Annotated in this window: 110 protein-coding genes, 2 tRNA genes and 1 pseudogene (1 of these 113 only partly in view); 45 read left to right on the top strand and 68 right to left on the bottom strand. The window is 65.9% G+C overall.

Annotated features, from left to right (window positions below; translation table 11 throughout):
• Together VVR41_RS02285 and menE are read left to right on the top strand one after the other, a co-directional pair.
• Positions 1 to 1019: the 3' portion of an ATP-binding protein gene (locus tag VVR41_RS02285; protein WP_368523437.1), read on the top strand. Its footprint begins 187 nt before the window's first position; the window shows 1019 of its 1206 coding nt (coding positions 188-1206); its start codon lies off the left edge, out of view; it ends in the stop codon at positions 1017 to 1019.
• Between the two features lie 113 nt (positions 1020 to 1132).
• A complete protein-coding gene (gene menE / locus VVR41_RS02280; protein ID WP_409338261.1) occupies positions 1133 to 2209 on the top strand; it encodes an o-succinylbenzoate--CoA ligase in 1077 nt (358 codons plus the stop codon).
• Positions 2210 to 2238: 29 nt separating this feature from the next.
• Here menE and VVR41_RS02275 read toward each other — a convergent pair whose 3' ends face one another.
• Entirely contained in the window at positions 2239 to 3096 is an 858-nt protein-coding gene (locus VVR41_RS02275; RefSeq protein WP_368523435.1) for a glycosyltransferase, read from the bottom strand.
• A 60-nt stretch (positions 3097 to 3156) separates the two neighbouring features.
• On the opposite strand from VVR41_RS02275, the gene VVR41_RS02270 reads away from it, so the two are divergent.
• Positions 3157 to 4065: a 1,4-dihydroxy-2-naphthoate polyprenyltransferase gene (locus tag VVR41_RS02270; protein WP_368523434.1), complete on the top strand. Its 909-nt coding sequence runs from the start codon at positions 3157 to 3159 to the stop codon at positions 4063 to 4065.
• On the opposite strand, the gene VVR41_RS02265 is transcribed toward VVR41_RS02270, so the two are convergent.
• The gene (locus VVR41_RS02265; protein ID WP_321101138.1) at positions 4062 to 4388 is read right to left on the bottom strand and encodes a DUF4229 domain-containing protein; all 327 of its coding nucleotides are present in this window, start codon (positions 4386 to 4388) and stop codon (positions 4062 to 4064) included. The two genes, VVR41_RS02270 and VVR41_RS02265, sit on opposite strands and share 4 nt — an antisense overlap.
• 55 nt (positions 4389 to 4443) lie before the next feature.
• On the opposite strand from VVR41_RS02265, the gene VVR41_RS02260 reads away from it, so the two are divergent.
• Positions 4444 to 4716 carry a hypothetical protein gene (locus tag VVR41_RS02260; protein ID WP_321101137.1) on the top strand — a complete coding sequence of 91 codons (273 nt, stop codon included), beginning with the start codon at positions 4444 to 4446 and terminating at the stop codon, positions 4714 to 4716.
• 6 nt (positions 4717 to 4722) lie between these two features.
• Here VVR41_RS02260 and VVR41_RS02255 read toward each other — a convergent pair whose 3' ends face one another.
• From VVR41_RS02255 to VVR41_RS02165, 19 genes are all read right to left on the bottom strand, one after another.
• Positions 4723 to 4977, bottom strand: a complete 255-nt coding sequence (locus tag VVR41_RS02255) for a helix-turn-helix transcriptional regulator (protein WP_321101145.1) — start codon at positions 4975 to 4977, stop codon at positions 4723 to 4725.
• Complete coding sequence (gene galE, locus VVR41_RS02250; RefSeq protein ID WP_368523433.1) at positions 4977 to 5978, bottom strand: UDP-glucose 4-epimerase GalE; 1002 nt, start codon at positions 5976 to 5978, stop codon at positions 4977 to 4979. Before galE ends, VVR41_RS02255 begins: the two co-directional genes overlap by 1 nt.
• An 11-nt stretch (positions 5979 to 5989) precedes the next feature.
• The gene (gene ccsB / locus VVR41_RS02245) at positions 5990 to 7018 is read right to left on the bottom strand and encodes a c-type cytochrome biogenesis protein CcsB (RefSeq protein WP_368523432.1); all 1029 of its coding nucleotides are present in this window, start codon (positions 7016 to 7018) and stop codon (positions 5990 to 5992) included.
• Between the two features lie 87 nt (positions 7019 to 7105).
• On the bottom strand, positions 7106 to 8740 hold the full coding sequence (locus VVR41_RS02240) for a cytochrome c biogenesis protein ResB (RefSeq protein ID WP_368523431.1): 1635 nt from the start codon (positions 8738 to 8740) through the stop codon (positions 7106 to 7108).
• A 61-nt stretch (positions 8741 to 8801) separates the two neighbouring features.
• Complete coding sequence (locus tag VVR41_RS02235) at positions 8802 to 9584, bottom strand: cytochrome c biogenesis CcdA family protein (RefSeq protein ID WP_368523430.1); 783 nt, start codon at positions 9582 to 9584, stop codon at positions 8802 to 8804.
• The gene (locus VVR41_RS02230) at positions 9585 to 10166 is read right to left on the bottom strand and encodes a TlpA disulfide reductase family protein (protein WP_368523429.1); all 582 of its coding nucleotides are present in this window, start codon (positions 10164 to 10166) and stop codon (positions 9585 to 9587) included.
• Positions 10167 to 10769: a histidine phosphatase family protein gene (locus VVR41_RS02225; protein ID WP_368523428.1), complete on the bottom strand. Its 603-nt coding sequence runs from the start codon at positions 10767 to 10769 to the stop codon at positions 10167 to 10169.
• A complete protein-coding gene (gene hemL / locus VVR41_RS02220) occupies positions 10766 to 12088 on the bottom strand; it encodes a glutamate-1-semialdehyde 2,1-aminomutase (RefSeq protein ID WP_368523427.1) in 1323 nt (440 codons plus the stop codon). Before hemL ends, VVR41_RS02225 begins: the two co-directional genes overlap by 4 nt.
• Positions 12089 to 12120: 32 nt before the next feature.
• Complete coding sequence (locus VVR41_RS02215; protein ID WP_368523426.1) at positions 12121 to 12909, bottom strand: DedA family protein; 789 nt, start codon at positions 12907 to 12909, stop codon at positions 12121 to 12123.
• A gap of 523 nt (positions 12910 to 13432) precedes the next feature.
• On the bottom strand, positions 13433 to 14803 hold the full coding sequence (locus tag VVR41_RS02210; protein ID WP_368523425.1) for a protoporphyrinogen oxidase: 1371 nt from the start codon (positions 14801 to 14803) through the stop codon (positions 13433 to 13435).
• Positions 14804 to 15856, bottom strand: coding sequence for a uroporphyrinogen decarboxylase (gene hemE / locus VVR41_RS02205; RefSeq protein WP_321103971.1), 1053 nt, complete (start codon positions 15854 to 15856; stop codon positions 14804 to 14806).
• A 34-nt stretch (positions 15857 to 15890) separates the two neighbouring features.
• Complete coding sequence (locus VVR41_RS02200; protein WP_368523424.1) at positions 15891 to 18467, bottom strand: heavy metal translocating P-type ATPase; 2577 nt, start codon at positions 18465 to 18467, stop codon at positions 15891 to 15893.
• A complete protein-coding gene (locus tag VVR41_RS02195) occupies positions 18468 to 18959 on the bottom strand; it encodes a hypothetical protein (protein ID WP_368523423.1) in 492 nt (163 codons plus the stop codon). It abuts the gene before it with no gap.
• A gap of 6 nt (positions 18960 to 18965) precedes the next feature.
• Complete coding sequence (locus tag VVR41_RS02190) at positions 18966 to 19565, bottom strand: hypothetical protein (protein ID WP_368523422.1); 600 nt, start codon at positions 19563 to 19565, stop codon at positions 18966 to 18968.
• Positions 19562 to 20560: a porphobilinogen synthase gene (gene hemB, locus VVR41_RS02185; RefSeq protein ID WP_368523421.1), complete on the bottom strand. Its 999-nt coding sequence runs from the start codon at positions 20558 to 20560 to the stop codon at positions 19562 to 19564. Before hemB ends, VVR41_RS02190 begins: the two co-directional genes overlap by 4 nt.
• A 72-nt stretch (positions 20561 to 20632) precedes the next feature.
• Complete coding sequence (locus VVR41_RS02180) at positions 20633 to 22342, bottom strand: uroporphyrinogen-III synthase (RefSeq protein ID WP_368523420.1); 1710 nt, start codon at positions 22340 to 22342, stop codon at positions 20633 to 20635.
• A gap of 267 nt (positions 22343 to 22609) precedes the next feature.
• The gene (hemC, locus tag VVR41_RS02175) at positions 22610 to 23491 is read right to left on the bottom strand and encodes a hydroxymethylbilane synthase (protein WP_368523419.1); all 882 of its coding nucleotides are present in this window, start codon (positions 23489 to 23491) and stop codon (positions 22610 to 22612) included.
• A complete protein-coding gene (locus tag VVR41_RS02170) occupies positions 23492 to 24814 on the bottom strand; it encodes a glutamyl-tRNA reductase (protein WP_368523418.1) in 1323 nt (440 codons plus the stop codon).
• Positions 24815 to 24863: 49 nt separating this feature from the next.
• Positions 24864 to 25103 carry a glutaredoxin family protein gene (locus VVR41_RS02165; protein ID WP_321103296.1) on the bottom strand — a complete coding sequence of 80 codons (240 nt, stop codon included), beginning with the start codon at positions 25101 to 25103 and terminating at the stop codon, positions 24864 to 24866.
• Positions 25104 to 25224: 121 nt separating this feature from the next.
• Between VVR41_RS02165 and VVR41_RS02160 the strand changes: the two genes are divergently transcribed.
• Positions 25225 to 26271 carry an HAD family hydrolase gene (locus VVR41_RS02160; protein ID WP_368523417.1) on the top strand — a complete coding sequence of 349 codons (1047 nt, stop codon included), beginning with the start codon at positions 25225 to 25227 and terminating at the stop codon, positions 26269 to 26271.
• A gap of 96 nt (positions 26272 to 26367) precedes the next feature.
• Here VVR41_RS02160 and VVR41_RS02155 read toward each other — a convergent pair whose 3' ends face one another.
• From VVR41_RS02155 to VVR41_RS02135, 5 genes are all read right to left on the bottom strand, one after another.
• Entirely contained in the window at positions 26368 to 26469 is a 102-nt protein-coding gene (locus tag VVR41_RS02155; protein ID WP_003855542.1) for a 30S ribosomal protein bS22, read from the bottom strand.
• Positions 26470 to 26734: 265 nt separating this feature from the next.
• Positions 26735 to 26926, bottom strand: a complete 192-nt coding sequence (locus VVR41_RS02150) for a helix-turn-helix domain-containing protein (RefSeq protein ID WP_321103384.1) — start codon at positions 26924 to 26926, stop codon at positions 26735 to 26737.
• Between the two features lie 191 nt (positions 26927 to 27117).
• Complete coding sequence (gene proC / locus VVR41_RS02145) at positions 27118 to 27948, bottom strand: pyrroline-5-carboxylate reductase (protein ID WP_321103386.1); 831 nt, start codon at positions 27946 to 27948, stop codon at positions 27118 to 27120.
• A gap of 94 nt (positions 27949 to 28042) precedes the next feature.
• Entirely contained in the window at positions 28043 to 28786 is a 744-nt protein-coding gene (locus tag VVR41_RS02140) for a hypothetical protein (protein WP_368523416.1), read from the bottom strand.
• The gene (locus tag VVR41_RS02135; protein ID WP_368523415.1) at positions 28786 to 29775 is read right to left on the bottom strand and encodes a hypothetical protein; all 990 of its coding nucleotides are present in this window, start codon (positions 29773 to 29775) and stop codon (positions 28786 to 28788) included. Before VVR41_RS02135 ends, VVR41_RS02140 begins: the two co-directional genes overlap by 1 nt.
• Positions 29776 to 29808: 33 nt before the next feature.
• Between VVR41_RS02135 and VVR41_RS02130 the strand changes: the two genes are divergently transcribed.
• Positions 29809 to 30720 carry a hypothetical protein gene (locus tag VVR41_RS02130; protein ID WP_368523414.1) on the top strand — a complete coding sequence of 304 codons (912 nt, stop codon included), beginning with the start codon at positions 29809 to 29811 and terminating at the stop codon, positions 30718 to 30720.
• On the opposite strand, the gene VVR41_RS02125 is transcribed toward VVR41_RS02130, so the two are convergent.
• Genes VVR41_RS02125 through VVR41_RS02105 form a run of 5 tightly spaced genes read right to left on the bottom strand, consistent with a single transcriptional unit; the run spans position 30717 to position 35816 of the window.
• Positions 30717 to 31406, bottom strand: a complete 690-nt coding sequence (locus VVR41_RS02125; protein WP_321103393.1) for a response regulator transcription factor — start codon at positions 31404 to 31406, stop codon at positions 30717 to 30719. The genes VVR41_RS02130 and VVR41_RS02125 overlap by 4 nt on opposite strands.
• Positions 31403 to 32674, bottom strand: a complete 1272-nt coding sequence (locus VVR41_RS02120) for an ATP-binding protein (RefSeq protein WP_321103395.1) — start codon at positions 32672 to 32674, stop codon at positions 31403 to 31405. The genes VVR41_RS02125 and VVR41_RS02120 overlap by 4 nt, the downstream gene beginning before the upstream one ends.
• A 16-nt stretch (positions 32675 to 32690) precedes the next feature.
• Positions 32691 to 33440, bottom strand: a complete 750-nt coding sequence (locus tag VVR41_RS02115; protein WP_368523413.1) for a phosphoglyceromutase — start codon at positions 33438 to 33440, stop codon at positions 32691 to 32693.
• A gap of 37 nt (positions 33441 to 33477) precedes the next feature.
• Complete coding sequence (mshA, locus tag VVR41_RS02110) at positions 33478 to 34755, bottom strand: D-inositol-3-phosphate glycosyltransferase (RefSeq protein ID WP_321103398.1); 1278 nt, start codon at positions 34753 to 34755, stop codon at positions 33478 to 33480.
• A gap of 38 nt (positions 34756 to 34793) precedes the next feature.
• Positions 34794 to 35816, bottom strand: a complete 1023-nt coding sequence (locus VVR41_RS02105) for a MinD/ParA family protein (protein WP_368523412.1) — start codon at positions 35814 to 35816, stop codon at positions 34794 to 34796.
• A gap of 228 nt (positions 35817 to 36044) precedes the next feature.
• Here VVR41_RS02105 and VVR41_RS02100 point away from each other — a divergent pair, with 228 nt between their 5' ends.
• From VVR41_RS02100 to VVR41_RS02090, 3 genes are all read left to right on the top strand, one after another.
• Positions 36045 to 37781: a long-chain-fatty-acid--CoA ligase gene (locus VVR41_RS02100; protein ID WP_368523411.1), complete on the top strand. Its 1737-nt coding sequence runs from the start codon at positions 36045 to 36047 to the stop codon at positions 37779 to 37781.
• Between the two features lie 204 nt (positions 37782 to 37985).
• Positions 37986 to 39689 carry a long-chain-fatty-acid--CoA ligase gene (locus VVR41_RS02095; RefSeq protein WP_368523410.1) on the top strand — a complete coding sequence of 568 codons (1704 nt, stop codon included), beginning with the start codon at positions 37986 to 37988 and terminating at the stop codon, positions 39687 to 39689.
• A 39-nt stretch (positions 39690 to 39728) separates the two neighbouring features.
• Positions 39729 to 41456 (top strand): long-chain-fatty-acid--CoA ligase, encoded by a 1728-nt coding sequence (locus VVR41_RS02090; RefSeq protein WP_368523409.1) that lies wholly within the window; start codon positions 39729 to 39731, stop codon positions 41454 to 41456.
• Here the strand turns inward: VVR41_RS02090 and VVR41_RS02085 are convergent.
• Entirely contained in the window at positions 41453 to 42514 is a 1062-nt protein-coding gene (locus VVR41_RS02085; RefSeq protein WP_368523408.1) for a UDP-N-acetylmuramate dehydrogenase, read from the bottom strand. The two genes, VVR41_RS02090 and VVR41_RS02085, sit on opposite strands and share 4 nt — an antisense overlap.
• On the opposite strand from VVR41_RS02085, the gene VVR41_RS02080 reads away from it, so the two are divergent.
• The 3 genes from VVR41_RS02080 to VVR41_RS02070 are packed head-to-tail and all read left to right on the top strand — an operon-like array spanning position 42503 to position 44624.
• Complete coding sequence (locus VVR41_RS02080; protein ID WP_321103408.1) at positions 42503 to 42994, top strand: DUF2505 domain-containing protein; 492 nt, start codon at positions 42503 to 42505, stop codon at positions 42992 to 42994. The genes VVR41_RS02085 and VVR41_RS02080 overlap by 12 nt on opposite strands.
• Before the next feature lie 27 nt (positions 42995 to 43021).
• Positions 43022 to 43834, top strand: a complete 813-nt coding sequence (locus VVR41_RS02075) for a class I SAM-dependent methyltransferase (protein ID WP_368523407.1) — start codon at positions 43022 to 43024, stop codon at positions 43832 to 43834.
• Positions 43835 to 43841: 7 nt separating this feature from the next.
• Positions 43842 to 44624 carry an LmeA family phospholipid-binding protein gene (locus VVR41_RS02070; protein WP_321103412.1) on the top strand — a complete coding sequence of 261 codons (783 nt, stop codon included), beginning with the start codon at positions 43842 to 43844 and terminating at the stop codon, positions 44622 to 44624.
• Positions 44625 to 44632: 8 nt separating this feature from the next.
• Here VVR41_RS02070 and VVR41_RS02065 read toward each other — a convergent pair whose 3' ends face one another.
• The 8 genes from VVR41_RS02065 to VVR41_RS02030 all read right to left on the bottom strand — a co-directional run bounded on the left by VVR41_RS02065 (position 44633) and on the right by VVR41_RS02030 (position 51807).
• On the bottom strand, positions 44633 to 45184 hold the full coding sequence (locus VVR41_RS02065; RefSeq protein WP_368523406.1) for a hypothetical protein: 552 nt from the start codon (positions 45182 to 45184) through the stop codon (positions 44633 to 44635).
• A 7-nt stretch (positions 45185 to 45191) separates the two neighbouring features.
• Positions 45192 to 45506 carry a DUF2516 family protein gene (locus VVR41_RS02060; RefSeq protein WP_409338259.1) on the bottom strand — a complete coding sequence of 105 codons (315 nt, stop codon included), beginning with the start codon at positions 45504 to 45506 and terminating at the stop codon, positions 45192 to 45194.
• Positions 45507 to 45559: 53 nt separating this feature from the next.
• Entirely contained in the window at positions 45560 to 46276 is a 717-nt protein-coding gene (locus tag VVR41_RS02055) for a CGLAU_01105 family protein (RefSeq protein ID WP_368523405.1), read from the bottom strand.
• Between the two features lie 26 nt (positions 46277 to 46302).
• Positions 46303 to 47595: a DUF445 domain-containing protein gene (locus VVR41_RS02050; RefSeq protein ID WP_368523404.1), complete on the bottom strand. Its 1293-nt coding sequence runs from the start codon at positions 47593 to 47595 to the stop codon at positions 46303 to 46305.
• 114 nt (positions 47596 to 47709) lie between these two features.
• The gene (locus VVR41_RS02045; protein ID WP_368523403.1) at positions 47710 to 48081 is read right to left on the bottom strand and encodes a hypothetical protein; all 372 of its coding nucleotides are present in this window, start codon (positions 48079 to 48081) and stop codon (positions 47710 to 47712) included.
• Between the two features lie 93 nt (positions 48082 to 48174).
• The gene (locus VVR41_RS02040; protein ID WP_368523402.1) at positions 48175 to 48924 is read right to left on the bottom strand and encodes a succinate dehydrogenase/fumarate reductase iron-sulfur subunit; all 750 of its coding nucleotides are present in this window, start codon (positions 48922 to 48924) and stop codon (positions 48175 to 48177) included.
• Positions 48924 to 51011 (bottom strand): fumarate reductase/succinate dehydrogenase flavoprotein subunit, encoded by a 2088-nt coding sequence (locus VVR41_RS02035; protein WP_368523401.1) that lies wholly within the window; start codon positions 51009 to 51011, stop codon positions 48924 to 48926. The genes VVR41_RS02040 and VVR41_RS02035 overlap by 1 nt, the downstream gene beginning before the upstream one ends.
• Before the next feature lie 22 nt (positions 51012 to 51033).
• A complete protein-coding gene (locus VVR41_RS02030) occupies positions 51034 to 51807 on the bottom strand; it encodes a succinate dehydrogenase cytochrome b subunit (RefSeq protein ID WP_368523400.1) in 774 nt (257 codons plus the stop codon).
• A 395-nt stretch (positions 51808 to 52202) separates the two neighbouring features.
• Between VVR41_RS02030 and ramB the strand changes: the two genes are divergently transcribed.
• Positions 52203 to 53603, top strand: coding sequence for an acetate metabolism transcriptional regulator RamB (gene ramB / locus VVR41_RS02025; protein ID WP_368523399.1), 1401 nt, complete (start codon positions 52203 to 52205; stop codon positions 53601 to 53603).
• Between the two features lie 29 nt (positions 53604 to 53632).
• Positions 53633 to 54091, top strand: coding sequence for an SRPBCC family protein (locus VVR41_RS02020; protein ID WP_368523398.1), 459 nt, complete (start codon positions 53633 to 53635; stop codon positions 54089 to 54091).
• Positions 54092 to 54172: 81 nt separating this feature from the next.
• Here VVR41_RS02020 and lpdA read toward each other — a convergent pair whose 3' ends face one another.
• Positions 54173 to 55585, bottom strand: coding sequence for a dihydrolipoyl dehydrogenase (gene lpdA / locus VVR41_RS02015; RefSeq protein WP_368523397.1), 1413 nt, complete (start codon positions 55583 to 55585; stop codon positions 54173 to 54175).
• A 200-nt stretch (positions 55586 to 55785) separates the two neighbouring features.
• Here lpdA and VVR41_RS02010 point away from each other — a divergent pair, with 200 nt between their 5' ends.
• From VVR41_RS02010 to VVR41_RS01980, 7 genes are all read left to right on the top strand, one after another.
• A complete protein-coding gene (locus tag VVR41_RS02010; protein ID WP_368523396.1) occupies positions 55786 to 57156 on the top strand; it encodes an alpha/beta hydrolase in 1371 nt (456 codons plus the stop codon).
• A gap of 458 nt (positions 57157 to 57614) precedes the next feature.
• Positions 57615 to 58724 carry an alpha/beta hydrolase gene (locus VVR41_RS02005; RefSeq protein WP_368523395.1) on the top strand — a complete coding sequence of 370 codons (1110 nt, stop codon included), beginning with the start codon at positions 57615 to 57617 and terminating at the stop codon, positions 58722 to 58724.
• An 86-nt stretch (positions 58725 to 58810) separates the two neighbouring features.
• Positions 58811 to 60064 carry a M1 family metallopeptidase gene (locus VVR41_RS02000; RefSeq protein WP_368523394.1) on the top strand — a complete coding sequence of 418 codons (1254 nt, stop codon included), beginning with the start codon at positions 58811 to 58813 and terminating at the stop codon, positions 60062 to 60064.
• Positions 60061 to 61239, top strand: coding sequence for a hypothetical protein (locus VVR41_RS01995; RefSeq protein WP_321103437.1), 1179 nt, complete (start codon positions 60061 to 60063; stop codon positions 61237 to 61239). The genes VVR41_RS02000 and VVR41_RS01995 overlap by 4 nt, the downstream gene beginning before the upstream one ends.
• A 9-nt stretch (positions 61240 to 61248) precedes the next feature.
• Complete coding sequence (rfbB, locus tag VVR41_RS01990) at positions 61249 to 62235, top strand: dTDP-glucose 4,6-dehydratase (RefSeq protein ID WP_368523392.1); 987 nt, start codon at positions 61249 to 61251, stop codon at positions 62233 to 62235.
• Between the two features lie 2 nt (positions 62236 to 62237).
• On the top strand, positions 62238 to 63575 hold the full coding sequence (locus tag VVR41_RS01985) for a sugar nucleotide-binding protein (RefSeq protein WP_368523391.1): 1338 nt from the start codon (positions 62238 to 62240) through the stop codon (positions 63573 to 63575).
• 35 nt (positions 63576 to 63610) lie between these two features.
• On the top strand, positions 63611 to 64177 hold the full coding sequence (locus VVR41_RS01980) for a carboxymuconolactone decarboxylase family protein (RefSeq protein WP_368523390.1): 567 nt from the start codon (positions 63611 to 63613) through the stop codon (positions 64175 to 64177).
• Here VVR41_RS01980 and VVR41_RS01975 read toward each other — a convergent pair.
• The gene (locus VVR41_RS01975; protein WP_368523389.1) at positions 64174 to 65049 is read right to left on the bottom strand and encodes an SDR family oxidoreductase; all 876 of its coding nucleotides are present in this window, start codon (positions 65047 to 65049) and stop codon (positions 64174 to 64176) included. The genes VVR41_RS01980 and VVR41_RS01975 overlap by 4 nt on opposite strands.
• A 45-nt stretch (positions 65050 to 65094) precedes the next feature.
• Between VVR41_RS01975 and rfbA the strand changes: the two genes are divergently transcribed.
• The 5 genes from rfbA to VVR41_RS01950 are packed head-to-tail and all read left to right on the top strand — an operon-like array spanning position 65095 to position 69354.
• Positions 65095 to 66012 carry a glucose-1-phosphate thymidylyltransferase RfbA gene (gene rfbA / locus VVR41_RS01970; protein ID WP_321103444.1) on the top strand — a complete coding sequence of 306 codons (918 nt, stop codon included), beginning with the start codon at positions 65095 to 65097 and terminating at the stop codon, positions 66010 to 66012.
• An 11-nt stretch (positions 66013 to 66023) separates the two neighbouring features.
• On the top strand, positions 66024 to 66866 hold the full coding sequence (locus VVR41_RS01965; RefSeq protein ID WP_368523388.1) for a glycosyltransferase: 843 nt from the start codon (positions 66024 to 66026) through the stop codon (positions 66864 to 66866).
• A gap of 13 nt (positions 66867 to 66879) precedes the next feature.
• Positions 66880 to 67578 carry a glycosyltransferase family 2 protein gene (locus tag VVR41_RS01960; RefSeq protein ID WP_368523387.1) on the top strand — a complete coding sequence of 233 codons (699 nt, stop codon included), beginning with the start codon at positions 66880 to 66882 and terminating at the stop codon, positions 67576 to 67578.
• Positions 67575 to 67916: a DUF2304 domain-containing protein gene (locus VVR41_RS01955; RefSeq protein ID WP_368523386.1), complete on the top strand. Its 342-nt coding sequence runs from the start codon at positions 67575 to 67577 to the stop codon at positions 67914 to 67916. The genes VVR41_RS01960 and VVR41_RS01955 overlap by 4 nt, the downstream gene beginning before the upstream one ends.
• A gap of 16 nt (positions 67917 to 67932) precedes the next feature.
• Positions 67933 to 69354, top strand: coding sequence for an amidase family protein (locus tag VVR41_RS01950; protein WP_368523385.1), 1422 nt, complete (start codon positions 67933 to 67935; stop codon positions 69352 to 69354).
• A gap of 28 nt (positions 69355 to 69382) precedes the next feature.
• On the opposite strand, the gene VVR41_RS01945 is transcribed toward VVR41_RS01950, so the two are convergent.
• The gene (locus tag VVR41_RS01945) at positions 69383 to 70228 is read right to left on the bottom strand and encodes a GDSL-type esterase/lipase family protein (protein ID WP_368523384.1); all 846 of its coding nucleotides are present in this window, start codon (positions 70226 to 70228) and stop codon (positions 69383 to 69385) included.
• A gap of 295 nt (positions 70229 to 70523) precedes the next feature.
• Between VVR41_RS01945 and VVR41_RS01940 the strand changes: the two genes are divergently transcribed.
• Both VVR41_RS01940 and VVR41_RS01935 read left to right on the top strand, forming a co-directional pair.
• Positions 70524 to 72191, top strand: a complete 1668-nt coding sequence (locus VVR41_RS01940) for an AMP-binding protein (RefSeq protein WP_368523383.1) — start codon at positions 70524 to 70526, stop codon at positions 72189 to 72191.
• 5 nt (positions 72192 to 72196) lie between these two features.
• On the top strand, positions 72197 to 72652 hold the full coding sequence (locus tag VVR41_RS01935; RefSeq protein ID WP_368523382.1) for a DUF4442 domain-containing protein: 456 nt from the start codon (positions 72197 to 72199) through the stop codon (positions 72650 to 72652).
• A gap of 53 nt (positions 72653 to 72705) precedes the next feature.
• Here VVR41_RS01935 and VVR41_RS01930 read toward each other — a convergent pair.
• Together VVR41_RS01930 and VVR41_RS01925 are read right to left on the bottom strand one after the other, a co-directional pair.
• Positions 72706 to 72781: transfer RNA gene (locus tag VVR41_RS01930), tRNA-Thr, on the bottom strand.
• Positions 72782 to 72861: 80 nt separating this feature from the next.
• Positions 72862 to 74061, bottom strand: coding sequence for a DNA polymerase III subunit delta' (locus tag VVR41_RS01925; protein ID WP_368523381.1), 1200 nt, complete (start codon positions 74059 to 74061; stop codon positions 72862 to 72864).
• A gap of 57 nt (positions 74062 to 74118) precedes the next feature.
• Here VVR41_RS01925 and VVR41_RS01920 point away from each other — a divergent pair, with 57 nt between their 5' ends.
• The gene (locus VVR41_RS01920) at positions 74119 to 75645 is read left to right on the top strand and encodes an adenylate/guanylate cyclase domain-containing protein (protein WP_368523380.1); all 1527 of its coding nucleotides are present in this window, start codon (positions 74119 to 74121) and stop codon (positions 75643 to 75645) included.
• Between the two features lie 63 nt (positions 75646 to 75708).
• Here VVR41_RS01920 and VVR41_RS01915 read toward each other — a convergent pair whose 3' ends face one another.
• Both VVR41_RS01915 and topA read right to left on the bottom strand, forming a co-directional pair.
• Positions 75709 to 77118, bottom strand: coding sequence for an ATP-binding protein (locus VVR41_RS01915; RefSeq protein WP_368523510.1), 1410 nt, complete (start codon positions 77116 to 77118; stop codon positions 75709 to 75711).
• 192 nt (positions 77119 to 77310) lie between these two features.
• Positions 77311 to 80208 carry a type I DNA topoisomerase gene (gene topA, locus VVR41_RS01910; protein ID WP_368523379.1) on the bottom strand — a complete coding sequence of 966 codons (2898 nt, stop codon included), beginning with the start codon at positions 80206 to 80208 and terminating at the stop codon, positions 77311 to 77313.
• Between the two features lie 263 nt (positions 80209 to 80471).
• On the opposite strand from topA, the gene VVR41_RS01905 reads away from it, so the two are divergent.
• Complete coding sequence (locus VVR41_RS01905) at positions 80472 to 81098, top strand: DedA family protein (protein ID WP_368523378.1); 627 nt, start codon at positions 80472 to 80474, stop codon at positions 81096 to 81098.
• A gap of 191 nt (positions 81099 to 81289) precedes the next feature.
• Here VVR41_RS01905 and VVR41_RS01900 read toward each other — a convergent pair whose 3' ends face one another.
• On the bottom strand, positions 81290 to 81493 hold the full coding sequence (locus VVR41_RS01900; RefSeq protein ID WP_321101422.1) for a cold-shock protein: 204 nt from the start codon (positions 81491 to 81493) through the stop codon (positions 81290 to 81292).
• Positions 81494 to 81704: 211 nt separating this feature from the next.
• Here VVR41_RS01900 and VVR41_RS01895 point away from each other — a divergent pair, with 211 nt between their 5' ends.
• Positions 81705 to 84089, top strand: coding sequence for a DEAD/DEAH box helicase (locus tag VVR41_RS01895; protein WP_368523377.1), 2385 nt, complete (start codon positions 81705 to 81707; stop codon positions 84087 to 84089).
• On the opposite strand, the gene VVR41_RS01890 is transcribed toward VVR41_RS01895, so the two are convergent.
• Genes VVR41_RS01890 through ssd form a run of 7 tightly spaced genes read right to left on the bottom strand, consistent with a single transcriptional unit; the run spans position 84086 to position 88432 of the window.
• Positions 84086 to 84406 carry an Rv3654c family TadE-like protein gene (locus tag VVR41_RS01890; RefSeq protein WP_368523376.1) on the bottom strand — a complete coding sequence of 107 codons (321 nt, stop codon included), beginning with the start codon at positions 84404 to 84406 and terminating at the stop codon, positions 84086 to 84088. The two genes, VVR41_RS01895 and VVR41_RS01890, sit on opposite strands and share 4 nt — an antisense overlap.
• Positions 84406 to 84699: a hypothetical protein gene (locus tag VVR41_RS01885; protein WP_321101428.1), complete on the bottom strand. Its 294-nt coding sequence runs from the start codon at positions 84697 to 84699 to the stop codon at positions 84406 to 84408. The genes VVR41_RS01890 and VVR41_RS01885 overlap by 1 nt, the downstream gene beginning before the upstream one ends.
• Entirely contained in the window at positions 84699 to 84911 is a 213-nt protein-coding gene (locus VVR41_RS01880; RefSeq protein ID WP_368523375.1) for a DUF4244 domain-containing protein, read from the bottom strand. The genes VVR41_RS01885 and VVR41_RS01880 overlap by 1 nt, the downstream gene beginning before the upstream one ends.
• 38 nt (positions 84912 to 84949) lie before the next feature.
• A complete protein-coding gene (locus VVR41_RS01875; RefSeq protein ID WP_368523374.1) occupies positions 84950 to 85519 on the bottom strand; it encodes a type II secretion system F family protein in 570 nt (189 codons plus the stop codon).
• Positions 85516 to 86286: a type II secretion system F family protein gene (locus VVR41_RS01870; RefSeq protein ID WP_368523373.1), complete on the bottom strand. Its 771-nt coding sequence runs from the start codon at positions 86284 to 86286 to the stop codon at positions 85516 to 85518. The genes VVR41_RS01875 and VVR41_RS01870 overlap by 4 nt, the downstream gene beginning before the upstream one ends.
• Positions 86283 to 87386 (bottom strand): TadA family conjugal transfer-associated ATPase, encoded by a 1104-nt coding sequence (locus tag VVR41_RS01865; RefSeq protein ID WP_368523372.1) that lies wholly within the window; start codon positions 87384 to 87386, stop codon positions 86283 to 86285. The genes VVR41_RS01870 and VVR41_RS01865 overlap by 4 nt, the downstream gene beginning before the upstream one ends.
• Entirely contained in the window at positions 87383 to 88432 is a 1050-nt protein-coding gene (ssd, locus tag VVR41_RS01860; protein WP_368523371.1) for a septum site-determining protein Ssd, read from the bottom strand. Before ssd ends, VVR41_RS01865 begins: the two co-directional genes overlap by 4 nt.
• Before the next feature lie 386 nt (positions 88433 to 88818).
• Here ssd and VVR41_RS01855 point away from each other — a divergent pair, with 386 nt between their 5' ends.
• A complete protein-coding gene (locus VVR41_RS01855) occupies positions 88819 to 89691 on the top strand; it encodes an HAD family hydrolase (RefSeq protein ID WP_368523370.1) in 873 nt (290 codons plus the stop codon).
• A 196-nt stretch (positions 89692 to 89887) separates the two neighbouring features.
• Positions 89888 to 90481, top strand: a complete 594-nt coding sequence (locus VVR41_RS01850) for a phage holin family protein (protein WP_368523369.1) — start codon at positions 89888 to 89890, stop codon at positions 90479 to 90481.
• 78 nt (positions 90482 to 90559) lie between these two features.
• Here the strand turns inward: VVR41_RS01850 and VVR41_RS01845 are convergent, their stop codons facing one another.
• From VVR41_RS01845 to nth, 4 genes are all read right to left on the bottom strand, one after another.
• Positions 90560 to 91753: a MarP family serine protease gene (locus tag VVR41_RS01845; RefSeq protein ID WP_368523368.1), complete on the bottom strand. Its 1194-nt coding sequence runs from the start codon at positions 91751 to 91753 to the stop codon at positions 90560 to 90562.
• Positions 91754 to 91829: 76 nt separating this feature from the next.
• Entirely contained in the window at positions 91830 to 92543 is a 714-nt protein-coding gene (locus tag VVR41_RS01840; protein ID WP_368523367.1) for a CoA pyrophosphatase, read from the bottom strand.
• Complete coding sequence (locus tag VVR41_RS01835; RefSeq protein ID WP_368523366.1) at positions 92544 to 93149, bottom strand: TlpA family protein disulfide reductase; 606 nt, start codon at positions 93147 to 93149, stop codon at positions 92544 to 92546.
• The gene (gene nth, locus VVR41_RS01830) at positions 93150 to 93968 is read right to left on the bottom strand and encodes an endonuclease III (RefSeq protein ID WP_368523365.1); all 819 of its coding nucleotides are present in this window, start codon (positions 93966 to 93968) and stop codon (positions 93150 to 93152) included. It lies immediately after the preceding gene.
• A gap of 287 nt (positions 93969 to 94255) precedes the next feature.
• Here nth and glxR point away from each other — a divergent pair, with 287 nt between their 5' ends.
• Entirely contained in the window at positions 94256 to 94939 is a 684-nt protein-coding gene (gene glxR, locus VVR41_RS01825) for a CRP-like cAMP-activated global transcriptional regulator GlxR (RefSeq protein WP_368523364.1), read from the top strand.
• A gap of 82 nt (positions 94940 to 95021) precedes the next feature.
• On the opposite strand, the gene VVR41_RS01820 is transcribed toward glxR, so the two are convergent.
• On the bottom strand, positions 95022 to 95630 hold the full coding sequence (locus VVR41_RS01820; RefSeq protein WP_368523363.1) for an NAD(P)-dependent oxidoreductase: 609 nt from the start codon (positions 95628 to 95630) through the stop codon (positions 95022 to 95024).
• A 115-nt stretch (positions 95631 to 95745) separates the two neighbouring features.
• Between VVR41_RS01820 and VVR41_RS01815 the strand changes: the two genes are divergently transcribed.
• Complete coding sequence (locus tag VVR41_RS01815) at positions 95746 to 96126, top strand: winged helix-turn-helix transcriptional regulator (protein ID WP_368523362.1); 381 nt, start codon at positions 95746 to 95748, stop codon at positions 96124 to 96126.
• Between the two features lie 62 nt (positions 96127 to 96188).
• Here VVR41_RS01815 and VVR41_RS01810 read toward each other — a convergent pair whose 3' ends face one another.
• From VVR41_RS01810 to VVR41_RS01795, 4 genes are read right to left on the bottom strand one after another with little or no spacing between them, the layout of a single operon-like run.
• A complete protein-coding gene (locus VVR41_RS01810; protein ID WP_368523361.1) occupies positions 96189 to 97001 on the bottom strand; it encodes an MBL fold metallo-hydrolase in 813 nt (270 codons plus the stop codon).
• 48 nt (positions 97002 to 97049) lie between these two features.
• A complete protein-coding gene (locus VVR41_RS01805; protein ID WP_368523360.1) occupies positions 97050 to 97508 on the bottom strand; it encodes a RidA family protein in 459 nt (152 codons plus the stop codon).
• 10 nt (positions 97509 to 97518) lie between these two features.
• Positions 97519 to 97674, bottom strand: coding sequence for a DUF4177 domain-containing protein (locus VVR41_RS01800; RefSeq protein ID WP_321102256.1), 156 nt, complete (start codon positions 97672 to 97674; stop codon positions 97519 to 97521).
• 24 nt (positions 97675 to 97698) lie between these two features.
• Positions 97699 to 98073 carry a WhiB family transcriptional regulator gene (locus VVR41_RS01795; protein WP_368523509.1) on the bottom strand — a complete coding sequence of 125 codons (375 nt, stop codon included), beginning with the start codon at positions 98071 to 98073 and terminating at the stop codon, positions 97699 to 97701.
• Positions 98074 to 98305: 232 nt separating this feature from the next.
• Between VVR41_RS01795 and VVR41_RS01790 the strand changes: the two genes are divergently transcribed.
• A complete protein-coding gene (locus VVR41_RS01790; RefSeq protein ID WP_368523359.1) occupies positions 98306 to 100717 on the top strand; it encodes a transglycosylase domain-containing protein in 2412 nt (803 codons plus the stop codon).
• 21 nt (positions 100718 to 100738) lie between these two features.
• Here VVR41_RS01790 and VVR41_RS01785 read toward each other — a convergent pair whose 3' ends face one another.
• Complete coding sequence (locus tag VVR41_RS01785) at positions 100739 to 101188, bottom strand: GatB/YqeY domain-containing protein (protein ID WP_368523358.1); 450 nt, start codon at positions 101186 to 101188, stop codon at positions 100739 to 100741.
• Between the two features lie 35 nt (positions 101189 to 101223).
• On the opposite strand from VVR41_RS01785, the gene VVR41_RS01780 reads away from it, so the two are divergent.
• On the top strand, positions 101224 to 102117 hold the full coding sequence (locus VVR41_RS01780; RefSeq protein ID WP_368523357.1) for a metallophosphoesterase: 894 nt from the start codon (positions 101224 to 101226) through the stop codon (positions 102115 to 102117).
• Between the two features lie 98 nt (positions 102118 to 102215).
• Positions 102216 to 102292, top strand: a tRNA-Pro gene (locus tag VVR41_RS01775).
• Positions 102293 to 102390: 98 nt separating this feature from the next.
• Here VVR41_RS01775 and VVR41_RS01770 read toward each other — a convergent pair.
• The gene (locus VVR41_RS01770) at positions 102391 to 103794 is read right to left on the bottom strand and encodes a hypothetical protein (RefSeq protein ID WP_368523356.1); all 1404 of its coding nucleotides are present in this window, start codon (positions 103792 to 103794) and stop codon (positions 102391 to 102393) included.
• Positions 103795 to 103962: 168 nt separating this feature from the next.
• Here VVR41_RS01770 and VVR41_RS01765 point away from each other — a divergent pair, with 168 nt between their 5' ends.
• The 6 genes from VVR41_RS01765 to VVR41_RS01740 are packed head-to-tail and all read left to right on the top strand — an operon-like array spanning position 103963 to position 109859.
• Positions 103963 to 106878: a DUF4040 family protein gene (locus VVR41_RS01765; RefSeq protein WP_368523355.1), complete on the top strand. Its 2916-nt coding sequence runs from the start codon at positions 103963 to 103965 to the stop codon at positions 106876 to 106878.
• Positions 106875 to 107303 carry a cation:proton antiporter subunit C gene (locus tag VVR41_RS01760; RefSeq protein WP_321102246.1) on the top strand — a complete coding sequence of 143 codons (429 nt, stop codon included), beginning with the start codon at positions 106875 to 106877 and terminating at the stop codon, positions 107301 to 107303. The genes VVR41_RS01765 and VVR41_RS01760 overlap by 4 nt, the downstream gene beginning before the upstream one ends.
• Positions 107300 to 108832 (top strand): monovalent cation/H+ antiporter subunit D family protein, encoded by a 1533-nt coding sequence (locus VVR41_RS01755; RefSeq protein ID WP_368523354.1) that lies wholly within the window; start codon positions 107300 to 107302, stop codon positions 108830 to 108832. The genes VVR41_RS01760 and VVR41_RS01755 overlap by 4 nt, the downstream gene beginning before the upstream one ends.
• A complete protein-coding gene (locus tag VVR41_RS01750; protein WP_321102242.1) occupies positions 108832 to 109275 on the top strand; it encodes a monovalent cation/H+ antiporter subunit E in 444 nt (147 codons plus the stop codon). Before VVR41_RS01755 ends, VVR41_RS01750 begins: the two co-directional genes overlap by 1 nt.
• Before the next feature lie 3 nt (positions 109276 to 109278).
• Entirely contained in the window at positions 109279 to 109545 is a 267-nt protein-coding gene (locus VVR41_RS01745) for a cation:proton antiporter (RefSeq protein ID WP_368523353.1), read from the top strand.
• The gene (locus VVR41_RS01740) at positions 109545 to 109859 is read left to right on the top strand and encodes a Na+/H+ antiporter subunit G (RefSeq protein ID WP_368523352.1); all 315 of its coding nucleotides are present in this window, start codon (positions 109545 to 109547) and stop codon (positions 109857 to 109859) included. Before VVR41_RS01745 ends, VVR41_RS01740 begins: the two co-directional genes overlap by 1 nt.
• 85 nt (positions 109860 to 109944) lie before the next feature.
• Here VVR41_RS01740 and VVR41_RS01735 read toward each other — a convergent pair whose 3' ends face one another.
• Complete coding sequence (locus tag VVR41_RS01735) at positions 109945 to 111105, bottom strand: SufD family Fe-S cluster assembly protein (protein WP_368523351.1); 1161 nt, start codon at positions 111103 to 111105, stop codon at positions 109945 to 109947.
• 62 nt (positions 111106 to 111167) lie between these two features.
• Entirely contained in the window at positions 111168 to 111881 is a 714-nt protein-coding gene (locus VVR41_RS01730; RefSeq protein ID WP_368523350.1) for an ABC transporter ATP-binding protein, read from the bottom strand.
• Positions 111882 to 112237: 356 nt separating this feature from the next.
• Between VVR41_RS01730 and VVR41_RS01725 the strand changes: the two are divergent.
• A pseudogene (locus VVR41_RS01725) lies at positions 112238 to 113004 on the top strand (HNH endonuclease); the annotation flags it as partial.

The following is a 113004-nucleotide window of genomic DNA, read 5'->3' as shown; positions in this document are numbered from 1 at the left end:
ACGAGGCTAGGTCCCGGGCGTGGTGGGTTATCTCAGAGACCGCGACGGTCGGATTTTCGCAGCGCATCATTGATTCGCTTTTTCGACTCACTTCAGATGCGCTACGCACCCACAAGCGGAAGCTCACCGGGCTGAGCGTTCCAGCCATTGGCGGAGTGCAATTCACTGAGGAGGTACAGCACCAACCATCTGTGACCCTCCGCTCAGCGTTGACTGACTTCCTCTCATGGCAGGAGGAAGTGGACAACCACTTGGGTCAAGACCCCACCGGTATCCTCATTACGCTCGATGAACTTCACTACCACCGGCGTGAGGAGGTCATCGAGTTCGGCACCACCGTTCAGCACTTGGTGAGAGAAAACCGCAACATCGCCGTCGCTATGGCCGGCATCCCCCAGTCTGTCCGGCCGCTGCTCGCTAGTGCTGAAGGGGAAAACCCCGTAACCTTCCTGCGCCGAGCAAACAGAATCGATCTTGGACTCATTGGGGATGGAGATGTGCGCACCGCATTGTCCAAACCTGCAGAGTCCGCCGGTGTCTCGTGGGAACCGAAGGCGCTTGATTCAGCTGTCGCAGCATGTAGCGGATACCCCTTCATGATTCAGCTCATCGGGCAGCAGTGCTTCAAGCGGAGGGTTGGCACTACCATCACCGTGGAATCGGTCGAAGGTGGAAGCGCCGTTGCTACGCGGAAGCTTGGCCAGCTCGTTCACGAACCAGCATTGGCGGACCTGTCGGATGTTGACCGGACTTTTTTGGCCGCAATGGCTGTCGATGACGGCCCCTCAGCAATGGCGAATATCGCCCAGAGGCTCGGGGTGAATCCCCAGTACGCGGGCAACTATCGCCGCCGACTGATTGACGCAGAAATTATTGCAAGCGCGGGATACGGTTTGGTCGACTTCGAACTGCCGTATATGCGCGAGTACCTGAGAGAACATGCCGTGGTGGATGTTTTTGCCAGCGGAACAGTAGAAGATAAACAAGATAGTAAGGGATACACAAGCCCGGCTTCGTGAACCTTCCGGCCCGTGCACGCCGTTGCGACTGCCCCTGTGAACTACCCTTGAACACTGTGTCAACGAACATCCTCGAAATCCTGCCGGTAGACCCAGCGAATCCCCTGGCGATCATGCCTGATCTCGAAGAAGCGCTGACCGGGGCGCGCTCGCTGCTGCCGGTGCCTGCGAACGACCCCACCCGGGCTGCGCTGCTGCGTACCACCCAGGGCGTCGGTGAGCCTATCGACTCCGAAGTAGCACTGGTGGTTTCCACCTCTGGGTCCACGGGCATACCGAAGGGCGCCGAGCTCACCGCGGCAAACCTGATCTCTAGCGCGGACGCCACCCACCAACAGCTCGGCGGCGCGGGCCAGTGGATGATGGCCATGTCCGCCGCGTACATTGCGGGCATCCAAGTTCTGGTGCGCAGCATGGTCGCGGGCGTGGAGCCGGAGTTCGTTGATTTGACCCACGGCTTCGATGTCGCCGAGTTCGTGGCAAAAACCCATCGTCTCGCGGCTAGTGGGGAGCGCTGCTACACCTCAATGAGCCCGCTGCAGCTAACCAAGGCTATCTCCACCCTCGACGGGATCGAAGCGCTGCGCGCCTACACCGCCATCCTCGTCGGTGGCGCAGCACCCAGCCCCCGTTTGCTGGACTCCGCGGCAAAACTGCGCATCAACGTGGTGACGTCCTACGGTTGCTCTGAAACTGCCAGCGGCTGCGTGTACGACGGCCGACCCGTCCCCGGCGCGAAGATTGAGATCCGCGGCGGACGCATCCACATCGGCGGGCCGATGATCGCGCGCGGCTACCGCAACGCCCCCGACCACGAGGCATTTGCCGACACCGGATGGTTCGCCACCTCCGATGCGGGCGCGCTTGACGGCGACACCCTGGACATCCGCGGCCGACTCGACAACGTCATCATCTCCGGCGGTCTCAAGCTGCACCCGGAGGTGCTGGAGTCAACCATCCTCGGTGTCGAAGGGGTTGACGCTGCCACCGTCGTCGGCGTTCCGGACGAGCGCTTCGGCGAGCGCATCTGCGCCGCCTACACGGGTCCGGCGAGCATCACCGATATCCTCAGCGCTCTCGACGACCTGCCGCGGTGGCAGGTGCCCAAAGAGATCAAGCCGCTTGCGTCCCTGCCTCTGCTCGGCCCGGGGAAGGTCAATCGCCCCGCCGTGCGCGATCTTTTCCTCTAGCTTTACCCCAGGCGCGGTTGATGGCCCCGTCAGGCGTGGACGCTGGCGTTGAGTGCGCGCTCGTCGGCAGCGGTGTACGTGTTCGCAATCTGGAGGTCGTTGCCGCCGCGTAGGTTGGCGCGCACCAATGCCACGGACTGGGAGCCCGGCACGAGCGAGAACTCGCGCGGGTGCGGGAACACCTGGCGCACCGGGTGGCCTGAGCGAAGCGCACAGGCGTTGAGCCAGACGTCGTCAGCTTGGGGGGCGTGCTCGAGAAACGACGTGCCCTCCGCGGCGACGTAATCCACCATCGACGCCGGGTACGCCACGCCCGAAACCCCCGTGGCGAAGTGGCGGTGGGAGGGTTCGGTGTCGCGCACGGTCTTCCACTGCCGGTACGGGGCGATGCGGCCGCGAACCATCGTGATCTCGTGTGCGCGGTAAGCCACGACGCACCCGGGATCCGCCTGCGCAGAGTTGAGCAGCTTCTCCAAAAACCAGCGCGGGTAGATCATGTCGTCGTCGACGGTGACCACGCGCGTGCCGGTTCCCGCGAAGCGCTGGAACGTGCCGTAGTACTTCGTGTGCGGGCCGTACGCACCGTCCGAACAATGCACCTGCAGACCGCGCTCCACCAGCGCGTTTAGGCCCTTCGGCCAGGCGGAGTCGTAGTCCGCCACGTCCAGCCAGAGGTGCACCGGAACCCGTTGCGTGCCCACGAGCAGCGAGGAGATCGCCACCACGGCGGAGGTGATCCTTTTTCCATGGGTCGTTAAAGAAATCACCGTCTCACCCGTGGCGGGAAAGAAGTTCTGAGACTGGCGCGCGGCAACCCGAAGGCGGGGGGCACGGACAAACGCCCCCACAGAACCCAGCACCTGGCGCGCTGCGTAGTCGACCCACATGCCGGACAACTTTAGCGGGGCAACTCGCCCGGGTGGGTATTTGCGGGCATGATAGTGCGCATGACCGACGCTTCCCCCGCAACGTTGCGCGACTGGTTCCAGGCCTCCCGCCCCCACACCTGGCCCAACGCGATCGCCCCTGTTTTCGCTGGTACAGGAGCCGCGGCGTTCTACGGCGGGGCGCACCTCGGCCGCGCCTTCCTGGCTTTGGTTGTCGCGTGGGCGCTGATTGTCGGCGTCAACTTCGCCAACGACTATTCCGACGGGATCCGTGGCACGGACGACGAGCGCACCGGCCCGACCCGCCTGACCGCCTCGCGCCTGGCCGCGCCTGAGCACGTCAAGGCGGCTGCGTTCATTGCCTTTGCCGTGGCAGCCCTGTTCGGAATCATCCTGTCCGTCATCGCGGGCGCGTGGTGGCTCGTGCTCGTCGGCGCGCTGTGTATCGCCGCGGCCTGGTTCTACACCGGCGGGAAGAATCCTTACGGTTACTCCGGGCTCGGCGAGGTCGCGGTTTTCGTCTTTTTCGGGCTGGTTGCCGTGCTGGGCACCGAGTTCACCCAGTCCGGCTACGCCACCACCGTCGGCCTCCTGTGCGCCATCGCCATCGGCGCCATCTCGGCATCAGTGAACCTGGCCAACAACATCCGCGACATCCCGACGGACACCCAAGCGGGCAAGCGCACCCTGGCTGTCAGGCTGGGCGACACCCGCGCACGCCGCCTCTTTACGGCGCTCACGCTCACCCCGTTCGCGGTGTCGCTGATTCTGGGAGTTATCTACCTGCCCGCGCTGTTCGGACTCGCGGCACTGCCGCTGGCTGTCGCCTCGATCCTCAAGGTGCTGCGCGGCGCCGCCGGGGCCGACCTCATCCCCGTGTTGGGCATCAACGGCCGGGCAATGCTGGCATGGTCGCTGGTGACCGCCATGGTCCTGGCGTGGGGATTCTCCGACCTGGTGACCTTTTAGCGCTCGGCGAGCTCGCCCTGGATCCAGGCCTTGCGGGCGTCTCGCTGCTCTTTCCACTGCGCGATCGCAGCGTTAGCTTCGAGCCGCTGGCGGGTAAACAGGAACATCGACAGGGGGAACGCGACGAGAAGCGCGAGGAGCGCGGACATGATCAGCGGAACCGGGGCCCCAATGAGGATCGCAAGAGCCTGGATCACCACCGTCAGCGCAATAAACAGGAGCAAGCGGTAAAGGCCGTAGAGTGCGACGGCCTTGTTCGCGCGGGCACGCACGCCCGGGTCAACATCTGGGGCAGATGGGCTGGGGGTTTGCTGCTGATTCACAGTTGTCCACCCTACTCACGCAACGTGGCGGGCCCTAAACAGTATGTTGGGTTTCATGGGAAGAATTCTGCTGCTCGCGTTGGTAATCCTGGCTGTCTACTTGATGTGGCGCGCATTCGGCCCGGGGAGCTCCAAACGCCTCAACCAGTCGAAGAACGCCGCCGCCGATCCGCCCGCGATCAAGGGCCCGGATGACGACGAAGACTTCCTGTGGAACATTGAGAAGCAGCGCTTCAAGGAGCGCCGAGCCCGCGAAGAGGCGGAGCGCCGCGCGAAGGAAGAAGAGGAGCGGCGCAGGCGCCGCAGTGGGGACGACCCTGCGAGCTAACCGGCGCTAGCCGCGGCTAGTGAATGAGACGGTCAACCCGAGCGCGGTGGCAACGGCGACGACCTTTTCCCAGCGCACACCGGCGCCGCCGTGTTCGATGGTGTGCAGCGTCGAGCGCGACACGCCAGCTGCCTCGGCGACTTCCTGTTGGAGGCGCCCGGCCTCGCGGCGCGTGCGCGCCACCTCCTCCCCAAGCGCAATGAGGATCGGGTCCTCGCTAGCGGGCTTGCCCGCCTTATTGCGCGGCCCGGACGCGGCCATTACGCCCCGGCCTTGAGCTCGTTCTCCCGCTCGAGAACTGCGGGCAGGCGCTGTGCCCAGTCGAGGGCGTGGCGGACACCCTCGGCGATACTGAACTCGGGTTCCCACCCGAGCACCTTGCGCGCCTTATCGATGCGCGCCGCCGAGCCCGCGACGTCCCCGTCGCGGCGCGGTGCTCCCGCGACGTCGAGCGGCGTCCCCGTTGCCTCACTGACCGCCTCCGTCAGTTCAAAAACGGTGGTGCCAGTGCCGGTTCCGAGGTTGATGACTTCGTAGTCAGCAAGATCGGCCTGGAGCGCTGCCACGTGGGCGCGGGCGAGGTCCCAGACGTGGATGTAATCACGTAATCCGGAGCCGTCGCGCGTGGGCCAGTCAGTGCCGGTGACGGTGAACGTCTCGCCGGCGCGGTGGGCGGTGATCATCTTGCCTAGGGCGTGGCTCGGGGCCGGGTTCTGCAGGCCCGAGCGCATCTGCGGGTCGGCACCGATCGGGTTGAAGTAGCGCAGTGCGATGGCGCGGATTCGGCCGGCCGCGACGGCGTCGGCAAGCACCCGCTCGAGCATCCACTTCGACGCCGCGTACGGGCTCCCCGGGTTGAGCACGCTGTCCTCGTCCACCATGAAGTCGGGGTCCGGCTCGTACATCGCCGCCGTCGAGCTCAGCAGGAATGTGCGGATACCGCGGGCGGAGAGCGTCTCGAGCAGCGTTATGGCCTTGCCCACGTTGGTGTCGTAGTACTCCAGCGGCTTTTCTACGGACTCCGGGACCACGATCTTGGCCGCGCAGTGCACCACCGCGTCGATGTCGGGGTGCTCATCGACGATGCGGTTGACCAACTCCACGTCGGCGATGTCGCCCTCGTAGTGGTCGAAGCGCTCCGCGAAGACTCGCAGGCCCGTTGAGTAGTCGTCCAGGATGACCGGGGTGATACCTGCGTCCGCGCAGCACGAGGCCACAGTCGAACCGATAAAACCCGCACCACCAGTGATAAGCACCTTCATGAGCTATGACTCTAGTTCAGTCCGGCGTAGGAATGTAGCCCGGCAATCACTGTGTTGACATATGTCATATTGAAAATCGTTACCGCCAGCGCAAAGACGTTGATCCATGCGGCCTTGGAGTTCTTCCATCCGGCTGTGGCGCGGGCGTGAAGGTAGGCGGCGTAGAGGATCCACGTAATCAGAGAGACCGTTTCCTTGGCGTCCCAGCCCCAGGGCCGGCCCCAGGCGACCTCGGCCCAGATCGCACCGAGCATGATGCCGATGCCGTAGAGCGGCAGGGTGATAATCGCGGTCTTGTAGGCGAGCTGGTCCAAGGTCTTCGCCGCGGGCAGAGGCTTGATCAGGGTGCCGAAGAATCCCTGCTCCTCGCCGCGCGGCTGCCACATGCGCAGCAGGTACAGCAGGGAGAAGATACCGGAGACGATACCGATGGACGCGCCCACGGAGACGGAGGAGACGTGGACCGGCAGCCAGTAGGACTGCAATGCCGGGACCACGGGTGCGGCCTGCATGTGGAACACCGTCCCGTTGAGGTACATGGCCACGATCATCGGTGCGAGCAGCCACGGGTAGATCGAGTACCACTTCTTACGCTGGATGACGATCGCGGCCACAACCATGATCACCAGCGTCATCATCAGGATGTACTCGTAGAGGTTGCCCAGGGGGAAGCGCCGCGCGCCCAGGCCACGGGTGATCACGGCGACGAGGTGCAGCAGGATTCCGAACCACACAAGTGCCTGGGTCATGCCCGCCCACTTGCGCGCACCCTCCACGCGGGACTGGTACTCCGCTTCTTCCCCTGCAGCCAGGCCGTCTCCAGCGTCAGTCGCCTCGGGCACAACCGTGGAACCCCCACCGGCGCCGACTGCCACCTTGGGGCGTTCTGCGCGGGTCGCCTCGCGCTGGCGGCGCATGTCGATCACTCCAAACATCCGCCCGTAGTAGATGCAGGACATCAGCATGCCCACGATGTAGATGACAAACGCCGTGCGGAACGTCAGATCAGACAGGTCCGCCATGGTGGAGTTCACAAGCATAGGGGTTAACCTACCCCACCCATCAGATGGGAGCCAAGGCCCCCGCGGGCGCGTCCGCAGCCGTTGCCGCAGGTACGGGCGCGCGTTTTATCCGAGGTCGTCGACTTCGTTGCCGGGATCGTCTTCATCCGGAGCAACCCCGCCAAGGATCCGGTCGGCGATCTCCTCGAACTCGGCACCCCAGCCGGCGCGGTCGGTGCGCGCCAGGCCGGCGAGTTCGACGTGCGTGCCACCGTCTACTGGAGAGAGCCGCACCCAGATGCGGCGGCGCTTGATGGTCAGCGAGCCGATGAGCGCGCCGAGCATAAGCAGGGTCGTCGCCAGCGACCACAGTTGCGTCGGGTCGCGCGAGATCTGGTAGTTAGCAAACTCTGCGGCGCCATCGAAGCGGATGGACACGCCGTTGTCGAGCGTGACGTCCTGCCCCGGGGTGAGGTTGACGCGGTCGATCTTCTGCAACCGGCCGTCCGCGATGAGCGACTGGTCCAACACGAAGATGTTCTGCGGGCGCCCGGTGTCCAGGCCCGCGTCGCCCTGGTAGACGTCCACGGCCATCGCCGGATCCGTCATGGACGGAAAGCTCGACTGCAGCATGTCGGCGTTCGGGCCGGTCCACTGCGCGGTGGGTGCAAACACGCCCTCGACGGCGATCTGGTTCTCGCGGCGCTCGGTCAGATCCGGGTACATGCCCGCCGGCGGGTCGAAGCGCATGACGCCGGAGGATAGGAAGTTCTGCACGTCCGTCGGGCGGAACTGCAGCAGCTGGGTGCGCGACTCCCCGTTCGGCCACGTCACGGTGATCTGCGGGGCAAAACCGTGGCCTTGCAGGTAGACGCGGTCGCCGCTGATGCGCAGCGGGTGGTTGACCCGCAGGGTGGTGTCCTCCCACTCGGAGCGGTCAGTGGTGAGGTCGTCGGTGTAGGAGATGGCGGAACGGAACTCGTTGGCCTGGCCGTTGTTGAGGTAGTCCGCCTCGAAGGTGTGTGCCTCAAAGCAGAAGGGGGTCAGCCCGGTGCCGTCGAAAAGCGGGCCGGCCCGGAAGATGTCGAAGTTGGCCGGGGAGGTATTGCAGAACTCGCGCGACTGCTCGACAGGGACCGCATACTCTGACTCGGAGTTGGTCACCACGATGACCTGGCCTTCGTAGTAGATCATCCGGCCCGCGGTAAACGCCACGATCATGCCGACTAAGCCGATGTGGAACAGCAGGTTCATCAGCTCGCGCGTGTAGCCCTTCTCGGCCGACAGCGAGTACACGCCCGCGCGGTCCTCACCCGGCTCGTAGGCCGCGACGTGCCAGCGCTTCAGCTGCCCGCGCACTCGCTTCTCGACGTCCACCAGCCCGCCGTCCACGACCCCTTCAGCATGCATCGGCATGCGGGCGAGGTATTTCGGCGCGCGCGTCGGCTTCGCGCGGTAGGCGCGCCAGTGGTCAATCGAACGCGGGATGATGCAGCCGATCAGCGAGATCATCAGCATCGTGACGATGGCAATGAACCAGGTGGAGCCGAAGACGTCGAAAAGCTCGAGCCTGTCGTAGATCGGCCCCATGGTGGGGTTCGCGGCGAGGAAGTCGTCGACAAGCGTTGCGCTCACCGAACGCTGCGGCAAAAGCGCCCCCGGGATGGAGGCGAGCGCGAGGAGAAACAGCAGTGCCAGCGCAGTGCGCATGCTGGTCAGCCAGTGCCAGGTGCGGCGCAGCCATGTCGCGACGGTGCCCATCAGTGCTCCTTGGTGTAGTCGTCGTGCGTGCGGGAGGCGCGCGTGCCGTGAGGAGACACGGCTAGATGATCGTGGAGCCGAAACCGACGGTGAGCTGGCGGGTCCAGCCGATGAAGTAGTTCCACACGCCCGTCAGCAGCAGCAAGCCGACCACGATCATGAGGATGCCTCCGATGATCTGGATGGTGCGGGTGTGCCGGCGCAGGAAATCGATGCCCGCCACCGCGCGCGCCGAGCCGAGCGCCAACAGGAGGAAAGGCAGGCCAAGCCCCAGGCAGTACGCCGTAACCAGCATGATCCCGCGGGCGGCGGTGAACCCATCCGAGCCCACCGACACCGAAATCACCGCCGCCAGCGTGGGCCCCAGGCACGGCGTCCACCCGAGGGCGAACACCCCGCCGAGCAGGGGCGCTCCCACCCACGTGGTCCAGCGCTTCGGCTGCATGCGGGTATCACGCTGCAGGGCCGGAACCAACCCGAGGAAGACCAGGCCCATGAGAATTGTCACCACGCCGCCGACGCGCATGAGCGTGTCCGCATTGAGCGTGATGAGGCTGATCATCCCGAAGACCGACACGGTGGCTAAGAGGAACACAACCGTGAAACCGGCGATGAACAGGCCTGCGGCGCTGACCACCGCCCACTGGCGCTTCTTGCCCACGCGCGGGCCCTTCTCCCCGTACTCGAGCTCGCCGCCGACGGTGCCGGTGAGATACGACATGTACCCGGGCACGAGCGGGACGACGCAAGGGGAAGCGAAAGAGACCAGTCCGGCAAGGGCTGCGGCGAGAATGCCGAGCAGCAGCGGGCCGGTCGTGACTAGGTTGGAAAACAGCTCGCCCATCTACGCCGCCTCCTCGGCCAGCCTGTCGGTCACCGCCAGCAGATCGTCGGCGGTCACCTCGCGCAGGAACACCGCTGCCGGGCGGTGCTGCTTGTCCAGGATGACGGTGGTCGGAATGACGGAGCTCGGCACACCGCCGAGGTAGGCGGCGGTCTTGAACGGCGGGTCGTAGATCGAGGGGTAGGTCACCCCGTTGTCCGTGACGAAGTCCCGGGCGATCTCCGGGTTGTAGTCGCGCACGTTGATGCCCAGCACCGTGCCGACACCGGTTTCTTGCAGCTTCTCCTGGGTCGCCTCGAGGTCGTCGACCTCAGCACGGCACGGGGCGCACCACTGGCCCCAGGCGTTGAGCACGACGATCTGGCCGGCGAAGTCGGACAGCTGGATCTGCTCCCCCGGTTCCATGAGGGACTCACCGCTGAAATTATCGAGGGGCAAACGGTCGGCCTCGTCGTAGAAGATCTCCACCTGGCCTCCCGGGGAGTGGAAGGAAAACGTCTCCCCCGTATCCCCGGAGCCACAGGCGGTGAGCAGACCGGCGGCCATGAGCCCTGCGGCGGACGCCGCGATGAATCTACGCATTTAAATGTCCTTGGCGGGTCGGGTGTACGACCAGTCCACTACAACATCACCGTTGAACACAAGCGAGGTGACACTCGCCAGGTCGCAGTCGCGGCCCATGTGCGCCAACGGCTTGCCCTGGACGAAGCGCTGCACCGTCACGATCGGCAGCTGGTGGCTGACCAGCACAGCCTCGTGTCCCTCAGCCTTCGCCCGGGCATCCTTTGCTGCCGCCATCATCCGCTCCAGAATGTCCGCGTAGGCCTCCCCCCAACTTGGGGTCAGCGGGTTTTTCATGTGGCGCCACCGGATCGGGTTAAGCAGCTGGGAGCGCAGCCCCTTGGTGCGCAGCCCCTCGAAGGTGTTGCCTGCCTCGATGATGCCCTCGCACGTGTCGATCTCTAGGCCGGTGACCTCGGCGATCGGCCGGGCCGTCTCCTGGGCGCGCTCGAGCGGGCTCGCCGCCAGATAAGTTACGTCGCGGCCCTCGAAGAAGCGCGCGGTCGCGGCGGCCATGGACTCGCCTCTCGACGACAAGTGGTAGCCAGGCATACGCCCGTAGAGAATCTTCTTCGGGTTGAAAACTTCGCCGTGGCGGACCAGGTGAACGATTGTGCGCGTCACTGGCCGGCCTCCGCCTGCGCGGCGGCGCGCGCGGCCGGGACCAACGCGGCCTCGATCCTGGAGAAGTCGTCGTCCGTCAACGCGGTGGAGACGAACCACGTCTCGAACGCACTCGGTGGGGCGTAGACGCCGTTGTCCAGCAAGGCGTGGAAGAACGGGGCGTAGCGGAAGGTGTCCGCGGCCTTCATGTCGTCGAAGTTGCTCCCCTGCCCCTCGGCGAAGCGCACGGACAGCATCGTCGCGGCGCGCTGGATGTGGTGCGCCACGCCCTCCTTCGCCAGCGCGTCGCTGATCAGGCCCGCGAGGCGGTCGGCGTTGCGCATCAGCACCGGGTAGACGGACTCCTCGGCCAGCGTCAGCGACGCCATGCCGGTGGCCATGGCCACCGGGTTACCCGACAGCGTGCCCGCCTGGTAGACCGGCCCGTTGGGCGCGAGCTTCTCCATAATGTCGCGACGTCCGCCGAACGCCGCAGCCGGCAGCCCGCCGGAGACGACCTTGCCGAAGGTGGTCAGGTCACCCGCGACGCCATCCACCCCGTACCAGCCGGAGTAGGAGGTGCGGAAGCCCGTCATGACCTCGTCGAGGATGAGCAGCGCGCCGTTGGCGTGCGCCAGGTCCTTGAGCTTCTGGTTGAAGTTGTCCTCGGGGGCGACGGTGCCCATGTTGCCCGCGGCGGCCTCAGCAATCACGCAGGCGATCTCGCCGGGGTTCTCGGCGAACGCCTTCCCCACGGCGGCGATGTCGTTGTACGGCACCACAATCGTGTCGGCTGCCTGGGCGCCGGTCACTCCCGGGGAATCGGGCAGGGAGAACGTGGCGAGCCCCGAGCCTGCCGACGCCAGGAGGGCATCAACATGGCCGTGGTAGCAGCCGTCGAACTTCACGACCTTCGACCGGCCCGTGAACCCGCGCGCCAAGCGCACCGCGCTCATCGTGGCCTCCGTGCCGGAGTTGACCATGCGAACCTCCTCTACAGAGGTGCGGTCGATGATCATCTGGGCGAGGTCGACCTCCGCCTCCGTGGGAGCGCCGAAGGACAGGCCGTTGGCCAGCGCCTTCTCCACGGCCTCCCGGATCTGCGGGTGGGCATTACCGTGCAGCATCGGGCCCCAGGAGTTGACGAGGTCGACGTAGGCGTTGCCGTCGACGTCGATAAGCGTGCTCCCATGAGCCTCGGCGATGAACCTCGTCTGGCCACCTACCGAACCAAAGGCGCGGACGGGCGAGTTCACCCCACCCGGGATGACCCGCTGGGCGCGGGCGAACAACTCGGCGGATCGTGCGACGTTTCCGGACGTGGGTACGTGCTCACTCATAGTCCGCCATCTTAGGGCATCCGTCAGGCCGCCTACTTCTTCGACTTGTTGCGGCTGGCCGTGACAACCACGACGACAACCAGCGCGATCGCAATCCACCCCGCCACGCGCGCATACTGCTCGAGCACAAACACGACCGGCTCGCCTATCGACCACCCCAGCGCGAAGTACCCCAGCGACCACAACGTCTTCGCCACGAAGTCCAACACTATGAACTTCCACAGCTTCATCCCCGTCATACCCGCCAGCACAAACACCACCAGCGCAATCGGCAGCGGAATCGGCACATACGCCAGCAAAATGCCCAGCCACCCAAGCTTGACAGCCCACTTCTCCGCCCGCGCGATATTGCGCGCCGCCTGCTTCGACTGCCCCGCCTGCACATCCAGAATGCCCCGGCCCCATAGCTTGCCGGCCCACCAGTAAATCCAGTCGAACTTGATCGCCACCAGCGAGCCGATCAGCATGTAGCCGAGCCAGTTGTCGGCCTCCCCCACCGCCGCGAGCGCGCCTGTCGACGCCGCACCAATCCGCGACCCCGTCAACGCCAGCATCAACGGCGGATCCAAACCAAGCAGCCAGGCACGCAGCGGGATCATCGCCAAACCGAACAGCCCCGCGAACACGAACCAGCCGAGGCACCAGTAATCAGCCCTCGTCGGCTTAGTCTTCCAAGGCAGGCCGTCCTCCTCCCACCACTCCTTGTCTGTGCGGTCGGTGGTGGTTGCGGTTGTGTCCGGTTCGGTTGTGTCCGGTGTTTTGTGGCCGGGTTCGTGGCCGGGTTCATGGCCGGGTTCGTGGCCGGGGATGGAGCTTGACATGGGTTGGGACACTACCACCCGGCGCGCGGTGGCGGGTGGGGCGTGTGTGGCGTGAGTGGCTTGTGTGGCTTGTGGACGGGGCTAGTTGGGGCGGATTTCTCCTCTTAGCCCCTACATGCTCGTTATTTCCGTGTTACGCGTGGGGCGGGACGAGCATGTAGACCAAAACAGACCCGATTCCACCCCGAAAACCGCCTAAATGCTCGTCATTTCCCTGTTACGCCTGGGACGGAACGAGCAAGTAGGACGACGCCGGCCCAGTCTCGTCCCGAAGCCCCCTACATGCTCGTCATTCCGGAGCGAGGCTGTGACGCGTGTGACCGGACGAGCATCTACCCCGAAAGAAGCCCGAGAACACCTACATGCTCGTTATTTCCGTGTTACGCGTGGGGCGGGACGAGCATGTAGACCAAAACAGACCCGATTCCACCCCGAAAACCGCCTAAATGCTCGTCATTTCCCTGTTACGCCTGGGACGGGACGAGCATCTAACCCAAAACAGGCCCGAAAACCACCCGACCCCCTACGCCTCCCGGGCGACCCCGCGGGCGTGCGCGATGACGGCTGGCACACCCACGCCTCCGACCCACGCCCCGGTCACGGACAGCCCCGGTACGTCTGCCAACTCGCGCTCGACCTCAGCGACGGTGGCGAGGTGGGTCTCGTTGTAGCGGGGCAGGCCGCCGAACCAGCGTTGGACGTAGATTTCCTCGAGGCCGGCGGCGCGGCCGTCGAAGCCGGTGATGGTGTGCAGGTCATCAAGTGCCCAGTCCACGAGGTCGTCCTCGGAGGCGCGCACCGCGATGGTATCGCCGAACCGGCCGAAGCTGGCGCGCACCAGGGCGCCGCCGCGCTCGGCGAGGTGGGGCCACTTCCGGGAGGAGAGCGTAAACGCCTTCGCTCGGACGTCCTGGGCACCGCTTCCAACGAGGACTCCGGAGTTCGCCGGCAGGCCTTCGTCGGTAGCAAAGCGCATGCCCACAACGACCGAGTCGGCGAGCTTGACTGTCTTCAAAACCTCGGCGGCGGCGGGAGCAACGCCCTTGAGCAGCAGCGCGGCGGTCGGTGCGGGCACGGCGAGGATGACGCGGTCGTAGACGGTGTCCTCGCCGCCGGTCAGAGTGTAGCCGGCGTCGTTGCGGACCAGCCCGGAGATGAAGGAGTCGACGTAGATGTCGGCGCCGGACTTCTCGGCGAGGGTCTCGTATACCTCCTGGTAGCCGTCCTTGAAGGCGTTGAAGACGGCGCCTTGCCCGGTGGGCAGGGCGGAGCGTGCTGCTTCGAGGTTGGCCACGGCGGTGGACAGGTGCACCGGCCCGTCGGCGGCCAGGCGGTCAAATTCGACGGCGAGCTGCGGGACGGTCGCGCGGATGCCGAGGTCGTCGGCGCTGCAGGAGTACACCCCACCGAGGAGTGCGGAGACGATGTTGTCCACCACGTCGTCGCCGTAGCGCGCGCGGACGAGAGCGCCGACGTTCATGTCGCCACCGATTTCCCAATCGAACCCGGGCTGGTCTTTTTCGGCGTCGATACGCGCCGCTGTTTCGGCAGAGACGAGGTGGGCCACGCCTTCAGACGACGACGGGATGCCCATGACACCGCCCCGGGGCAGGGCGCGGCACTCGCCGTCGACGTAGACCAGGGAACCGAGTCCGGAGGGTTCGCGAAGCGAGTCGGCGAGGCCGAGTTCGGTGAAGAACTCGACGGCGTCGCGGCGGCGCGCCATGAATGCTTCGGCTCCCATGTCGGTCGGACCGGCTTCGAACGAGACGGTGTGCAGCTTCCCGCCGAGGCGCTCGGTGGCCTCGTAGACGTCGACGCTGTGGCCGGAGTCGCGCAGCTCGTAGGCGGCGGTCAGTCCGGCGAGGCCGGCGCCGATGATGGCGATGTTCATCTAGTAGGTCTCCTCGTGGATGATGCGGACGGCTTCGGTGATGGCGTCGGCGTCGGTTGTCGGCAGCACGCCGTGGCCAAGGTTGAAGATGTGGCCGGTGGCGTCGCCGGCGGCGATTGCGCGCGCAGCCTCACCCTTGATGCGCTCAACCTCGGAGCGGACAACGTCCTCACCAGCGAAAAGCATCGCCGGGTCGAGGTTGCCTTGGAGGACGCGTGGGGAGGAGAAGCGCTTCGCTGCGGCGTCGAGAGGCACGCGCCAGTCGACGCCCATGACCTCGGATCCGGCTTCGCTCATCGCTCCGAGGAGCTCCCCGGTGGACACGCCGAAGTGGATGCGCGGGATTTCTCCTGCGACGGAGTCGAGGATCTCGGTGGAGTACGGCAGGACGTGCTCGCGGTAGTCGGCCTCGGTGAGGAAGCCGGCCCAGGAGTCGAACAGCTGCATCGCGTCGATGCCGGCGTTGACCTGGGTGCGCAGGAAGGTAATGATCGTGGGCACGAGGCGGCGCATGAGGCGGTGCCACGTGTCCGGGTCGCCGTGCATCATGGCCTTGGTCGTCTCGTGGTTTTTGCTCGGCCCGCCCTCGACGAGGTAGCTGGCCAGGGTAAACGGCGCGCCGACGAAGCCGATGAGCGCCTGACGCTCGGTCAGCTCGCCGGTGATGATCTCGATGCCCTTGGCCACCTCGTCGACGTCGTGTTCGAGCACGGGGAGCTTATCGACGTCCGCCGCAGTCCGAATCGCCTTCGCCATCACGGGGCCCCGGCCGGGCACGATCTCGACGTCGACGCCTGCTGCCTTGAGCGGGACGACGATGTCGGAGAACAGGATCGCGGCGTCCACGTCGTGGCGGCGCACCGGCTGCAGCGTGATTTCGGCCAGCAGCTCGGGCATGAAACAGGAGTCCAGCATGGAGATGCCTTCGCGAACCTTCCGGTACTCCGGTAGGGAACGGCCGGCCTGGCGCATGAACCACACCGGGGTGCGGGACGGGGTCTGTCCCCGCGCTGCTTCGAGGAGGGGGGCGTGGCCCAGGTCGCGTCTAGTCATGCGCTCAAGCCTACCGCCCGGGACAAGCGCTAAATCAGGTGGGGAACCGGCGGGCGCGGACCGAGCGCAGCTCGATGTACATGGAGCTGCCCAGCATGAGCAGCGTCGCTCCGACCGGTGGGAGGAAACCGGCCACTGCCAGGATGATGGCCGCCACGTTGTAGAGCCAGGCGAACACCATGTTGGAGTCGATGATCCGGCTGACGCGCCGCGCGAGTTCGATGAGCTGCGGCACGGCTGTGACGTCGTCGCGAAGCAGGACGACCTCGACCGAGTCCTCGACTGTGCTCAGTCGCGCGTCGACCGATTCTTCGGACTCCTCGGTGGCATAAAGGATGCCCACGTCCGCGCCTTTGAGCGAATCGACAACAGAGTGGTCGCCGACCATCGTCACGGTCGCTCCCTGGCTGCGCAGGGCGCGCACAGCGATCGGTTTGTTGTGCGAGGAGATTCCCGCCAACACGCTGGAGACACCAAGGTAGTCAGCGAAGCGACGCGCAACCGGGTAGATGTCACGGGTCAGCATGACCGTCTCCACGCCCATCTCTTCAAGCTTTTCGACGGCCACAATCGCATCCGGTTTCGGCGGATCGTAGAGCGTGATCACTCCCCTGTCTTTGCCCTTCCAGCGCACGATCACGGGCGCGCCACCAGCAGTGGCAGCCACGGCGAGCCGTCCCCGCAAGCTGGACAGGTTGATGGGACGCCACAGCCTCGCCTCGAAGGATTCGGTGTGCTCCTCCCCCGGCTCGTCTTCGAAGGTGAGGGTCACGCGGGCTGTGAAATCGCCCTCGGCGCTGACGTCGGTGTTGCTGACTTCAATCCACACCGGTGTCGAGGCATCACGGTTGCGGGTGTCTCGCGCCTCTCGAGCCGCCTTGACGAGCGCTTTGCCCAGCGGGTGCGGCGATTCCATGGACAGGGCCGCGGCGATGCGCAGCACCATGTCGGGGTCCTCTCCGTCTGCGGGGGTGACCGTTTCGACCGTCATCTCCGGGGTGACCAGGGCGCCGACGCGGTTGAACACGATGGTGTCGGTGTTTTCCAGGCCGCGGAATGTTTCGCCGTCGCGAAGCATGATGCCGTTGCGCGCGGCGGCCTCGATGCCTAGGCGGATGGCCACCGCCGGGGAGATGGCGAGCGCCACGGGGGCAACGACGGCGAGGATGGACACGGCCGTGGAGAACGCCATGTTGTAGTTGCCGGTAATGAGGAACCACAGGCCGAAGTCGAACAGCGCGATGAAGTACGCGGCGGGGATGAGCAGCCCGGCGCTGCGGGTCGAGAGCATCGTCGCCATGTTCTCACGCATCGAGGCGTTCTCGACCCAGCTGTTGACCGCGGACCACCGTGTCGCATGCCCGGTGCGCACGACGCGCACCTTGATGCTGCCTTTCTCCACGACGGACCCGGCGTAGACGCGGGTGCCGACTTTGGCCGCGAGGGGCTCGCGGGCGTCGATAAGCGGGCGCTGCAACAGGCAGGACCCGCCCACAACATCGCCGTCGACTGGGATGATGTCGCCCTGGTTAATTTTGACGTCGTAACCGCGGTTGATCTCGGCGACCGGGAGCTTTTCCTCCACGATCTGGTCGCTGGCGCGGCTGCGGCGCGTGACCATGAACTCGCTCGCCGGGTCGGGGCGGTGCGCCTCCATATCCTGCAGGAGGTAGGAGCGCACCCGCGTGGAGTTGTACCTCCCCACCAGCAGCAACGCGGTCACGCCACAGGCGACGTCGAAAAACACCTTCATTCCCCCGGCGTGGTGGCTCGACAACCATCCGCCAGTCGAGTGCCAGCCGATCTCGCCTGTCGACGTCAACAGCAGCGCGAACAGCGACCACAGGTAGGACGCAATGATCGCGATCGAGCTCGCCCCATCAAGCGCGGACATGCCGCGACGCACGCCGCCCGCCATGGCACGGTGGAACGGGAAGGCGCACCACCACGCAACCGGGGTCGCCAGGCCAAGGCAGACCCACTGCCACCCGTCGAACTGCAGCTGCGTCACGTAGCTGAGCACGAGCACCGGGATGGTCAACAAGATCGCCACCCACATGCGCAGCGGCGTCACCATGTCACGGGCCGTGAACAACACGTCCATCTGGCTGGAGGGGACATGTTCCGGCTCACCGCGCAAGAACCCGGCAGCGCGGTCGCGCACCAAGTTGGCCTCGATGTCGCGGCGCTGGCGGCGCATCTTGCCGGTCATCCCGCGGGTTCCGCGGCGCGGCGACGGGTGCTCCGCGGCGTGGCGGCCGAGCGCGCGGCGGTGCACGGTGGAATCTGTCATTCGCGCGCGGACCCCGAAGCCCTCGATGACCTCGATAAGTTGCCGGGGATCCACAGCCTCGGAGGTGGTCACCCACGCAGTGGCGGAGGGGTAGACCAGCCTGGCGCTGACACCGTCGATGCGTTCGAGCGCGTCCTCGATCTCCTGGACCTGCGGGGCGTCCTCCAGGCCGCTGAGCTCGAAGGCGTAGGAGCGGTTGGGGCGAAACGACCTGCCCCCTTCAAGCGGGCCGTCCGGGTCGAACCCGGCGTGCTTCGCGGCCGAACGGGCCGCGGCGATGCATTCGTCCAGGTGGACGTCACGTTTTCTGTGGGGCACCTACTCAATCCCGTTCCACAGCGAATTCTTCCGGTCCATGTATGCGTTAGCTGCGGGCCGGAACACCAACAGCATGGTGATAGCCAACGCCGCTGCGATGATAAAGGACGCCCAGCTTGTCACCTGGAGGATAAACGCCGCGATGTTGAGAAAAATCGCGGCCGCCGCGAATCCGGCAAGCCACCGGCGGGCGGTGATCGAGCCGCGCTCGAGAAACGCCGCGCAGGAGGCGATGGCAACTCCGAGCACGATGTTGCCTCCGGCGGCAACGCGCATGTTGCGCATAAACGGCTCGCGGAACGCCTCGTCGGCGCCGTCTGGAAAGCCCCCAGCAAGCGCCATCATCCCGCTCACCAGCATGAGCACGGCGACGACGAGTGCAAGGCGATAGCCGTTGCGCAGAGCGGGCGGCCACCCATCGCCGGACGCGGCGGTGTGGCGCCGGTTCGGGTCGTTGGGATCTGCGACCATCGTCGGGTACATACCGGCCATGAATGCCTACCTGCCTTGCTCGTCGTGCCGCGGGCCTCGACTGTCGGGCTGGCGCGCGTATTTCTGGACGTCGTCCTGCATAGAGTAGAGGAAGGCCACGACACCGGCGACACCTGCAAGGATCTGCACCACCCCATCGACCGCGTAGAGCGCGACCGGAACGGTGGCAGAGTCGGGAGTCATGATGAACAGCGCGAGCATGCGCAGAGAGAAAAACAGCGCGAAGAACTGCAGCAGGCGCAGCGCGCGACTCGACCACGCCGATTGGCGTGCGACCGCGCGCACGGCGAAAGCGAGCAGGCCGACGACGGCGACTTGGAAGACCAGCATCAGCGCCACCGAGCTGTAAACCGTCATCGTGATCATCGCGTCGCTGATCTGCTCAGCCGAACCCCGGGCCGCGTCGCGGGCGCTTTCGCGCAGTGCGCTCGGGTCGATCAGGACGGCCGCGGCAGTAAGGAACTGGTGGATCAACTCCGCGGTCAACATCGCCGAGAGTGTGAGCACCATCAGGCGCACAGCCTCCGGCAGCTTGCCCAAGTGCTTCGGGGCACCTCCCGGCGCGGACGGCTGGCTGGACCGATTAGGCGGCGGGAGCTGCGTCATCCGATCCGCCTTGCCGCGTCGATGGCGAAGTAGGTCAGAATCTGGTCCGCCCCCGCACGCTTGATCGAGGTCAGCGACTCCATCATGGTGGCCTCGAGGTCGAGCCAGCCGTTGCGGGCGGCGGCATGCAGCATCGCGTACTCCCCGGAGACTTGGTAAGCCGCGACGGGGACCGGGGAGGCCTCGGCCACGCGGGAGAGCACGTCGAGGTACGGCATCGCGGGCTTGACCATGATGAAGTCCGCGCCCTCTTCCACGTCGAGCTGAGCTTCGAGGAGAGACTCGCGTACATTCGCCGGATCCTGCTGGTAGGTGCGGCGGTCCCCCGTCAGAGTGGAACCCACCGCGTCGCGGAACGGTCCGTAGAAGGCCGAGGCGTACTTCGCGGAGTAAGCCATAATCGCCACGTCCTCAAAGCCAGCCTGGTCGAGTGCTGCGCGGATCACGGCAATTTGGCCGTCCATCATCCCGGACGGGCTCACAATGTGCGCGCCCGCCTCGGCCTCGGCGACCGCCATGCGGGCGTAGAGGTCCAAGGTGGCGTCGTTAAGCACGACGGCGTTGCCGTGCTTGTCGGTGCCGACAAGCCCGCAGTGGCCGTGGTCGGTGAACTCGTCGAGGCAGGTATCCGCCATGATGAGCAGGTCGTTGCCGACCTCCTCGCGCAACGCGCGCAGCGCGCGGTTGAGGATGCCGTCTGACGCCCACGCGACAGAACCTTCTGCGTCCTTGTCCTCGGGCAGCGGCACCCCGAACAAGTCGACGCAGCGCACACCGGCCTCGAGCGCCTCGTGGCTGATCTGCTTTAACGAGTCCAACGTGTGCTGGTACTGGCCAGGCATCGAGGAGATCTCGCGCTTCTCGCTGATCCCGTCAGCGACGAACAACGGAAGGATGAAGTCGGCGGGGTTGAGGCGGGTCTCCGCCGTAAACGCGCGCATCACGGGGTTCTGGCGCAGGCGCCGCGGGCGGCGGGGCAATTCGTAGGAAGACACGACCCCCATACTAAGACGTAGCCCCGACACCGGAAAACATCTCCGCGACGAGCCCGACCTGACCGCGCCTTCCTACTCCTCTTCAGTGGCGCGGCGGCGGGTACGACGCTTCTTACGCGGCGGCGGCAGCTGGCCGGCGGCCCGCAGGGAGGCGACGTGGGCCGCGAGGGCGTCGACAAGCGAGGGCACGTCCGCGACCTCGGGGGTGACGTCCACGCGCAGGCCCTGCTCACGCGCCTCGGCCTCGGTCATCGGGCCGATGCAGGCGATGATGGTGCGCTGGTGCGGCTTGCCGGCGATACCGACGAGGTTCTTCACCGTCGAAGCAGACGTGAAGCACACCGCGTCGAACCCGCCGGTCTTGATCATGTCGCGGACCTCGGGCGCGGGCGGTGCGGCGCGCACGGTGCGGTAGGCCACGACGTCGTCGACCTCCCAGCCCTTGTCCACGAGGCCGTCGACAAGCACATCCGTGCCGAGGTCGGCGCGCGGCAGAAGGACCCGGGAGACGGGGTCGATATCCTCGACGTACTCCGGGAAGTTCTCCACCACGCCCGCCGCATTCTGCTTCGTGCGGTGCGGCACGAGCTCGGGGAACATACCGTGGGCGCGCAGAGCGTCCGCGGTCTTGGTGCCCACCGCCGCCAGGTGCACCCCAGCGAAGGCGCGCGCGTCGAGTCCGAGCTCTTCGAACTTCTCCCACACGGCATTGACCGCGTTGACGGAGGTGAAAACAACCCACTGGTAGCGGCCCTCGACAATGCCCTTGATCGCGCGGTCCAGCTGGGCGGGGTTGCGCGGCGGCTCCATCGAGATCGTCGGCACCGACTGCGGGATCGCACCGTAGGAGCTCAGGCGCGCATTCATGTCACCGGCTTGCTCCTTGGCGCGCGGCACGAGGACGCGCCAACCATAGAGGGAGCGATTCTCCCACCAGGAGTACTTCGTGCGGTCGTCGACAGCCGTGCCGACGGTCACCACGAGCTCGCCACCCAAATCGGCATCGATCTTGCCCACAGTTTCCAGCGTCGCGTCGAATGTGCGCTGCAGACGGGTGGTGCCGTTGACCGTCACGGTCAGCGGGGTGGATCCGGAAAAGCCGCGCTGCATGAGCTCCGCGGAGATGGTGTCGAGCTGTTCGGCAACGGCTTGGAACACCAGCGGCTGCGGCGCGGCCGCGAGCTGGTCCCAGTCCACGTTGTCGTTGGACAGGTCCGTCTCGGTGTAGGTCGAGCCCAGGGCGATACCGGCGAAGGAGGGCACCGTCGAGGGCAGCGACATGCCAGGCACGACATGGAACTCGAGGCCGGCGGCGGCGACGGCGGAAATCTCCGCCATCACGGCGTCGCGGGTCAGCGGGTTGCCGCTGACAATGCGCAGCACGTCGGCGTCGGTGGCGTGGCCGCGCTCGACTGCCTCGGCGGCACGGTCGAGGGCGTCGCGGAACGCTTCCAGCGCCTCCTCCGCGCCTAGGTCTAGCTCCTCGATCTCAGCAGCTGTGGGATCAGCAGGACGCGGCGGGCGGCGGCGCGCGCCGGCGGCTTTTGCTTCGGCGCACATCTGCTCGTAGAGCTCGGTGGCGGCCTTGATCTTTTCCGGCGGAACCGGCAGCTTCGCAGCGACGACAGTTCGCACACCCTGAAGGACGGCCGGCTCAACGAGCGCGATAAAGTTGGTTTCCATCACCTCACGTGCACGGACGGTGAGCAGATCGGGGTTACCCGGACCTGCGCCGACGAAGATAACCTTTCCCGGCCGGGACGTGTGCGAGGGCTTAGTCATTCAGAGTCTTTTCTCATGGCGTCGATGAAGGCATGATACGTCGGTGGATGGCCGCGGTAAAACCGGCCCGGAAACGCGCACCGGAGACGACCTCTTTACAGGCACCGTCTCCAGGCACAGATCCCACACACTCGCCCCAGGTGCTAACCCCTGATGGGCGAGGCGCGAAGAATTCGGCCCCGGTGTGCCAGGGCCGATCCGCCGTATGCTAGATACACCTTAAAGTGAACTGACCCCGAAACAAAAACACGGAAACAAAAACACGGGTTAGGTCAGATACTTCCCCGCGCCGCGCTCGAGCAGTTGCGCGGCCACGGCGTGGCCCACCTCCGCGGGGTCGGCGCCGGAGGCTGTCTCGACAAACTGGGCAGACCCGTCCGGGGCGAAGACGCCGCCGCGCAGGACAATCGTCTGCCCGTCGAACTCCGCGTAGCTGGCCACCGGGGCAGTGCAACCGGCCTGAAGCGTCGCTAAGATCTGGCGCTCAGCCGCCGCACAAATCGTGGCCGTCGGATCGACGAGCTGGTCGATCACGGCGCGCGTTTCGGAATCGTCGACGCGGCACTCCACTGCCAGCGCTCCCTGGGCGGGCGCGGGCATGAAGACAGAGGGCTCGAAAACCTCTGTTGCGCGCTCGCCGTAGCCGGCGCGAGACAGGCCCGCGAAGGCGAGCATCACCGCGTCGAGTTCGCCGTCGGTGACGTAGCCCATGCGGGTCTCGATGTTGCCACGCAACGGGCGAATGTCCAGGTCGGGGCGCAGTGCGCGCAGCTGAGACACGCGCCGAGGTGCGGAGGTGCCCACGCGCGCACCTTCGGGCAGCTGCGCGAGGGTGAGCCCGTCGCGGGCGATGAGCGCCTCGCGGCAGTTCTCGCGGCGCGGCACAATCAGGTGCGTGCGTGGCTCGTACGCGCTGGGCAGGTCCTTGAAGGAGTGCACGGCGATATCCACTTCACCGGCGTAAAGCGCGTCGCGCAGCGCCGAGGTAAACACTCCGACGCCGATGCGCTCGACAGGCGCGGTCGAGATGTCGCCGGCGGTAGTGACAATGGACAGCTCCGCGTCGTGGCCGGTGGCGGCAATTGCGTCGCGGACGTGCCCCGACTGTGTCGTGGCCAGGTTGGAGCCGCGGGTACCGATCTTCAGCATTTACGTCTCCTTAGAGATTTCGTCGCGCGTGGGCAGGCGGGAGGCATCAACCGCCACAGAGGATCGGCCCAGGCCGAATAACTCCTCCAGCGCGGTTTCAACGCTGACGGTCTCGGAGTGTGCCGCCAGCTCCTTGATCTTCACCGTCGGGGTGTGCAGCAGCTTGTCCACAACACGGTGGACGGTCCTGGAGACGGCCTCGAACTCCTCCTCGCCGAGGGTGGGCACCCGGGAGCGCAGCCGTTCGAGCTCGGACTCAGTGACCTCGTTGGCGGCGCGGCGCAACTGCGCCACGGCGGGGCCGACCTCGCGAACGCGCTGCTGCGAGCTGAACGCCTGAAGTTCCTCCGCGACGATCGCGGAGGCCGCGCGGTGTGCCTGGCTGTCGGCGGAATCGCCCTCCATCAGCTGTTTGTGGAGGAACTCGATGTTGACCAGGTTGACGCCCGGGCGCAGTGCGACCGCGTCGTCGATATCGCGTGGCAGCGACAGATCCGCCAGGGTAACAGGCCCGTCGATGTCTTCCGGGGTGATGGTGAACCCACCGCTCGCGGTGGCGGAAACTGCGATGTCCACCCGCGCCAGGGCACCGGCGCGGTCGGCGAAGTCCACAACCTCCGCAGCCACGCCTGCCTCGCGGGAGTGGGAGGCGAGGCGCTCGGCGCGCTCGCGGGAACGGTTCGCAATGACAAGGTTGTCCACCCCGAGCCTGCCCAGGTGGGTTGCTGACAGCGACGCCATTGCACCCGCGCCGAGGACAAGCGCCGACTTTCCGCGCAGGGTGTCTACCCCCATCAACTCCATGGCCTGCTCAAGCGCGAGCGTAACCATGGACGCCCCCGCATCATCGATGGCTGTTTCGGAGTGCACGCGCTTGCCGGCGTGCAGTGCCGACTGCGCCAGTGAGTGCAGACCGGGTCCAACGGTGCCGCGCTCAGCGGCGTCCTGGTAGCTGCTGCGGACCTGGCCGATGATTTGTTGCTCGCCCACCACCATCGAGTCAAGGCCCGCGGCGACCGTCATCATGTGCTCGGCCGCGGCGTCGGCGTAGCGCACGTACAGGTAGGTGCGCAGCTCTGCCTCTGGGACGCCGGAGACCTCGGAGAGCACCCCGAGGACGTCCTCGACACCGCTGTGGAAGGAGTTGGTCACCGTGTAGACCTCGAGGCGGTTGCACGTGGAAATGATCATGGCTTCCGTCAAGGAAGGCCGGCTGATCAGCGCTGTCGTCGTCGAGTTTTGGACGGTGTCATCCATACTCAGCTGCTCGAGCAGCGTCACAGGTGCCGAGTGATGCGACATCCCTACGACGAGAACACTCACAAAATCCCTCCGCAATCTCGACACATCACACCACAGGATAGCCCACCGGCTAGCCCAGCTCGGCGGCGAGGGCGTCGTTGTCGACCTCCCAGCACGCGAACTCCTCACCGTCGATGACCACCACGGGTACCCGGTCGCCGTACTCCATGGCGAGTTCGGGGTCGGGTGCCTTGTCGACGTCGACAAGCTCGAGGCTCGCCCCATGCTTATCGACGACCGGCCGGATCTGCTCCGCCACTCGCGCGCACGAACCGCACGTGGCGCGCACCATGAGCTGCACTTTCCGCATTATTCCTCCACGCCCCTCGATACTGCGGTCAGGTCTCCCGCCGAGGCGAGCGCTCGGGCGGGTGACGAATTACGATGAACAACGCTACTCCCCCACCTCCCCACGAAAGGCTGAGTCCCTTATGAGCGCGGAATTCGGTCCCCTTCCCGGCAGCGAATTCCTCGCCCACTGGTCGGCCTCACACGGCAACCTCCGCCGTTTCTTAGAGGACACCGCGCTGCCGCCGCTGGGCAGTGATGCCCAGCGCGCCGCCGGTGAAGCCGCCGCCGCTGTCGCTGTGGAGGAGACCTTTGGCATCAGCTTGGACCAGTTCAGCCTCGGCGTGGACTCCGTCGGGGGTGCCTTCGCCTCCGCCGGCGCATCACGGGTCACCGCCCCGGACCCCGATATTCCGCAAGATGCGCAGGCCGCGGCGTTTTTCGACATCGACAACACACTCGTTCAGGGCTCCTCCCTGGTCCTGCTCGCCGCCGGTCTGGCGCGCCACCGCTTTATCACCCTGCGCGAGCTCGCGCCCGGTTTGATCAAGCAACTGCGCTACCGGCTCAGTGGTGCGGAGAACCCGCAGGACATCGCCAAGGGCCGCGAGCACGCGCTGAGCCTGGTCAAGGGCAAGAGCGTCGCGGAACTGCGCCGCCTGTGCGCCGAGATCGTCGACCAGCAGATGCTCGGCAAGGCCTACCAGCCCACGATCGACCTGGCGGCCATGCATATCGCCGCCGGGCAGCAGGTCTGGCTCGTTTCCGCCACCCCGGTGCAGATTGGCCAGGCACTCGCCGAGCGGCTCGGATTCACCGGTGCCCTCGGCACCGTCGTGGAGGCAGACAACGGCGAGTTCACCGGGCGCCTCGTCGGCGACATCTTGCACGGCCCCGGCAAGAAGCACGCGGTGGCCGCGCTCGCGGCGATCCAGCGCCTCGACCTGAGCCAGTGCACCGCCTACTCCGACAGCATCAACGACATCCCCATGCTTTCGATGGTGGGCACGCCGGTGGCCATCAACCCCGACCGCGCTCTGCGGGCCCACGCCCTGCAGCGCGGGTGGGAGGTGCGCGAGTACCGCTCTATCCGGCGCCTGTCCCGCAACCGGGCGATCCGCGTCGGGCTCGCCGCCGCAGCTGCCGTTACCGCCGGGGCCTTTGCAGCTCGCGCCGTCCAGCGCCGCTAACCCTGAGACCGCGCTTTCGCCCTTTGCCGAGAAACGACAAGACCCACACCCTTTTCGGGGTGTGGGCCTAGTCCGAAGGCTCGCGCCTGCTGCCGCTTACTTGCCGAGCTTACGACGCTGGACGCGGGTGCGGCGCAGCATCTTGCGGTGCTTCTTCTTGGACATGCGCTTGCGACGCTTCTTGATGACTGAACCCATTAGGTTTCCTCATTTCGATCGTTGTGTACGTACAAAACCTGCCGGCAGGCGGTAACGCGCACGGATCAAGACCCAGCGCTCGTCTCAGGCGGAACGCGGGAGGTGCACACTCCCAGCGCTCACTCCGCCACCAGCATGAATGTTCCCAGCATACCGGCACGGCATCGGCACACCAAAAACCGCACCGCCCTCGCCTGCTTCTCAGCGTGGCGGGGGCGGTGCGGTTGGGCCAGGTCCCGGGGGCACGCCCCGGGGCCTGTGCGATCTACCCGACGTCGTAAACCGACGAATCGAGGTATTCGTTAACCGCCTTCTCGTTCACACGGAAGGAGCGGCCCACGCGCACGGCGGGGAGCTCACCGGAGTGAACGAGGCGGTAGACCGTCATCTTGGAGACGCGCATGATGTCTGCGACCTCGGCGACGGTCAGGAACTTGCCCTTATCTTCTTGAGACATAAATAAATTAACCCTTCAAGCACGGTCGCGCTGTAGGCTTCCCCTCCCACAGGACGATCACGCACGTGCTGGAACCAGCCTAGCGTGAACGTTGGGCGCGGTGCGACTCAAGTGTCAAAAAATTTGCAGAGTTCTCTCAGTTGACGCACGACGGCGCGTGTGACAGATGCGCCCCACTGGGACAACGGAGACTATTTGCCCAGTTCACGTGCGCGGCGCGCGCATGCATCGGTCGCGCGGTACATCGCGCCCCGCAGACCGGACTCCTCCAGCTCACGGATCGCTGCGACGGTGGTACCCGCAGGAGAGGACACCGCGTGGCGTAGCTCAGCCGGGCTCGATTCCCCCGCCAGCATCTCACCCGCGCCCGCCGCAGTTGCGGTTGCGAGCTTCACGGCCGTCTCGCGCGGCAGACCGAGGGCCACGCCGGCGTCGATAAGCGACTCGGTGAGCAGGAAGAAGTAGGCGGGCCCGGAGCCGGACACGGCCGTGGCGGCGTCGATAAGCGACTCGTCGATGCCCACGACCTCGCCGGTGGCTTCGAGCATCCCCGCGATCTGCTCGCGCTGGGCGTCCTCCACGAACCGGCCGAAGGACACGAGATGGACACCCTTGCCCACCAGCATCGGGGTGTTCGGCATGACCCGGGCCACGGGCGTGCCCGCCGCGCAGACCGCGCTTTCCATCGCGGTGAGCGTGATGCCCGCCGCCATGGACACGAGCGCGGTGGACGTCTCGTTGCGCGCGATCGTCTCACCGATCTCCTCGATCACGCCAACGACCTGCTTCGGCTTGACGCACAGGAACACCACGTCGGCGTCCGCGGCGGCTTCGCTGTTGTCGCCCGTTGTGAGGATCCCGTAGCGCTCGGTAAGCTGCGCGCCGCGCTCGGGAGTGCGGTTCGTCGCCGTGATCCGCTGCGGATCAACCCCGGCGGCCACGAGCCCGGAGATGAGCGCCTCGCCAATGTTTCCCGCGCCGATAACGGCAATCTTGTCTGCGTTCAGGTGTGCCTTAGTCATGCCCCTAACAGTGCCACACCAGCGCCACACCAGGCACACAAAAACGCGCCACCCAGCGGTTCACGACCGGGGGTGGCGCGTAGCGGAGACGACGCTAGACCAGCAGCGCCGGACCGAAGGCCATGACAGCGGCGGCGACAGCGGCCAGCGCGGTGGTCAGACCGTCGCGGCCCGTCTTGAGCGCGCGCACGCCACCGATGACGGCAGCGACAGTCGCCAGCGCGAGCAGCGCCGCGATGATGGTGGACAGGTTCGCCCACACCCACTGGAACGCCATAAAGCCCAGCACGCCGAGCACGAGGCCAGCAAAGACGAGTAGCACCAGCAGGATCGGGTTGATCGCCGCTGTGTCCTCCTCGACGAGCTCTCGTTTCTCGACGCCCCCCTCATCACGACGCTCGTCCTCACTGCGCAACTCCCCGAACTCGTCCAGGGCCCCCTCCTCGACGCGGCCGGTGCGCGCAGGTTCGCGCAGCGGAGCGTCGACGCGGCGCAACACATCCGTCTTGTCGTTATCGACGTCGCGTGCCGGCTCAGCCGTCACTGCTGCAACATGCGGGGTGAACAGGGACTCGACCGGCTCCTTAGGCTCTTGGTGAGCGGCCGCCGGCGCGGCGGGCTCAGCGGGAGCAGCAGGGGCATCAATGGGAACGCTCGAGTGCTTTGACTCCACCGGGCGCGCGTCGACGCGCTTCATCGAACCGGTCAACTCCGCGACAGAGACGCCGCCGTCCTCGAGGCTGCGGCGCCTGCGGGGGCGGGAGTGGCCGGCGTCCGAGGGTTCCTTTCCCGCCCGGGCGAGGAGTTCGGCAACAGTGAGCTGCTTTCCCTCAGTCATCAGCGGTCATCTCCTTGGTCTGCGTCGGTTGCGCGGGTGTGCGTCGACGGTCCTATGGGCCCGAGGTGGCCCTGATCAATCCACCGCAGGACCACGCCTTCACGCAGAGCCCACGGACAGATGTCTAATTTATCAAGATTAAGCGCCCTCATGGCAGCTTCCGCAACCAGGGCGCCGGCGACGATCTGGTGGGAGCGGTCCGAGCTGATGCCTTCGAGCTCCGCGCGGTCGGCCGCGGTCATGCGGGAGATGAACGCGATCAGCTGGCGCAGGCCCGGCGCGGTCAGCGAGCGGCGCACGAAAGGACCAGCTGAGGAGGGTGCCGCACCGGTGAGGCGGGCAAGAGTCCGGAACGTCTTGGAGGTACCGACGGCCAGGCCCGTCTCACCGAGCGCGCGGAACTCCTCGGCCGGTCCGGCCAGCTCGGCGTCGATGTAGTCGCGCAAAAGATTGATCTTCTTGCGCTCTGGCGGATCGGTGTCGAACCACTGGTGGGTGAGGCGCCCGGCGCCGAGTTCCAGCGAGGTAGCCAGATCCGGTGACTCTTCCACGCCGCTGGAAATCTCCAGCGAACCGCCGCCGATGTCGAGGTTGGTGATCCGCCCCGCGGACCAGCCGTGCCAGCGGCGCGTGGCGAGGAACGTCAGGCGCGCCTCCTCGATACCAGAGAGGACTTGCAGTTCCACACCGGTTGACTTGAGAACCTTCTCGAGCACCGCGTCGGAGTTGTTCGCCGAACGCACCGCGGAGGTCGCGAAAGCAAGGAATGCCTCGCACTTGAGGTTTTCGGAGAGGTCCTTGGCCTCCTGGACCGTGTCCACGAGCTTTGTCACGCCCTTGTCCACGAGGTTGCCACGCTTGTCCAGCTGCTCAACAAGCCGCAGGGGACGCTTCCAGTCGCTCATCGGGGTGGGCCGTCCACCGCTGCGGGCATCCACCGCCACGAGGTGGACGGTATTGCTGCCTACATCTAATACACCTAGTCGCACACCCTCACATTAGTGGGTCTACCGTACTGAGGTGTGAATCAACAACCCCCTAACCCGGTGCCGCTGGGCTTCCCGGCTACCTCTCCGGCAGGCAAATCCATCGCGGCTGGGCGGGAGGTTGAGCCGGATTTCCCCCGCGACTGGTTCGAGTTCATCGACCCCGACGACCCGACCCACTACTTCTCCATCGACCTGACCTGGGCGGAATCGACCTGGTCGTGCCGTTTCGGCACGCCGCAGTGCCACGGTATCGACGAGTCGATCCCCGCGGTCGGCTGCTGCATCCACGGCGCCTACCTCGCGGACGAGACCGATCGCGACACCGTCTACAACGCGGTGGCCGACATGCCGGCGAAGTACTGGCAGCTGCGCCCAAGCGACGTTGACAGCTTCATCGCCAACGCCGACCCCATCGAGCTTGAGCCGTGGCTTGAGTGGGACGACACGGAGCCCGAGGACGACGGCCCGCACTTGAAGACCAAGCTTGTCGACGGCGCCTGCATCTTCGCCAACCGCGCCGATGCCGCCACAGGTCCGGGCTGCGCCCTGCACCAGTGGGCGATGGCGTCGGGCAGCCCGATCGTGGGCTCCAAGCCGGAGGTGTGCTGGCAGGTGCCGTTTTCCCGGGAAGATGCGTGGCAGGAGCGCCCGGACGGGGTGGACATCCTGCGCACCACCATCGGCGAATACCACCGCCGCCAGTGGGGCGGGGGCGGCGAAGACTTCGACTGGTGGTGCACCGCCGCGCCCGAGTGCCACACCGCGACCGCTGATGGTGCGATACCGGTGTGGAAGTCGATGAAAAGCGAGCTCATCGCCCTGATCGGCGAAAAGCCTTACGAGGTGTTGGCGCGCCACTGCGCGGCCCGTGCGGGCCTGCCGGACGAGGCGCGCTCGGCGCACCCGGCGACCACCCAGGCACGCTCGCTGGAGGAGGGCCGCTAGGCCTCGAACTTGTAGCCGAGCCCGCGGACTGTGACGAGCTGCGTCGGGTGCGACGGCTCAGCCTCGATTTTCGTGCGCAGGCGCTTGACGTGCACGTCGAGGGTCTTGGTGTCACCGACGTAGTTCGCGCCCCAGATGCGGTCGATGAGTTGGCCACGGGTGAGCACGCGGCCGGCGTTGCGCATGAGGTACTCGAGGAGGTCGAACTCTTTAAGCGGCATTGGGACCGGGTCGCCGTCGACAAGCACTGTGTGCCTCTCGACGTCCATCTTGACCCTGCCGGCCTCGATAATCTGGTCGTCGAGGGCGCCGTCCTCCTCGACCTCGGGGCCGCGGCGCAGCACGGCGCGGATGCGCGCGACGAGTTCGCGGGTCGAGTACGGCTTGGTCACATAGTCGTCCGCACCCAGCTCAAGGCCGACGACCTTGTCGATCTCGGAGTCACGGGCCGTGACCATGATGATCGGCACGGAGGAAACGGCGCGCAGGCGGCGGCATACCTCGGTGCCACTCATGCCAGGGAGCATGAGGTCGAGCAGAACCAGGTCGATGTCGCCTTTCTGGAACTCCTCGAGCGCCGTCGGACCGTCCCCGGCCACGGCGGCGTCAAAGCCCTCCTTGCCCAGCAGGTAGGCCAACGGATCGGCGAGGGATTCTTCGTCCTCGACAATGAGAATCTTCGTCACTGGTCTTCCTTTTCTTTTCGACGGCCCGCTACCCGCGTCACGGCCTTGCGCAGCCCCGCACCAGGTTCAACGGCCTCGTCCGCGTCGAGCTGCTCAGAGGCGGCTGTCCCCTCGTCGGATGCCAGTGCCTTCGGGGTGTAGATAGGCAACTCGATCGTAAACGTCGAGCCGGTCCCGAGCCGGGACCACAGCTTGATATTACCGCCGTGGTTCATCACGACGTGCTTGACAATCGCCAGTCCGAGGCCCGTGCCGCCCGTCGCCCGCGAACGCGCCTTGTCGACGCGGTAGAACCGCTCGAACACGCGCTTTTGATCCTCCGGTGCAATTCCGATGCCACGGTCGGTCACCCGAATGAGGACAACCGAGTCGCGCACCACCTTCTGTGTGATGCTCACGGGCTGGTTGTTCGGCGAGTAATCGATAGCGTTGGACACAAGGTTGGACACCGCCGCGGTCAAAAGCGACCGATCGCCCAGAACGGAAATGTCCGTCGGGGCACCACGGGTCAACTCGATCTCGCGGTTGTCGGCAGCGACCTGGTTGCGCTGAATGGCGGCCTCGATGACATCGTCAACACGCACCGCCGCCATATCCGGCAGAGCCTCGGCGCCTTGCAGCTTGGACAGGGAGATCAGATCGGTGATCATCTCGCCCATCCGCTTGGCTTCCTTGGACAGCTTGTTGCCGAAGTAGGTGACCATGTCGGGGTCGGTCGGGTCCTGCAGCAACGCCTCAGCCAGCAGCGAGATCCCGCCGACCGGCGTTTTCAGCTCGTGAGAAACGTTGGCAACGAAGTCGCGGCGCGCCGCTTCCATGCGTACGTTTTCTGACTCGTCAGTGCCGTAAACGACCACGAAGGAGTTATCGCTGAGCGTCAGCGGCTTCACCAACGCAGACACATTGTGGATGCGACTGCTGGTGGTGCGCTGAGGCAGGTCAAGATCCAACCTGCGCCGCTCAAGGTCGGAGAAGACCTCCTCGGCCACCTTCCACACCTGCGGGTTGAGGGTGCGGTCGTGCACGAGCGCCATGTCGTGGGCGCGGGCGTTGGACATAATGACACGGCCGGAGCGGTTGATCACGGCGATGCCAGATGGCGAGCCCTGTACCACCAGGTGTAGGACCTGGCCGATCGTGGACACCTTGGCGCCGTCATCCTCGCTGCGAGAGCGGCGTCGCTCGCGCCACCGCCCGGTGCGCTGCAGCAATGGCACAGCGAGGACGGTGAGGACGACACCGAGGACAAACGCGAGTACGGGGGACAAACCGGTAATGGGGGTGCTACTTGGCGTTGCCCTGGTTTGCCACCGCCGCCGCGCCCGCAGCCGCTGCCTCGGGGTCGAGGTAGGTGCCACCCGGGTTGGTCACGCGGCCAGCAGCATCAAACTCGTAGACGAGCGGCATGCCGGTCGGGATGTTGAGCGCGGCAATGTCCTTGTCAGAGATGCCGTCGAGGTACTTCACCAAAGCGCGCAGGGAGTTGCCGTGTGCGGCGACCATCACGTTCTTGCCGGCGAGGACCTCGGGCAGGATCACGTCGATGTAGAAGGGCAGGAAACGCTCCACGACATCTTTCAGGCACTCGGTGCGGGGCACCTCGGGCAGGAAGGAGTAGCGCGGATCATTGGTCTGGGCGTACTCGTTGTCCACGTCGATCTGCGGCGGCGGGGTGTCGTAGGAGCGGCGCCACTCCATGAACTGCTCCTCGCCGAACTGCTCGCGGATCTCGGCCTTGTTCAGGCCTTGCAGCTTGCCGTAGTGGCGCTCGTTGAGGCGCCAGTTGCGCACGACCGGGATCCAGTGGCGGTCGGCGGCGTTGAGGGCAATGTTCGCGGTGCGGATGGCGCGGCGCAGCAGGGACGTGAACAAAATGTCCGGTAGGACGTTGTTCTTCACTAACAGCTCGCCGGCGTTGACGGCCTCTTTCTCGCCCTGCTCGGTCAAGTCGACGTCGACCCAACCAGTGAACTGGTTGGACTTGTTCCACGCGCTCTGGCCGTGGCGGACCAAAACTAGCTTTCCGTTTCCCATGTCATTAGCATGCCACGAACCCGCCGGGCCTGCGCCGTTATCCCCCGAAGGGGTCGCGCTCGTTGTTGCCCGGCGCGTAGTGCTCCACCGTGTCGCTGTAGATCGACTCCAGTCGCTCGGCCGCGGCGGCCCAGCTGAAACGCGCGGCGTGGGCGACGGCGGCCTGGCCCATGGCGATGCGGCGGGTGTCGTCGACAAGCAACTCGCGCAGCGTATCGGCCCAGTCGTTCGGGTCGTGTCCGGTCACCAACGCACCCGTCTCCCCTTCTGCCACGGTCAGGGGCAATCCACCGACGCGCGCCGCGACAACCGGCGTTCCCGTCGCCTGTGCCTCGACGGCGACGAGACCGAACGACTCGTTGAAGCTGGGCACCGCGACCAAGTCGGATGCCTGGTAGACGCTGACGAGTTCCTCCGGGGGGCGCGGTCCGAGGAAGCGCACGCGCCCGCCGAGCCCCTCCTCGGCGGCGAGCTCGCGGTAGCGCTCAATGCTCGCGCCGCTTCCCGACGCCCCACCGCACAGCACAAGCCGCACCGGCATATCGGGCTCGCGGCGCACGAGCTCACCCACGGCCCGGATGAGCACCTGCGGGCCCTTGAACTCCTGGAGACGGCCGACGAAGGTGACGACCTTGGCATGCAGCGGCAGGCCGAGCTGGCGGCGGGCCAGCTCGGTGTTGCGGTTCGTACCGGGGGTGAACAGCGCCGTGTCCGCGCCAGGGGTGACCACGGCGATCTTGTCCGGCTCGACGTCGTAGTGGCGCGCCAGTTCGTCGCTCTCGTTGGCGGTGTTGACCACGAGGCAATCGGCGTTGTCGACGAGCTGCTGCTCGCAGATGCGGCGCGCCTCGCCCTCGGCGGTATCCGAGGCCGAGCGGTGGGCGTTCTTCACGGCCGCCCACGTATGTCCTGTGTGCACGAGCGGGACCCGGGCGAGGTCGGACAGCAGCCACCCCACCTGGCCGGAGAGCCAGTAGTGGGAGTGGAACAGGTCGTAGCCGCGCTCGCCGTCGAGGCCGTTTTCCCGGGCGAACTGGACGACGCCGCCGGCGAACGCGGCGAGCTGGGTGGGCAGCTCTTCCTTGGTCAGCCCCTCATAGGGCCCGGCGACGATGTTGACCACGCGCAGGTTGTCCGCAACCTGCACGATCTCCCCCTGCCGAGGGCGTGACGCGCGGGTGAAGACGTCGACGTGGACCCCGCGGCGGGCGAGCTGCGTCGCCACGTTGAGGACGTAGACGTTCATCCCGCCCGCGTCACCTGCACCCGGCTGTTCCAGCGGGGAGGTGTGCATGGAGATCATTGCGACGCGCATGCGCCCAAGTCTACGTCGCAACCATCTCCTACCAGCTCCTACCAGGCGGCGTGGCGGTGCCACGAGCTGAAGTCCGCGGCGACGCTGGCGGCGAGCTCGCGGTAGGCGTCATGCGTGGCGGACGAGAGCCGGGACATGTCCACCACCGAGCCCTCGGCCAGGTGGCGGTCGTAAGGAATGGTGTGCACCGCCCTCGTGCGTGCCGCGAAGTGCTCCGCGACACGGGCGATGTCCACGGTGGGCTTGCCCGGGGCGGCGGCCGAAATCACCACGACAGCGTTGGCGGCCAGTTGGTCGTAGCCGTGGAGGTTGAGCCAGTCGAGGGTCGCGGACGCCGATTGCGCCCCGTCGAGGGCAGGCGAGGTCACCAGCACCAGCGTGTTGGCCAGGTCGAGCACGCCCGCCATCGCGGAGTGCATCAGGCCCGTGCCGCAGTCGGTGAGGATGATGTTGTAGTGGTGCTGCAGGATGTCCACCGCGCGCCGGTAATCGGCCTCGCTGAACGCTTCGCTCACGGCGGGGTCGCGCTCCGAGCCAATCACCTCGAGGCGCGAGGTGGCTTGGTGGGTGTACGAGCGGACCTGCGGATAGCGCGAGGTATCAGGGGCGCAGAGCAGGTCGCGGATGGTCGAGGGCGCGGAATCGACCGCCCGCTGTGCGAGCGTGCCGAGGTCCGGGTTGGCGTCGATGGCGATAACGCGATCGCCGCGCTGCTGGGCGAACACCCCGCCGAGCCCAACCGTGGTCGTCGTCTTGCCCACCCCGCCTTTAAGGGACATCACGGCGATGCGGTAATCGCCGCGCAGCGGGGCACAGATCGCCGCGTTGAGCTGTTCCTCGCGCTGCTCGCTAGCCGAAACCCCTGGGTTGATCCGCCCCCGCGATGCCGCGTGCACCAGCTTGCGCCAGCCCGTGGTCGGCGCGGCTTTCACCGGGTTGACCAGTGTTGACTGATCCAACCCCGGGTCGAGCCCCAGATGGATCTGTGCGGGCTGCCCGGCGCGCTCGGGCTGGCGCGCGGCCGCCTCGGGCACCGTCGATGTCGGAACGTGCGTGTTCATGGTCTCTCCCCCAGTGGTGTGCCTGATCCCCCTTGACGCCACCCACCCCTCGGCACGCAGGGCAGGCGACGGCTGTTGCTACAGGTTTTACACGAGCTCCGGCGCACCGCAACCGGAGCGAGAATGACTCGCACCTCACTTTGCGTCATTAATGTGATGCATGACACTCATTTTCTGGTTATGCTCGCTTTCAATGAGTCGTCGATAAGCGATAAGGAGACTTTTTCAATGGGAGCCTTCGATAACAAAGCGTGGCTGCAGCACTACGCGCGATGGACGCCCCATGAAATCGACATGGGCGACGACACCCTCGTCGACGTGTACGAGCGCAACCTGGCCAGGCACTCGAACCAGGTGGCGACCTGGTTCATGGGCCAAACCATGACGTATGCGGACCTCAACGAGCAGGCGAACAAGCTCGCCGCGGGCCTGCAGGAGCTCGGCGTGACCAAAGGCGACCGCGTGGCAGTCATGCTGCCGAACTGCCCGCAACATGTCGTCGCGTTCTGCGCGATCATGCGCCTCGGGGCGATCGTGGTAGAGCACAACCCGCTCTACACAACCTCCGAGCTCACGCCCCAATTCCAAGACCACGGCGCGAAGGTCGCCATCGTCTGGGACAAGGCGGCTGAGACGGTCTCCCCCATCCGCAAGGAGGCGCCGCTGTCAACGATCATCTCGGTGAACATGATCGACGCGATGCCGCTGCCCTACCGCCTGGCGCTGAAGATCCCCGTCGGCCCGCTCAAGGAGATGCGCGACAAGCTCTCCGCGCCTGCGCCCGCGACGATGGCGTGGGACACCGCACTGATTGATAGACAATTCCAGCCCTGCGAGGACATCACCCAAGACGACACGGCGGTCATCCTCTACACCTCCGGAACGACCGGCCCGCCCAAGGGCGCGCAGATCACCCACGGCAACCTCAACTCCATGCTGAAGTCCGGCTTGCTCTGGGTCAAAGACTTGGGCAAGGAGCGCGAGAAGGTACTGGCCATCCTGCCGCTGTTCCACGTCTACGGCCTCGCCCTTAACGTCGGGCTCGGCATCGGCATCGGCGCGGAGATTATCCTGGTCCCGGCACCCGAGCCGAAGCTGATCGCCATGGCGCTGAAGCGCAACCCGCCCACCTTCTTCCCGGGCGTGCCCACCTTGTACGAGAAGATTGCCGAGAGCGCGCTGGCCAACAACAAGCGCTACCCCAGCATCCGCAATTCGTTCTCGGGGGCATCGACGCTGCCAACCACGACGATTGAGAAATGGGAATCGATTACCGGCGGAGTGCTCGTGGAGGGCTACGGCTTGACGGAGACCTCGCCGATCCTCACCGCGAACCCGATGGACGGTAACCACCGCCCCGGCTACATCGGCTTGCCCTTCCCCAACACTGATATCCGCATCGCCAACCCCGACAACCTCGACGAGACGATGCCCGACGGCGAGCCCGGCGAGCTCGTCGCCCGCGGCCCGCAAGTGTTCAAGGGCTATCTGAACAAGCCGGAAGAAACTGAAAAGGCGTTCCACAACGGCTGGTTTCGCACCGGCGACATGGCAGTGATGGAGCCGGACGGGTTCATTCGCCTGGTCTCGCGCATCAAGGAAATGATCATCACCGGCGGTTTTAACGTCTACCCGGACGAGGTCGAACAGGTGATGAAACAGCACGAGGACATCGAGGACATCGCTGTGGTCGGCCGGCCCCGCCCGGATGGTTCCGAGGACGTCGTCGCCTGTGTGACTCTGCGCGAGGGCGCGGTCATCGAGTCCGACGCATTGCGCGAGTTCGCCAGGGAGCGCCTCACCGCCTACAAGGTGCCGCGCACTTTCTACCACTTCGAAGATCTCACCCGCGACATGACGGGAAAGATTCGCCGCCGCGAGGTGCAGCAGACACTCATCGACATGCTCGACAACGGCGACGACACCACCGTGGGAGATGGTGAGCCTGCGGTCGTCGAAAAGTGATGCGTGCGGGCTTCACTGCCGACACCGCCGGCCGCGGAAATCTCTGGCCTGCGGCATACCCACCGTATACTTGCGCCACGCAACTGTTAGGTCGGTGCAGCTAAGCACCATTGCTCAGCATCACCGACGCACACTTCGTGCATGATCCGTGCACGCCATGGAAGCAACAGCGACAACAAAGTACTGAGAAAGGGACCCGCCCGTATGGGAGCGTACGAAGACAAGGCCTGGCTGAACCACTACGCCGAGTGGACTAATCCGCACCCGGAGCTTGGCGACGACACCCTCGCCACCCGCTTCGCGGACTGCGTCGACGCCCACCCGACGGCGAAGGCGACCTGGTTTATGGGCGCGGAGCTGACCTACCGCGAGATTGACAAGCAGGTCAACCGCATCGCCAACGCCCTGAGCGAGCACGGCGTGGGCCCCGGCGACCGCGTGGTGATCGCGCTGCCGAACTGTCCGCAGCACGTCGTCTCTATCCTGGCGATCCACCGGCTTGGGGCAACCGTCGTCGAACACAACCCGCTCTACACCGCATACGAACTCGAGTCCCAAATCAAGGACCACGGGGCGCTCGTGGCCATCGTGTGGGACAAGGCCGCGCCGGTGTACAAGAAGCTGTTTGAGAAAACACAGCTGGAGACGGTCATCACCGTCAATATGATCGACGCGATGCCGTGGCACCTGCGCACGCTGCTCAAGTTGCCAGTCGGCCCGGTAAAGAAGAAGCGCGACGAACTTACGGCCCAGGCCCCCGGCACCATCCCGTTCGCACAGCTTCTCTCCTCCCCGGACACCCCGCGTATCAGCCCGGTAACCCAGGACGACATTGCGTTCATCCTCTACACCTCCGGCACCACCGGTGAGCCGAAGGGCGCTCCCCTGACGCACGGCAACCTCAACGCCAACCTGGTCGGCGGTCTTGAGTGGCTCAAGGGCTGGGGCGACACCGACGAGCGCGTCCTCGCCGTCCTGCCGCTGTTCCACGTCTACGGCCTACTGCTGAACTTTTCACTCGCGCTAACCGAGGCCGCGCAGATGGTGCTCGTCCCGGCACCGAAGCCGGAACTGATCAACTCCGCGATCGAGAAAACCAAGCCGACCATGCTGCCGGGCGTGCCGACTCTGTATGAGCGCATCGCCTCGTGGGCGCTGGAGAACAACAAGGACGTCTCCTCCATTCGCAACGCTTTCTCGGGCGCTGCGACGCTGCCGACGACCACCCTCGAGCTGTGGGAGAAGGCAACCGGTGGCCGCCTCGTCGAAGGCTACGGCCTGACCGAGACGGCCCCGATCCTGACCGCGAACCCGATGGATGGCAACCACCGCCCGGGTTACATCGGCGTTCCGTTCCCTGACACCGAGATCCGCATCGCCAACCCCGACAACCCGGCCGAGACCATGCCCGACGGCGAACCCGGCGAGCTGCTTGCCCGCGGCCCGCAGGTCTTCTCCGGATACCTGAACAAGCCGGAGGCTAACGAGAAGGCCTTCTTCGAAGACTGGTTCCGCACCGGCGACATGGCAGTGATGGAGTCCGACGGTTTCATCCGCCTGGTGGCACGCATCAAGGAAATGATCATCACCGGCGGCTTCAACGTCTACCCGGACGAGGTCGAGCAGGTCATGAAGCAGCACGAAGACATCGACGATATCGCCGTCGTCGGCCGGCCCCGCCCGGACGGCTCCGAAGACGTCGTCGCCTGTGTGGCGCTGCGCGAAGGTGCTCCGCTCGATCCCGAGGGTCTGCGCCAGTTCGCCCGCGAACGCCTCACCCCCTACAAGGTGCCGCGCACCTTCTACCACTTCGAGTCTCTCGAGCGCGACCAGACGGGCAAGATCCGCCGCAAGGCCGTGCAGAAGATTCTTCTTGAGATGCTCGAAAGCGGCACCGCGAAGCACTAGCCAGCCAAAAGGGCTGCCAGAATCCCTATACTCGGCAGCATGTCTTCCACCGATGCTCAGCAGCCCGCACCCTGGTTGGCGTACTACCCGGAGTGGACAATGAATCAGTCGCTCGAATACGGGACCGTCACACTGGGGCAAATCTACGAGGACAATCTGTCGAAGAACGGCGATAAACCAGCGACATGGTTTTTCGGCCGCACCCAGACCTACGCCGAGTTGGACCGCGAGGTGCGCCACGCCGCGGCCGGCTTAAAGGGCCTCGGCGTGCGCCCCGGCGACCGCGTGGCGATCCTGCTGCCGAACTGCCCGCAGCACGTCGCCGCGTTCATGGCCGTCCAGCTCCTCGGCGGCGTCGTGGTGGAGCACAACCCGCTCTACACTGCGGCTGAGTTAAAGCCGCAGTTTAAAGACCACGGCGCGCGCGTGGCCATCGTGTGGGACAAAGTCGCCGACACCATGGAGAAGCTGCGCCCCGACACCCCGCTCGAGACTGTGGTCAGCGTCAACATGACCAAGGCGATGCCACGCCTGCAGCAAATGGCGCTGCGCTTGCCGGTCAAGAAGCTTCGCGACGCCCGCAACAAGCTCACCGGCCCAACAAACAACACAGTCGCCTGGGAAACGCTCACCGGGCTCGCTATCGGCGGCGCGGGAGCAGACATCACGCTTCCCGAATCCGTCACCCCGGAAGACCCGGCGCTGATCCTCTACACCTCAGGCACGACCGGCAGGCCCAAGGGCGCGGTGCTGAGCCACCGCAACCTCATCGCTAACGCGCAGCAGGGCGTGGCCTGGGTCAAAGAACTGCAGGAACCGAACCAGCGCATGCTGGCTACCCTGCCGTTCTTCCACGCGTACGGCCTGACGTTCTCGCTGACGCTGACTTTCCTCATCGGCAGCGAGGTCGTGCTCCTGCCCGCCCCCGAGATGAACCTGATCATGGGCGCTTTGAAGAAGCACACCCCCACCTTCGTGCCGGGCGTACCGACGTTGTTCACGCGCATTATCGACGAAGCCGAGGCAAAGGGCATCGACCTGTCCGAGGTGAAGATCGGCTTTTCCGGCGCGTCCTCCCTGCCCGGCGAGATCATCGCGCGGTGGGAGGCCATCACTGGCGGCCACCTCGTGGAAGGCTACGGCCTGACCGAAACCTCCCCCATCTTGGTGGGCAACCCACGCAGCGCGGACCGCCGCCCCGGCTACATCGGCATCCCCTTCCCGGACACCGAGATCCGCATCGCCAACCCGGAAAACCTGGACGAGGACATGCCCACGGGCGAGGCCGGCGAGCTGCTGGCCCGCGGCCCGCAGGTGTTCTCCGGCTACTTGCACAACGAGGAAGCCACCGAGGCAGCCTTCCACGATGGATGGTTCCGCACCGGCGACATGGGCTTTATGGAGGAAGACGGCTTTATCAAGCTCGTCTCCCGCATCAAGGAGCTCATCATCACGGGCGGGTTCAACGTCTACCCGCAGGAGGTTGAGGACGTCGTCCGCCAGCACCCAGACGTTATCGATGTCGCCGTGGTGGGCCGGCCGCGTGCCGACGGCTCCGAGGATGTGGTCGCCTGCGTCACCCTTCGCGAGGGTGCCCCGCTGGATCCCGAGGGGCTCAAGGAGTTCGCCCGCGAGCGGTTGACCCGCTACAAGGTGCCGCGCACCTTCTACCACTTCGAGGAGCTCGCCCGCGACCAGCTGGGCAAGATCCGCCGCCGCGAGGTCCAGGCGGACCTGCTCGAGCGCCTGGGCGCGAAGGAGAGTTAGGCCGGCCCAGCCTCGTCGATGCCCACGCCCACCCACACGGGCTCGGGTGTCAGGCGCACGCCGAAGCGCTTCTCCACGCCGTCTCGGACCTCCCTGGCCAACGCCACGATGTCGCCGGCCGTCGCCGCGCCGCGGTTGGTCAGCGCCAGGGTGTGTTTGGTGCTCAGCCGCGCCGGCGCGCCCTCGCCCGGGTAGCCACGGGGGAACCCGGCGCGCTCGATGAGCCACGCCGCAGACAGCTTCTCGCGCCCGTCGGGCTGCGGGAAGCGCGGCATGCCGGCCTCCCCCACCGCGGCGTCGATGGTGTCTGCGACGGCGGTGTCCACCACCGGGTTGGTGAAAAACGACCCGGCGGACCACGTGTCGTGATCGCCTTGGTCGAGCACCATGCCCTTCGCCCGGCGCGTCTTAAGCACGTTGGCGCGGGCCTCGGCGAGGGTGAGGCGCTGCCCGCCGAGGTGGCGCAAGGGCTGCGACAGCTCGGTGCGCTCGAGGCCCAGCTCGATTTCGAGGACGACGGCGCGGCCGGTGAACTTGAGGTTGGAGTAGCGGTACGCCAGCTCCAGCGACTCCGCGGGCACCCACTCGTCGGTGTTCGTCTCGCGATTCCATAGGCGCACCCGCGTGAGCACCTCGCCCACCTCGGCGCCGTACGCGCCAACATTTTGCACCGGGGTCGCGCCCGCGGAGCCTGGGATGCCGGAGAGGGTCTCAATGCCGCCCAGGCCATGCTCCACGGCGAAGGCGACGACGTCGTCCCACACGGTGCCGGCGCCGACGCGGAGGGTGGTGTCGTCGATAAGCTCGATGCCCACGTTGCCGGTGACGACAGCCGTGAGATCGAGCTCGCCGTCGGCGATGACGAGGTTGGACCCGCCGCCGACGATGAGCTGCGGGGTCCCTGCCGCGTCGAAACGCTGGACCGTCGCCGCTATCTCCTCGGCGGTGGTGCAGCGGATCACATCGCGCGGCGTACCGCCTACGCGCAGCGTCGTAAGTTGGGCGAAAGATGTATCAGACACGGCATCAACGGTAGTCTGGAGCCCATGACTGCACATAGTGAAACCACCGTGACGATCAACCACCCCGCCGCTAAGGTGCACCAGGCCTTCAGCACGAAGGAGTACTGGGAGTTTATCGCGCAGACTCTTTCCCCGGAGCCCGGCGAGCTCAACGAGTTCACCGGCGACACCGCCACCCTCTTCGAGATCCTCCCGCAGTCCATCCTCCCGGATGCGGCGCAGGCGATGATTTCGCAGGACCTGAAGCTCAAGCGCGTGGTCACCATCGGCGCGCTCGATGGTGAGGCCGCGCAGCTGTCCTACACCGGTGACGTCAAGGGCACCCCGGTCGACTTCTCCGGCACCATCGCTCTCGCGGGCGCTGGCGAGACCACCACCCTGACCTACGACAACGAGGCAAAGGTCAACATCCCGTTCATGGGTGCGGCGCTGGAGCCGAAGGTAGCCGAGGCCCTTGAAGAGATCTTCACCAACGAGGGCAAGCTCACCGAGCAGTGGATCTCCGAGAACCTGTAGTTCTCCACACTTCACTTCCCTTTCTCCATGGCCGACCACGCCCACAACCTGCGCGCGCAGACCGGGCCTGGTCGGCCGTTTGGCGTGATCACCCGCGGTACGACCGGCCACAACCGCCTGCGCCGCTGCGACCGGTGGCTGTGCTACAACCCGCAGGTGCAATCCCTGCTGCGCTCCGCCGAGCGCCCGCTCGCCCTTGATGTCGGATACGGCGCCTCCCACACCACGACGGTGGAGTGGGCGCGGTGGCTGCGCCAGATCACCCCGACAATCGAGGTCGTGGGCTTAGAGATCAACCCGGAGCGGGTCCTGCCGCCGCGCGACGGCGTGCGCTTCGAACTGGGCGGATTCGAGCTCGCCGGCTACAGCCCCCACCTCGTGCGCGCCTTCAATGTCCTGCGCCAGTACGACGTCGCGGACGTGCCCACCGTCTGGGAGACGGTCTGCTCGAGACTGGCACCGGGGGGATTCTTCATCGAGGGCACCTGCGACGAGCTAGGGCGGCGCACCACGTGGGTGCTTCTCGACGCCACCGGACCGCGCTCCCTTCACCTCTCCTGGGACCCCGCCGACGTCTCGACCCCCTCCGACGTCGCAGAGCGCCTACCCAAGGTACTCATCCACCGCAACGTCCCCGGTGAGAAAATCCACGCATTGCTTAACGACGCCGACGCCGCCTGGAGCAACGCCGCCGGGTGGGCACCCCACGGCCCGCGCGTGCGCTGGGCGCACGCCCACGAGGAGCTGCGCGTGCGCGGCTGGCCCATCCACCCGGTGCGGCGCCGCCTGCGCGACTGCACCCTCGCGGTCGATTGGGCAGCCGTGGACCCCGAACTATGATGGGCGCATGCGTACCGCCTGGAAAGTCATCGTCGGGATCCTCGCCGCACTGCTGATCCTCCTGCTCGTCGCGGAGTTCGGCCTGCGCGCCTACATGGCCAACGAAATCCGCTCCAGCATGGCCGCCGAGGCCCCGGACTCCGTCGCGGTGCAGGCAGACGACATGGGTGTCTCTTTCGGGCCCAGCCCCCTTACCCTCGGCTTGGCCCGCGGCGTCGTTCCCCACGTCACGTTGGATACCCCCTCCACCCTGGCCATCGAGGGCGACAGCTTTGCCGGGAACCCCGCCACGACAATCCAGGTGGACAACCTGCGCGTCGACAACGGCCGCCAGGTCGCCGAGCAGCTCACGCTCAACACCCAGCTTCCCGACGACTTCGTCCGCGTCATGCTGCAGCAGCAGCTTAGCGACGCCCTCAGCCAGGCCGGTGACGGCCGCGCGTCGTTCCTCGACGGGATCATCACCGTCTCCGATGTCACGTCAAACCCCGAAACGGGCACCTTCACCATCGGCTTCAGCGGTGGTGCTGCCGGCCTGGAGCTGCGCCCGGAGATGCGCGACGGCAACCTCACCTTCCAGGCGGAGGCGACGGAGCTGTTCGGCTTCGCGATGCCCCAGTCAGTCACCCAGGGCATCTCGAGTGCTCTCGAGACCGGCGTGGAGGAGTCCGTCACCGGCCAGCTGGAGGTCCGCGACTTCACAGTTGGCGCGGGCAACCTCGACGTCACGCTCAGCGGCAACGACGTCGACATGGCGCAGCTGTCGCGCAGCGCGCCTGCTACGTCCTAGCCTTCGCCTTAGCCAGCCGATACGGCGCGGAAGGGCCCGGAAGTAAAGACGCGGCTCGCGCCCGCGTCCAGCGCGGCGATGACTGCTTCCAGCGACGGTGCCACCCCGACGACACTGATGGGTAGAGCGGTTTCCGGCAGTGCGCCTGACGCGCTGACCGCCACGAGATCTGCGCCGGCATGCTCTGCGGCGGCTGCGGTCGCGCTGGCACCGGGCCCGCTCACGAACACCCCCAGCAGCGTCGGTGCGGTGACCGCCTGCCGCACCGCGACGATGTCCGCGAGGATCGCGTTGGCATCTAACGCCCCATCGACGCTGAGCCACACCTCTCCCGCCCCGGTCTCGGCGGCTAGGCGTGCTTCGGCGGCCTTGATCACGCTGTGGTGGCGGCCAGTGGGCCACCCCACCACAGAGATCACGGGCCCGGACACGTTCCGCGCGTGCGTAATGTGCGTCGGCTCCACGACAGCGCCAGCACCGCCGCCGCCCACATCAAACGGAGGCTGGCCACCCAGGAGGGAAATCCCCACCCGTGTGGCCAGCCACTCGAGGTCGTTCACGCGCTACCTACCACCCGTAGTTGCCGCGGATAATGTTGTTGAGCTGCGGGCGGACGTCGAAGAAGTAAATGCCGATCGCCACCGCGCCGAACCACGCGAGGAACGGGAACTGCAGCAGGCTCACCACCGTGGCACCGGCCAGGATCGCAACCCACGTCCACTTTCCCTGTCGGTTGCCCGCATCGTAGGCGTCATCACGGGTCGTTGCCGCGAAGAAGATACCGACGAGACCAGCAACACCCACGACCAGGAACAAAAGCCTGTGCAAGTACAGGGGCAGTGTCAAGAGGGTGGGAATGAGTCCCAGGCTCGCATCGATCACGTGGTGTCCTCGCTGTCAGTGTGTGGTGGCGGTGGCGTACTCAGGCGTCCCGCTTAGTTGCTGTCGTCTTTGGAGACGACCTCTCCGTCGACAACCTCGGCGTCCGCGGCGTCCTCCGACTCGGCGTCTTGGCCGGACTGGCCAAGCTGGTCGGTCACCTTAGAGATGAGGCCCTCGAGGCGGGAGCGCAGGTCGTTGACCGCGCCCTCGGCGTCCACGTCCGCCTCTTCGGCGCGGTTACGGATGCCAGCCACGGCCTGGTTGAAGGTCTCGCGGACCTCGGCGACTGCGTCTGCAAAGGCATTCTTTGCGTCGTCCGTCTGGCCGGAGTTCAGCGTTGCGTCGCCTGCGCGGGTCAGCGGGCCGGCGAGGGAGCGGAAGATGCCCTCAGCGTCGGAGGCGAAAGACGATGCCGCGGAACGGAAGTCGCGGTCGTTGTCGGCGGAGCTGAACTCCGAGCGTGCACGGTCGACGGCCGCCTTGAGCTGCTGAGCCACAGAATCGTTCGCGGACGCTTCCTCGCCCTCGGCGGCGGAACCGCGCTCCTCGCGGAGGTTGTCCACGAAGTGGGAGGCGACGCCACCCAGCGACCAACCAGCGGCGAGCCATGCCTCGCCGATGCTCTTTAGGTTGTCCATGAGGGAACCCTCGCTGGCAGCCTCAGAAGCGGCCTCAGAAGCGGTCTCGTGGAAATCCGCGCGCGGCGCGTCCGCGGCGTCCTCGTCGAAGTTGCCGGTGATGTCGTTGTGGGGTGTGTAGTCAGAAGACATGTGCGTTCATCCTTAAAAGCCGTTGGTTAATAAAAAAGTATCTGAGAAACAGTGTAGATAGTTACACCGGCCAGCGCACCGACAATGGTGCCGTTCAGGCGGATGAACTGCAGGTCTTTGCCCACCATGAGCTCGATCTTGTCGCTCGCCTCGTTGCCGTCCCAGCGCTGGATCGTCTCGGAGATGATCCCGACGATTTCCCCTGCACCATTCTCGGCGAGGAAGCGGGTGGCGCGGCGCAGGTTGCGCTCGGCGGCGGAGCGGACCTCGGGGTCGTCGACAAGCTTGGCACCCCACTCGTGGCACAGCGCGACGATCTTGCGGCGCAGCGGGGAATCGGGATCCGCCGCCGCGGACGTCAGCGAGTTTGAGACCTGCGCCCAGACCCCACCCGAGATCGTGGAGACGGCCTGGGAACCGAGAATGTCGTCCTTGACCGCCTCGACACGGGCGATCGTCGCCTCGTCGTGCTGCAGGTCGTGGGCGAACTGCGAGATCACCCTGCGAATCGCATGGCGCGCCTCGTGGTCGGGGTCCGCGTCGACCTCGGAGACGAAGGCGACGAGCTCGCGGTAGACCCGCTCGCCGACGAGGTCGCGGGCGAACTTCGGTGCCCACGTGGGCATGCGGTCGTCGATAAGTGTGATAACGGCGTCCTCCATGCCGAGGACCTTGCGGCGGGCCCAGGCCACGGCGTCGTCGACGAGCGGCTCGACCTTGCCGTCGGCGATTAGACCGGTCAGCACTCTGCCCAACGGCGGACCCCACTGCGGCTCCGCGGCGCGGGTGACGACCTGTTCGCGGATGAATTCCTCCGCCTGCGCCGCATCCACGTTAGATACCGCGCGGTGGATGAACCCGCCCGCGCGCTCCGACACGAGCTCGGCGTTGCCCGGCTGCACCAGCCACACGCCTGCCCGGCGGGGCACGTCCGCGGCGGCAACCTTATCGGTGATCGTGTCGGCGTTGAGGAAGTTCTCGCTGACGAACTCACTGAGAGAATCCGCCACCTGATCTTTCTTCCGCGGGATGATCGCGGTGTGCGGAATCGGAATCCCCATGGGGTGGCGAAACAGCGCGGTGACCGCGAACCAGTCCGCGAGCCCGCCGACCATGCCCGCCTCCGCGGCGGCGCGCACGAAACCTACCCAGGCGGGTGCGGTGCCCTGGGCCTGCCACCACGAGCAGCCCAGGAAGATGATCGCCATGACCCCGAGAAGGCTGGTCACGAAGACCTTGTGGTTGCGCAGTGTTCTGCGCCGTTGGGCCTCGGTGTCGGGGCCACTGGGAACGGGCAGAGCGAGGGCGTGCTTCGACATGCCCTTGATTAAAGCAGGCGCAGTCCAATCGCAGGCGAAGGCAGGTGGAGCAACGACAAACTCCCCGCCCCATACGGGGCGGGGAGTTGATCCCGGCGGCGCGACGGCCGCTGCCTAGTTAATGCGACCGGTGCGCTCGCGGTACTCCTTGTAACCGCGGCGGGCGATGGCGATGCAGACAAATCCGAGAATCAGGGTGATCGCCACCTCGGCGAGGCCGAGGAAGAGTAGGCGGTCGCCCAGGTTCTCCTGGGTGCCGGTGCCCCAGATACGTGCGCCCAGGCCCCACACCGCGAGACCGATGCCGAACAGCGCAGACAGGATAAAGCCCATACCGAACCAGAGGGTGCGGGTCTGCAGAGAGGAGTGCGGGGCACCGAGGGAGACTGGGTCGTAGCCCTCGATGTACGCGTCCTCGATGCGCGCCTCGTAGTTCGGGAAAGACTCGTTGCGAACGTCAGCTACGGAGTCGTGGGAGTACGCCATGTCACTCGTTTCCTTTGTGTGCCTAGAACAGGTGGGATCTAAAGTCGGTGGAGACCGTCTGGGTGCCATTATACGACACCCAGACCAGCCCCTTTAGTCGTCGTTGCCGCGGAACGCCGCGCGAGCGCGCTCGGCGTTGATGGCGCCGACTGCGTCGAGCGGAATACCGGCCGGGCAGACATCCGCGCATTCGCCGTAGAGGGAGCAGTGGCCGAAGTTAGTCTCCAGCTCGTCCACCATCTGGCGGGCGCGTTTGCCGCGCTCCTGCTTGCCCAGGGGAAGCAGTTTGAGGTGCTTGAGCTTCGCGCCAGTGAACAGGTGGGCAGCACCGTTCGGGCAGGCCGCGACACAGGCGCCGCAGCCGATGCAGGCCGCGTAGTCGAGCGCGAGCTCGGCGTCGTGGTGGTTGACGTGGAGCGTGTCGGCGTCGGGGGCGGTACCCGCGTGGACGGAGATGTATCCACCCTGCTGCATGACGCGGTCGAGCGCGGAGCGGTCCACAGCGAGGTCCTTGATCACCGGGAACGCACCGGAGCGGAACGGCTCGATGCGCAGGGTGTCGCCGTCGTTGTAGTTCACCAGGCGCTGCAGGCAGGCCGTGGTGTTCTCGCCAGCACCGTGCGGGCGGCCGTTGACGGTCACACCACAGGTGCCACAGATGCCCTCGCGGCAGTCAGAGGCGAAGGTGAACGGCTCCTTGCCGGCCTCGACGTAGTTGTTGTTCACGTGGTCGAGGAGCTCGAGGATGGACATCTGCTCGACAGCGTCGTCGACCTCCACGGTCTCGTAGCTGCCGTCGGTATCGGGTCCGGCCTGACGCCAGATCTCAAGTGTGAGTTTCATTACTTGTAGTTCCTTGCCATCAGAGGGATCGAATCGAAGTGCAGGGGTTCAGCGTGGCGGATGAACTGGCCCTCGCCGGCCGGCTCCCACGCGGAGACGAAGCACCAGTTCTCATCGTCGCGCTCGGCCTCGCCGTCCTCGGTGAGGTGGTCCATGCGGTAGTGCGCACCGCAGGACTCGTCGCGGTCGAGGGCGTCGACGCACATGAGCTCGCCGAGGTTGATGTAGTCAACCAGGCGCAGTGCGGCCTCGAGGGTCTGGTTCATGTCGTTCGGGGAACCCGGGATAGAAATGTTGGTCCAGAAGTCCTGCTTCAGGGCAGCGATCTTGCGCAGGCCCTCCTGCAGGCCCTCCACCGTGCGGGCCACACCGCAGTGCTCGTAGAGGATGTCGCCGAGCTGCTCGTGGAAGTACTCCGGGCCGTGGGGCTCGGGGCCGCGAACGCTCATGAGGCGCTCGATCATGTCCTGCGTGCGCTGGACAGCGCTGAGAGCCTCCGGCGAGTCCTCCGCCGGAGCCTCCTCACCGAGGCGGTTGGCGAGGTAGTTCGGGATGGTGAACGGCAGGGTGAACCAGCCGTCGACAGATGCGGACAGCAGCGAGTTCGCGCCCAGGCGGTTCGCACCGTGGTAGGTCCAGGAGCACTCACCGGCGGCGAAGAGGCCGTCGATCGAGGTCATTTCGTTGAAGTCCGTCCACAGACCACCCATGGTGAAGTGCACGGTCGGGGCGATGCGCATCGGGGACTGGTAGGGGTCTTCGCCCGTGGAGTCCTCGTACATCTCGAACAGGTTGGAGTAGCGCTCGCGGATGGTGGCCTCGCCCAGACGCTGGATGGCGTCGGAGAAGTCCAGGTATGCGGAGTTGCGCAGCGGGCCCACACCGTAGCCGGCGTTGAGCTGCTGGGAGATCGCGCGCGACGCGACGTCGCGGGGAACGAGGTTGCCGAAGGCCGGGTAGCGGCGCTCCAGGAAGTAGTCGCGCTCCTCCTCCGGAATGGAGTTCGGGTCGCGGTCGTCTTCCTTCTGCTTCGGCGTCCAGATGCGGCCGTCGTTACGCAGCGACTCCGACATCAGAGTGGTCTTCGCCTGCCACTTCGCGTTGACCGGCAGACCGGTCGGGTGGAACTGGATGAAGCACGGCGACGCCAGGTAGGCGCCGCGCTCGTAAGCGCGCATCATGGCGGAGGCGTTGGAGTTCTTCGCCAGCGTCGTCTTGTGGTACACGTTGCCGTACCCGCCGGTGGCGAGCAGGACAGCGTGGCCGGTGAACGGGGTGATCTCGCCGGTGATGAGGTTGCGGGTGACAATACCCGTGCAGCGCTTGGTGCCCTCGTTCTCGCTGACGATCAGGTCCATCAGGTCGTGGTGGGTGAAGATTTCCACGTTGCCGAGGTGGATCTGGCGCTGAAGTGCGGACGCCGTGGACAGCTGCAGCTGCTGGCCTGTTTGTCCGCGGGTGTAGTAGGTGCGCGAGACCTGCACGCCACCGAAGGAGCGGGTGGCCAGGGTGCCGCCGTACTCGCGGGCGAACGGTGCGCCAATGGCGTTCATGTGGTCGATGACGCGGACTGACTCGACGGCGAGGCGCCAGCAGTCGGACTCGCGGCAGCGGTAGTCGCCGCCCTTGACGGTGTCCTTGACGTGGCGGTATGCGCCGTCGTTGTCGACCTTCTTGCCGCGGGCGGAGTTGACGCCACCCTGCGCTGCGATGGAGTGCGCGCGGCGGGGCGCGTCGTGGTAGGTGAAGACCTTGACGTTGTAGCCGAGCTCGCCGAGTGCGGCCGCAGCGGCGCCGCCGGAAAGGCCGGTGCCGACGACCAGGACGGTGAACTTGCGGCGGTTGAGCGGGGAGACCAGGTTCATGTGGTCCTTCTGGTACTCCCACATGTCCTTCATGCGGACCTCGTCGCGGTTCGGCTCTGCGTTCTCGAGGATCAGGCCCGGGGTCACACCGGGTACCACGGACTGCGGCTGGCGGAATTCCTTGGTTCCGGTCGCTGCAGCGGTGTCAGTGTGTCCCGCGTCGACGGTCCCGGCCGAGTAGGCGGTACTTCCCGGGCTCTGCTGGTTTTGGGGGGTAGTCATGTGATGTTCTCCTAATCAACCGTTACCGAGTAAAACCGGGGACCCAGCCGAGCATGATCGCCAGCGGCATGACGACGTTACCCAGAACGACGATGGCTGGGAGGATGTAGGCGAGGACGACCATGATGGCGTGACCACGCTTGCCCAGCCAACCGAGGTCGGACACGGCGAGGTAGATGCCGTGGGTCAGGTGCAGCAGCAGGGCGAGGTTGGCCACGATGTAGACCAGCGCAACCCACCAGCGGCTCGGCGCGAAGGTGGCGAGCAGGTTGTTGTACACAGCGCCGTGGACGAACTCGTCGGCGGCGACGACATCGCCGACCGTGAGGTCGAGGATGTGGAAGATCACGAACAGCAGCAAGATGACGCCGGTGACGAGCATCGAGCGCGTCGCGGTCGACTGCCAGCCGCCCATCAGGTTGGTGCGGCGGAACTTGCCGCGGGAGCGGGCAGAGCGCGCACGCAGGGCGAATGCGCCCCAGATGTGCGCGACCAGAGCGACCAGCAGCACAATGCGGATCAACCACAGCAGTGCGCCGGCTGGGAAGAGGGGCTCGCCCATGGTGCGCAGGAAGTGTGCGTACTCATCAATCGGGGCAACGCCGTTGGCATGCAACGGCATGAAAATCTTCAGGTTTCCGACCATGTGGCCGAGGACGAAGAGCCCAAAGAGCAGGCCGGTGACAGCCATTACTAGTTTGATGGCCCACGTCGGGATGGACGGCCGCTCGCGCAGCGGCTTTTCAGTGATTTTTCCGTGACGAATTGCGTCACGATCTGCGTGTTGAATAGTCATGGCACCTCCAGTGTCGTTAACACTCTACGAAATGCGCCGGACGTTCACCTACTTATCGGCGCACTACCTGCACTGCACTCCCCTCCGGCCCGCACAGCTACGGGCGGAATGCACCCGTGGAAGGCGCGCCCACCATAGCTTTTACCCTCCCCCACGGCCTCTCCCTGCTGTTTCATTCCGTCGCGCCTTAAGGAATATTCCCCCCAAATTAGAATGTGACCTTGCACACAAAGATGGGCAAAGTGTCGCCCACGCCCCGTCCGCCACCCCGAAGGTTGTCAAACTTTTGTTCAATGGATCACTCTAACCCTCAAGCAATTGTTGAGATCCAAGTTCTGCCAAAGTGATGTAGCAATTCTTCACACATTCCCTCCTGCACTGGTTAGATATGTGTCATGCAGAAAAGCTACGTGGGGTCGCGCCTGCGCCAACTGCGGCGCGAACGCAACTTAAGCCAGGCGGCGCTCGCGTCGACGCTGAACCTCTCGGCCTCGTACGTCAACCAGATCGAGCACGACGTACGCCCCTTGACAGTCACCGTCCTCAACCGCATCACGGAAGCCTTCGGCGTCGACGCAACCTTCTTCTCCCGCGACGACGACTCGCGCTTGCTCGCCGAGCTCAAAGACGTGGCGGAGGACCAAGAGCTCAGCAACCAGCCGATCGAACTGCAGGAGCTGTCGGAGCTCGTCCACCGGCACCCAGAGATCGCTCGCTCGGTCGTCGAGATCCACCGCCGCTATTCCAACGCGCGCGACAAGCTCACCCTCGCCACTGATTCTCGCCTCTCCACCCCAGAGGGCCTGGCCATGCCCCATGACGAGGTTCGCGATTTTTTCTACGCTCGGCAGAACTATCTCGACGATCTCGATCATTCAGCTGAGGCCCTCGCCGCAACAGTTGGGGTCGAACGATTCGGCATCCGCGAGACAGAACGTGTCCTCATCGAACACATCGCCCGCCACGGAATCGAGGTTCGCACGAGCCCCTCGGACGCGAGCATCCTCCACCACCTCGACGCCGACCGCGGCACGCTCACCCTCTCCCCCATTCTTTCCGCAGGACAGCGCGCCTTCCGCGTCGCCCTCGAACTCGCCTACCTCGAGGCGGGCCCGCTTATCGACGCCCACGTGGCCAACGCCCCCTTCTCCTCCGACGCATCCGCCAACCTCGCCCGGCGGGGCATCGCAAGCTACTACAGCGCCGCCACCTTGCTGCCGTACACGGCCGTCCACCACGAGGCTGAGCGCCACGGCTACGACATCGACTACCTCTGTCACGCGTTCGGCGTCGGCTACGAAACGGTCGCCTCCCGCCTGTCCACGCTGCAGCGCGCCAACATGCGCGGGGTCCCGTTCACCTTCGTGCGCGTCGATCGGGCGGGCAATATCTCTAAACGCCAGTCGGCGACGGGTTACCACTTCTCCACGTCCGGCGGGACGTGCCCGCTGTGGGGTATTTACGAGTCCTTCTCCCGCCCGGGTGAGACCGTGCGCCAACACGCCGTCATGCCGGACGGGCGCACCTATCTTTGGGTCGCGCGCGCCGTGCGCCACCACCGTTTCGAGTTCAGCGAGACGGAGAAGCTGTTCGCCATTGGCCTCGGCTGCGAGACCCGCCACGCCGAACGCACCGTGTACGCTCAGGGACTTCCGCTTGACGACGTCTCCCAGGCCACCCCTATCGGCGCAGGCTGTCGCGTCTGCCCCCGCCAGAATTGCACCCAGCGCGCATTCCCCTCCATCCAGCAGGGCCTCAACGTCGATCCGCACACCACGGCGATCGCCCCCTACTGACCCACTGCTTTTTCTCTACACTGGGCACCATGGCTAACGACAAGAACACAGCAACCCGAGTAATTGACGCCCCGGCAGCAGAGATCTTCGACATCCTGTCCAACCCGGAGCGCCACCCCGAAACCGACAACTCTGGCTCTGTCATCTCCGTTGACCAGGGCGAGCGCCTTAAGGCCGTTGGCGACACCTTCACCATGAACATGACCAAGGAGGACGGCGACTACCAGACCCGCAACGAGGTCTTCGCCATCCAGGAGAACAAGGTCATCGGCTGGACCAACCTGGAAAACATCACCGTCGACGTCAAGGTTGGTGCGAAGTGGCTCTACGAGCTCGAGTCCATCGACGCTGACAACACCCGCGCCACCCTCACCTACGATCGCTCCGAGATCGAGCTGCCCCCGGTTCGCTCCATGTCCGAGAAGTTCGACGACGCCTTCCTGGAGACCAGCCTGGAGGCTCTCGCTACCGCTGTCTCCGGCGCCTAAGCCACACCCCGGCCCTTGATATAGGGTGCAAAAAGGAGCTCGCCGTTTCGGCGAGCTCCTTTCGTTATGTAGCGCGAGCGCTTAGAGGTTGATCATGTGCCCCTCAACACCGTGCGCGATCTCCTTGAGGACCTCGGAGAGCGTCGGGTGGATGTGGATGTTGCGGGCAATCTCACCGGCGGTGAGGTCGAAGCGCTGAGCCAGCGTGACCTCCGGCAGCAGCTCGGAGACGTTGGCGCCGACGAGGTGGGCGCCAAGGATCTCACCGAACTCGCCATCGACGACGAGCTTGCCGAAGCCCTGGGACTCTGCCAGGCCGAGCGCCTTGCCGTTCGCGGAGAACGGGAAGGTGGCGACCTTGATGTCGCGGTCCGGCCACTTCTCCTTCGCCTGATCCTCGGTGTAGCCCATGGAGGCGACCTGCGGGTTACAGAAGGTGGCGCGCGGGGTCATCATGTAGTCGTCGATAAGCATGGTCTCTTCACCGGCGATAACCTCGGCGGCGATGATGCCCTGTGCCTCGGCGACGTGCGCGAGCTGGAGCTTCGCGGTGACGTCACCGATAGCGAAGATGTTCTTGACGCTGGTGCGCATCTCGTCATCGATGGCGATGGCGCCGCGCTCGGTGAGCTCGACACCGGTGTTCTCCAGGCCGTAGCCCTCGGTGCGCGGGGCGAAGCCGACGGAGATCATGACGCGGTCGACGGTGAGGGTTTCGGTCTTGTCGGTGCCGTTCTTCTGCACGTCGATCTCGACGGAGTCGCCGTTGTCGCGCACGGCGGTGGTGGCGTGGCCGGTCATGAGCTTCACGCCGAGCTTCTTGTACGCCTTGGCGATCTCCTTGGAGACATTCTTGTCCTCGTTCGGCAGGACGCGGTCCATGTACTCAATGACGGTGACGTCGACGCCGTAGTTGGACAGCACGTAGGCGAACTCCATGCCGATCGCGCCGGCGCCCACGATGGCCATCTTCTTCGGGGCCTCGGGGTTGAGGATCTGCTCCTCGTAGGAGACGACGTTGTCCGACAGCTCGATGCCGGGCAGGGTACGCACAACAGAGCCCGTGGCGATGATGCAGTTGTCGAAGGAGATCGTCTTGCCCTTGTCGTCACCCTCGGTGATCTCGATGGTGGAGGCGTCCTTGAAGGAACCGAGTCCGTGGATCTCGGTGATCTTGTTCTTCTTCATCAGGTAGTGGACGCCGCCGACGATCTTCTCGGACACGGCACGGGAGCGCTTGTGCGCGTCAGTGAAGTCGAACTCGACATCGCCCTTGATGCCAAACGTTTTTGCCTCATGGTTGAAGATGCTTGCAACTTCGGCGTTCTTGATGAGCGCCTTGGACGGGATGCAGCCCACGTTCAGGCACACACCGCCCCAGTACTTCTTCTCTACAACAGCGACTTTCTTGCCAAGCTGTGCAGCGCGGATAGCGGCGACATAGCCTCCGGGGCCAGCGCCGAGTACAACAACGTCATAATGTTCATTACTCACACCCCACAGGATACGTCCCTTGGCGCAAAGTGTGGGATTTAACAGGAAAATAGTGCGGGGTTGGCCCACTTATGGCTTCCGGGTGACGCCGTGAACCGGTCTCGCCCCCGCACCCCTGTGTAATGTCCGGCAATTCTGGCAAGATAAGCCAAGAGATACGCCATTGTTTGTTCGGACTTGACGCAAAGAGAGCATCACCTGTGAAGATCACTCGTCCCGCGATCGCCGCCGTTGCGGCAATCGCCATTGCCGCCGGTGCGGTTCCCGCCGCCTCCCACCTCACTGCCGCTCCGCTGAGCGAGCCGCAGGTTTCCTTCCCGCAGAACGAGTTTGTCCCCGCCGTCGACGAGACCGCCGTGGACAACCTGGAGACTGCCCCCACAGACGCAGAGCCGGCGCCCGAGGCTCCGGCCCCCGCTCTCGAGGCTCCGGTCGCCGACGCCAACGCCCCCGAGGTCCCGGCAACGGGAGATCCTGCCCAGGCACTGGAAAAGATTGCCGAACAGGTGCAGCAGGAGCAGACCGCCACCGCCGAGGAACTCACCAACACTCCCGTCAAACTCGCCGGCACGGTCGCGCCAACTCCGACCACGCTGACTGAGGCGCCGAAGGCGCAGAACGGCGAGCCCCAGCTCTGGTTCAACAAAATCAAGGCCGACGATGTCAAAAAGAATTGGGAGGCAGTGAGTGTCTACTCTCCCTCCATGGAGCGCGACATTCCGCTCGCCATCCGCTATGCGACGGATGCTAACGGCAACCGTGTCACCAACGCCCCGACCGTCTACCTTCTCAACGGCGCGGGCGGATCTGAGCAGAACACCGACTGGATTGCAAGGAACTTCTCTAACAAGGCTGGAACCGGCGTCGAAGATGTCTTCGGCAAGCAGGGCGTAAACATCGTCATCCCGATGGAGGGAGCATTCTCCTACTACGTCAACTGGTTGGAGGAGCCAAAGAACAACGTCTTCTACAAGGGCAAGCAGAACTGGGCGACCTTCCTCGGCGAGGAGCTGCCTGGATCGGTCGAGCCGTACCTCGGCGCGAACGACAAGCGCGCCATCATCGGATTCTCGATGTCGGCGACGTCGTCGCTCCTGATTGCTGAGCAGTACCCGGACCTCTACGACGCAGTGGGATCTTTCTCAGGCTGCGCGGCGACCTCCACCCCGGTCCCCTGGTTCGCCACCCAGCTCACCCTCGACCGCGGCGGTGCGACACCGGAGCAGCTGTGGGGCCCGATGGGCTCTGACTACAACCGCTACAACGATGCTCTGGTCAACGCCGAGAAGCTGCGTGGCAAGGCGCTGTACATCTCCAACGGCTCTGGCTTGGGCGGGGAAACCGACATGTCCCACGCGGCGGGCGTCGCGGGCGCCTTCACACTCCAAGTTGAGGGCGGCGCCATCGAGGCATTGACCAACTCCTGCACCCATGATCTGCGCGCGAAGCTGGGGAGCCTGGGAATCCCGGCGACGTTCAAGTTCCGCAACACAGGAACCCACTCGTGGCCGTACTGGAGGGACGACCTACGCGAGTCGTGGGACACGGTGATCAAGGAAGCACTGCTTTAGCCCACTGCCACAACCAGAAAAGCTGAGAACCCGCCCCCTCTGGGGGCGGGTTCTTGCGTATCTGCGAGCAACGCGGCTCTAGAACAGGCCCATCCCCAGAGAGATCTGAGAAGATGCGGAGGACCCCATGTGGATCAGGGCGCCGAGGATCTCGTTGATAGCGAGCTGGATGTTTTCCGGATTCATGAAAAGTCCTAACTGTTGGGCCCGGCACAGCCGGGAACTGGGGTATCGCGAACGTCTTTGAGGTCGTTCTTGCAGCGTCAATTGTTACACACCACCCGAAGGCAAGCCGAGCAACTACGTAACATTGTTCACTTGCGTCACAATAATCCCCGTGCACGGGTCGTGTTCGGAACCAAAATCCGATACATTGACCTAGATTAAGGATTTGCCCCGAACTGTCTGCACGGCCTTTCGGCATCTACGACACCACCGACAAAGGAACGAGCTCGCTCATGAGAATCAAGCGCACGGTCGCGGCGATTGCCGCTGCCGCCTCCCTCACCCTCGGCCTGTCCCCCGCTATCGCCACCGCCCAGGAGGGCACCGTAAAGGCATGGGATGCGCGAACTGAGCCGCCGATTGCCGTAACCAACGGAAAGCCGCAGAGCTGGGCGCAGCAGGTCGACCACAAGTCAGTGCTGTCGTACAAGGTCTACTCCCCGTCGATGGATCGCGACATTCCTGTCGCCGTGATCCCGGCAACGGACGCGAGCGGCAAGCGCCTCGCAGGCGCACCAATCATCTACCTGCTCAACGGCGCCGGCGGCGCGGAACAGGACGCTGACTGGCTGACCAAGTTCGAGACCCGCGATTTCTTCGCAGGCAAGGGCGTCAACGTGGTCATCCCGCAGGCTGGTGCGTTTTCCTACTACACCGACTGGGTGCGCGACGACGTACGCTCCGACTACATCAACGGCCCCCAGAAATGGGAGACGTTCCTGACCAAGGAGCTGCCGGCACCGATGGAGCGCACGCTGGGTGCTGACCAGCGTCGCGCCATCGTCGGCTTCTCCATGTCCGGCACCTCCTCCCTGGTCATCCCCACGCACAACCCCGGCTTCTACAACGCCGCAGCATCGTTCTCTGGTTGCGCCGCCACCGCGTCCCCGCACGCATACAACTACGCACGCCTGACCGTGAACCGCGCGTCGCGCTCGGGTGACTTCCGCACCGTCACCCCTGAGATGATGTGGGGCCCGATGGGTGGCTCCTACAACGGCTACAACGATGCCCTCGCCAACGCAGAGAAGCTGCGCGGTACCGCGCTCTACATCTCCACCAGCACCGGGCTTGCCGACGAAACCGACATGGTCGGCTACCTCACCGGCCAGGGCCTTCCTGCCCCCGTCGCTTCCGTGGGCGCAGCGCAGCTCCAGATCGAGGGCGGCCTCATCGAGGCTGCGGTCAACCAGTGCTCCCACGACCTGCGCGCGAAGCTCGAGTCCCTGAACATTCCGGCCCACTACGAGTTCCGCGCCAAGGGAACCCACTCCTGGCCGACCTGGCGCGAGGACATCCAGCGCTCCTGGTTCACCACCATCGCCCCGGCCTTCGGCATGTAACACCGCCGCCGGCACCGGCACTGTTTTTCTCACTGCGCGCCCGCCAGCCCGACCAGGGCAGGCGGGCGCGCGGTATGCTTACCCGGATGAAATCCCACAGGTTGCGCTCGACTCCCATCCCCGGCACCCGCGATGAATACACGGGCGTCGACTTCAACCTGGGGTTCCACGTCCACCACTACCACCTGGACATGGACTACAAGGTCGGCCCCAACCGCGTCGATGCCACCGCGACGCTCACCCTCACGAACTGGCGGGACCTGAACCACCTCACGTTGGATCTCATGGACAACCTCTCGGTGCGCCGGGTCCAGGCCTCGGGTGCAATCACCGTGGCCAAATTCCGCCAGTCCGGTGGCAAGTTGCGCGTCACATTCGCCGCCCCGATCCCGGTCGATTCCGAGTTCCAGCTCAGCATCCGCTACGCGGGCAATCCCGGTACGCGCCGCACCCCGTGGGGCGCACTCGGGTGGGAGGAGCTGACCAACGGTTCCCTCGTGGCGAACCAGCCCAACGGTGCGCCGACGTGGTTCCCCTGCGATGACACCCCGGATGAGAAGGCGACGTACAGCTTCAACGTCAACGTCGACAAGGGTTTCACCGCGGTGACCAACTTCACCTCCCAACCGATGGCGACCTACCTCGCCACCGTCCAGGTCGGCGAGTACACCCGCCGCCAGCTGGGCCCCGACACCTTCGCGTGGCTGCCCGCCGGCGTCAACCCCGGCGATCTGGACAAGCAGCAGGAGATGATCGACTTCTTCTCCGAGGTGTTCGGCCCCTACCCGTTCGAGCGCTACGAGGTGGTCGTCACTGAGGATCCCCTCGAGATCCCCCTGGAAGCCCAAGGTATGGCGGTTTTCGGCCGCAATCACTTGGCGGGCAACGAGCGCCTCATCGCGCACGAGCTCGCCCACCAGTGGTTCGGCAACTCACTCGGCATCGCGCAGTGGGACGACATCTGGCTCAACGAGGGTTTTGCCTGCTACGCGGAGTGGCTGTGGGCGGACCACAACGGCGTCCCCATCGACCAGAGCGTGCGCGAGCACTACGATCGTCTGACCCCGCAGACCTTCCTGTTGGGTAACCCGGGACCGCGCGACATGTTCGATGACCGCGTGTACAAGCGCGGCGCCATCACGCTGCACGCCCTGCGCCGCCTGCTCGGCGACACCGCCTTCTTCGCCGCCCTGCGCGATTACACCGCGCGCAACGCCCACGGCATCGTCGAGCCCTTCGACTGGGCGAACGCGCTGAAAGCCCAGGCCTCCGACCCCGAGGCCGTGGACGCGACCCTGGATGCGTGGCTGAATTATCCGCAGCTCCCGGAGTGCCCGTGAGAAACCTCTCCCTGGCGACCGTCTTCGCCGCCGTCTCCGGCTTCGTCGTTTTGTGGGTGGCGCAGTGGGCTCTCGACACCGGGACCGAGTACCGCTACTTCGCGGCATTCTGGGGGTTGTTCTTCGCCTCCGCTGGGCTTATCGACGGCCTCACGCACGAAACGACCCGCGCCGTCGCCGGCGCGCGCGATTCGGGTCGGAGCGGCACCGCGAACCCGTGGCGCTTCGGCGGGTTGCTCGCCGCGGCGGTGCTCGTTGTCGGCCTGGCCGCCGGTGTGCTTTTCATGGGCCAGGTCGTGCCCACACGTCCCGGCACCGCAACTGGCCTACTCGTCTTCGGCCTGGTCAGCTACGTGCTCCAGGCGGCACTGTCGGGCATCCTCAACGGCTCGCGCCTGTGGGACCGCTACGCCGCGCTGGTCGCGCTGGATTCCGGCATCAGGCTCGTGCTCGCACTCATCGCCTGGGTCGCGGGCTGGGGGCTCGAGGTCTTCCTCGTCATCACCGTGATCGGCGCCGCGAGCTGGCTGGTGTTTTTGCGTGCAGATGTGCGCGCGGCGGTGGACACCAACTCCCAGGTCTTCGCCCGGCGCGTCGTGTCCGCGATGCTCGCCTCGGGCGCCTCGGCAGCACTCATCACCGGTTTCCCCGCCGCCGCGAACGCGGCTTTCGATTTCTCCGAGGGCGCGGCCGTCTCCGCCATCATCAACGCGGTGATCCTTACGCGAGCGCCCGTGCTGGTGCCCCTGCAGCGGTTCCAGTCCGCGCTGGTGGTGCGCTTCGTCGAGAAGCGAGAGCGCATCTACGCGGCGCTGGCGGCTCCGCTCGCGGCGGTGTTGGCCGTGGGCGCGGCCGGTGCGGCGGCGGCGTGGCTCATCGGCCCCGTCATCCTGCGGCTCGCGTTCAAGCCAGAGATGGCCGTCGCCGGGCCGGTGCTCGCGGCGCTGACGTTCGCCTCCGCGTTCATGGGTGCACTCATGATCACGGGCGTGGCTGTGCTCGCCCAGGAGCGCCACGGCTGGTACGTGGCCGGCTGGCTCGCCGCTTCGGTCGTGTCCTTCGCGCTGATGTTCACCCTCCCGTACGGTGTCGCCGCCACCGTGATCATCGCGCTGTTCGCCGGTCCCGTCGCAGGCGCGGCGGTCCACGCGGCGGGGCTTTCACGCTCCGTATAGTTGACACCCATGGGAGCAATGCTGGTAACCGGGGGAGCCGGTTTCATCGGGTCCAATTTCGTGCACATGGCGCGCCGCCGCACCGACCGCGACATCGTGGTCTTGGACGCGCTGACCTACGCCGGCAACCCCGCGAACCTCGACGGCTGCGACGTCGAGCTGGTCCACGGCAGCGTCACTGACGCCGCGCTTGTCGGCGAACTCGTGGCCCGCTGCGACACCGTGGTGCACTTCGCCGCGGAGTCGCACAACGACAACTCTCTTGCCGACCCCTCCCCGTTCGTCCAGACCAACGTTGTGGGCACCTTCACCCTGCTCGAGGCGGTGCGCGCCCACGGGGCGCGGCTGCACCACATCTCCACCGACGAGGTCTTCGGCGACCTGCCGCTCGAGGGCGAAGAGAAGTTCACCGAGTCAACGCCGTACAACCCGTCGAGCCCGTATTCGGCCACGAAGGCCGGCTCCGACCACCTGGTGCGCGCGTGGGTGCGCAGCTTCGGGATCAACGCGACGATCTCGAACTGCTCAAACAACTATGGGCCGTATCAGCACATTGAGAAGTTCATCCCGCGCCAAATCACCAACATTCTCGACGGCCGGCCCGCGAAGCTCTACGGATCAGGCGCGCAGATCCGCGACTGGATCCACGTCGACGACCACAACGACGCAGTGCTCGCGATCCTGGAAAAGGGAAAACGCGGGGAAACCTATAACATTGGCGCCGGCAACGACAAGGTAACAAACAAGCAGGTCATCGAGCTGATCTGCGAGCTGATGGGCGGGCGCTACGAGCACGTCGCGGACCGCCCCGGCCACGACCAGCGCTACGCGATGGACCCGGCGAAGCTCACTGCGGAGTTGGGGTGGAAGCCGCGCTACACGGCGGGACTGCGCGAGGGACTGGAGCAGACGATCGCCTGGTACCGCGACAATGAGTCGTGGTGGAGGGGCGCGAAAGAGGGCGTCGAGAAGCGATACGCGGAAAGCGGGCAGTAAGCATGGCAGCACAGCGCACACCGATTGAGGGCCTTGAGGTCCACGAGTTGAGCGTCCACGCCGACGGGCGCGGCTGGTTCAAGGAAAACTGGGCCGGGCAGTCCCTCGTGCCGGTGCAGAACAACGTCAGCTTCAACGAGACCGCGGGCACCACCCGCGGGATGCACGCCGAGCCGTGGGACAAGTGGATCTCGGTAGCCAGCGGGCGCGCCTTCTGCGCCTGGGTGGACATGCGCGAAGACTCACCAACCTACGGTGAGAAGTTCGGCGTCGAGGTCGGCCCCGGCACCGCGGTGTTCGTCCCGCGCGGGGTGGCCAACGGCTTCCAGACCCTCGAGGACGCGACCAGCTACATCTACCTGGTCAATTCCCGCTACAACCCGAACGGCGACTACGCGTACTGCTCCTACCGCGAAATCGACTGGCCGCTGGAACCCACGGCGCTGTCCCAGGCCGACCGGGAGCACCCCGCGCTTGCCAGCGCCACCCCGGTGCGCCCCCGAAAAATCCTCGTCACCGGCGCGAACGGCCAGCTCGGCCGCGCGCTGCGGCAGGTGTACACGGAGGCTCAGGCCCACTTTGTCACCCGCGCGGAGCTGGACATCACCGACTCAGGCGCGCTGCGCTCCGTGGAGTGGTCGGACTATTGGGCGATCATCAACTGCGCCGCCTACAACGACGTTAACGGCGCTGAGACGGACCGCGCGGGCGCCTGGCGCGTCAACGCGGACGCGGTGGCGGAGCTGGCACAGACGGCCAACGCGCACGATCTGACGCTGGTGCACGTCTCCAGCGACTACATCTTCGACGGAACGGTTCAGGTCCACACCGAGGACGAGCCCGCCTCCCCGCTGTCGGCGTACGGCGCGTCGAAAGCCGCGGGCGACACTGCCGCCCAGGTCGCGCGCAAGCACTACGTCGTCCGCACCTCCTGGGTGTTCGGCGACGGCGCCAACTTCATGGACGCGATGGCCCGGCTGCACGAGCGCGGGGTAAAACCGAACGTGATCAGCGACCAGCGCGGGCGCCCCACCTCCGCCGAGGACCTGGCCAAAGGCATTGCGCACCTCCTGCGCACCCGCGCCGCATACGGGGTGTACAACCTCACCTCCGACGGCGACGTCGCCTCCCGCGACGAGGTGGCCATGGCCGTGTTCGTTGGCCTCGGCGGCAACCCTTCCGACGTCACCCCTGTCACGACCGAGCAGTACGCGCAGATCGCCGGTCCGGAGGCACCACGGCCGAAGGAGTCGACGCTAAGCCTGGACAAGATCAAGGCGACCGGGTTCTCCCCCTCCAACTGGCGCGCCGCGCTCGCTCTCTACCTTGCGCTTCGCTAGCGCCTGTCCGACCGCCCCCCCTCAAGGTCCACCCCATGCAAGCACCGAAGAACACACCGCCACGCCCGGGCCCAGGTCGCCGCACAGAGATTGCCATGACGGCGCGTGTGGCCGACTGGATCGGCGCGCGCGTGCAGGGCACGACACGGGTGAACATGTTTCGCGCGATCGGCAGGGCGCGCCGCACCTTCCTTCCATGGATGGCCTATTCCAGCTCGCTGATGCCGTTTGGCAAGCTGCCGCGCACGGAGTCCGAGCTGATCATCCTGCGCGTCGCCGCCCTGCGCGAGGCGCACTACGAACTCGATCACCACCGCACGTTCGGCAAACGCGCTGGCTTGTCCACGGCCGAGATCGCGGCCGTCCAAAAGCCGGAGCACGGCTTCACCGGCCGCGTGGGCGCGCTCCTCGACGCCGTCGACGACCTCGTCGCCCGCCGCCAGCTCACCGACGAGGTGTGGACGCGCCTGCGCCCCCACATCGACGACGCCGAGCTGACCGCCCTGCTGCTGTTGGTGACCAACTACGACGGTCTGGCCACGGTTCTGGACGTACTCGACGTCCCGCTCGACCCTCCGCGCCGAGCTCGTCGGCGCCGCTAGAGCATCGCGTCCTTCGCCACCCAGCGAAACGCGCGGTTGACCCCGCCCATCGCAGCGCGGTACAACCACGGCGCGTTGACCTGCGCCCACCGGGCGAACGCGATCTCACCGCCGGTGGTGATCAGCGCCTTATTCTTGCGCACACCTTTCAGGATGATCTCCGCACACTCCGCTGGTGAGACGGCGTGGCGCTGGAACAGGGCGCGGGCTTTGGCGACACGGGGGTTGTCCTGGTCGACGCCGTCGATGTCGATGGTTCGCACCAGGCCGGTATCCACGGCGCCCGGCGCGACGGCGTGGACCGCAATCCCATAGGGCGCAAGATCGAAGCGCAGCACCTCGAGCATGGAGAGCACCCCTCCCTTGGAGGCGGAGTACGCCGCGTGCCAGGGCAGGGCGATGATGCCGGCGGCGCTGGCCACGCCCACCAGGCGGCGCGGGCCGACCCGCCTGCGCTCGGAGCGGGGCACGGGACCGGCCTGCATCATGGCGGGGATAAACGCGCGGATGATGTGGACGGTGCCCATGAGGTTGACGTCGATAAGCTGGCGCCACTTCTCGAGCGGCATGGTGTCCACGCGGCCCCAGATGGAGATCCCGCCGACGTGGTGGATGGTGTGCGCCGCGCCGTAAAGCTCGCTAAGCCGCGCGGCCCAGGCGTCGACGGCCTCGGCGTCGGAGATGTCGACCGGGGTGGCGTCGAGAAGCTCGGCTCCTGCATCTTCGATCTCGCGGGCGGTGGCGGCGAGGCCGTTAGAGTTGATGTCGCTGATGGCTAGGCGCCAGCCTTGGCCCGCGAGTTGAAGGGCGATTTCGCGCCCGATGCCGGAGGCAGCGCCGGTGACGACGGCGTAGTGGTGTGTTCCCTGCATAAGAGACCACCTTAGAAAGATTCGCACCGTCTAAGGTTGGTTCGCATGAAAGGCATCATCCTCGCGGGCGGGTCGGGCACGCGCCTGTACCCGATCACCAAGGGCATCTCGAAGCAGCTCATGCCGATCTACGACAAGCCGATGATCTACTACCCGCTGACCACCCTGATCAGCGCGGGGATTCGCGAGATCCTCATCATCACCACCCCCGAGGACGCCGACGCTTTTCGACGCCTACTTGGCGACGGCTCCCAGTTCGGCATCATGCTCGACTACGCCGTGCAACCCTCCCCCGACGGCCTGGCCCAGGCATTCATCATCGGCGAGGACTTCATCGGCGACGACTGCGTGGCACTGGTGCTCGGCGACAACATCTTCGAAGGCGCGGAGCTGAGCCGCATCCTCGGTGAGACGCGCAGCGTCGACGGCGGCGAGATCTTCGCCTACGAGGTCTCCGACCCGCAGCGCTACGGCGTGGTCGACTTCGATCCAGATGGGACCGTGACCAGCATCGAGGAGAAGCCGGCGCAGCCGAAGTCCAACTTTGCGGTGGTGGGCCTGTACTTCTACGACAGCCGCGTCGTCGACATTGCCAAGTCAATCACCCCCAGCGCCCGCGGCGAGCTGGAGATCACCAGCGTCAACGACACGTACCTGCGCTCGGGCGACCTCAAGGTCCACCGACTGCACCGCGGCGACGTGTGGCTCGACACCGGAACGATCGACTCCATGGCCGAGGCCAGCGCGTATGTCGAGGTGATGCAGAAACGCACCGGCATCGTCATCGGCTCCCCCGAGGTCGCCGCCTACCGCGAGGGACTCATCTCCCGCGAGGCGCTCGTGGCGCAGGGCGAGGCGATGGCGAAGTCCGGGTACGGGCGCTACCTGCTCGACGCCGCGCGCGACGAAGCAGGCTCAGGTTCTGGCTCGGGCTCGGATCAGGCAGGCCGCGGCGCGGACTAAGGTAGGCCCTCGTGGCAACCGTTTCCGCTCTCATGTCCCTCTACCGCGGCACGCCGGCAGCTGAGCTGGTCTCCGCGCTCGACTCTCTGCTGGGCCAGACCCGCCCCGCCGACGAGATCGTGCTCGTCTACGACGGCCCGGTCGCCGAGGACGTCGACGAGGTGGTGCGCGGCTACGTCGAGAACAACCCCGGCGTCGTCCGCGTTGTTAACTGCGAGGTCAACCGCGGACTCGGCCCGGCGCTGCAGTCCGGGTTGAAGACGATTTCATCCGACTACGTCGCCCGCCTCGACACCGACGACATCGCAGCACCCGAGCGCCTGGCGGTACAGCTGGCCTACCTCGAATCCCATCCGGACATCGCAGCTCTGGGCACCGCGGTGGCCGAGTTCGCCGAGGAATCCGAGCTCGGCGGTGCGCCCGAAAGCGAGCTGCGCGTGCGCGCCCTGCCCGAGACACACGAGGAGATCGCTCGCTACGCACGCATCAACTCGCCGCTGAACCACCCCTCCGTCATGCTGCGCACCGCGGACGTTCTCGCCGTCGGCGGGTACGCAGGCGTGCACTTTATGGAGGACTACGACCTGTGGGCCAGGCTCATCGCCGCCGGGAAGAAGCTGCACAACCTGCCCGAGCCGCTGACCTATTTCCGCGTCAGTCCCGCGCAGTTTGAGCGGCGCACCGGCCGGGACATGTTCGCGGCCGAGCGACAGATGCAGGCCAACCTTGTCTCCTACGGGCTCGTCAGCCCCGCCCGCGCCCGAGTGAACTTTGCCGTGCGCTCCGCCTACCGTCTCTTGCCCAAGGCAGTGTTAGGGCGCGTGTACGCCAAACTTTTCCACCGCGAGGGGTAACCTAAGCGCTGTTATGGAGGCGACGCAGGATTTCCGGGATACGTGGCTGATCATCCCCTGTTATAACGAGGGCCCAGTGATCCAGTCCGTCATCGAGCACGCCCGGCAAACCTTCCCCAACATCGTCGCCGTCAATGACGGATCCACCGACGACTCTGCAGCGGCCATCCACGCGGGCGGGGCATACCTGGTCAACCACCCCGTCAATCTGGGCCAGGGGGCTGCCATCCAGACCGGTGTGGAGTTCGCCCGGGCCCAGCCCGGCGCGCGCTACTTTGTCACCTTCGACGCCGACGGCCAGCACCAGGTCAAAGACGTCGTGCGGATGGTGCACCGCCTGCGCACGGAGCCGCTCGACATCGTGGTGGGCACCCGCTTCGCCGGCCAGGACAACTCCCAGGTGCCGTGGATCAAGCGGGTCGTGTTGAAGACCGTCGTGTTGTTCTCGCCGCGCACGCGCAGACTCGGGCTTTCCGACGCCCACAATGGCCTGCGCGCCTTCACCAAGAAAGTCGCCGACGAGATGAACATCCGCATGAACGGGATGTCGCACGCCTCCGAGATCGTCACCATGATCGACAACTTCTCCTGGCGCGTGGCGGAGGAACCCGTGGACATCCTGTACACGGAGTACTCCATGAGCAAGGGCCAGTCGCTGATCAACGGCGTGAACATCCTGGCCGACGGGATCGTCGCAAGGAGGCTGCCGTGATCCAGATTCTTCTGCTGCTGGCCGCAATGGCGCTGGTCGCGTTCTTTTTCTCCAATCGTCGTAAAGCGAACGCGAAGGCGTGGGTAAAGATCGGCTTTGTCGGCCTCGTCCTCGCCGCCGTGTGGGCCATCCTGCGCCCCGACGACGTCACCGTGCTAGCCAACTGGCTCGGCGTCGACCGCGGCACCGACCTGATGCTCTACGTCCTCATCGTGGCGTTCTTCTTCACCACGATGTCCACGTGGACGCGCTTCCGCGAGCAGGAGCTGCGCTACGCCCGCCTGGCGCGCGCCGTGGCCCTGCAGAACACCGTTTCCCCGGAGCAAACGCAGCGCTGATTGTAGGCTCGGGGTCATGGAGCATTCATCAGCCCACCCCGAACTCGCATTCGCCAGCGCCACCGAGATCGCCCGGCGCACCCGGTCCGGCGAGCTAAGCGCGATCGACGTCACGAGGTTCTTCCTCGCCCGCATCGAAGCGATCAACCCCTCGCTCAACGCGTTTACCCGCGTCCTGCACAACGAGGCGATCGCGGCCGCGCACGCGCTGGACCTGCTGCCCGCCGAGGAGCGCGGCCCGCTGCACGGGGTGCCCGTTGGAATCAAAGCGGAGATCAAGGTCCGTGGCACGGTGACGCACTACGGCAGCGCCGCCTACATCACCCCCTCGCGCCGCGACGCAGAGGTCGTGCGCAGGCTTCGCGACGCCGGCGCCATCATCATCGGGCAAACCGCCATGCCCGAGTTTGGCATCTGGCCGTTTACGGAATCTGCGGCCTACGGCTACACCCGTAACCCGTGGTCGCTCGACCACTCCCCCGCCGGTTCCTCGGGTGGCTCGGCCGCTGCCGTGGCCTCTGGAATGGTGCCCGTTGCCATGGGTGGTGACGGCGGCGGATCCATCCGGCTTCCCGCGGCGTGGTGTGGGTTGTTCGGGCTCAAGCCGCAGCGCGGCCGCGTGACCACGGCTCCCGACGCCAGACTCTGGGGCGCGCTCGGCACCCTCGGCCCGCTCACCCGCACCGTCGAAGACTCCCGCCTGGTCTACGACGTCATCGCGGGCCCGACCAGCGGCGTCGACGAGTTCACCGCCGGGGCTTACGTCGCGCCGAAGGACGGGCCGCTGCGCATCGCGTGGTCAACCACCGGGCCGCTGTTTTCCCGCGCCGACCGAGAAACCCGGCGCGCCGTCGAGGAGACGGCACGGATGCTCGAGGAGCTCGGCCACAGCGTGACCCGCATTGACTTCTCCTACCCGCGCGCGCTGTCGACGGCGTTCGTGCCGCAGTACCTCGACGGGTTCGGCAGCTCGGCCGCCCGGGCAGAAAAACCTAGCATGGTGGAAAGCCGCACCCGCCACGCGCGGTGGATCGGTGCGATAACTCGCCTGAGTGCCCCGCGGACCGTGCGCGCCGCACGCGAGCGGGGCGCCCAGGTCGCGCGCGAAATCAACGCCGAGCTGTTTGAGCGCCCCGGCGCGTTCGACCTTTTCCTCACCCCTGTCGCGCCCCACTCGGCCTTAAAGATCGGTCAGCTCGATGGCCTCGGCTACCTGCGCGCAGCCTGGAAGGCCAACCGCGTGGCGGGGTTCACCACGCCGTGGAACGTCACCGGCAACCCCGCCGCGTCCGTGCCCGCCGGCTTCGACGCCAACGGCCTGCCCCTGGGCGTGCAGATCGTGGGCCCGCCCAACGGCGAGCAGTTGATTTTCCAGGCGGCCGCGCAGCTGCAGGAGGCGCGCGCATGGAACGAGACCTACCCGCGGGTGGCGGAGTAGGCCTCAGTTGGGGTTTGCCAGGTAGCGCTTAGGACGCCGCGATGACGTTGGCCACGTGCTGGTGGCCGCGCTGGTTGACGTGGATGGGCAGGTTGCCCGGGCCACCATAGAAGTCGACAAGTCCGGCCCACATGCGCTGGCTGTCCGGGGCGCACATGTTGTTGTTCCAGGTCGACGGCTTCAGGTCGAGGAACTCCGTTCCCGTGGCGCGGGCTGCATCGACCTGCATCCACTGCGCCTGGTTTTCCCACTTCTGCACCTGCGGGAAGGGGGTGTAATCGGAGGCGTTCGGGAACACGTGGAACAGGCACACGCGGTCGCCGGCGGTGACCTTCGGGTAGCCGACGAACTGGATGCGCGCGTTCGGCGCGGCGGCGCGGATCTTGGCAACCTGCGGGATCATGTAGTTCACAAAGTCGCGGCGGATGTCGGCGTCTGGGCGGCCCTCGTTGTTGTATGTGTCGTTGAAGCCGGTGGAGATGATCACGCGTGCGGTGTTGCGGTTGAGTCCGCCGTCGCGAAGCGCGCGATCGACCTGGGAGAACAACTGCGGTCCCTGCGAGATCGTGGTGGTGCCGGAGCAGGAGTAGTCCCACGCGGGCAGCCCGAGCTGGCCGGCAGCCAGGCGACCCCAGTTGGTCGGGCTCTGCGGACACCAGGTGTTGATGTTGGAGGAGCCGCGCGAGTCGAGCCCGAGCTTGCCGCCGAGCCACTGCGGGGCGTTGGGGTCGGAGACCACGGAGTCGCCGAAGATCACCATGTTGCGCTCCTGCGCCTGCGCCTGCGGGGCGACGGTGGCGGAGATGCCGCCGAGTGTTGCAAGCACCGCGGCGCCGAGTGCCGCCGCTGAACGTCGAATGCGGGTGAGTGTCATTGTGCGAAAACCTCGTTTAGTTTCGGTGTGATCTCGTCTGATCTGCTGCCGGGCGCGGGGTGGCCGTCTAACCGTTATAACGGCGGCCTGCCTCGCCAACGTTACAAAACGTTACAAAACCGTGTCCGCGAAGAGAAGCGGACCGATGCCACTTTTGTCACTCTAGTCCCTTATGCAACTCTGTTTGGTGGAATGAAATACTTTCCCTTAACGAACCGATAATGTGAGCGCACCGAAAGCGCAGAATCCGAGCGCGTTCCCACACGTCCCCGTGCCCGCCGCGGAAAGGAACACTATGTCACCATTGTCTCCCCTCCAGCGCGTCGTCTTTACGGCCCGCTCCGCTGCCCAGTTCCTTACTGCCGCGGCGCGCGCCGACCTGCTCGGCAACGAGGGAAGCCCCCGCTCAGCGCTGCTCACGCTGCCTACCCTCGCCCGCTACCGGTTCACCACCGCCCGCGAAATTGAGCAGGCCGCCCACACGGTGCCCGACCGCAATGCGCTTATCGACGACAACGGGGTCCTGTCCTACCGAGACCTCGCCACCCAGGCCAAGACGGTCGCCCGCCGCCTGCTCGCCATCAAGCGCGAGCGCGGCCTGGACACCCTGCGCATCGGCGTCATGGCACGCAATGGCCGCGGCATCATTATCCCGATGGCTGCCAAGGGCTACGCCGGCGCGGAGCTTTTCCTGCTCAACGTCGGCTCCTCTCCCGAGCAGCTCGACGGCATCTTCAAAGAGAACAACATCAACGTGCTGTTCATCGACGACGAATTCGCCGACCGCTTCCCGGAAGACATGGGCTCCATCACGACGATTTGGGCCCACACCAGCGACAACCACGGTGAAGACCTCACCCTCGACCGCATGATTCGCGGCGGCGCTGCCAGCTTGCCGGCGCTTCCGACCTTCCCCCAGCACGGCAACATCGTGCTGATGTCCTCGGGCACCACGGGCATCCCGAAGGGCATCCTGCGCCCGGAACCGGTCTTTCCCATGGTCGTCGGTGGCTACCTTTCCGCCGTTCCGTGGCGCGCCGGACTGAACGTGCAATGCACCGCGTCGATGTTCCACACTTGGGGTTGGTCGGCAGTCAACCTCGTCTTCGCCACCCGCAGCACCGTGGTCACAACCCGCCACTTCGACCCGGAAAAGGCCTTCCGCCAGGTACGGGACTACCGCTGCGAAGGCATGGTGTCCTCACCGATCTTCTTCAAGCAGATGCTCGACCTGCCCAACAACGACACTTGGGACACCTCCTCACTGGAGTTCATCGCCTCCGCAGGCAACGCGCTGACGCCGCTTCTGGTCGAGCGCACCATCGAACGCTTCGGCCCCATCTTGGCCAACTACTACGGCTCGACCGAACTCGCCCTCGCTGCCTGCGCCAACGCCGAGACCGTGGCGAAGAAACTAACAGCCGTCGGCAAAGTTCCGCCGGGAACCGTGCTGCGGCTTTACGACGACAACGGCAACGAAGTACCCCACGGCGAGGTTGGCCGCATCTTCCTCACCAACGAAACCGCGCTGAAGGGGTATTCCAACCCCGACACCGAGATCGTGCGCATCAACGGTCTCATCCAGATCGGCGACCTCGGTTACTTCGACGAAGACGGCGACCTGCACGTCCTGTCGCGCAACGACGACATGATCATCGTCGGCGGGGAGAACGTCCACCCGCAGTCCGTTACCGAGGTCCTCGAGCGCATGCCCGGTGTCTTCGAAGTCCACTCCGGTGGTGTTGACGACGAGCACACCTTTAAGCGCATCGCCGTGTGGGTCGTGCGCACCGACGACGAAACCGGCCGCACCGTCACTGCCGACGCCGTCCGCACATGGGTCCGCGACAACCTTGCCGACCACTCCATCCCGCGGGACGTGAACTTCGTCGACTCCCTGCCCCGCAATGCCACGGGCAAGGTTGTCCCGCGCAACCTGCCACCCTCAACCCGAGAGGACTAAGCACCATGCGTTTTACGCCCGGACAACTGCGCCGCTTCATGCGCTTGTGGCCGCCGTTTCTCGGGGCCGGCATCAAGGTCGTTGAGTTCGCCGACGATGGCTCCCGCGTCGTCGTCGCGCACAAGGTTTCCCCGCTAACCCGCAACGCCGTCGGCACCGCCTTCGGCGGCACCATCATGGCTATGACGGACCCGTTTTTCATGCTCGCCTCGATGGTGCGCCTCGGCCGCGACTACACGGTGTGGGACACCGCCGGCCAAGTGGAGTTTCTCAAACCCGGAAAAGGCACCATCACCGCGACGATGGAAATCCCGGACGAAACCTACGAGCTCATCAAGGCCAAAACTGCCGACGGCTCGAAGTACCGCCACTGGTTCGACGCGGAAGTCGTGGACGAAGACGGCGACACCGTCGCCCGCGTGCGCCGGCAGGTCTACTACCGCAGAAAACCCGGCCGCTAGAGCCCGCGCAGCAGTAAACCCCAGTCCGGACAGATGCCAGGCTGGGGTTTTAGTGGAGCCACCTGCGAGAATCGAACTCGCGACCTTCTCATTACGAGTGAGATGCTCTACCGACTGAGCTAAGGTGGCCGGAAAAGTACAGATACTGCATACTGCACAGTCCGCGCAACAGCTTAACCCAGGGGTACGGCAGTTGTGAAACCGGCAGGTTATTTCACGTTGCAGGCTTTTCTGATCCGACCGATCATCCCGTTGAAGGCAATCGTCGGCTGCACGTTCATACCCAGGCTCTCACGGCACGCCGTGATCGCATCGTGGCAGGCAACGAGGCCCGGCATGTCCACACGCCCAGCGATCTCAGCGCTTAGGCCCTCGAAGTCGGGGTGGGTCAGGGCAACGCCCGCGCCGCTGCGCAGCACCATCGCATCGCGGTAGACGCCGGCGAGGTCAACGAGGGTGAGGTCGAGCACGTCGCGGTTGCGCCGGGTGCTGCGCTTCGACTGGTCTTTCTCCAGCTCCTTCATCCGGGCCTCGTTGCCCCGTAGCGCCTTGGCGGCACCTTTGCCTTTGGCCCCCGCGCCGAGCGACTGCGCCAGGGCGTCGCGCTCACGCTCGTCGGCCTCAGCATAGGCGGAGACCGACTCCTTCTTCGCCGCCGCAATCAACGAGCTAACAGCCTGGAATGCCTGGTCCCCGTGGAAGACGAGCTCCGCCAGGTTGATCGCCCGAGCGCGACGCGCCTGCGCGTCCGGATTCTTCACCAACAGGCGTGCGCGCCCGATGTGGCGCAGCGACGTTGCGGCAGCCAGTGCGGCGTCGTGATCCGACGCGCCCTCCTCCTCGGTGAGGATGCGCACGATCTCCTCGTGCGACGGCGAAGGGATGTAGAGGTGCCGGCAGCGCGAACGCAAAGTCTGTGAAAAGTCCTGCGGGTCCGTCGACGGCGCAGACAAGATGATCACCGTCTTGGCTGGGGGCTCCTCCAGCGTTTTAAGGAAGGCGTCGGCAGCCTGTTGGTTGAACCGGTCAGCGTCGTCGATGATGATGACGCGCCAGCGAGCGACCGTGGGCATGCGCGCGGCATCTCGAACAATCTCGCGCATCTCATCGACCTGGATGATCGACTGCTTCGGCACCACGTGGACAATGTCGGTGTGGGCATCCGCGAACGCGTCGCGGCACCCCTCGCACTGCCCGCAACCGATCTCGTCGGGGTTGGTACATACCAGTGCCGCGGCGAAGCACACCGCAGCCGTGGATCGGCCGGCGCCGGGCGGGCCCGTCAGCAACCAGGAATGCGTCATCGCGCGCGGATCTCCCTGACCGCGCGCGGCTGCTGCGGCGGCCATGATGGTCTCGCGCACCCGCGGGGTGTCGGCAAGCCGTGCGCTCACACTCCTGTTTGTCACACCAGCTACCCTACTTGTTCCCCCGACACGTCTGCGCCCCCATTAAAGTAATGGGACATGGAGAGAATCTGGCGCGGACTGAAGTGGCTGTGGGGAACATCCTGGCCGCTGTACGCCGCAATAGTTCTGGGCACCAACGTGGCCGGAGCACTTGCGATCATGCTGTTCGTGCGATTCCTCATCCCCGTGGCGGAGGCAGATTCGCTGACCCTGACCGGCAGCGACATGGGCATTGTCGGCATTGCCTACTTCATCGTGGCCGTCGTTGTCGGCGCCGTGGTGACATTCCTGCTGTTCCGGCCTGTCTTGGACTGGCAGCGCAACCCGGACGGGCACGACCCGAATATGGTGCGCAACTTGGTCATGCGCATCCCCGGTTTGCAGACCTCAATTGTGGTGGTGGTGTGGATGTTCGGCATTGCCATCGCCAGCGCCACCGCGTCGCGCGTGAGTCCGCGCCTAGCAGTCGTCGTATCCGTATCCACGATTATGGCCTGCATGATCGTGGCGATCCTTACCTACGTCCAAGCAGCGCGCCTCGTCCGACCCGTCGCCGCCAGTGCGCTGGCGCGCCGTTTCGAGGATTCCACCCTTGAGCCGCCGATTGCTACCCGGCTTTTCGCCATCTGGTTTATCACCACCGGCATGCCGCTGGTGGGCGTGCTGCTGCTGTACTGGGGTCAGCGGCACGACTTCTTCACCAACGAGCCCGGTGCGCTCATGCCCGCCGTCACAGCACTCGCCGTCACCGCGCTGGTGACCGGCATTATCGGCACTGTCTTCGCCATCATGAGCGTGGTCGATCCGATCAAGGAGCTGCAGGAGGCGATCAACCGCGTGCGCCGCGGCGAGTCGGATACGCAGGTGGACATTTACGACGGCTCCGAGATCGGCGTGCTACAGGCCGGTTTCAACGAGATGATGCGTGGTCTCAACGAGCGCCAGCGCGTGCGAGACATCTTCGGCCGCTACGTCGGCATCGAGGTCGCCCAGAAGGCGCTCGAGGAAAAGCCCGAGCTCGGCGGCGAGGACCGCAAGGTAGCTGTCGTCTTCGTCGACGTCATCGGCTCCACCACGTTCGCCGTCGACCACTCCCCGGAGGAGGTCGTCCAAGCGCTCAACGACTTCTTCGAAGTTGTCGTCGAGGTCGTCCACCGCAACAAGGGTGTGATCAACAAGTTCGAGGGCGACGCCGCCCTCGCCGTCTTCGGCGCGCCTATCGCGCTTCACGACGCCACCTCGCACGCCCTCCAAGCCGCCCGCGAACTGCGCGAGCAGCTCCGCGGCCTGCAGCTGCAGGCTGGCGTTGGCGTCGCCTCCGGCCACGTTGTGGCAGGCCACATCGGCGGCTCCGACCGCTTCGAGTACACCGTCATCGGCGACGCCGTCAACGCCGCGGCGCGCCTGACGGAGCTAGCTAAGGACACCCCGGGCCAGGTCCTGACCAACGCAGCGACGCTCAGCGCCGCCAACGAGGTGGAGCAGCAGCGCTGGACGCTCATGAAGTCGATCGAGCTGCGCGGACGCAACCGCATGACGCAGCTCGCCCGGCCGGTCCGCGCCACGCTGGCGGACCGGTATTAGCTCCCATCATTCTTCACAACAGACTTCACAATTGCGATGTTAGTTGTGAAGTTACACGATTGGTCATTTCCGCAGGCGATAGCGTTGTTTTGGACTGCGAGAGGGCTCCGTACGCTCGACGATTCCTTCTCCTACAAGCTCGTTTAAGGAGTTTAGGACTGACGAACGACTCAGCTTTGTCAAGGAAACAAGTTCAGCGGTCGAAGCAGAAGTCATGGATTCTAGGTGACTTTGAACTACATCGCGTGCGGTTCCGTAGCGTTCTTTCGGAGCGACTCGGCGCCGAAAGAAGGTAACAGTAAAGTTGTTGAGCGTGTTGCTATAGACAGGCTCAGGCATCAGCGCCTTGGCTAATGCATTTCGCATAGTGTCTATTCCGGTTCCGCGGTTTTCTGCTACGACGCCCCCACTCGGGAAACGGACGTCCTCCAGCAAAGTGGCTATCCTTTGGTTCCTTGTGGAACTAACCCCTGGCAGTCCCAAGTTATTTACAGTAACTCCACCATAAAGGCCTCCCGGGCTCGAGATTTCCAGTCTGTCCACGAACATATTGATCTGGACTGGACTCCCTAGGGAGTACGGCGAATAGTCCCTGTGCATTAGAGCATTCACAACAGCTTCACGCACCGCCACCTCGGGATAATCGGGAATATCCCGCCGAAATGCCCCTTCGATCATGGCCCCTGTCCTCATATTGCGTTTCACCACAGTCAAAGCTCGAGAAACAAGCTCAGGGATGTTCCCCGTGATCGTTTCAGAGTCCAAGAGACGGTGTCCTTCGGTGATCTCGCCCTTGCGCGTCCCCGGGAAGAGAGCGAACGTGACCGAAAGTCGGGGATAAAACTCTTGAGGATATTCACCCATAACAAGCAGAGCCGCGAGGGTCGGAGAACTCTCCCTTGCCAGACGTAGACGGCGAAGAGCAGCATGTGTTCCCTGTGCGAACGTTTTTGGCCGCCGCTCCTCCTGCAAATGCAAGTACTCCGCCAACATCCGCTCATCTAAGTCCGACATTGTTGACTCAGCAACTGGATCCTCGTCCCACTTTGGCTGAGCCTTCTCCTCGAGAAGTCGATCCACCTCATAATTCGACAATCGAGTATCTCCATCGCCGGTGCGGATATAACTCCCGCGGTAGAGCCCCTGGTCCGTTACATAACACGGCTTGTCTCTACTTACGAGTTCCCTCACTTCGGCAACTAGCAACACGGCATCCTCAAAGGGAATCAGGTCAATGTCGGGCCTTACTGGTGGCGTCAGCTGAGCACAGCGTTGTTCCAACTTGTCCTGCGCTCGGACTGCTTCAAAACTGGGAACTGGGGTAAACCCGTTCGACTCACTCAATCCAACGATCAGGATTCCACCGTTGGCGTTCGAGAACGCGCTGAGAGTCTCCCTTACGTCTTTCCCAATGTCGCTCTTGACCTCGATGCCCTGCTTGTCAGTACCAATAATCCGTAGGTCACCGATCATTTTCTCTAGCTCAGCAAACTCCACCAGCGCCTCCAAAAAGGTAACTTCACACCCATCTTCACATCAATCATATTTGTTGTGATGTTGAGTGCAAAGATGCGTGCAAAGCTATTCCGCGCGGAGCTCCACGGCATCTGCACCAGTGCGGGAAGTAGCAGATGCTGCCAACGGCGATGCGCTGGGAATGCCAGACTACTTCTTCCTCGCGCGCACGACGCGCTTGGTGGTTTTCGCCGGCTTCTTCACTGCCTTTTTCGCGGTCTTCTTCGCCGGCTTCTTCACTGCCTTTTTGGTGGCCTTTTTCGCAGCCCCGCCGCCGTCCTCGGCCTCTCGGGCACGGCGCGCAGACAGCAGCTCGTTGGCGCGCTGGTCCGTCATCGTCTCCGGGGTGTCACCGCGCTGCAGGGACGCGTTGGTCACGCCGTCGGTGACGTACGGGCCGAAGCGGCCGTCCTTGATGCTCATCGGCTTGCCGGAAACGTCGTTGTCGCCCAGCATCTTCAGCGGCGGCTTCGCGGCGGCACGACCGCGGCGCTTCGGCTCGGCGTAGATGCGGCGCGCCTCGTCGAGAGTGATGTCGAAGATTTGCTCCTCGCTCGCCAGCGAGCGCGAATCGTTGCCCTTCTTCAGGTACGGGCCGTAGCGGCCGTTCTGGGCTGTGATGACCTCGTTGTCTGCCGGGTCGACTCCAACCTCGCGCGGCAGTGACAGCAGCTTGAGGGCCTCGTCAAGGGTGACGCTCGACGGCTCCATAGAGCTGAATAGGGAGGCGGTGCCGGGCTTGAGTTGCTCGTCGACAAGCTCCGCGATGCGCTTTTCCTTCTGCGCCGCCGCGGTCTTGGTCTCCCAGTTCTTTGCCCGCTTGCCTTCCTCGGCGCGCTGCTTATCCTCGGCGGCGCGCTCCTCGGCGACGATCTGCTCAGCGCGGGCCTCTGCGTGCTCGCGCTCGTCGTCACGCACCAGCTCGGTGACGTAAGGGCCGAAGCGGCCTTCCTTCGCCACCACGGTGCGCCCGTTCGCCGGGTTCTCCCCCAGCTCGCGGCCGCTGCGCGGCGTGGCGAAGAGCTTCTCCGCCATCTCGAGCGTGATCTCGTCCGGGGTGGCGGACTCCGGAAGGTTGGCGCGCTGGTAGTCCGGCTCACCCTCAGCCGTCGTACCCACGACGCGCTCGATGTAGGGGCCGTAGCGGCCCACGCGGACGTAGACGGGGCGGTTGTCGGCGTCGTCGAAAAGCTTGAGCGAGTTGGCCTCGCGGGCGTCGATGTTTTCGAGGTTCGCCTCGATCATGTGCTTGAGCCCGCCGCGGCGCGCCACGGCCTCGGCCATGCTGTCGTCCGCGTCGGCGTCGCCGAAGTAGAACCCCGTCAGCCACTCCGTGCGGTTCTCGTTGCCGTGGGCGATCTCGTCGAGCTCGTCCTCCATGGAGGAGGTGAAGTCGTAGTCGACGAGCGCGTCGAAGTTGTTTTCCAGCAGCCCGACGACGGAGAACGCGACCCACGTCGGAACGAGCGCGTTGCCACGGGCGGCGACGTAGCCGCGGTCCTGGATGGTCTTGATGATCGACGCGTACGTCGACGGGCGACCGATGCCCAGGTCCTCCATCTTCTTGACCAGGCTGGCCTCCGTATAGCGCGCCGGCGGCTTCGTGGTGTGGCCGTCCGCCGAGATCTCGCGGGCGGTGAGCTCGTCGCCCTCGCTCAGGCGCGGCAGGTGCGTCTCGGTGTCGGTCGAGTCGGAGTACGCCCGCAGCCAGCCCGGGAAGGTGATCGTGCGGCCGGTCGCGGCAAATTCCGCGCGCTCGCCGCTTGTCGACGTCCCCGCGACCGTCACCTTCATCGACGTCCCCTTGACGTCATTCATCTGCGAAGCAACAGTGCGCTGCCAGATGAGCTCGTAGAGCTTGAACTCCTCCGCGTCGAGCGACCCCGCAAGCTGGCCGGGGGTGGCGAAGCGCTCGCCCGCCGGGCGGATCGCCTCGTGCGCCTCCTGGGAGTTTTTCACCTTGCGGTCGTACACGCGTGGCGAGGAGCTCACATAGTCCGACCCGTAGAGCTCACTGGCGGCCATGCGCGCGGCGTCGAGGCCCTGCTTCGACAGCGACGTCGAGTCCGTACGCATGTAGGTGATGTGGCCGTTTTCGTAGAGGCGCTGGGCGATGCGCATGGTGCGCGCAGACGTGAAGTGGAGCTTGCGGCCCGCCTCCTGTTGCAGCGTCGAGGTCATAAACGGCGGGAAGGGGCGGCGCGAGTACGGCTTCTCCTCCACCTTGTCCACGTGCATCTGCGCGCCGTCGAGACCGGCGGCGAGCGCCTCGGCAGCGGCCTGGTCCACGACGTAGACCTCGGCGGAGGTCACCTGTCCGCGGTCGTCGAAGTCGCGGCCCTGGGCGACGCGCTTGCCGTCGACGCCGACGAGCTTCGCCTCGAACTCCTCGCCCTTGGTAACCGGGTTGAGGGTGGCGGTGAGGTCCCAGTACTCGGCGGGGACGAACGCCATGCGCTCGCGCTCACGCTCGACGATCACGCGGGTGGCCACCGATTGCACACGGCCTGCCGACAGGCGCGGCATGACCTTCTTCCACAGCACCGGAGAGACCTCGTAGCCGTAGAGGCGGTCGAGGATGCGGCGGGTCTCCTGCGCGTCGACCAGGCCCATGTCCAGCTCGCGGGTGGACTCGGCGGCCTCGCGGATCGCAGACTCGGTGATCTCGTTGAACACCATGCGCTCGACTGGGACCTTCGGCTTGAGCGTCTCTAGCAAGTGCCAGGCGATCGCTTCGCCCTCGCGGTCGGGGTCTGTGGCCAGCAGCAGCTTGTCGGACTTTTTCAGCTTGTCCTTTAGATCCGAGACCTTCTTCTTCTTGTCCGGGCTCACCACATAGATCGGGGAGAAACCCTCGTCCGGGTTCACACCCAGCTTCGCCCAGGCTTCCTTCTTATACTTCGCGGGGATGTCCGCGGCCCGGCCGGGAAGATCGCGAATGTGGCCGACCGAGGCTTCGACGATGTAGTCGTTGCCCAGGTACTTCTGGATCTTCTTCGCCTTCGTCGCCGACTCCACGATGACGAGGGTCTTGCCGTTATCCGCCACGCTGAGTGACACCTCTCTTCTCGGTCCGATCTGCGCCTTATATTAAGGACGCATCCGTGACGCCACCTTGGAGGCGGTGTGAATAACAGTGTCGCGGTTGGTCGCGGTGTATCGCGCAGAAAGTAAAACTCTCTTATTCTTATCAGACAACTATCACGCCCAGCCCCGCTATTGAAAATATGCTCCCCGCTGTAGGCGTCACTACACTCCTAAAACTGGCCACGGACCACCCTGCAGCTCGCCCGGAAGGAGCACTACAAGCAGTGATCGAGTCGTTGATCCATTTCCTCGAGCAGCTCACGCAGATGCCGATCTTCTACCCGCTGGTCGCCCTGCTCATCATCGGCGACGCCCTCGCCCCGGTCGTGCCGTCCGAGTCCGTGCTCAACCTCGCCGGGGCGTTCAGCGCCTCGCGCGGGGTACCCAACGTCTGGGGTGTCATCGCCGCGGCCATCATCGGCGCCATTATTGGCGACAACATCTGCTTCCGCCTGGGCAAGCGCCTGATCAAGGTCGTCGACCGGCTCGATCCAAAATCGAAGGCCGGGGTTTCGATCGCCTGGGTACGCCGCAACATGAACCGCGGCGCAGGCGCGACCATCATCGTCGCACGCTTTCTGCCCTGGGCGCGGTGGGTGGCCACGATCGTCCTCGGCTCCGTCGGCTACAGCTGGCTCGCCTTTTTCATCTACGACACCATCGGCGTGGTTATCTGGGCCTTCCTCGGCGTCGGCGTGGGCTACCTCGGCGGCGCGCTGTTTGCCGACTACCCACTGTTGGCCATGGTCGTCGGCGTCCTGCTCGGCTCCCTGGTCGGCTTGGCCATCCAGAAGCTGCAGGGCCGCTTGTTCGACTGGAACGACGTGCGCCGCGGGGTCTCGGCGGTCTGAGTAGGGCCGCAGCGCTTTACGTTAAGAACACAAGGCTAAGAATCCACGGATACGCCAGGAAACGCCGTTTTCTTAGCCTTGTGTTCTTAACCTGAGCAGACGGCACCCCAGCCCTGAACTCCACCGCACATCCCCGCAGCGCGAAAAAGCCCTCTCCCGAAGGAGAGGGCTTGATGCGTTAGAGCGCTGAATTAGATAGCGCGGACGTCCTGGGCCTGCGGGCCCTTGGTGCCGTCGCCAACCTCGAACTCAACCTGCTGGTTCTCCTCGAGGGTGCGGAAGCCGGAGCCCTTGATCTCGGAGTAGTGGACGAAGACGTCAGCAGAGCCGTCGTCCGGAGCGATGAAGCCGAAGCCCTTTTCAGCGTTGAACCACTTGACAGTTCCTGTAGCCATGGATGTACCTTTCAAAAAATTACTGGCAACGAACGGTCTTTCGTTCACCAGGTCTGAAAGGACCTGATGCCCGCGTAACAAAAACTTCACGAGCACCTGCATAGGCGCGCACAGAATCTGCGACCACTGATGATTGTGCCACGAATGCCGCACAATGAGTAGGCGGATGGCATAATTCATTCTTTTGAGGTCCCAACCGGGGGTGAAACACTTGTCCAACATTTCCGGGACATCGGGCGCGCTGGGTGCCGAACTCCTCGAAGCGCTCCGCAGCCGCTTCCCTACCTCCCGCATCACTCACACCCAGCACGTCGACGCCACGGCCTCGCAGTGGACGCCGTGGCCCGAGTGGGTGGACCCCGGCCTGCGCGCCACGCTTGTCGACGCCGGCATCGCACACCTCTACTCCCACCAGGCCCGCACCGCCGAGCTCGCCTGGTCAGGCCGCGACGTCGTCGTTGCCACCGGCACTTCCTCGGGTAAATCGTTGGGCTACCAGCTCCCGGTCCTCACCGCGCTTGCCGACGACCCCGCCGCCTGCGCGCTCTACCTCACCCCGACCAAGGCGCTGGGTTCCGATCAGCTCCACGCTGTCAGCCGTCTCGCAGGTCCCGGGGTGCGCCCCGCGCCTTACGACGGCGACACTCCCACTGAGGCCCGCTCCGCCATCCGCGACGAAAGCCGCTTCATCTTCACCAACCCGGACATGATCCACGCTGGCATCCTGCCCAACCACGCCCGCTGGGCGCGCCTGTTCAGGCGCCTGCGGTTCATCGTTGTGGACGAGTGTCACACCTACCGCGGAGTCTTCGGTGCAAATGTGGCCCTGACGCTGCGCCGTCTTCTGCGCCTTGCCGCGCACTACGGTGCCTCCCCCACGCTCATCTTCGCCTCCGCGACGGCTGCGGACCCCGCCGGGCAGGCGTCGCGGCTGTGTGGCCGGGCCGTCACCGCAGTCACCGAGGACGGTGCCCCCACCGGGGCACGCACCATCGTGTTGTGGGAGCCCGGCTTCATCGAGGGCGCCGAGGGAGAAAACGGCGCACCGGTGCGCCGCGCCGCGACAACCGAGGCCGCCGCCATCATGGCGAGTTTGGTCTCGCAGGGCGCTCGCACGCTCACGTTTGTCCGCTCCCGGCGCGCCGCCGAGGTCGTGGCGATGCGCGCCCAGGAAGACTTGGTGGTGGCCGGCCGCGCCGACTTCGCGCAGCGCATCGCCTCCTACCGGGCCGGTTACCTCGCCGAAGATCGGCGCCGGTTGGAGCGTGCCCTGGACGAGGGCGAGCTCGTCGGCATGGCCACCACTAATGCGCTCGAGCTCGGCATCGACGTCGGTGGACTCGATGCAGTGGTCATGGCCGGTTTCCCCGGCACGGTCGCGTCGTTTCGCCAGCAGATCGGCCGGGCGGGCCGGCGCGGCCAGGAGTCCCTCGCAGTGCTGGTGGCCCGCGATGAGCCGATGGACACCTACCTGGTCAACCACCCGGACGCGCTGCTGGGAAAACCGGTCGAATCCAGTGTGTTCAATCCCTCCAACCCGTACATCCTGCGCGGGCACGTCTATTGCGCGGCGGTGGAGCACCCCCTTTCCGCGGCCGATGTCGAGGCGTTCACTGCCCACGAGGTCGTAGCAGAGTTGGAGCGCGAGGGTTTCCTGCGGCGGCGCCCGCGCGGCTGGTTCGCCGTTCCGCAGCTCGAGGGCGAGCTCAGCCCCGAAACCGCTCACGCCGGTGTGACGCTGCGCGGCGGGTCGGGCTCCGAGGTGATGATCGTGGACGTGTCCGACGGCAGGTTGCTGGGCACCATCGACGCGGCGCGCGCGATGAGCCAGGTGCACGACGGCGCGGTGTACATCCACCAGGGCGAGCATTACGTCATCGAGGAGCTCCACCTCGACGACTACCTCGCCCTCGCCCGCCCGGAGCTGCCGGATTATTCGACGCAGGCTCGCTCGACCACCGAGATCACCAACCTCGGCGAAGCCTCGGCGCGCGCCAATCCCTCGCCCGGTCTGTGGGTGGCCAATGTCGGTGTGGAGGTCATCGACCGGGTGACGGGGTACGTCGTCAGGCTGAGCGACGGCACCGTGTCCGAGCACATTCCCCTCGACCTGCCGGAGCAACGCTTAATGACGCGCGCCGTGGCCTACACCGTCGATCCCCTCGTCCTCGAGGAGCTGGGGATCGCTGCCGGGGACATACCCGGAGCACTGCACGCGGCCGAGCACGCCGCCATCGGCCTGCTGCCCCTGCTGGCCACGTGCGACCGCTGGGACATCGGCGGAGTATCCACCGCGCTGCACCAGGACACGCTCCTGCCAACGGTGTTCGTCTACGACGGCCACCCAGGTGGTGCAGGCTTTGCCGACGAGGGCTTCGCCCGTTTCCCCGAGTGGATCGCGGCGACGTACGAGGCCGTGAAGTCGTGCGCATGTGAATCGGGCTGCCCCTCGTGCGTGCAGTCGCCGAAGTGCGGCAACGGCAACCAGCCGCTGAACAAGCAGGCCGCACTGGTCCTGCTCGGCGCGCTGGTCACCATGACGGCCGCCGCCTCCTGGCCACCAACGCACGAGGGCACACCCCGTAGCACGCCCTAGAGCGGGCCAGCCCTGGCAGTGGACTCGCCGCGGCCGAATCGAACGGTCACCGTGACATCCGGCGCGCGTTCGGAGCACTCCTGTACTGCACCGCCGTTGGCCTGCGCGGTCTCCTCTGCGGCCCGGCACGGGTCCGACCCCGCGTAGAGCGCGAACGCCCCGGCCACTGCAGCGAGGTCCGCAGCGACGCGGGCGCGGTGGGAGTCCACCACCTTTGTCCCGAGGGCGGCGACGACGAGCAGCAGACTGACCACCGCGGCGATGATGCCCGCGCAGACGACGGTGGCGTACCCGTCGTCGTCGCGCAGGCGGCGCATCAGCGGTACTCCACCGGGTAGATTGCGGTGGCGCGGACCTCGACGACGGGGCCGGGCACGGTGGCGGTGACCGTGACCTGGCCGGCCGCCTCCGACACGCTCACGCTGCCGCGCGGCGGGTCGAAGTCCACCCCGATGGCATGCGAGCGCGCGGCTGCGCCCGCGATGTCCACCGCCGCGATGTAGGCGGCCATGGTCGCGATCGCCCCGACGATGGCGGCGGCCACCGTGACAAGCACCGTCAGCGATAGCGCCGCTTCGACGGTGACGGAGCCGGTGTCGTCGCGAAGCATTAGCCCGGCGTGTTGCTCAGCGCGTCGGTGATGACCCCTTCAATGGCGGAGACGACGCTGTTGCCGTTGACCACCATGTAGAGGACCCCGGCGAGGGCGGCCGCGGCCAAGCTGCCAAAGGCGTATTCGATGGTGGACATCCCCCGGTCATTGGACAGCGCCGCGAGGCGCGCCGAGAGATAGGACGTGACGTTGAAAGTAAGGCGTGACATGGGACATTCTCCTGTCTGATTGGGTGGGTTCGGGTGTGTCAGGTGAGTCTTCCCGCGAGCCCGACGACTACGGGTGCGAGGCCGAGGACGAAAAAGGCGGGCAGGAAGAATGCGGTCAAGGGAATGGCGATGAGAACTCCGGCGCGTTCCGCTTTGGCGGTGGCGTCGTCGGCGGCGTCGTCGCGAAGCCGAGCGGCGATGCGCTCGCACCCCGCGGCCGCTGCCGCTCCAGAGGCGCCGGACAAGGCAATCAGGTCGGCCACGTCCGCGCCTCCCGGTAGGTCGCGCAGGTCGGACCAGGCGCGCTGGGGTTCGGCCCCCAGCGCGCTGAGCGCGGCCACGGTGCGCCACACCTCGGCGGTTGTGCCTTCCTCCTCGGCGTAGGACTCGGCCACAGCGGACGCGGCATGCGCGGCCGGCAGCCCGGCGCGCAGGCACGCGGCGAGTAGCTCGATGTCGCCCGCCGTACGGAGGCGGTCCGGGCGGTGGCCGGTGCGCCGCCCGGGCCCGGCACGAGGTTCCTTGGTCTCGGCCACGCGCCCGGCTGCGCCCGCTGCGGGGACGGCACACGCGGCGGCGAGCATCACCAGGGAAAGAGCAAGACTCATGCGGCTGCCCTCGCAATAATGCGCTGGCAGGCGAGGAATCCAGCGCACACCAGTGCGGTTCCCACCACCAACAGCCACCCGCCGGGGCCGCGCCCCAGCAGGATGGACAGCGGCTCGGCCCCCATCGCGGTACCCATGGCCACCCCGGTTGCAGGTAGGGCGGCGAGGACGACCGCGGTCGTTTTCGGCCCGGCGAGCGCGGCCTCGGTCGCGGCGCGGTGGCGCCGGGCGTGGTCGAGCCTGTCGCGCGCACCGGCGAGGAGGTCGGCGATGGGGACGCCGCGCGAGCTGGACAGCGCCCACAGCGCACCGACCTCACGAAGCTCGGGGCTCACCGCGCCGCGCAGGACGCTCTCGGCCGGCACCCCGGACACCACCGCGGCGGTTGCGCGCGCAATGTCCGTGCGGAAGCTGGCGGGCGCACCATCCGGCAGGTGGCCAGCGGCCCGCTCCACTGCCCCGGCGAGGGTGGATCCGGCCTTGAGGTTGGTCACCACGTGCCCGAGGAAGACCGCAGTCGCCTCGGTGCGCTGGCGGGACGCCCGAGCTTGACGACGCCGCGCCAGAGCATAAACCACCGTGGCACCTGCGGCACAGGCAGACAGGACGATAGCGACGCGGTCGACCGCGATCACACCGATCGTCGCAGCCGCCGTGAGCAGCGGAATCCAGGCGGGCGAGAGCGTCCGACCCCGCGCTGTGTCGACCCGGCCGCGGGGTGCGGGCGCACCGAGGGCAGCCGCGCAAGCGAGCAGGATCGGAGTCACGGCGCGTCCTCCCAGACCAGTTCCACCGTCACGGGATTGCCGGTGAGCGCGGCAACCTGGTGGACGCGGCGGGTCCCGTCGCCACGCCGCTTGACCACGATGACGTAGTCCACGGCGGCAGCGAGCTGAGAGTGCAGCCCGGCGCGGTCCAGCCCACCGAGGGCGGCCAGGGCCTCCATGCGCGCCGGGACCTCCCGGACAGAGTTGGCGTGCAGCGTGCCCGCGCCGCCGTCGTGGCCGGTGTTGAGGGCAGCGAGGAGGTCGACGACCTCGGCACCGCGGATCTCTCCCACTACGAGGCGGTCGGGGCGCATGCGCAGTGCTTGGCGCACGAGGTCTGCAATCGAAATCATGCCTGCCCCTTCCGCGTTATTTCCGCGGGTGGTGAGGTTGAGCACGTGCGGATGCGCCGGCGCGAGCTCAACCGTGTCCTCGATCGCGATGATGCGCTCGGCCGGGTCCGCCGCGGCGAGCAGCGCCGACAGCAGAGTCGTCTTGCCCGCCCCTGTGCCGCCGACGACCAGGAATGACGAGGGCTCGGCGACGATGCGGCGCAGCAATCCCGCACAGTCGCTGGCGATGGAGCCGGCTGCTTCCAACTGGTCCAGGGTGGTGGTGTTGCCGCGCAGCACGCGCAGGGAGATGCACGTGCCCTGCTGGGCGGTCGGCGCGAGCACGGCGTGGAAGCGGAGGATGGAGCCGTCGGGACGGCGGATGTGGCCGTCGCAGTACGGTTGGGCGTCGTCAAGCCTGCGCCCGCATCCGGCGGCCAGGCGCACCGCGAGCCGGCGGACCTCCGCGTCGGAGGCGAAGCGCAGCTCACTCGCCTCGAGCCCGCGCCCCCGGTCAACGTAGATCGCGTCGGGCCCGTTGACACACACGTCGGTGACGTCCGCGCCGGACAGCACAGCCTCCAGGGGACCAGCCCCGGCGGTGTTGTCGCGCAGGGTGCGCATGATCGACAGCACGTCGACATCGCTGATCACCACTGCTTCCTCCCGCACAATGGCGGCGAGTCGCGCCGGGTCGGGCTCGGTCTGCTCGTCTGCGAGTCGGCGCTGGACCCGCTCGAGAATGTCGCCTACCGCGTGCGCGCTCACAGCCCTGCCTCGCTCAGGATCTGGCGCGCAGCGTTAGCGAGGGTACGCGGCAGCCGAGTGGGCAGGCCCGCCACCTCGACGGTGCGGGTCAACCGCCCAGCCTGGCGGATCTCGGCGATCACGGGGGCGCGGACGATGCGTTCTGCCTCCTCGCGGTCCAGCGACGACCAGCCGCGGTGGCGCAGGGCGACAGCTGTGGTGGCACCCCCTGCCGCCAGCTCAGCGACGACGCGCGCGGCGGCAGCCACCCCACGCACCTCCGCGGGAGTCACAACCACCACGAGATCGCACCCGGACGGCACCAAGTTGACCGGCGCGTCCACCACTGTCAGGCCCGCCCCGGCCACGGCGGCCACGAGACGCTCGACGTCGTGACGGCCCACCACGAACGGGTCCGCAATCGTGGTGCGGGCGTGAGTGAGCACCGCGATCCCGTCAGCGCTGGAGGGCAGCGCGCGGCGCACGTCGGCGCGGTCCACCGCACCCTCCCCCACGACGATCTCGCCCCAACGCGCGCCGATTTCATCTTCGATGCCGAGGAGGAAGTCGAGTCCGCCGGAGTAGCGGTGGGCGTCGATAAGCGTCGGCTCACGCTCGCTCCCGGCGGCCCGGCAGATGGTGGCGGCGAGGGTCGAAGTGCCCACCCCGCCGGCGGCGCCGACAACGGCAATGACCGCCTCGGCACCGCGCGATGCGGGCAACGCAGAGCGCAGCGACCCAACCGCGCGCAGCAGCTCTCCCGCCTGCGCAGGCAGGACGAAGGAGGCCGCGGCCTGCGGGAACCGGGCGTGCTGGTCGGCGATGGTGGCGACGTCTCCGCCGAGGAGGAACACCCCAGCCCGGGCGGGGAGGTCGGAGGCGGCGGTGGCGAAGGGGGCGTCGAGAAGCACGGCGTGGGCGCGGGCAAAGTGGCGGCGCAAGGTTTCCGGGCTGTCCGCGTCGACAACTGGACGGCCGGTCGCGGCGGCAGCCTGCAGCGCCTCCGGGTGGAGGGCGGGGTCGTCGACCGCGATGAGCAGCGGGCCGGAAAGCGTCGAGGTGTCCATGCCTGACACCTTCGCCCGCACACACGGCTCACTCAACGGGGCCGGGCGCACCTTGTGGACAACCCCCGAAATAGGTGACGCGCCAACAGTCACACTGTGGACAAAATCTCGGGGCAGCGCGCCGAGAGCATAAAAGACGGCCCGCGCCTCGGGGGGTGTGCGCGGGCCGTCAATAACCCGGCCTCGGGGGGATGGGCCGGGGCAGGCCACACGGTATATCGGGGCCTTGCGAGTACGAGTATGGCACAGAGGTTCGGTTCGGGGCAAGGGTCGGATAAATATTGCTCAACACAGCCCGGAAGTAAGGCCCCATCCGCCCCAGAAGTCACACACGAATCACCTGCAACACTTTCGCGCGTGGTGTGGAGCGTCTACACTACGTCCACATGACCCCCCGCAGCACGAGCGAGAGTGCACGGACACCGGCGGAGCACACCTGCTCCGCCGAGTTGTCGTGCCCGGCTGCGGCCTTTTTTGACCTAGACAAGACGATCATCGCTACCTCCTCGGCGTACGCGTTCGGCCGCGAATTCCTCAGCAACGGCCTCATCAGCCGCCAGGAGGCGCTCGAGCTGTCACTGTCCAAGGCTTCCTACATGTTCTCCGGGCACTCCCCCGAACAGATGGACGCCGCGCGCGATTCCCTCTCCCAGCTGACCGCCGGGTGGGACGTCGAGGAGATCCGCCGCATCACCACCGAGACCATGCACACCGTGGTCACGCCCGCGATCTATGCCGAGGCGCGCGACCTGATCGAGCAGCACCGCAGCCAGGGCCACGAGGTCATCATCATTTCCGCCTCCGCCTCCATCTTGGTCGAGCCGATCGCCCGCGAGCTCGGCGTCGACACCGTTGTCGCCACCGAAATGGAGGTTGTCGACGGGAAGCTGACCGGGACAATCAAACGCTTCCTCAAAGGCGACGCGAAGGCCGCGGCCGTCGCCGAGTTCGCCGCCGAGCACGGTTACGACCTCGCCCAGAGCTTCGCCTACTCCGACTCGGCCACCGACATTCCCATGATGGAGATGGTGGGCCACCCGGTCGCCGTCAACCCAGACCGCGCCCTGCGCAAGCACGCCCTGAAGAACGGCTGGGAGGTGCGCACCTTCAAAAACCCGGTGCCGCTCATCCAGATCCCCCACGCGCGCGAGGTCGGCATCGGCGCAGGTGTCGTCGCCGGCGTCACAGCACTCACCGCGATCGGACTCTGGCTTGGCCAGCGCCTCCTGCGCGACGGCAAAACCACGCGCAGCGCCTAGCCCAACGGCACCTAACAATCCGCCTCGCCCAATAGTCTCAACCTCATAACAGGTATGTTGAGGATTCATCCAACTGCTTCGACCGCAGCGCCTGGCCCGGTTACGGTGTTAAAGTTGAGACAACCAATTGGGCGCCGTGTCCCCGGAAATTCCATGCGGGAAATTCCATGCGCTTGTACGAAAGGTAGTTACAAAAGTGAGCAACAAAGGTCTGTACACCGATGGATCGACCGCCGTTTCCGCAAAGGTAGAGTCCATCCCGCTGCGCGATTCCACCGCCACCGTGCCCGGCCAGGATTCGCTGGGCACGCTTGTCTCCAACGCGACGGAGCAGGTATCCACCCTCGTGCGCAGCGAGATTGAGCTGGCCAAGGCCGAGGTTGTCGGCGAGGTGAAGAAGGGTGCGCTCGGCGGTGGCCTCCTGGCTGGAGCCGGCGTGATTGCCTTGTACTCCACTTTCTTCTTCTTCCTCTTCGTCGCCGCGCTCCTCGCGCAGTGGATGCCGTGGTGGGCAGCCTTCCTTATCGTCTTCCTCGCGATGATCGCTGTCGCGGGCATCCTCGCGCTCGTCGCGTTCAAGAAGATCAAGGCCATGCGCGCGCCCGAGAAGACCATTTCCTCGGTGAACGAGCTGAAGAACCTCGTTCCGGGCCAGGCCCAGAAGAACCTCCGCGAGGACCACTCCGCGCTCTACACCCGCGCCGCCGGCCGCCCGGCAACCTCCGACAGCGCTTCCGCGGCCCGCGTCGGTTACCGCGCCGGCTCCACCGCAGTCGACCTAGACAAGTAAGCCCAACAGCTAGATCACGCGCCCGTGCCCCTCGTGGGCGCGGGCGCTTTTCGACGCCCCCTCCGAACCAAACAGCGCCTAGCGGGCCACGCACTCCCGCGTGTCCGCGGGCTGGGTGAGCGCGCGGACGTCCCCGACCACGTCGAGCACCTGCGCCGCAGTCAGGGCGTAGCCGGTGTCGGAGGACTTGACCGAGGCTCCGAAGATCACGCCGGCGACCTCACCGTCGGTGGTGATGACGGGTCCGCCGGAGTTTCCCTGCCGGATGTTTCCGCGCAGCGTGTAGGCCTCGCGGTCGACGCGCCCGGAGGCGTAGATGTCGGGCCCAGAGATGGTCAGCACCTGACGCACACGCGCCGCAGCAGCCTCGAAGGGGCCCGACTCCGGGAACCCCATGACAATCGCATCGTCACCCCGCCCCAGGGGCTTGGTGGCGAACGGGATCGGGGCGAGGCCCAGGCCCTCGCTGCGCAGCACCGCGATATCGGTCGCCGGGTCGAAGAAGACGACCTGCGCCTGCTTCACCCCCAGCACGGTGTCGAGCTCAACCGTGCCGGTGCCGGCGACGACGTGGGCGTTCGTGATCACGTAGTCCTCCGCGGCGACGAAGCCGGAGCCCAAAAGGTGGCGTCCGCAGGTCTGCGCGTCACCCATGACGTGGATAACGCTGGGGCGCAGCCTCTCCACCATCGCGGGGTCGATCGCGCTGGCGTCCGGGGCGTCGACGGCCACCACGCCGGGGGTTTGGAAGGGGGAGACCAAAGGCGGGAGCCCGGAGTCGTCGAGAAGCGCTGCGAAACGGGCGGGCAGGGACTCGAACCCTGCTGGGGCGGCGCGGTCGATGGCGGAGAGCACCCGCGACTCGCGCAGTGCCGTACCGGCCGCCCCAGGCAGCGCGAACGCCAACGGGATGGAAATAAACCACACGACCAGGGTGAACGCCACGCTCTGGAACAGCGCCCCCGCCACGGAATCGACGGTGAGCGTGGAACGGAATCGTGCGCGGTCGCGCAGCTGGGACCCGATCAGTCCGCCGACGGTGTTGCCGAGGGCGGCAAACAGGACGACGACGGCGAGCAACAGCACGACGCGCAGCACCTGGGTCGGCGCCAGGCCCACAACGAAAGGCGCGACAGCGAGGCCCACAACAAGGCCCGCGATGATGCCTACTGCCGACAGCACCGCCGAGAACGCGCCCTGGCGCCACCCGCTGACAAACGCCCCGGCGATCATCAGGACGATCACAGCGTCGACGATGAGATTCAGTGTCACGTGGCCTCCGGGTTTTTCAGGTTCTTCGGGTCGTTCGCGGCTCGGGTGCGGCGTACTGATGGTACTGGCATCGCGCTTAAGAATGCTGTTCCCTGTTGCGCGACGCGCGCAAGGCGTCGCGCAGGGGGATGACGTCCTCTACCGGCCACGGGGTGGCCCACCCGGCGGTGTCTAAGAGGACGTCGAGAAGCACCCCGGTAAAGCCCCAGACAACGTAGCCTTTCACTGCGAACGCGGGCCCGCGCCACCCCATGTAGGACACCTGGAACCGGTTGGCCGGGTCGATGAGCGTGGAGACGGGGACGAAGAACACGTCGTCGGTCTCGGCGGGGCTGGCCACGTGCACCCGGCCGGGGTCGGCGGAGTAGGCCAGAATGGGGCGCACGGCGCGCCCGCTGCCGCCGGCGGTGACGGTGCCGAGGGCGGCAAGCGGCGCTACCCGGTTGCGTTCCAACCCCGTCTCCTCCTCCGCTTCGCGCAGCGCGGCGTCGACCGGCCCCGCATCCGCCGGGTCGATCTTGCCTCCGGGGAAAGCCATCTGCCCGGAGTGGCTGCGCATTGACGGTGTGCGGTGGGTAATCAGCAGCGACGCGTCACCGGGCAGCTCGGCGGCGGACTCGTCGCCAGAAAGCAGCATGAGCACGGCGGAATCATCCTCGCCACCCGCGCGAGGGGTGCGGCGCGCCAGCTGCGCGCGGGCGTAGTTCGACGGCGCGGGGGACTCCAGCCCGCGGATCAACTGGCCCATCCAGCCCGGGGCGCGGTCTGGCTGCAGCGCGACGTCCGCCATTTACGCCACCTCGGCGACGGCCTGCTCGAGCTCCGCGACGGAGGCGAAGGTGCGCGGGAAGGTTGCCACCACCTCGCCGTTGTCGACCACGACCGTAATGGGCACCACCGACGGCAGACCCAGGGTGCCGGCGAAGGTGTTGCTGTCGTCCTGGTAGCTGGGCAGACCCACGCCGAGGTCGTTGAGCATCGCGGCACCGTTTCCGCCGTTGCGGTCGGCGTGCACGCCAACGACGGCGTACTCCGGGTGCTGGTTGGCGAACTCGTCGAAGACGGGCAGCTCCGCGCGGCACGGCTCGCACCACCACGCCCACACGTTGACCACGGCCACGCCCTTAGCGACGGTGGACGCCGCGTCGGTCGCGCCACCCAAGCACTCGAGCTCGATGCCCGCGACGGGCCCTGCCGGGCAGTCCGGGCGCTTCTCGACGCCCCCCGTCCCAGCTGCCGCCCCAGCCGCCGTCCCAGCCGCATCCGCGGACCCGGCCCTGTCAGATCCATCAGATCCGCCAGACCCACCGAAACCGCCGAGTGCGAACAGTCCCGCAAACACCACTGCGGTGGCCGCCACGATGGCGAGCACTCCCAGCCCAACCTGGTTTTTCACCTAGTTCTCCTCCTCTGTATCCCCTGCGCGTGTGACGAAAGACAGAATGTGGTCGCGCTCCTCCCCCGTGACGAGCGCTGCCGCCTCGTCGAAGCCGGTGGGCCCGAGGCCGAAGCTGGGACAGTCGAAGGCGAGCGGGCACGCCCCGCACGCGGGTGTCCGAGCGTGGCAGATACGCCGACCCTGGAAAATAATGCGGTGGGAGAACATGGTCCACTCGCGCTTTTCCACCATCGCGCCGATGGCGTGCTCGATCTTGACCGGATCCGTCTCCTCCGTCAGCAGCAGCCGGTGCACGAGGCGCTGGAAGTGGGTGTCCACGGTCAGCCCGGGCTTGCCGAAGACGTTGCCGCGCACCACGTGAGCGGTCTTGCGCCCCACACCCGGCAGCGTGACGAGGTCGTCGAGCGCGGTGGGCACCTCGCCGCCGAAGTCCGCGACGAGTTTCTGGCCCAGCCCGATGAGGTTGGCGGCCTTCGCGCGGAAGAACCCGGTCGGGCGGATAATCTCCTCGACTTCGTCCTGCTGGGCCGAGGCGTAGGCCTGGGCGGTGGGATAGCGGCGAAACAGGGCCGGGGTGACCTGGTTGACGCGCACGTCGGTGGTCTGGGCGCTGAGCACCGTGGCGACGAGGAGCTCGAGGGGCGTGGCAAAGTCCAACTCCGCGTGGGCATCCGGGAAGGTCGCGGCGAGGGTGCGGTTGATGCGCCGTGCGCGGCGGGTACGCCCCAGTTGAGTCTCGCGGCCTTTCGCGGCGGGGTGCGCCCCCGGGCGGCGGTGCCGCGGAGGTGTCAGGCCATCTCCCCTCGCAGAAGTCATGTTGGCCACTATAGTGAGCCGGCCTGTAGGGTCTTGCGCATGACGGTCCTGCTTGTCGCCCTCGTCCCCCTCGCCTTCGGCCTTTTCACCGTGGCCATGGAGCGTCTCGAAGACACAGTGTTGGATTGAAACCCACCCCTTTTACCCTCAAAACCTCTTGGATGCCCGTGAATGTGATTAATCTCCCACCTCTGGTATGATTTTCGCTGTAAATTACGCTTGTCGACGGCTCCCGAGCCTTCGCCTGAAGTAACCATTTTTACAACCATTGCTCCCCAGGAGGCTCCATGGAAGGCGTACAAGAAATCCTTGCACGCGCCGGCATTTTCCAGGGCGTGAACGCTGACGCTGTCACTGCCTTGATCTCGGAAATGGAAGCGGTCCGTTTCCCTCGCGGCACCACCATTTTTGACGAAGGTGAGCCCGGTGACCGGCTGTACATCATCACCGAAGGCAAGGTGAAGCTCGCCCACCACGCTCCCGACGGCCGCGAGAACCTGCTTTCCGTCATGGGCCCGTCCGATATGTTCGGCGAGCTGTCCATCTTCGATCCGGGCCCGCGCACCTCCTCCGCCGTGTGCGTCACCGAGGTCACCGCGGCGACGATGAACTCCGAGACGCTCCGCGTGTGGATCGAGGACCACCCCGAGATCGCCCAGCAGCTGTTGCGCGTGCTGGCGCGTCGCCTGCGCCGCACCAACGCGTCGCTGGCGGACCTCATTTTCACCGACGTTCCGGGCCGCGTGGCCAAGACGCTGCTGCAGTTGGCCAACCGCTTTGGTTCCCAGGAGGGCGGCGCCCTGCGCGTCAACCACGACCTCACCCAAGAAGAGATCGCGCAGCTTGTCGGCGCTTCCCGCGAGACGGTGAACAAGGCGCTGGCCACCTTCGCCCAGCGCGGCTGGATCCGCCTCGAGGGCAAGTCCGTGCTCATCGTCGACACGGAGCACCTCGCGCGCCGCGCGCGCTAAGGCACTCGACGCCCCGATAGGACATGCTCCCCACCAGCTGTGGTGGGGAGCATTTGTCTTATCCGTATCTGGCGCGACGACCCTAGGCGCCGGCCGCCTCCTCGTCGACAGAGGCTGCGGTAAAGCGTGCGCCGGCGTGCTGCGGCCGCTCAATCTCGTCGATGGCGGCGACCGCGAAATCCTGCGCGGAGATGAACCCGCCGGCAGGAACATCGCGTTCGGTTCGGTACTCACCGGTGCGCACGCCCGGGGCAATCATGGGCGACGGCGCCAGCATCGTCCAGTCGAGGCCGTTCGACTGGGCGTAGGCCTGGTACACCTGCACGAATGCACGCGCCTCGGCGCGGTACTCCTCGGGCAGCTCGGGCGATTCCGCCAGAAGAACCTCGCCCGCCTTGAGCCCGCCCGCGCCGCCGATGACGAACATGCGCCCTGCCGGTGCCGCCGCGATGAGATCCTTGTGGGCTGCGACCACGGCGTCGTAGTTGTCCCGGCCTGCCGTGGAGATCACGGTGACGTCGCTGGTGTCGATGACATCCACCACGGCATCAGTGTCGGCGAGGTCGAGCGCGCGGGCGCCTTCGCCTGAACCGCTCTTTGTAAACGTGCGGACGTCGTGGCCGCGCTCGATTGCCTCTTCAACGATGGCGGCGCCGACCATACCTGCCGCGCCGATGACTGAAATCTGCATCAGATCCTCCTGAAAGTAAGAGATGTTCTGCGGAACGAAACTGATGGTATGTTTTAGTAACTGATTACCTCAACGTAACCAATGGAGCACGACTCAGAATTGTGAGGAACGACATATGACGACGACACAACGCCGCCCCAACGTCCTAGACCGCGAATGCCCCTCCCGCACCGCCCTGCGCCACCTCACCGACAGGTGGACGCCACTGATCGTCACCGTCCTCGGCAGCGGCGAGTTCATCCGGTTCACGGAGCTCAAAAAGGAAGTCCAAGGCATCTCCCCCAAGGTGCTCACGGAAACACTGCGCTCCATGGAGCGCGACGGCCTCGTTACGCGCCGCGTCACCGCCAGCATCCCGCCCCGGGTGGACTACCAGTTGACGGACCTGGGCCACACAACCGTGCCGCCGCTGACGGCGCTTCGGCAGTGGGCGGAAGAACACATCGCCGTCATCGAGAAAAACCGGGAATCTTACGACCGCGCCAACGGCGCGTAACCCGCAGCAAAAAGCTCCCCACCAGGCCGTCACTAGCCTGATGAGGAGCACAAGCGAGAGAGCTACGCCTTGTTGCGCAGGTAGCGCAGTGCCACGCGCGTCGACTGCACGGCTGCACCGCGCAAGACCGGATCGACGTCGTCATAGATCGCATCCACGATGACGTTGATGTCCACGTCGTTGCCTCGCTCCGCAAGCACGCCGCGGATCTGCTCAAGACGCTGGTTACGCCGGTCAATGTACTTGCGGGCATACGCCGACAGGTCCGTACCTTCGGGGCCGTGGCCCGGGAGAAGCATGACGCCCTTGCCCTCGTCCTCCAGCATGGCGAGGGAATCAAGGTATGCACCGACGTCGCCATCGGTCTCGGAAATCATGGTGGTGTGGCGGCCGGCGATGGTGTCACCGGTGATGATGCCCTCGAGCTGATCTGACTCCGCCTGGTTGGTGTAGACGAAGAAGGACACCGAATCCATCGTGTGGCCCGGGGATGCCACGACCTTCACCACGGGGGTCACGCCGTCGACGGTGATTACCTCGCCGTCGACAAGCGGCTCAGCACCCGAGCAGTAGTTCGGGTCGAAAGCCCGCACCGGCGCCCCGGTGAGCTGGCGGAACCGCCGCGCGCCGTCGGCGTGGTCGTGGTGGCGGTGGGTCAGAAGAATCAGCGCCACCTTCTCACCCTTGGCCTGGAGGACGTTGAGGTGCCCCTCGTCCTCGGGACCGGGGTCGACGACGATGCTGAACTCGTCTTCCGGGGAGCGGATCACCCAGGAGTTGGTCCCCTCCAAAGCCGCATAGCTCGGGTTCGGAGCAAGGACTACAGCTGCCGAAGGCGTTACCTGTCGCAGTTGGCTGTAAGCGGGATGCTGCATAGGCCATAGCCTACCGCTTCGACAGCCAATTGCTATGCGGAGCGTGGCTTAACCCACAAGCTCGACGACGAGTTCGACCTCCACCGGCGCACCGAGAGGCAGCGACTGGACGCCGACGGCGGAGCGGGCGTGCGCCCCGGCCTCGCCGAAAACCTCCCCAATAAGCTCGCTGGCGCCGTTAATAACAGCCGGCTGGTTCACGAACTCCGGGTCGGACGCGACGTACCCGACGACCTTCACCACGCGGGCGACGTTGTCGAGTCCCACGAGGTCGTGGACCGCCGCCAGGGCGTTGAGCGCGCACTGCCGTGCGGCACGAGTCGCGTCAGCCTCGGTGACCTCGGCGCCGACTTTTCCGGTTGAGGTGAGGGTGCCGTCGATAAGCGGGAGCTGGCCTGAGGTCCACACCTGCTGGCCAACCTTGATCGCGGGGACGTACGCCGCGACCGGGGTGGCCACGGGCGGCAGCTCGATGCCGAGCTCGGTCAGGCGCTGAGTCCATGCCATGGCCATCGCCCTACTCCGCCTCGCGCTTCATGTACGCGACGAGGTTCTCCGGAGTCGGTCCGGGCGTGACCGTGACAAGCTCCCAGCCATCCTCGCCCCACGTGTCAAGGATCTGCTTGGTGGCGTGGGTGAGCAGCGGAACGGTGGCGTATTCCCATTTAGTCATGGCCACCACCATACCTGCGGTCAGCTACAGGCCGATGACCTCGCCGCCCGCGGCGAGGTGGGCAGCCCAGTCGGTGACGTGCGGGTTCTTCCGCAGCACCGCGCGGCGCTGGCGCTCGGTCAGCCCGCCCCAAACCCCGAACTCGACGCGGTTGTCCAGCGCGTCGGCGCGACACTCCATCTGCACGGGACAGCGGCGGCAGATCGCGGCTGCTTTGCGCTGCTCCGCACCGCGGACGAACAGGGCGTCCGGGTCGCCGTTGCGGCACTGCGCGGATGTGACCCACTCGCCCCGGTCAAGCACCACACTGCCAGTGGCGGCGCTGGCGCGGTGAGTCTCGGCGCGAATCACCGTGGCCTGCTGGGCGGCGTAGTTGGCGGGGCTGAGAGTGGTGGTCATCATGTCTCCTTCACGAAGATGCGCGGGATCCGAAAACCGGATCTTTGATGCCCGCGGGAGCCGCTCCACGATGTTCAACGACATACAACCTGGTGCGATTCTTAAGCGGATACCAAACAGAAGCTCTGGACTTGTAAGTCTATTCACACACTAAATTCACTGTCGAATGGGTCACACATTTAGGGGGTAAGTACGGTTCCCCCACATCCGGGCATCCCTTAAGGTATGGGAGGTGTCTGCACTGACCTCTCTCGCGAAGCTTCTCCTCGCGCTACTCGCCGCCGCCCTCGTTACCGCCCTGTGCCTGGCGCCCGTCGCCGGCCTGGGAGGATTGGCCGTCGCGCGCACGGAGGAGACAATGCGCTCCAACCTCTCCGATCTCACCAGCGGCGAGGTCCCCGGGGTCACCACCATCACGGACGTCAACGGCGACCCGATGGCCTGGATCTACAACCAGCGCCGCTACGAGGTCGCCAGCGAGGACATCGCGCAAAGCACCAAGGACGCGCTCGTGGCAACGGAGGACCGCCGGTTCTACGAGCACGAGGGCGTGGATATGCAGGGCTTCGCCCGAGCAATGGTGACCAACCTGCTCGCGGGCGGGGTTGAGCAGGGCGCCTCCACAATCAACCAGCAGTACGTCAAGAACTACTTGTGGCTTGTCGACGCCGACACGGACGACGAGGCCAGGGCCGCCACCGAGCAGTCCATCCCCCGCAAGCTGCGCGAAATGCGCATGGCTTCGGACCTCAACGAAACGCTGTCAAAGGACGAGATCCTCACCCGCTACCTCAACCTCGTCTCCTTCGGCAACCACGCCTACGGCATCGAGGCAGCGGCGCGCACCTACTTTGGTATCCCGGCGCGCGAGCTTCGCCCGGAACAGGGCGCCCTGCTCGTCGGCCTGCTCCAGTCGGTCGAGTACCTCAACCCCTACGTCAACCCGGAGGGCGCGACCCAGCGCCGCAACACCGTTTTACAGAACATGGCGACGCAGGGCTACCTCCCGCAGGAGGAGGCCGACCACCTCGCCGGGGTGCCGCTGGGCATCCTCCCGGAGCCCGCAGGGCTTCCCGACGGCTGCATCGCCGCCGGCGACAACGGTTTCTTCTGTGACTACGCCCTGCGCTACCTCGAGTCCAAGGGCCTGCCGCAGGACGAGATCGAGCGCGGTTCCTACACCATCACCACCACGCTCGACCCGCAGATCCAAGCGAGCTCCGTCGACGCGATCCGCTCCGCAGTCAACCCGGCCACGGGTGGCGTCGCCGGCGTGCTCAACGTCGTGCGCCCCGGCGAGGATTCCCGCGACATCTCGGCCATGGCGACGTCACGCTACTACGGCCTCAACCTGGAAGAGGGCCAGACGATCATGCCGCAGGGCTCCTCGCTCGTCGGCAACGGCGCTGGCTCGGTGTTCAAGATCTTCACGGCCGCTGTGGCCCTCGAGCAGGGCATGGGGCTGGAAACACAGCTTGATACCCCTGCCCGCTCCGTGGTCTACGGCATGGGTGCTGGTGGCGCAGAGAACTGCCCGGCCGGTGCGTACTGCGTGGAAAACGCCGGCACTTATGCTCCCAAACTCAGCCTCAAAGACGCGCTGGCCCAATCGCCGAACACGACGTTTATCGAGCTGATCCAGCGCGTCGGCGTCAAACCCACCGTGGATATGGCGGTGCGCCTCGGCCTACGCTCCTACAAGGAAGAAGGCACGTTCGACGGCGAGCGCTCGGTGGCACAGGCCGCCATCGACGAGAACATGGGATCGTTTACCCTCGGTCCGACCAGTGTCAACGCGCTTGAGCTGTCCAACGTCGCTGCCACCCTCGCCTCCGGCGGCCGGTGGTGCGAGCCGAACCCCGTGGCACGTGTCACCGACAAGTTCGGCAACGAGGTCTTCATCGACCGCCCCCAGTGCGAGCAGGCAGTCAGCGCCGACATCGCCGGCGCTCTTGCCACCGGCATGTCCGAAGACACCATCTCCGGTACCGCCGAGCGCGCCGCTGGGGCAGCCGGCTGGAACGCCCCCGTGGCGGCCAAAACGGGCACCACGGAATCCCACCAATCCTCCGCGTTCCTCGGCTTCACCCGCGGCGTCGCGGCCGCCACCTACATTTTCAACGACGGCACGCAGACCACCCCGCTGTGCAGCGGGCCGGTGCGCCAGTGCGCCGAGGGCACGCTCTTCGGCGGCAACGAAGCTGCCGACGCCTGGTTCCGCATGGCCAACGCCGTACCGGGCGCACGCGAGGCGGGCCTGCCACAATCCAACCAGCTCTACGTGCGCGGCACGAAGCGCGCGGCACTAGATCAGGTGGTGGGCATGCGCTCTGCCGATGCGCGCCGCGTGCTCGAGAGCGAAGGCTTCACGGTGATGGTGCGCTCCGCCCCCGGTGGCGGCACACCGCGCGACACAGTGCTTTCGGCAGAGCCGCAGGATCCGACCATGGCCCCCGGTTCTATGGTCACCTTGTCCGTGTCCGACGGTTCCCGCGCACGGCCGACGCCGAGCCCGTCGCAGTCCCCCACTACGACCCCCGGAGATGCGACGAACTCCCCGGGCGGGGCGACATCGCCCGACCTCGGGGAGCTCACGCAGCAGATCGACGCCGCACTCAACGCCCTGCTGAATAACCAGCGGTAAAGCGCCTAGGCGCTGGGGCGCTTAAGCCAGGCGGGCGCGCACGGCATCAGACAGGCGCCTGCCGTCCGCGCGGCCGGCAGCCTTCTCGGTCGCGACCTTCATGACCTGGCCCATCTGCTGCATGGAGGTGGCGCCGGTGTCGGCCACGGCTGCGTCGACAAGCTCGGCGAGTTCGTCGTCGCTAAGCTGCTGCGGCTGGTAGCCCTCGAGGATCTCCGCCTCGGCGAGCTCGGTGGCGGCGAGTTCCTCGCGGCCGTTCGTGGTGTAGATCTCCGCGGACTCGCGGCGCTTCTTGATCTCGCGCGCGATGATCTTCTGGATCTCCTCGTCGGTGACCTCGTGCTTCGACCCTTCAGTCTCAGCGGTTTGGATCGCAGCCAGCAGCATGCGGATGGTGCCGGTGCGCTCCTTCTCCTTCGCCTTCATGGCGTCCTTCAGGTCTGCGCGAATCTTGTCCTTCAGCTCACTCATGGGTTTGAGGGTACGCGACCTGTAACCTTGGGCGCGTGATAAAGCCCAGTTACGCCCTTGCCCCTCTCGCCGCCGCCGCGGCGGGTCTCGCCTACGGCGTCAGGGAGCTGAACAATTTCCGGCTCACAACCTACGAGCTGCCCCTGCTCGAGCCGGGCACGCTGCGCCGCGGGGCCGACTCGCTCGACATCCTGCACGTCGCGGACCTGCACATGATCCCGGGTCAGCGCCAAAAGGTCGACTTCGTCCGTTCCTTGAACGAGCTCAACCCCGACCTGGTGATCAACACCGGTGACAACCTCTCCGACGAGCGCGCGGTGCCGTGGGTCCTCGACGCCCTCGGCCCGCTGTTGGAGCGCCCGGGCGCCTTCGTCTTCGGCACCAACGACTACTGGGCGCCGCGCCCCATCAACCCACTGAAGTACCTGTTCGACTCCAAGCGCACGCCGTCCTACGTGGACCTGCCGTGGCAGGGCATGCGCGCCGCGTTCGTCGAGCACGGCTGGCAGGACGCGACCCACGCGCGCCTCGAGTTCCGCGCCTCCGGCGTGCGCCTCGCCATCACGGGCGTTGACGACCCCCACCACGACCTCGACGACTACTCCCAGGTCGCAGGCTCCCCCAACCCCGACGCCGACCTGTCGCTCGCGCTACTGCACGCGCCTTATCGACGCCCCCTCGACGCCTTCGAAGCCGACGGCTACGACCTGGCGCTGGCCGGACACACCCACGGCGGCCAGATCTGTCTTCCGGGGGAACGCGCCCTAGTCACCAACGCCGACATTGACCGCCGCCGCGCCTCGGGGCTGCACCGCTACGGCCGGATGTGGCTGGAAGTTTCCAACGGCCTTGGCACCTCCAAGTACGCGCCGGTGCGTATCTTCTGCCCGCCGTCCGCCGCGCTGATCCGCATTACGGAGCGCCACTGAACATGCCCTGAGCGTGCTCTGAGCAGCTGTTTTGGGCTTTCAGCCGCGCTGAACTAAAGTGACTCCAGTAGCAAGCACCGCATGGTGCACGGCTCAACCGGGATATGGCGCAGCTTGGTAGCGCGCTTCGTTCGGGACGAAGAGGTCGCAGGTTCAAATCCTGTTATCCCGACCAACACAATCACCCCGCCGACAATCGCATCGGCGGGGTGATTCGCGTGCGGCCCCGGAGTGCGGAGTGCACAGGCTTTAGGTTAAGGCCAACACCCCAACTTACCTCCCCGGCGCGCGAACCTCCTCCCGCCGGCTGGCTAAACCGATAACCGCTGCGGCCGCACCAAGCACGATCCCAGCCCACATCGCGGCGGGCGACCCGCCGTTGCCCGCGGCGGACAGCGCAGCGGTGGACCAGTGCATGGGCAGCGCGCTCGAGATGTGCTCCACGACGCCGGGCACGACCCCAGCGGCGGAGACCTTCCACACCCAACCGACCAGGGCGACCTGCGCCGCGACCAGGATCGCCGCGGCGACCGAGCCGGCACGGGCGCCGAGGCTGGTCATGAACACCCGCGCGATACCAGCGGAGCCGAACGCAGCCGCGAGGCTGGCCAGCCCCGCGAGTGCCAGGGCCGCCGGGCCCATGCCGACGCCGAGAATCGCAACAAGGACCCACCCGAGCAGCGCCGTGAACGCGGCAGAACCAGCGAGAACCCACCAGCGCCGGCGTGGCAGAGCCAGCGAGGCGGCAGCGGCGGCGAACCCGCCCACCAGCAGCAGCGCGCTGATCAGCATTGCCGCCAGCGGGGCGAGGGCGGAGCGTGGCGCGCCCTCTGCCGCGCCACCTGCCAGAGGCGAGGCCGCGGGGATTGCGCGGCGCACCCCGTCAATCTTCTCGGAGGTCAGCCCAGCGACCTGGTCGAGCTTCTCGGATCCCGCGCGCAGCTCACCGATGCCCGCGCCCGCCTCACCGGCGCCTGCGTCGAGGCGCCCGAGCCCGCTGGCCAGCTCCTGGGCTCCTTTCGTCGCAGTGTAAATGCCGTCGTGGTAGGCGTAGCCCGGAACCGAAAGCTGGTTGGCTACCTCGCGCGAACCGGTCTTGAGCTCGTTGAGCTGGGCTACGACGTCAGCCGGAAGCTCTGCGGTGAGCGCCTGTTGGCGCAGCTGGGTGAGCGCCTCGCGCGCGCTGACCACGTCCGGGTCGCGCGCATCCCGCATGTCCAGCAGCGCGCCGTCGATGCCCGCGATGACCTGGCCGCGCACTGCGTCAAAACCGACGGCCTGGTCGACGACACCGCCGATGGCGTCGGCAACGCGGGTGGCACCGTCGGCAAGCTGACCGGTGCCAGCTTGGAGCTCGACCATGCCGTTGGACAGTTGCTGGGCTCCGGTGTTGGCGGCGGAGATGCCGTCGATAAGCTCCTTCGAGCCCTCGTCGAGCTGGACCACGCCGTCTTTGAGCTGGGCGGTGCCCTGGGTGAGGAAGCCTGCCTGGGTGGCGGCTTCGCCGGCGGCACGGCGGGCGTCGACAAGTGTGTCGGGCCCGGCGACCGCGGCCGGCGCCCCCGTCGTTGCGTGGGTATCGTCCGCGTCTTGCGGGATCCAGGTGCTTGCGGGGTTCATCGGAAGGAGTGCCCCGGCGACCAGAAGACCAGCCGCGGGCAGAAGGCGCCATCTCATGGTTGGGAATATAACGCCGGGTGCGAGGCGTCCGGGCCAGGCTCACCGTGTGGCCTAGGACTCAGTTGCCAAACCCGTTAGGGCATGTCATAGCGAGTTGATACCCTGAATTTTGTTTTTCCTATTCATCTCACATAGCAAGGCACTAATTGCCGTGAAGAGGCTCCGATGACACTACCTCTCGTGGTCGCTTTGGTGGGGGTGACAGTCCTCCTGTCCCCTCTGCTGGTACGCGTCATAGACAGGAAGGCGGGATGGCCGCTTGCGCTGCTCCTGCTCGCCGCCGCATATATCCTCGGGCGGGAATACCCCCACGTCACCGACGGTGGGGACCTAACGTGGTCGAGGCCGTGGGCGCATGACCTGATGGGCACCGGCACCCAGGTCGACCTTGCACTGCGCGCCGACGGCCTGAGTATCTTCTTCGCCTTGCTGGCGCTGTTGATCGGCGCGGTAGTACTCATCTACTCGGCGGCGTATCTGCCGCGTAAAGAGGGAAACACCAGCTTCTACACCATCATGACGGCGTTTACGCTGTCGGTGCTGCTGCTCGTGCTTGCCGACGACGTCGTCGTGCTCTTCATCGGCTGGGAGCTCGTCTCCATCGCATCGTTCTTCCTCATCGCCAGGTCCGGCCCGACGGGTGAGGCCGGTTCCTACCGCACCCTCATCCTCACCTTCTTCGGCGGCCTGACGCTGCTGGCGGCGCTTGGACTGGCGGCCAACGCGGCTGGGACGACGCGCCTGTCCGAGATCCTCGCCTCCGACGTCTTCGCTGCCCGCCCCGGGCTGACCACCACGATCGCGGTACTTGTGGCCGTGTCCGCTTTTACCAAGTCCGCCCAGTTCCCGTTCCACTTCTGGCTGCCCGAGGCGATGGCGGCGGCCACGCCGGTCTCCGCCTTCCTCCACGCCGCAGCCGTGGTCAAGGCCGGCATTTACTTGCTCCTTCGCTTCTCGACGCTCGTCCGAGACGTCCCCGCCTGGTCCACCCTGCTAATGGTCGTCGGCTTGTTCACCGCGATCATCGCGGCGCTGTTCGCGATCACCAAGACGGATCTGAAGCACCTGACCGCCTACTCCACGGTCTCGCACCTTGGCTGGATCGTCGCCGCGATCGGCATCGGCACCCCGGCGGCGCTTGCCGCAGCACTCCTGCACACTCTGGCGCACGGGTTGTTCAAGTCGTCGCTGTTCATGCTCATCGGTGTCGTGGAGCACGAGGCAGGATCGCGCGATACCCGCCACCTGGGCAAGCTGTACGACAAAATGCCGTTTACCTTTGCCTCCACCGTCATCGCGGCTGCCTCCATGGCTTCGATCCCGCCGCTGTTCGGCTTCGTGTCTAAGGAGTCCATCCTCGCCGCGTTCGAGGAGACCTCCTACGGCCCGGTTCTGTTAGCCATTGCCGGGTTCGCGGCCTTCCTGACCTTCCTCTACTCGGCCAAGATCGTCTTCGGCGCCTTTGTCGACGGGCCCAAGGACATGTCGGGCGTGCACGAGGCTCCGGTATCGCTGTGGCTGCCCGCCGCGCTGCCGGGCCTGATGTCCATCCCGCTGGCTTTCCTGCTGTGGGCGGTCAATGACCCCGTCACCGCTGGTGTGCGCTCGATTACCGGCGACACCTCGTACACCGCCCACGCCGCCCTGTGGCACGGCGTGACCGCCCCGCTGGTGGTCTCGGTCGCCGTTATCGCCGCGGGCATCGCGTTCCTCTTCGTGCGCGGGCGCGCATTCGCTGCTGTAGAAAACCGCCAGCTGCTGCCGTTTAGCGGAAACTCCGCCCTCGCTGGCCTGCAGTCAATGCTGACCGGCCTGGGCCGCGCCTTCGGCTCCCTGGCAGACAGCCTCAACCCGTCGCAGCACCTGAAATGGATCTTCGGCTCCACCGTGGTGCTCGGCCTGACCACCATGGTGTTCACCCGCGGAATCGACGGAGTCACCCCGGCCCCGCGCGCAGCGGGCCTGGACAACTACTGGGACCTCATCCCGTTCGCCATCATCGCCATATCCGTCCTCGGCATGGTGTTCACCCGCAGCCGCCTCGCCACCGCGGTGCTGTTGGGCACGGTCGGCGTGGGCATGTCCCTGCAGATGCTCCTCCTGGGTGCACCGGACGTGGCCCTGACTCAGGTGCTGGTTGAGTCGCTCACCGTGGTCGTCATCATGCTGGTGCTGCGCTACCAGCCCCGTGCCTTCCCGCAGACTCCCGCCACCCAGCGGGCGGCGGCTGCGGCCTTCGCGTTACTCGCCGGCGTTGTCGCGTTCTTCGGTATTTACACGTTGACCGGCCGGCGCGAACGCTCCGAGCTGGCCATGTGGTACCTCACCGAGGGGGGCATCGCGACCGGCGCGGACAACATCGTCGCCGCGATCATCGTCGAGTTCCGTGGCTTCGATACCTTGGGCGAGCTCTCCGTGCTTGGCATGGCCGCCGTGGTGATCCTCGCCGTGACGAAGTCGATGCCGCGCCACATGTTCGAGGCTGGCACCCGCCCGCGCCCGTTCGGCCAGTCGCAGCTCAACTCGATGCCGCTGCGCAAGGCCAGTGCGCTTGTGGTGCCGATCCTGGCCGTTCTCTCGATCCTGATTTTCTTCCGCGGCCACGTCGCCCCCGGCGGAGGCTTCGTCGCAGCGCTTGTCATGGCGACCGCGTTCGCCCTGAACTACCTCTCGCGCGGCGCCGACGCCTACGTGGTCCGCCTTGCCACCCCGTCGCGTCTGGTCGGCTGGGGCATCATCATCGCGATCAGCACCGGCTTCATCGGCCTGATCAAGGGTGGTTTCCTCTACGCCATCCACGGCGAGATCGCAGGGGAGCACATGACCACCTCGTTGTTGTTCGACCTCGGCATCTACCTCGCCGTGCTGGGCATGATCACGCAGGCCATCAACCAGCTCGGCGGGTACCTGCGGCCCGGTACTGAGCTGGAAAACCTCAGCTATCGACGCGACGGGGAAAACCCACTGCCAGACATCCCCGAGCCCGAGCAGCCCCTCGAGGTTGCCCAGGCCCACCCGGCGCCGATCAACCCGGCCGACAATCCCCAGCCCCTCGCAGCACAGGAGGCGACGAACAAATGATTATGGCCCTGACCATCGCGATCCTCATCGCGGGTGCCGTTTACCTGGTGATGCAGCGCGGAATGGTGCGCATCATCTTCGGCATGGCGCTATTCGGCCACGCCACCAACCTCACACTTCTTGCCACCGGTGTTGGTTCGTGGCGCGGTGAGGCGTTTCCCTCCCGCACCCCGCTCGAAGACATGTCCGACCCCCTCCCCCAGGCGTTCGTGCTGACGGCCATCGTCATCGCCATGGCGACAACGACGATCCTGCTCATGCTCTCATCGCTGGGCAAGGACGACGACACCTTCGACCGCCCCGGCGACGATCCGGACCAGCGCGGAGTCTCCGCCCTGTCCACGGCGGGACGCCGCGCCCGTCTCAACCCCAAGAAGCTTGACGAGGCTAACGCCTCCACCACCGCCCGGGAGGTACAGCCATGACCGCCGACGTAATCCTCCCCATCTTTGTTGCGCTGCCGCTGATCATTTCCGCGGTCACGGCGCTCAACCCGTGGAAGCCTCTCAACGACTTCCTGGCGGTGTTCATCCCCGCCGTCAACCTGGCCGGCGGCATCTGGCTGTACATGCACACCGCCGCCAACGGGACGATCTCGCACGTGCTTGGCCTGTACCAGGGCGGGGTGGGTATCTCATTCGCTGGCGACCAGTTCTCCGCCGTGATGCTCGTGGCCACCATGGTCGTGGCGATCACGGCGAACTGGTTCGCCATCGCCGCCGGTGAGACGGAAGCTCGGTACTACACGCCGTTGACGCTCGTCCTTGTCACCGGCGTTAGCGGTGCCGTGCTCACCGCCGACCTGTTCAACTTCTTCGTGATGATCGAGGTCATGCTCCTGCCGTCCTACGGCCTGATCGCCATGACCGGCTCGCGCTACCGCCTCGCCTCCGCCCGCATGTTCGTCCTGGTCAACCTGGCGGCATCGACGCTTCTGGTGATGGGTGTCGGCTACATCTACGCCGTCACCGGCGCGGTGAACCTGGCGTCTCTCCAAGGCGCGGCCGCCGGCAACGGCCCGATCACCGTGGCCTCCGGCATCGTCGTCATCGCAATCGCCGCCAAGGCCGGCGTGTTCCCGGTGCACACGTGGCTGCCGCGCTCGTACCCCTCGACCAGCGCCGCCGTGATGGGCCTGTTCTCCGGCCTGCACACCAAGGTCGCCGTCTACATGCTCTTCCGGCTGTGGGTCACGCTGTTCGACATGGACCCGCGCTGGAACACCTTCATCATCGTGGTGATGGTGATCTCCATGCTGATCGGCGGTTTCGCCGGCCTGGCCGAGACGACGATGCGCCGCGTCCTGGCCTACCAGATGGTCAACGGCATGCCGTTCATCCTGGTCATGCTCGCCTTCACCAGCGACGATCCCCGCCGCGCCCTCGCCGCTGGCCTGCTCTACACCGTGCACCACATGGTCACGGTGGCGGCCCTTGTGCTCAACGTGGGCGCGATTGAGGAGACCTACGGCACCGGCACCCTGTCCAAGCTGTCCGGCCTCGCGCGGCGCGACCCGCTCACCTCGACGGTCTTCGCCGCCGGTGCGCTGTCGATCGTCGGTTTCCCGCCGTTCTCGGGTGTCTTCGGCAAGGTGGCCGTCGTGTTCGCCGCCGCGATCCCGGGCGACTGGCGCAGCTGGGTGGTCGTGACCACGATCATCGTCGCCTCCTTCGGCGCGCTGCTGTCCATGATGCGGGTGTGGAAGCTCGTGTTCTGGGGCGCGCCGATGGACAACTACCCCGCCGCCCTCAACGTCAATTCGCGCCTGCTCGTGCCCTCGGCTGTGCTCATGGCCATTTCGCTGGGCATGTTCCTGGCCGCGGGGTCGCTGTGGGGTGTCTCCACCGCCGCCGTCGATGCGCTGCTGGACACGGACGCGTACACCTCGGCCGTGCTGGGAGATGATGCCATCGGCATCCCGAACGTCGCTGAGCTGCAGGGAGGACAGAACTAATGGCCAAAAACGGATTCATCCACGCGGTGGGCTACGGCGCCTGGATTATCAAGGAGATCTTCTCCGCAGGCTTCTCGACGATCATCGCCGCGTTCAAACCCCACGCGGGCATCCGCCCGATCATGATCCTTTACCCGCTGCGCTTGACGACGGACTGGGAACGCTTCTGGTTCTCCTCCTCGATCACAGCCACGCCGGGAACGATGTCCCTGGGCTTCCGCCACGACCCGAAGGGCACGGACCTGAAGTTCCTGCTCGTTCAGGCCGCTTTCGGCGAGGACCCGATCGAGCAGATTCAGGGTCTTATCGAGATGGAAGAACGCGTCGCTCCCCGCATCGCCGCAACTCCTCTCGACCCGGCGACCGTGGAGTGGTACGAGTACCACGACTACGGCCCGGACCCGAAGGACACAACCCTCCCGGCTGCTGAAAGGTTGGATTAACTCATGTTCTCAACCATCGTCACAGCGTGCATCGTCATCGTGACGGTCTGCCTGCTCATCGGCCTGGCTGCCCTCATCCTGATCAAGGACGAGCTGTCCCGTGCTGTCATGGCGGACCTCATCTTCTACTCGATGATCGCGATCTTCCTCATGTGGACCCTGTTCAACGACACGATGATCCCCTACGAAGTCGCGATCCTTGCTGCACTCGTGTGCGGCACCATCCCGACCATCTCCATGGCACGCATCGTCTCGAGGGGGCGCCGCTAATGACTGTCGCAGAAATCATCGCATCTGTCCTCGTCGTGCTTGCGACGATCAGCATCGTCGCCGCAACCATCCTGCAGCTGCGGGCACCCAACGCCCTGACGCGCGCAAACCTGCTTGGTCCTCTCGTCGTGATCGCGTTCCCGCTGCTCGTCATGGCCAAGCTCGTGCAATCGTGGTCCACCACGGGGTTCGTGATCAACGATGTCCTGCGCGCGATCATCGCCATCGCCGCGGTGTGGATCATCGCGTCCGTAGCCACGTTCGTCATGGGCCGCGCCCTCCACGGCGTGACCTACGTGGATAAGCAGGCATAGACCTGCACTCCCGCGCATAAGGAAAGGCCCGCTTGCGCGGGCCTTTTACTTTGGGCGACGCGGTGGCCAACCAACTACCTTCGCCCTACATTTTTTCAGCGCCCCGTGCAGCTGCGACAAGATTCTCAACGCGCTCGCGGATGGCAACCGGAATTTGGTCGTCATCCAGATCAAGGAACCCTTGAATAATGAGGTTGCGCGCTGCATCTTCCGTCAATCCCGTGGACATCAGATAATCGAGCTTTTCAGAATCAATCATGCCGACCGACGCTTCGTGGGAAAGTTGCGCGCCATCAGTCTGTGCATCGAGAGCAGGCACAGACGTGATTCCGCCATCAGAGCGAAGCATGAGGCCGTCACACTCGAGGAAGCCGTTGACGCCTGAAGACTGCGCCACAAGCTGGGACCTATTCTCAATGACCCCGCCATCGGCGACCATGCGCGCAACCTGTTCAGCCTGAGCGCCTTCACCGGCGAGCACCACGACATCGCTTTTGATCCGTTTGGTACCGGTCGGCGCCAACACAATCGAGTGGCTTGTGCACGACGCATGAGAAGCAAGTTCAGTGCGCGACTGCGAGCGGTGGCAATGGACAGCGGAAACCGCGACCGAAACCGAACTTACAGAAGCCCCGACTCCGACCTGCGTGCGGCCGTAGGAATAAACGTTCATTTCTGAGCCCCATTTATCCACATCAACCGAGCGAACCTGGGCGCCGTCACCGATGAACGTCTCACACACAGATACGTGCGTGCCGTGGCTCAGCGTGGGAGTGACAGCCGAGCCGCTGACGTGGTCCACAACAGCGCCCTTGCCAATAACGGTGATGTCGTGCGTGAACTGGCGTTCTTGCGGGACTGTCATCACGGTAAAAGACTGAACTGGCAACGTGACTGTGGCCTCGTCCCGGACCCAGGTAAAGGTGCCCAACGGTTCACGGGATGATTCGAATGCGCGGTGCAGCATGTCGTCTTCATCGGGCGAGATGAGGCTGAACATCAACTCCTGGACCCAGGGAAACTCCAGGAGCGCGCGGGAAAGCGGCATGACAACGATGTCGTCATCGCTGGAGCTCAAAGCGCTGAAACCGTGGTCAACCAGGATGCTTGTAGCTGCGCGAGACTCTTCTGGCGCCCACCCGACCGGTTCGAGGATGTCTGTGGACACGGCACACCGGTCAAGATCGGCGGTGGCCGTGGCGTTTTGTGGGGCAAGGGAGGTATGGACGGTTTTTGGGGTGGACATAGGGCTAGTCCTTTCGTTGAGGGAGCATCGTGGCGTTGTGGCGGTGGCCGCCTAAGGACGGCCTACGACAGGGTCGCAGCCGCGTAGCCGCGGCGGCGGACGTGGTTGAAAAGCTGTTTGGCGTCATCTGATGCTTGGATGCGGCCGTCGATAAGCAGGTGCGCAATGGTGGCATCGATTCCATCCAAGATGAAGCCCGTGTGGGTGATGATGATCGCTGCCCTCTGCTTTCCATCGGGAAGGGGTGTGTTCATGAGTTCGGAGATGGCTCCTGCAACGACCTTGACCTGCTCGATGTCCACGCCGGACTCGGGCTCATCAAAAAGACAGAGACGGGGAGACTGCGTGGTTAGCTTGGCAATTTCCCATCGTTTGGCCTCGCCGCCGGAGAAACCTTTGTTGATGTCACGGTCCAGAAGGTGGGTGAGACCCAGTTTCTCCACCGGATCAGACGAAGGGACGGTGCCACTGTCGGCCGGATCAGGTTGCATGGCCGCTATGAGCTGCTTGACCGTGACCCCCGTGAGACTCGGCGGCCGCTGGAATGCCATTCCGACACCTGCGCGTGCACGCTCATCGAGCGACATTGCGGTCAGATCCTGCCCGCAATAGAGCGCAGTACCTCCGACGATATCGAACGGGCGGATCCCCATGAGTGCGCATAGAAGCGAGGACTTTCCAGAGCCGTTGGGGCCAAGGAGGATGTGGGTCTCGCCGTCGTTGATGGTCAGGTTGACGTCGTGACACACAGGCTTGCCATCAGCGGTTACAGTCACTCCCTCTAGTTGAAGAATCGATTCTGCGGACACGTTTTCTCCTTATGCAAAGTGAAAGTCGAAGAGAAGGGCAGGAAGCGCGTCAGCCAGGGTTTGGAGTGAATTCGGTCGGGAATCCGTTCCGACAACGGAACGTAACGGTCAACCTGCCCTTGTAAGGTTAGCCTAGCCTTACTTGGCGCAAGGTGGAAGGACTTTCCCGGAATCACCCCCATCTGCACCCAAGAGCTTTTCGACGAAGGCATAGGCTTCGTTCGAACACTTTATCGAACGAATGTGCGAGAGCGAGGCCTAGTGTCCGGCACCCCTGATACGAATACATGTGCGACACCACACCACTCAAATGGGGGACACACATGAAAGGCTTCTACACCGTCAACACACCCGACAACCCAATCGCGGCCACACTCACCAACACACGAAAAGCCGAATACGAAATCTTCCTCACCCACCGCCCACCCATCGACGCCGACTTCGACGACGCCGTCACCACACTCGCCTCCCTATCCGGACGCAGCCCCTACGCCGTCAAAGCAATCATCTTCGCCCTCTACCGCCTCGACGAACTCCCACAACTCAAAGCCCTCCACGAACACCTCTTCCACCTCGACTTCCCACGCCTTGCCGCCATCGACCAGGTCCTCGACAAACTCGGCCCCGACCCACACCCCGACACCCTCGAACGCATCGACACCGCACTCACCCGCTACCTCACACCACGCACGCCCCACCGCATCCTGCCCTCCGTTGCCAACCTCCGCCGCAAAGTCAACGCACTCGTCACCGCCGAAGACCCCGACATCACACCAGAAAAGAAAACCCCACCACCACCCGAATACGGCGTGATCCCACTGCCACGCGGCAGATGCCAGATCTACGCCGAATTCGACACCCCCGACGCCATCCTCATCGACACCACCATCGAAGCCACCGCCAAACACCACTCAATCAGCACCGCCGAAGCCTTCAAACTCCTCATCACACAAAACGCCACACCCCCACGCACCACCCTGCACCTCTACCGCGCAGCCGACATCCCCGACACCCCCGTCTACATCCCAGGCTTCGGCTGGGTCGACCCCACCACCGGTGACACCCTCGCACAGCGCGCACAACGCACCAC

The organism is Corynebacterium sp. LK2510 (assembly GCF_040946405.1).
Classification (GTDB): Bacteria; Actinomycetota; Actinomycetes; order Mycobacteriales; family Mycobacteriaceae; genus Corynebacterium.
The sequence above is the reverse complement of the archived record's forward strand: the minus strand, read 5'-3'. Positions and strand labels throughout refer to the sequence as shown.

Bases quoted from the DNA above. Each gene is read 5' to 3' on its own strand.
- menE (WP_409338261.1), top strand. From the start codon at position 1,133: ATGCCTGATCTCGAAGAAGCGCTGACCGGGGCGCGCTCGCTGCTGCCG.
- VVR41_RS02275 (WP_368523435.1), bottom strand. From the start codon at position 3,096: ATGTGGGTCGACTACGCAGCGCGCCAGGTGCTGGGTTCTGTGGGGGCG.
- VVR41_RS02270 (WP_368523434.1), top strand. From the start codon at position 3,157: ATGACCGACGCTTCCCCCGCAACGTTGCGCGACTGGTTCCAGGCCTCC.
- VVR41_RS02260 (WP_321101137.1), top strand. From the start codon at position 4,444: ATGGGAAGAATTCTGCTGCTCGCGTTGGTAATCCTGGCTGTCTACTTG.
- VVR41_RS02255 (WP_321101145.1), bottom strand. From the start codon at position 4,977: ATGGCCGCGTCCGGGCCGCGCAATAAGGCGGGCAAGCCCGCTAGCGAG.
- galE (WP_368523433.1), bottom strand. From the start codon at position 5,978: ATGAAGGTGCTTATCACTGGTGGTGCGGGTTTTATCGGTTCGACTGTG.
- ccsB (WP_368523432.1), bottom strand. From the start codon at position 7,018: ATGCTTGTGAACTCCACCATGGCGGACCTGTCTGATCTGACGTTCCGC.
- VVR41_RS02240 (WP_368523431.1), bottom strand. From the start codon at position 8,740: ATGGGCACCGTCGCGACATGGCTGCGCCGCACCTGGCACTGGCTGACC.
- VVR41_RS02235 (WP_368523430.1), bottom strand. From the start codon at position 9,584: ATGGGCGAGCTGTTTTCCAACCTAGTCACGACCGGCCCGCTGCTGCTC.
- VVR41_RS02230 (WP_368523429.1), bottom strand. From the start codon at position 10,166: ATGCGTAGATTCATCGCGGCGTCCGCCGCAGGGCTCATGGCCGCCGGT.
- hemL (WP_368523427.1), bottom strand. From the start codon at position 12,088: ATGAGTGAGCACGTACCCACGTCCGGAAACGTCGCACGATCCGCCGAG.
- VVR41_RS02215 (WP_368523426.1), bottom strand. From the start codon at position 12,909: ATGTCAAGCTCCATCCCCGGCCACGAACCCGGCCATGAACCCGGCCAC.
- VVR41_RS02210 (WP_368523425.1), bottom strand. From the start codon at position 14,803: ATGAACATCGCCATCATCGGCGCCGGCCTCGCCGGACTGACCGCCGCC.
- hemE (WP_321103971.1), bottom strand. From the start codon at position 15,856: ATGACTAGACGCGACCTGGGCCACGCCCCCCTCCTCGAAGCAGCGCGG.
- VVR41_RS02195 (WP_368523423.1), bottom strand. From the start codon at position 18,959: ATGGCCGGTATGTACCCGACGATGGTCGCAGATCCCAACGACCCGAAC.
- VVR41_RS02190 (WP_368523422.1), bottom strand. From the start codon at position 19,565: ATGACGCAGCTCCCGCCGCCTAATCGGTCCAGCCAGCCGTCCGCGCCG.
- VVR41_RS02180 (WP_368523420.1), bottom strand. From the start codon at position 22,342: ATGACTAAGCCCTCGCACACGTCCCGGCCGGGAAAGGTTATCTTCGTC.
- hemC (WP_368523419.1), bottom strand. From the start codon at position 23,491: ATGCTGAAGATCGGTACCCGCGGCTCCAACCTGGCCACGACACAGTCG.
- VVR41_RS02165 (WP_321103296.1), bottom strand. From the start codon at position 25,103: ATGCGGAAAGTGCAGCTCATGGTGCGCGCCACGTGCGGTTCGTGCGCG.
- VVR41_RS02160 (WP_368523417.1), top strand. From the start codon at position 25,225: ATGAGCGCGGAATTCGGTCCCCTTCCCGGCAGCGAATTCCTCGCCCAC.
- VVR41_RS02155 (WP_003855542.1), bottom strand. From the start codon at position 26,469: ATGGGTTCAGTCATCAAGAAGCGTCGCAAGCGCATGTCCAAGAAGAAG.
- VVR41_RS02150 (WP_321103384.1), bottom strand. From the start codon at position 26,926: ATGTCTCAAGAAGATAAGGGCAAGTTCCTGACCGTCGCCGAGGTCGCA.
- proC (WP_321103386.1), bottom strand. From the start codon at position 27,948: ATGACTAAGGCACACCTGAACGCAGACAAGATTGCCGTTATCGGCGCG.
- VVR41_RS02140 (WP_368523416.1), bottom strand. From the start codon at position 28,786: ATGACTGAGGGAAAGCAGCTCACTGTTGCCGAACTCCTCGCCCGGGCG.
- VVR41_RS02115 (WP_368523413.1), bottom strand. From the start codon at position 33,440: ATGGGAAACGGAAAGCTAGTTTTGGTCCGCCACGGCCAGAGCGCGTGG.
- mshA (WP_321103398.1), bottom strand. From the start codon at position 34,755: ATGCGCGTCGCAATGATCTCCATGCACACCTCCCCGCTGGAACAGCCG.
- VVR41_RS02105 (WP_368523412.1), bottom strand. From the start codon at position 35,816: ATGAACACGCACGTTCCGACATCGACGGTGCCCGAGGCGGCCGCGCGC.
- VVR41_RS02100 (WP_368523411.1), top strand. From the start codon at position 36,045: ATGGGAGCCTTCGATAACAAAGCGTGGCTGCAGCACTACGCGCGATGG.
- VVR41_RS02095 (WP_368523410.1), top strand. From the start codon at position 37,986: ATGGGAGCGTACGAAGACAAGGCCTGGCTGAACCACTACGCCGAGTGG.
- VVR41_RS02090 (WP_368523409.1), top strand. From the start codon at position 39,729: ATGTCTTCCACCGATGCTCAGCAGCCCGCACCCTGGTTGGCGTACTAC.
- VVR41_RS02080 (WP_321103408.1), top strand. From the start codon at position 42,503: ATGACTGCACATAGTGAAACCACCGTGACGATCAACCACCCCGCCGCT.
- VVR41_RS02085 (WP_368523408.1), bottom strand. From the start codon at position 42,514: ATGTGCAGTCATGGGCTCCAGACTACCGTTGATGCCGTGTCTGATACA.
- VVR41_RS02075 (WP_368523407.1), top strand. From the start codon at position 43,022: ATGGCCGACCACGCCCACAACCTGCGCGCGCAGACCGGGCCTGGTCGG.
- VVR41_RS02070 (WP_321103412.1), top strand. From the start codon at position 43,842: ATGCGTACCGCCTGGAAAGTCATCGTCGGGATCCTCGCCGCACTGCTG.
- VVR41_RS02055 (WP_368523405.1), bottom strand. From the start codon at position 46,276: ATGTCTTCTGACTACACACCCCACAACGACATCACCGGCAACTTCGAC.
- VVR41_RS02050 (WP_368523404.1), bottom strand. From the start codon at position 47,595: ATGTCGAAGCACGCCCTCGCTCTGCCCGTTCCCAGTGGCCCCGACACC.
- VVR41_RS02045 (WP_368523403.1), bottom strand. From the start codon at position 48,081: ATGGCGTACTCCCACGACTCCGTAGCTGACGTTCGCAACGAGTCTTTC.
- VVR41_RS02040 (WP_368523402.1), bottom strand. From the start codon at position 48,924: ATGAAACTCACACTTGAGATCTGGCGTCAGGCCGGACCCGATACCGAC.
- VVR41_RS02035 (WP_368523401.1), bottom strand. From the start codon at position 51,011: ATGACTACCCCCCAAAACCAGCAGAGCCCGGGAAGTACCGCCTACTCG.
- VVR41_RS02030 (WP_368523400.1), bottom strand. From the start codon at position 51,807: ATGACTATTCAACACGCAGATCGTGACGCAATTCGTCACGGAAAAATC.
- ramB (WP_368523399.1), top strand. From the start codon at position 52,203: ATGCAGAAAAGCTACGTGGGGTCGCGCCTGCGCCAACTGCGGCGCGAA.
- VVR41_RS02020 (WP_368523398.1), top strand. From the start codon at position 53,633: ATGGCTAACGACAAGAACACAGCAACCCGAGTAATTGACGCCCCGGCA.
- VVR41_RS02005 (WP_368523395.1), top strand. From the start codon at position 57,615: ATGAGAATCAAGCGCACGGTCGCGGCGATTGCCGCTGCCGCCTCCCTC.
- VVR41_RS02000 (WP_368523394.1), top strand. From the start codon at position 58,811: ATGAAATCCCACAGGTTGCGCTCGACTCCCATCCCCGGCACCCGCGAT.
- rfbB (WP_368523392.1), top strand. From the start codon at position 61,249: ATGGGAGCAATGCTGGTAACCGGGGGAGCCGGTTTCATCGGGTCCAAT.
- VVR41_RS01985 (WP_368523391.1), top strand. From the start codon at position 62,238: ATGGCAGCACAGCGCACACCGATTGAGGGCCTTGAGGTCCACGAGTTG.
- VVR41_RS01980 (WP_368523390.1), top strand. From the start codon at position 63,611: ATGCAAGCACCGAAGAACACACCGCCACGCCCGGGCCCAGGTCGCCGC.
- VVR41_RS01975 (WP_368523389.1), bottom strand. From the start codon at position 65,049: ATGCAGGGAACACACCACTACGCCGTCGTCACCGGCGCTGCCTCCGGC.
- rfbA (WP_321103444.1), top strand. From the start codon at position 65,095: ATGAAAGGCATCATCCTCGCGGGCGGGTCGGGCACGCGCCTGTACCCG.
- VVR41_RS01960 (WP_368523387.1), top strand. From the start codon at position 66,880: ATGGAGGCGACGCAGGATTTCCGGGATACGTGGCTGATCATCCCCTGT.
- VVR41_RS01950 (WP_368523385.1), top strand. From the start codon at position 67,933: ATGGAGCATTCATCAGCCCACCCCGAACTCGCATTCGCCAGCGCCACC.
- VVR41_RS01945 (WP_368523384.1), bottom strand. From the start codon at position 70,228: ATGACACTCACCCGCATTCGACGTTCAGCGGCGGCACTCGGCGCCGCG.
- VVR41_RS01940 (WP_368523383.1), top strand. From the start codon at position 70,524: ATGTCACCATTGTCTCCCCTCCAGCGCGTCGTCTTTACGGCCCGCTCC.
- VVR41_RS01935 (WP_368523382.1), top strand. From the start codon at position 72,197: ATGCGTTTTACGCCCGGACAACTGCGCCGCTTCATGCGCTTGTGGCCG.
- VVR41_RS01920 (WP_368523380.1), top strand. From the start codon at position 74,119: ATGGAGAGAATCTGGCGCGGACTGAAGTGGCTGTGGGGAACATCCTGG.
- VVR41_RS01915 (WP_368523510.1), bottom strand. From the start codon at position 77,118: ATGATCGGTGACCTACGGATTATTGGTACTGACAAGCAGGGCATCGAG.
- VVR41_RS01900 (WP_321101422.1), bottom strand. From the start codon at position 81,493: ATGGCTACAGGAACTGTCAAGTGGTTCAACGCTGAAAAGGGCTTCGGC.
- VVR41_RS01890 (WP_368523376.1), bottom strand. From the start codon at position 84,406: ATGCGCCGCCTGCGCGACGACGACGGGTACGCCACCGTCGTCTGCGCG.
- VVR41_RS01885 (WP_321101428.1), bottom strand. From the start codon at position 84,699: ATGCTTCGCGACGACACCGGCTCCGTCACCGTCGAAGCGGCGCTATCG.
- VVR41_RS01880 (WP_368523375.1), bottom strand. From the start codon at position 84,911: ATGTCACGCCTTACTTTCAACGTCACGTCCTATCTCTCGGCGCGCCTC.
- VVR41_RS01875 (WP_368523374.1), bottom strand. From the start codon at position 85,519: ATGAGTCTTGCTCTTTCCCTGGTGATGCTCGCCGCCGCGTGTGCCGTC.
- ssd (WP_368523371.1), bottom strand. From the start codon at position 88,432: ATGGACACCTCGACGCTTTCCGGCCCGCTGCTCATCGCGGTCGACGAC.
- VVR41_RS01855 (WP_368523370.1), top strand. From the start codon at position 88,819: ATGACCCCCCGCAGCACGAGCGAGAGTGCACGGACACCGGCGGAGCAC.
- VVR41_RS01840 (WP_368523367.1), bottom strand. From the start codon at position 92,543: ATGGCGGACGTCGCGCTGCAGCCAGACCGCGCCCCGGGCTGGATGGGC.
- nth (WP_368523365.1), bottom strand. From the start codon at position 93,968: ATGACTTCTGCGAGGGGAGATGGCCTGACACCTCCGCGGCACCGCCGC.
- glxR (WP_368523364.1), top strand. From the start codon at position 94,256: ATGGAAGGCGTACAAGAAATCCTTGCACGCGCCGGCATTTTCCAGGGC.
- VVR41_RS01820 (WP_368523363.1), bottom strand. From the start codon at position 95,630: ATGCAGATTTCAGTCATCGGCGCGGCAGGTATGGTCGGCGCCGCCATC.
- VVR41_RS01815 (WP_368523362.1), top strand. From the start codon at position 95,746: ATGACGACGACACAACGCCGCCCCAACGTCCTAGACCGCGAATGCCCC.
- VVR41_RS01810 (WP_368523361.1), bottom strand. From the start codon at position 97,001: ATGCAGCATCCCGCTTACAGCCAACTGCGACAGGTAACGCCTTCGGCA.
- VVR41_RS01805 (WP_368523360.1), bottom strand. From the start codon at position 97,508: ATGGCATGGACTCAGCGCCTGACCGAGCTCGGCATCGAGCTGCCGCCC.
- VVR41_RS01800 (WP_321102256.1), bottom strand. From the start codon at position 97,674: ATGACTAAATGGGAATACGCCACCGTTCCGCTGCTCACCCACGCCACC.
- VVR41_RS01795 (WP_368523509.1), bottom strand. From the start codon at position 98,073: ATGACCACCACTCTCAGCCCCGCCAACTACGCCGCCCAGCAGGCCACG.
- VVR41_RS01785 (WP_368523358.1), bottom strand. From the start codon at position 101,188: ATGAGTGAGCTGAAGGACAAGATTCGCGCAGACCTGAAGGACGCCATG.
- VVR41_RS01770 (WP_368523356.1), bottom strand. From the start codon at position 103,794: ATGAGATGGCGCCTTCTGCCCGCGGCTGGTCTTCTGGTCGCCGGGGCA.
- VVR41_RS01765 (WP_368523355.1), top strand. From the start codon at position 103,963: ATGACACTACCTCTCGTGGTCGCTTTGGTGGGGGTGACAGTCCTCCTG.
- VVR41_RS01760 (WP_321102246.1), top strand. From the start codon at position 106,875: ATGATTATGGCCCTGACCATCGCGATCCTCATCGCGGGTGCCGTTTAC.
- VVR41_RS01755 (WP_368523354.1), top strand. From the start codon at position 107,300: ATGACCGCCGACGTAATCCTCCCCATCTTTGTTGCGCTGCCGCTGATC.
- VVR41_RS01750 (WP_321102242.1), top strand. From the start codon at position 108,832: ATGGCCAAAAACGGATTCATCCACGCGGTGGGCTACGGCGCCTGGATT.
- VVR41_RS01745 (WP_368523353.1), top strand. From the start codon at position 109,279: ATGTTCTCAACCATCGTCACAGCGTGCATCGTCATCGTGACGGTCTGC.
- VVR41_RS01740 (WP_368523352.1), top strand. From the start codon at position 109,545: ATGACTGTCGCAGAAATCATCGCATCTGTCCTCGTCGTGCTTGCGACG.
- VVR41_RS01735 (WP_368523351.1), bottom strand. From the start codon at position 111,105: ATGTCCACCCCAAAAACCGTCCATACCTCCCTTGCCCCACAAAACGCC.